The sequence below is a fragment of the Trinickia symbiotica genome (assembly GCF_002934455.1).
In the GTDB taxonomy this organism is placed as follows: domain Bacteria; phylum Pseudomonadota; class Gammaproteobacteria; order Burkholderiales; family Burkholderiaceae; genus Trinickia; species Trinickia symbiotica.
Genome location: NZ_PTIR01000016.1, coordinates 57,175 through 172,517 on the forward strand (window position 1 = coordinate 57,175; position 115,343 = coordinate 172,517).

Genomic DNA, 115,343 nt, shown 5'->3' on the forward strand with positions numbered 1-115,343 from the left:
CTGCTCAGTCCGCAATACATCGCGGACTTGATTGCCTGGGGCGCGATCGGCGCGCGCACGACCGAGAGCCAAAGCCACCGTCAGCTCGCATCGGGCCTCAGCAGCCCGATCGGATTCAAGAACGGCACCGACGGCGGCGTGCAGATCGCCGCCGATGCGATCGTCGCGGCGCGTGCGAGCCATGCCTTCATGGGCATGACGAAGATGGGCATGGCGGCCATCTTCGAAACGCGCGGCAACGACGATGCGCACGTCATTCTTCGCGGCGGAAAGAAGGGGCCGAATTACGACAGCGCCAGCATCGTGGATACTTGCGGCGTATTGAAGGCGGCGGGTCTGCGAGAGCAAGTCATGGTCGATTGCTCGCATGCGAATTCGGGCAAGTCGCATATTCGCCAGATCGAAGTCGCGCAGGATCTGGCGCGACAGCTTTCGCAGGGCGAACAGCGGATCATCGGCGTCATGATCGAGAGCAATCTCGAAGAGGGCCGCCAGGATTTGAAGCCGGGCGTGCCGCTGCGGTACGGGGTTTCGATCACAGACGCCTGTCTGGCATGGTCGCAAACGGAGCCTGTCCTCGATCTGCTGGCGAGCGCGGTTCGCGAGCGGCGCAAGGCAGTCAGCGGCCTTTCTTCGTCGAGCTGGAAGTAAATGCGGCAACCGCTTCGCGGAAAGCGACGCTGCCGTACACCTCTTCGATCAGGTCATCGTCGTCGAGCCGCTGCTCGACGACGATGCGACGCAGACTTTCCTTGACCGCCTTCTGCGTAACCGCCGAAAGTGCCATGAGCCGTTCGGCGAGCGTGCGCGCCGCGGTCTCAAGCGCATCCTGCGCCGAAACCTCATAGACATAGCCGCAATCGAGCGCTTCGCGCGCCGTCAGGTAATCCGCGAGCATCAGCATTTTCTTCACGCGAGGTACGCCGAAGGCTGCCTGCAGCCGTGCGATATTTCGCGACGAAAGCGTATTGGACAGGGTCTTCGCGATGGGTGCGCCGAACCGCGACGTATCGCTACATACGCGGAAATCGCACGCGGTCGCGAGGGCCAGGCCGCCGCCGACGGCCCAGCCGTCGATGACGGCGATCGTGGGTACCGGAATCCGTTCGACCGCGCCGATCACGCTTTCGATAAGAGCCTCGTAGGCCACACCCTGGCGGCCCTCCCGAAAGTCCTTGAAGTAGCCGATGTCCGTCCCCGAAACGAACGACTTTCCCCCGGCGCCTCTGAGCAGGATGCAGCGCACTTCGCGGTCACGTTCGCATTGATCGATGAGCGCGAGCAGCGACTCATACATCGTAATCGTCATGGCATTGTGCCGTTCGGGGCGGTTGATCACGATTTCCGCGGCACCCGACGGGTGCACGACCAGCCCGATCTCCTCGCTCATGACGCTCTCCTCTTGATCTCCGCGAAGATCTCGTCGTTGTGCTCGCCGAGGCGCGGCGGGTGGCGGCGCACTTGTTGCGGCGTGCCGAGCATTTTGACGGGGAAGCCAATGTTCTTGACCTTGCCCTCGACCGGATGATCGATTTCCATGCACATGCGACGGTGCTGAGCGTGCCCGCTCTCGAAGGCCTGGGGATAGGAGAGGAGCGGGCCGGCCGGGATGCCGGCAGCGAGCAGGGCGTCGACCCAATCGGCGCTGTCGCGCCGGGCGAACTCCCGCTCGAGAATCTCGATCATCGCCTCGCGATTCTTCAGGCGCAGCGAGACGGTTTCGAAATCCGGATGCTTCATGAGGTCCGGGCGCTCAAGTAATTCGCAGAGCCTGGTCCATAGTTTTTGGTTCGTCGCGCCCATGACGAAATAGCCGTCGCGCGCCTTGACGGCCTGATAGGGCGCACTCATTTTATTGCCGGTACCGAGCGGAGCCGGCGGCACGCCCGTGCCCCAGTAATCCGACATCTCCCAGATCGCGAAGGCCATCGCCGAATCGAGGAGCGACGCGTCGATATGCTGGCCGACCCCCGTCTTCTGAGCACCGATGTAAGCGGAGAGCAGGCCATAGACGGCAAAGAGCGCGCAACCGAGATCGGCGACGGGCACCCCGCATTTGACCGGCTTTCCACCTTTATAGCCCGTCACGCTCATCACGCCCGACATGGCCTGCGCGATCAGGTCGAAGCCGGGCCGCGAAGACCAAGGCCCGCTTTGCCCGAAACCCGAAATGCTTACGTACACGATTTTCGGATTGATCTTGCGGATCGATTCATAATCGATCCGCAATCGTTGCACGACACCCGGCCGATAATTCTCGACGATGGCGTCGGCGGTCTTCGCCAGCTCGTAGAAGGTCTCGCGCCCTTCGTCGCTCTTGAGGTCGAGCACGATCGAGCGCTTGTTTCGATTCAGGTTCAGGAAGCCCATACTGTCGGGGCCCTTCATCTTGAAGCCCATCGCACTACGCGTCTGGTCGCCTTCGGCCGGTTCGACTTTGATCACGTCCGCGCCGGCATCGGCGAGCATCATGCAGGCGAACGGACCCGCCATGACCTGGGTTACGTCGAGTACGCGAATCCCTTCCAGCGGCAACTTAGCGGCTTTCGTCATTTGGCGTCTCCTCGCAATGCGAATGGGTTGTACGCCCAACTGTCCGCCAGCGCGACGCCTCTCGCAAGCATCGGCGCATCATGCCTGATTTCGCCGATTGCGAAACCTCGAACTTGCCGCGCTATTCGGCCGGCGAATGGGCGAGAAGCTCGGCAACGACGTTGCGCAGCGTTTGCTCTTGCGCGTGCCAATCGACGGCAGAAAGGACGTAGCTGCGGTGATGCCAGTCACCTTCGAGCTGCATAGAGCCGAGCGTTTCCTCGGGATGAAAACTGCGCAAGACTTCGGGCGGCATCAAACCGACGCCGAGACCATGGCGCACCATGGCCAGCATCGTGTCGAACCCGTTCGCGGTGAAATTGTTGGGGAAGTGCCGTCCGCGGCTGCGATAGGCGCGTTGCACCGCGGACAAGATCGCCGATCCCTTTCCAAGACTGACGATCGGAATATCGAGAATATCGTCGATGCCGAGAGGCTTTTCGGCGAATCGAAAATGCGGCCGGCTATAAACGAGCACGAGCTGGTCTTGCCTGTAGAGCGACTGCGGTAGATCGAGGAAGCCGCTCTTCTTCTCGTATATGCCGATATCGATGATTTTATCGCGCAACAATTGCTGCACGATTTTGCTGTTTTCCTCGACGATTTTCAGGCTGATGCCCGGGTACTTGCGCTGAAGGCCGGCAATGTCGCGAGCGAGGAATTCGATGATGACGGCTTTGGGCGCGCCGATAATGATGCGTCCGTCGAGACCGTGCTTGAGCGCTTGCGCATCCCCTTCGAGGCGGTCGACGAGATTGTCGATTTGCCGAATGTATTGGAGCAGCTTGTCGCCGGCTTCCGTAATCTGGACGCCATGAGGTACCCGCCTGAAGAGTGTTGCGCCGAGCTGTTGCTCGAGGTCGGACACGCGGCGCGATGCGGCCGCGACGGCGAGATTCAGTTTGTCCGAAGCGCGCGAAATGCTGCCTTCCTCAACGATGGCGAGGACCAGCCGGACGGTGGTCGTGTCGATTTTCACTATGGCTCCAGGGTGGGCGATCGATTCGCCAGACGGTTGTAGCACGCGGACGCGCGAATGACGAGCGCGCTTCGTTCGCGCGAAGTCGTCGCCGGCGGCGATGACATACACAGCGATCGATCATCGCCTTCGTCGACTCCCTCCTCGCCTCACTGCCATCTTCGATAGCTTTCTGAAAGCTCGCTGTCATTACCGATTCTTACCCGTGGCCCACATTCGACTCTTTACGCGGTCCCGTTCTGTTCCACAACAAGGAGGCAGGAATGACAAATGGCAAGCGGCGGTCTCTCTTCGGCGCGCTATTGGCAAGTGGCGCGATTACAGTGGGTGTTCATCCGGCCGCGCACGCGGAACCGAAGCCCGATGTGAAGCATGTGCTGCTCATCAGCATCGACGGCCTGCATGAGCAGGACGTGGCGCGCTGCATCAGCGCGAACACGTGCCCGAATCTCGCGGTGCTCGCCCAATCCGGCGTGACGTACACGAATGCTTACACGCCTGGCTTGTCGGATTCGTTCCCCGGCCTCGCGGCGCTCGTCACGGGCGGCTCGCCGAAGAGCGCGGGCCTTTTCTATGACGTGTCGTATGACCGCACGCTTTTCGCCCCGTCGGACACGACCTGCTCGGGCAAGCAGGGGTGGAACGTCGTATTCGACGAGACGACGGGCATCGATGGGGAGAATGGCGGCGCGCTGACCCATCTCGACGGCGGCGGCGCCTTCAATCCGCAGGCGATTCCGCACGCGCTCGTGGGCGGCGTCTGCGTGCCGGTCTATCCGCACAACTACGTCAAGACGAACACGATATTCGAAGTCGTGAAAGAGCACGTTGCGGGCGCACGCACGGCATGGGCCGACAAGCACGCCTGGGGCTACGACTGGCTGAACGGGCCGTCGGGCAAGGGCGTCGACGACCTCGCGCGCACCGAGATCAACTCAATCGATCCCTCGACCGGCACGGACTACACCGACGTTTATTCGCACACCGAGAAGTTCGACACCTACCACGTGCAGGCGATCATCAATCAGATCGACGGCAAGAACTCGACGGGTACGGCGAGCGCTTCGGTGCCGACGCTCTTCGGCACGAATTTCCAGACGTTGAGTGTGGCGCAGAAGGCACCGGTCGCCAAGGGCGGCGGCTACCTCGACGCCAGCTTCACCCCCGGCCCGGCCGTGACGAATGCGATCGCCTATGTCGACGATGCGCTTGGCCGCTTTGTTTCCGAGCTGAAGCAACGCAATCTCTATTCGAGCACGGCCATCATCGTCACGGCGAAGCATGGCCAATCGCCGACGGATCACACGAAGCTCGTCAAGAATGGCGATACGTTGACGAAACTGCTCGAAGCCAACAACTACCTGGACCCGAACGGCAATTTCGGTCAGAACAATACGGCGAGCGGCAACCTGAATGACGGTACGGGCCTCGTCGGCACGGGGTTTGTTCAGACGGATGACGTTGGCCTCATCTGGCTGCGCGACCGCAGCCAGTTGAACGCCGTCGTCTCGACGCTCAACGCGAATCTCGGCTGCAACGCGCCCGGCATCTGCGCTGACGGGCCGCAAGCGTACATCCTCTCTGGGTCTCGCCTCGCGGAGCGCTTCGGCGATCCGGCGGCGGGACGCACGCCCGACATCATCGTGCAGCCGAACCCCGGCGTCATCTATACGTCGAGCACGAAGAAGGACGAAGAGCACGGCGGTAACGCGCCGGACGATAGCCATCTGGGACTCGTCGTCTCGTTCCCCGGCATTCGTCACGCTCGCACGATCGATGCGCCCGTTCACACGACTCAGGTGGCGCCGACGATCCTGCGTCTGCTCGATCTGAAGCCCGAGTTTCTGCACTCGGTCGCGCAAGAGGGTACGCGTGCCTTGCCGGGGCTGGGCCTGGGTCATGGGCACGAGCACGAGCACGACGAGTAAGAGAAGCCGAGTAACAGAAACCGAAGAGGAAGCACACGATCGCTGCGCTGCGCCGCGCCGCCGCTCACGAGCGAACGCCGGTCTCCGGCCTGCGTTGGCGATCGATTCGCCTGTGTGTCATGCATGCTTCGCCTATCATGGTTCAGATCGAATCGATGCCGTACTGACCGCATTCGCTGAACGCAGTGATAACTGGCAAAGGTGAAGCAGCATGACCACTCAATTTGACGCGATCATCATCGGCACCGGCCAGGCCGGGCCGGCGCTCGCCGCCCGGCTGTCCTCGGAGGGGATGCAAGTTGCTATCGTCGAGCGCAATCTCTTCGGCGGCACTTGCGTGAACACGGGCTGCATTCCAACGAAGGCGCTCGTCGCGAGTGCCTACGCGGCCCATCTCGCGCGTCGCGCGAGCGAGTACGGTGTGACGATAGGCGGTGCCGTCGAGGTCGACATGAAGCGCGTCAAGGCGCGCAAGGACGAGATCTCGGGGCGCTCGCGCAAAGGCGTCGAGCGCTGGCTCAAAGGTCTTGCGCGCTGCACCGTGATCGAGGGCCACGCGCGTTTCGAATCCGCCGACACTGTACGCGTGAACGACGAATTGCTCGCGGCGAAGCGCATTTTCATCAACGTCGGGACGCGACCGTTCATTCCCCACATGCCGGGGCTCGACCAGGTCGACTATCTGACAAATTCGACGATGATGGATCTCGACTTCCTGCCCGAGCACCTGATCGTAGTCGGCGGCAGTTATACGGGTCTCGAGTTCGCTCAAATGTACCGGCGCTTGGGCAGCGCGGTAACGGTCGTCGAGAAAGGCGCGCGACTGATTTCGCGCGAGGACGAGGACGTCTCCAAGGCGGTGGAAGAGATCCTGCGCAACGACGGTGTAGGAATCGAAACGCACGCGGAGTGCATGGTAGCCGAAAAGCGCGGGAATGGAATCGCCGTCAACCTCGATTGCAAGGACGGCAAACGCGAAGTCATCGGCTCACATCTGCTGCTTGCGGTGGGGCGAACGCCGAACACGGACGACCTCGGGCTCGAACAGGCGGGAATCGAGATCAACGAGCGTGGCTATATCACGGTCGACGATCAATTGAATACGAGCGTGCCGGGCGTGTGGGCGCTCGGCGACTGCAACGGACGGGGCGCCTTCACCCATACCTCGTACAACGACTACGAGATCGTGGCCTCTAACCTGCTGGACGGTGAAAACCGCAGCGTGCGCGACCGTATCGTCGCATATGGTCTCTACGTGGATCCGCCGCTCGGGCGAGCCGGGATGACGGAGAACCAAGTCCGCGATGCGGGCCGCAACGCGCTCGTCGGCATTCGCCCCATGACACGCGTGGGCCGCGCGGTCGAAAAGGGCGAGACGCAGGGCTTCATGAAAGTCACGGTCGATGCCGATACCAAGGAGATTCTTGGCGCTGCGATTCTAGGGGTGGGCGGCGATGAAGCGATCCATTGCCTTCTCGATGCAATGTATGCCAAGGCCCCTTATACGGTCGTTCAGCGTGCCGTCCATATCCATCCCACTGTCTGCGAGTTGCTGCCGACCTTGCTCGGCGACTTGAAGCCAATGACTGAATCGCCGGCCGATCGATCCAAAGATTGATCGCGATCCAGGCGCCTCGTGGATCCGCGGCCCGCGCGGCCCCCTCCAATTACCGATTCCAATGTGCGTGACATCACACAGCGGAGTAAATTTGTCCTGCGGACCTTGCCGCCCCATTATCATTACGCAGCGTTCCCGACGCGGCCGGCAGGCGGCGAAGTTCGCGGGAATGGTCTGATTGATTAGGAGTGCGAATGTACGGAGACGTGTTGGATCTCGTGAGAAAGATCCGCCGCAGCGAGGGATTCAAATATTTCGTCGGCACGCCTGCGCGCCTTGGGGTACATACCAGGCAGCGTCTCAACAAGGATGTCTTCTCGATCGATATCTACGAGGTATCCGGATTCTTTTCGGTGTTGCAGATGGTGCTGTTCGTCCTCATGCATTGCGAGGCAAAGCGACTGACGCCCCGGATCTCCGCGCGCGGAAAGATCTATGGCGACCCCGACGGGAAGGTCGACTGGTTCTCGGAGCTGTTCGAGACCGTCCAGAAGCCGCGCGCCGCGTTGCAGCCCGGAAAATACGGACGTCCAAAGTCAACGATCTGGTTCACCTCGGCTTACGCAAAAAGTATGAAAAAAAGCTGAGGATCGAGAGCGCGAGCAAGTTGTTCCTCTCGCATTACCGCCCTGCCGCGCATATCGCCGAGGAAGTTGCGGCGATCAGCCAGGCGCTCGAGCTCGGCGAATCGACGCTCGCGGTTCACTATAGAGGCACGGACAAGAAGCTGGAAGCCGAGACGATTTCGTGGGAGCGCTTTTGCACGCTCGTCGCGTCCGTCCTTGGTTCACATCCGCATTTGACGAGCATTTTCATTTCGAGCGACGAGCCCGAGTTCATCGATTATTTTCTGGACTGGCCGTTTGGCGTGCGCGTCAAGGTCGCGCCGGCCAAATACCTGGCCAGCGGCAATGTGCCCGTGCATTTCGCAGGCTACCCCGGATTGGAAATCGCTCGCGAAGCACTGCTGACTTGCCTGCTGCTTTCGAATTGCGGATTTCTCGTGAAGACGCCGTCGTATTTGTCGGCCTGGTCGAAGATATTCAATCCCGCGTTGCCGGTTGTACTCGCTTCGCCCCCTCGTCGCGACGCCTTCTGGTTTCCCGACAGCGAGCTATGGACTGAGGCCGCAGTGCATGCGGGAGCGGCCGCGGATTCGATCGGCGAGGAGTTCGTCGCCGCACAGCTCACCACGAATGCCGAGTAGCGTTGCACGATCCGTTGCTTAGCGAAGCGAACGACCTCATCTGTGATGACGGTGCCTGTGGCATTCCAACAACGCAGCAGTACCGCTGCCGCGCCGCGCGGCAATGCGATTCTTCAAGACATCGGATTGTCACGATTTTTTTACTTGCAGGAGCGCAAGCCCCGCGCATAGAATCCGCCCTGTTTTCCAACAGAGGAGTCCTTCGTGGACGCAAGTAGTAGTCGATCTTGTCGGCCGGTGAGAGCCGGCAGCCATTTCGCAATCGTGCGTTAGCGACGTCTGATCTCCTGTGCCGCTGACCGTGATTGCAGGGTCAGCGCGCTTGTTTCGGGACCGATGCCCACGGTCCTTCTCGAGCCGCTTCCTTTTTGTTCGACCGTTCGCCGCGTGCTTCGGGCGCGTGCCAGTGTGCATCGACGCTGCCGGTCGCGCCCGCTCGTTCGCGGGCGCATGAACCGGCGCAGTTTAAATCGCAATCGAGAAGACCAATGATATTCGTTCGCCAAACCCTGCCAATTCTCCGTGACAGCGCATCCATGCCGGTTCGTCGCGTCTCCGCGTTTGCCGGCGCCGCCTTCGCGACGGTGACGCCGTCCTATTACGCAGGGGCATTGCTCGCGTTCGCGCTCAGCGCGGGCGCGGCTATGCCCGCTTATGCGGAATCCACGTCGGAGGCGGCCCGTGCGGAAACGCAAAGCACGGCTGCTTCGGCGCCTGTCGTCGCGGCGGCTTCCGCGCCCGCCGAGGCGGCCGCACCCTCAGCCGAAACAGCCGCGGCCCCCGCATCTGAAACACCTGTAGCACCGCCGGCCGCGACCGGGCTCTGGGAGCGCTCGAACCTGCTGGGCGATATGGGCGGACTGCGGACCTGGCTGGGCAACTACGGTGTGACGTTGAACATTCAGGAAACGAGCGAGCTTTTCGGAAATTTCACGGGCGGGTTCAAGCGAGGTCTTGCCTACGACGGTGCCACGCAGTTCGGCCTCAACGTCGATATGGACAAGGCGTTGGGGATCAAGGGCGGTCAGTTCTTCGTCGACGCGTTGCAGATTCATGGCCGCGGCATCACCGCGTCGCACCTCGGCGCGCTGCAGAGCGTGAGCGGCGTCGAGGCCGAGGCCACGACGCGCTTGTGGGAACTTTGGTATCAGCAGTCGCTTGGCGACAAGCTCGACGTGAAGGTCGGTCAGCAAAGTCTCGACCAGGAATTCATCGTCAGCCAATATTCGGCGACGTTCGTCAACGCGACGTTCGGCTGGCCGGTGCTGCCCGCCGCCGACATGCCCGCTGGCGGCCCCGCTTACCCGTTGTCGTCGCTCGGCGTGAGGCTGCGTTTCAAGCCGACGAATTCGTTGACCGTCCTGGGCGGTGTCTTCGATGGCAATCCTGCGCCCGGCACTGGCGACGTGCAGAAGCTGAACGCCAGTGGCACGACGTTCAATTTGCACAACGGTGCGCTCTTCATCGGCGAACTCCAGTACGCGATCAACCAGCCGCCAGCCGAGGGCTCAGCGTCGCCACAACCAAGCGGATTGCCGGGCACCTACAAGATCGGCTTTTGGTATAACAACGCGCGCTTCTCCGATCAGCACTACGACAGCGCCGGCGTCTCGCTGGCGAGCCCGCTCTCGAGCGGTGTGCCCGCTACGCATCGCGGCAACTGGAGCGTCTATGCCGTGGCGGATCAGATGGTCTGGCGCCCGAGCCCCGACAGCCCCCGGTCGTTGGGCGTGTTTACTCGCGCGATGGGCGCGCCGGGCGACCGCAACGTCGTCAATTTCAACGTCGACGCGGGCGTCGTGTTGAAGGCGCCGTTCAAGGGGCGCGACAACGATTCGGTCGGCCTTGCTGTCGGCTACGCGAACATCGGTGCGAGCGCGAGCGCCCTCGATCGCGACACGGCCGCATTGACCACGCCCGGCTATCCGGTGCGCTCCGCCGAAACCGTCGTCGAGGCCACGTACCAGTATCAGGTGGCGCCATGGTGGCTGTTGCAGGCGGAATTCCAGTACTTCTTCCGGCCGGGCGGCGGTATTCCGAATCCGAGCGAAGGCGGTGCGCGAATCGGCAATGAAGCGGTGGTGGGCTTGCGGACCGTCGTGACGTTCTAAGTTGCCGCGTTGTCGAATTGCCGGTGCCTCGATGCTTCTCTTCGATAGCCGCATCGAAAGGCTGATTGCGATCGGGTATGCTGCGATTCGACCGTGACCCATCAATTTGGCTGCTGCGATGAACCCGAGATTTACTGCGATTCTGACGGCGCTCGTCGCCGCGGCGCTCTTCGGCGCGGCAACGCCGCTCGCCAAGGCGTTGCTCGGATCGACGTCCGCATTCATGGTGGCGGGGCTTTTCTATCTCGGTAGTGGTTTGGGGTTGAGCATCGCCATTGTCGTTCGCCGATTGTCAGTAGACAGGACCGGCAATAAACACATCGATGGCGCGGGCATTCAAAAGAGCGAACTTCCCTGGCTGGCCGGCGCTATCGTGGCCGGTGGTGTGGCGGGCCCCGCGCTGCTGATGCTCGGCCTGTCGACGACGCCCGCTGCCTCGAGCTCACTGCTGCTCAATCTCGAAGGCGTGCTGACGGCGGTGATTGCGTGGGTCGTCTTTCGCGAAAACGTCGATCTGCAGATCTTCCTCGGGATGGTCGCGATCGTCGCGGGAGGGATCCTGCTTTCATGGCAGCCGGGCGGGCATGGGTTGGCTGCCGGCGCGCTGCTGATCGTCGGCGCTTGTCTGTGCTGGGCTATCGATAACAATCTGACGCGCCGAGTGTCGACGAACGACGCAATGGTGATCGCGGGCCTGAAGGGGTTGGTGGCAGGGCCTGTGAACTTGGCGATCGCATTTGTCGCGGGGGCGCATCTTCCGTCCGCGCTTACGATCGCGGCGGCAATGCTGACCGGGTTCGCGGGCTACGGGGTGAGTCTTGTGCTGTTCGTCGTGGCGCTGCGCCACCTGGGAACGGCGAGAACGGGCGCTTACTTTTCGGTCGCGCCGTTGTTCGGCGTAGTGCTTTCGCTTGCGATCTGGCCCGCGTGGCCGCCGGCCCTGTTCTGGATCGCGGCAGGGCTGATGGCTATCGGAGTCTGGCTGCATGTGCGCGAGCGGCACGAGCATGAGCATACTCATGAACCGCTCATGCACGCGCATCGTCACCGCCATGACGAACATCACCAGCACGAACATGACTTTCCGTATAGCGGTGAGGAGCCGCACGTGCATCCGCATTCCCATCTGCCGATCACGCACACGCACGCGCATTTCCCCGACATTCATCATCGGCACCGGCACTGACGAGCGTCCGGTTCCGCTCGGACGGATCACGGCTCCCGCGCGCGTTGTCTTCGTGACGCTTCCGTTATTTTTCCTTTTTGTCCAATCCCGCGACGGCTTCATGGGCGCTCGAAACGAAGCAACTATCGGGGCCGGGCTTGCTTGCGCAGGCTGCCGATCGCTGATCGATGCGCGGATTACCGTTGCTGTCGATGGTCATTGCATCGCCTAAACCCTTCAACTGAACGACGGCGGCCCTCGCTTCGGGTTCGATGTGCTGTTCCGCCATGTTGGCGGCAAGCGTGGTGACTTCCGCGCTTCGCCCATGCGCAATGTCGGCACCGAGTTCGCGTATGCGTCGCTCGTACCAGTCCGCGACACAGGCCTTGTCCGTACAGTTTTGTTGGCGCCATTGCCATTGAGCGACTCGGTCCGCCTCTATCGCGTCGGGCACCGGGGCGGCATTTTTGGCGAGCCGATAGACGACGGCGAGCTTATCGTCCAGCGCCGAGAGTTGTGGATCGCTGCATATCAGCTTTTCGGACACCGAAGCATTGTGCGGACACTTGAAGCTTGCCGCATGTGCGAGTTGAAGCGTCGCCGCTAACGCGACGAGCGGGACGATAACCGACGCAGCCGCGCGCCGGCGTAGATGAAATGCGGACTTGTCGATGTGACGAATCATGGCGACCTCTCATTGTGCAACTCGGGGATGGCATCGCGGGCATGGCCGCGCCTTTCCGCTGAGAGATCGGCGTCCGTGCCCCGACGGCAATGAAGATAAGCGCGGACGCACCGACCGAAAGCTCGCATGTGCGGCGTGAATCGGCAGCTTGTTACCAATCCTTGCGGCTCAGCCGCTGTGGTCGTGTTGGTGAATCGACAAAAGCTCTTGTTCGTGCAGTGCGGCATATTGGAGCAGCATGATCGTCTTGCCGTCGATGATTTCGCCTCGCTCGATCATCCGAAGCGCCTCGCGTAATGGCACTTCGATGACTTCTAGATCTTCGCCTTCGTCCTTCAGTCCGCCGCCGGAGCCGACGCGCATCGATGCATCGTATTCCCCGATGTAGAAGTAAAGCTTCTCCGTGACGGACCCCGGGCTCATGAATGCTTCGAAGACCTTGCGAATGTGCGTGACCCGATAACCGGTCTCTTCTTCCGCTTCCGCACGAATGCGCACGTCGGGCGACGCATCGTCGAGAAGCCCACCCGCGGCCTCGATCAACATTCCGTCGTATCCATTCACGAACGCCGGCATCCGGAACTGGCGCGTCAATACGACGTTGCTCGAACGCGGATCGATGAGCAGGATCGTTGCGCCGTTTCCGCGATCGTAGGTTTCGCGGCTTTGACGCTGCCAGGTTCCGTCGCTGCGAAGGAAATCGAAAGTCACCTTCCTGAGCACGTACCAGTCATCCGCCAGAACTTGAGTATCGATCATGCGCACGCGGTCTTTCATCGACGTCATCGTCATTTTGGTTCCCTCCGTTGTCCGACATCGCTTATACTAGCGTGCATATTCGTGCAATTTCAAGATAATTCGTGCATGACCATGCTGACAAGTCAAAGGAAGAAAGCGATCCTCGATGCGCTCAAGCGCGATGGACAAGTGCTGGCAACCGAGCTCAGCGTCAGATTCGATGTCTCTGAAGATACGGTGCGCCGCGATCTGCGTGAACTGGCGGCCGAGGGCTTGCTTCAGCGCGTGCATGGAGGCGCATTGCCGGCGTCGCCGGCGGTTGCGCCATTTGCGCAACGCGAGGACATGGAGTCGCCCGTGAAGCAACGCATTGCACGCAGGGCCGCCGCAATGATCGCGCCGGGGCAGGTTGTCATCATCGATGGCGGGACCACTTCGGCGCACCTGGTCCGGAGCCTCCCCTTGGACCTCTCGGCGACCGTCGTGACGCACAGCCCAAGCGTGGCGGTCGCGCTCGCGGATCATCCGTCGATCGAAGTGGTGCTTATCGGCGGACGGCTCTACAAGCATTCGATCGTCACGGTCGGCGCCGCGGCCGTGGAGGCCGTGTCGCACATTCATGCGGACATTTACTTCATGGGCGTAACAGGCGTGCATCCGAAGGCCGGCTTGAGCACGGGCGACTTCGAAGAGGCTTACATCAAACGGGCGCTCGCCGGCCGCGCGGCGGAGACTGTCGTGCTGGCGTCTTCCGCGAAGCTCAATGCCGCCTCGCCGTATGTCATCGGCGATATCGGGTTGGCGCAGACGATCATCGTGGAGGAATCGGCTGACTCGAAGCTGACCGATCCCATCGAGAAAGCGGGGGTGACCGTTCTACGTGCGTAGCGCAGATTCGCGCTATTCGTGCAAGATTTGGCGGTGTCTCCCGGGTGACATGTGTGGCGCAAGGCTTTCCTGCGGTTCCAACGAATTCCGACAGTACGCTTGCCCTCCGTTGGCAGAGCTGAAATACGGAGCGGATATACTGCGCCGATATCGAGGATGACAAGCTCGTTCAGCGCTATTGCCGATGCAAACCGAACCGCGTATCAGCGTTCTTCGACAGATTCCACGCAGCGTGTGGGTGCTCGGCTGCGTCAGCCTCTTCATGGACGTTTCGTCCGAGATCATCCATAGTTTGTTGCCCATGTTCCTGATGGCGACGCTCGGTGCCAGCGCGACGGCCATTGGGCTCATCGAAGGTATCGCGGAGGCGACGGCTCCGATCGTCAAAGTGTTTTCGGGCAGTCTCAGCGATTATCTCGGCAATCGGAAATGGCTTGCGGTTGCGGGATATGGGCTGGGTGCGTTGAGCAAGCCGCTGTTCGCCGTTGCCCCAAGCATCGGTGTCGTTGTGGCCGCGCGAGTGATCGACCGCGTTGGCAAGGGCATTCGAGGGGCTCCCCGCGACGCGCTCGTTGCCGACGTTACGCCGCCTAATCTCAGAGGTGCGGCGTATGGGCTGCGTCAATCGCTCGACACAGTCGGTGCGTTTCTCGGGCCGCTACTAGCGGTCGCCATCATGTTTGCGTCCACCGACAACTTCAGGCTCGCGTTCTGGGTTGCCGTCGTGCCCGGTTTGATCGCCGTCGGATTGTTGACTGTTGGGGTGGAAGAGCCGGAGAGGGAGCCCCGGACACGCCGAGTCAACCCGATACGCTGGGATAACCTCGAGCAATTGGGCGCGCGTTACTGGTGGGTCGTTGTCGTTGGCTCTGTGTTCGCCCTGGCACGGTTCAGCGAGGCGTTTCTTGTGTTGCGGGCGATGGCGAGCGGCGTTCCCATTGCGTTGGTGCCGCTTGTGATGGTGGCAATGAATATCGTCTATGCGCTATCGGCCTATCCGTTTGGCAAACTCGCCGATGCAATGAGTCACCGGAAACTATTGGCTGCGGGTCTCATTGTGTTGATGGCCGCTGATATCGTGCTTGCGCACGGCTCGCATTGGACCGTAGTAATCGCCGGCGTCGCGCTCTGGGGATTGCACATGGGTATGACCCAGGGGCTGCTCGCTACGATGGTTTCCCACGCCGCCCCGGCACACCTTCGAGGCACTGCGTTCGGGTTCTTCAATCTGTTGAGCGGGATCGTGACGCTTGTTTCCAGCGTTATCGCAGGCGAGTTGTGGGACCGACTCGGTGCTGCGACTACGTTTTATGCAGGGGCTGGATTTGCAGTTGCGACGATCGCGCTGCTTTTATACCGCCGGACTTGGTCGTAGGCGAGGCTTTCTTCATTGATATGCGTCGTGCGGAACCCTCGCAAATCGTAAACAGCGCAGGTTCCTTCCGTCGGCCGATGCTCGGCACTACTGCTCTGCCGCACGCACGGGCAATTCGTCGTAGCCCTTCGCACGATAGATCGCGAACGACGCGAGCCACGCAAAAATGAACACGCCGATGATGACGAAGCCGAGATTGTTGAAGTTGTCGTTGAGCGTACCGATCAGATCCCAAAGCGCGCCCTTGAGCTCGAACCGGCCCGCCAGTCGATTGCGGCGATATGGTCCGCATCGACTGCGTGGCGCAAGCCGAATCCGTATGCGAGAAGCCCTGTGCTCAGGAGCAGAGGATGACCATGGAAGACGATGAAGGCCCAGACCCAGGCGCCAATGTTGAAGGCGGCGAAGACGCCATAGACCGCGATGACGCGGCGTCTGGTGCGAGCGATTCGCCACACTGGTGCCGAGGTCTCAACGGCAAAAGTCGATTGGTGCCACAATGCCTCGCAGACACGAGCTTTCCGGCCTGATGAGGCAAACTCGAGGAGAGGCGCCATGACGAAGCCAGTGAAGATTCCCGGCCCTAACCATCCGATTTCGATCGAACGCAATCCGTCTCGCGTGATCGTCACGGTGGCAGGCAAGGTGATTGCCGACACGAAAGACGCATTGACGTTGCGCGAGGCAAACTACGCGCCGGTTTTCTACATCCCGCGACAGGACGTGGACATGTCCTCGTTGCAGCGCACCGACCACGCGACATACTGCCCTTACAAGGGCGACTGCTCGTACTTCTCGATTCCGTCCGGCGGCGAGCGAGCGGTGAATGCCGTATGGACCTATGAGCACGCATACGAGGCGGTCAGCGATATCCGTGGCCGCCTCGCCTTTTATCCCGATCGCGTCGATTCGATCGAAGAGCAGCCGGCCGGCGTCGCCGCCAACTGAGCGGCCGGCGCGGCACGCCGCTCACACGTCGCTATGCCACATGCGCGGCGAAGCCCGATTGGCCCGGCGCGATGTCGGGCCGCAACGTCAGCTCGGGGATAGCATAGGCGCCCGCATTTTGCGGGCGAAAGGGTATCGGCGCGGTGTTCCAGAGGTCGTCGAGACGACGTCCGAGCGCGTCACAGATCTTTGCGTACCTCGCCTCATCGGTTTTGCCCGCGCGATAAATCACGAACGGCGGCAGGACCGAGAATCCGGGGTAATACAAAATCCCATGCTGAATCGGGAAGAGAATATCGTCGATCGGGCCGTTGACGCCGCGCGGGCCGTAATGTGACTCCCATCCGCCGGCGGTCACGACGAGCATCGCGCGTTTGCCCGCCATCGTGCCCTCTCCGTAGCGATCGCCCCATCGAACGTCCGAGTGCTCTCCCACGCCGTATCCGAAGCCATACGCGTAGACGCGCTCCACCCAGCCTTTCAGGATCGCGGGGACCGAGAACCACCAAAGCGGAAACTGCAGGATCACCGCGTCCGCCCACAGCAGCTTCTCCTGTTCCGATGCGATATCGCCGGGTTGAGTACCGTTCTCGAATGCGCGCTTGGAATCAAGTGCGGGATCAAAGCGCGCACCGGGATTGCTATCCGGGAAGTCATCAGCGTCGAGCGTCGGTTTCCATTTCATCGCGTACAGATCCGATACCTGGACGACGTGTCCGGCCTTCTCGAGTCGCTTGACCGAAAAGTTCTTCAGCGAGCCGTTCAATGATTCAGGCTCGGGGTGAGCGTAGACGATAAGCACGTTCATTGACTGAACTCCATCTTGTTGACGAGAGCAAGATAAGGTTCCGCCCGCTATAGTTGAAATGAATTCTTGAAATACGAGGCATTGTGGTGGTCAATCTAAGACGGATCGATCTCAATCTGCTGGCGACGCTCGACGTCCTGCTGTCCGAGCACAACGTGACTCGCGCAGCCGAGCGCCTGAACCTCTCTCAGCCGTCGGTGAGCGTTCAACTCGCCAAACTGCGCGACATCTTCGGAGACCCGTTGCTGCTGCCGGGGCCGAGAGGAATGCGGCCTACCGCGCGAGGCGACGAGCTGCGCGAGCCGTTGCGGCAAGCGCTCGAGGCTTTGGAGCAAGCGGTGGCACCGGCAACCGCTTTCGACCCTGCCGCGGCCGATCACACGTGGCGTGTCGCGGCGACCGATTACACGGAGTCGACCATCGTGCTGCCGGCGCTGAATGCGCTGCGCTCGGCTGCCCCTCGTACGCGTCTGGCAGTGCTCGAGATGATCCCGTCACGGATAGCGAAGCAGGCAGAGCAAGGGGATATCGACCTCGCGTTTCATACGACGGAAGGGGCGCCGTCCGCTTTGCGTCGCCGGGCGCTTTTCACGGAGCGTTATGTGCTCGTGGGCCGCGCAGGTCATCCGCGCCTGAAAAGGCGGCCGACGCTTGCGCAATTCCGCGCGCTCGAGCACGTAATCGTCTCGCCCGACGGCGGCGGGTTTTATGGCATCACTGACGAAGCGCTTGCGGAAGTCGGCCTGTCGCGACGTGTCGTGCTGTCCGTTCCGCATTTCCTGTTCGTCATGTCGGTGGTCGCCAGTACCGACCTCGTTGCCATGTTGCCGGAACGCCTCGTCCGGAACGTCAACGCGCTCGAAGTCGTGGAGTCGCCCATCGAGGTGCCCGGCTTCGAGATCTCGATGCTGTGGCACGAGCGCGCTCATCGAGACCGCGCGCATCAATGGTTGCGCGAGTGCATCGTTCAGTCGGTTTGACGGTGCGGTCGCACGGGCATTGTTCTTCATTTGAAAACGGTGAATTCATTCCGCGGCGATTGATGCGCGCCGTGAGATTCATAGACTAGAGGCAAGTGTTCGCTGATCTCAGCGTGCGGTGGAATTGAAGAAGGGAGCACAAGATGGACATTCTGGACTTGGCACGAAAATCGGGAATGACGGTTGTCCTCGAAGCGAAGATCGGCCGGCAGGAATATCAATCTGTGCATGGTTCGCTCGAGGCGCTCGAAGCGTTCGCGGAACTCGTGGCGACGGCTGTGCAAGACGAGCTTGCAGGGCAGGAAGCGTAGAAAGGAGAATGTAAGTGAAACGCGATTCTTTGGAAGTCTTGCGCAGCGCCGATCAAAGCTGCGTGAGCAACGAGGGCCGGCTAGCGGTGTCGTCGAACGCAATCTCGCGAAAAGCCGGTGAGCGGTCGAAGACGAGAAACTGGGCATGGGCCCACACCGCCGAGTCCTACGACTGGATGGATTGGCACAGCCCATCTTCGACCGGCGAGTTCTATCAGTGAGCTTTTCGAGCGCGTGGATGCTCGACGAGGCGCGGCGCCCCAGGCACGCAGTTTCATCGTTGACAGAACCGCAGTTGCCAATCTGGAGCAGCGGAGGCGCGCGCTACTCCGCCGATGCGGCGCGATCCAGCGACATCCCCGTCGGAAGGAACGTCTCCACGAACTGCGCCGGCGGCATCGGCCGCCCGAGCAGATATCCCTGAAGGGCGTCGCAGCCGAGCTGAGTCAAAAACGCCTGCTGCTCGCTTGTCTCCACGCCTTCGGCGACGATGTTGAGCTTCAGCGTTTGCCCGAGCGCGACGATCGCCGAAACGATCGCCGCATCCTCGCTATCGTGCTCCAGATCGCGCACGAATCCGCGATCGATCTTGAGTTCGGCGGCCGGCAGCCGCTTGAGGTAGAGCAGGCTCGAATATCCGGTGCCGAAATCGTCGATCGCAATGCGTACCCCCATCGCATGCAGCTCTTGCAAGATCGCGAGGCTCGCGGCGGCGTCGCGCATCGCGGTCGTTTCCGTGATTTCGAGCGTCAACCGACGAGGCTCTAGCCCGTGGCGCGCGAGCGTGCCGCGCACGCACTCGACGAGTCCCGGATTGCCGAACTGCAAGGTGGATAAGTTGACGGCGATGCTCCAATCGCTCGCCAACGCCGGGTCGGCGCTGCACCATTGGGCCATTTGCCGGCACGCCTCGTCGAGCACCCACTCGCCGATCGGCACGATCGTGCCGGTACGCTCCGCGAGCGGGATGAACTGATCCGGCATGACGAGCCCGCGGGTCGGATGCGCCCAACGAACGAGCGCTTCGGCGCCCAAGAGCGGCCCACCGGGCGCGGCGAGCTTCGGCTGGTAATGGAGAACGAATTCGCCTCGCGAAAGCGCGAGGCGCAGGTCGTGCAGCAGTTGAAGCTGCTCGCGCGCATCGGCGTTCATCGACGTTTCGAAGAAGCAATAGCCGTTGCGCCCGAGGGCTTTCGCGTGATACATCGCGGCGTCCGCGTGCGTGACGAGCGTATGCGGGTCGTCTCCGTCATCGGGAAAACAGGCGATCCCGATGCTCGCCGAGACGCGCAAATCCTGCCCGTCGATCAGATAGGAGTCGCTCAGCAGCGTGACCAGGGTGTCGGCGAGCGTTGCGGCATCCGTCGGCTCCATACCGGGCGCAAGCAGCACGAACTCGTCCCCGCCCATGCGCGCCACCGTATCCTCCGCGCGCGCGGCGCCTCGCAGCCGCTTCGACGCTTCCACGAGCAGCGCATCTCCCACGGGATGCCCGAACACGTCGTTGATGGCCTTGAAACCGTCGAGATCGAGGTACATCAGCGCAAATCGCCGGCGCGATTGCCTTGCGCTGCCGATGGCCTGCTCGAGCCGGTCTTCGAGCAGGATCCGATTGGGCAACTGGGTCAGGCGGTCGTGCAGCGCGAGAAACGTCAGTTCGGCATTGGCTTGCGCGAGCGAGGCGGCCAGCACCGCGGTTCTCGATTCCAGCCGCATGTCGAGGACGGAGACGATCAATGCGACCGCCAGCGCGGCCACGCTCGCCACGATGATCGCGAGTGCGACCCAACCCGTGTCGATGCCGCCGCGCGCCGCGCCGCACACAGATCCGGCAGGAAAATGCGCGGCGGCCATCCCTGTGTAGTGCATACCGGTGATGGCAACGCCCATCACGACGCCGGCGCCCATCTGCGCAAGCGGTCGTCGCGTCGCCTGGCGGCGCAGATGGAACGTGATCCAGAGGGCTGCTCCCGAGGCCCCCACCGCGATCACGACCGACAGCGCGAGCAGCAGCGGGTCATACTGGATGGCGGGCGTCATCTGCATGGCCGCCATTCCGGTGTAATGCATGCCGGCCACGGCGATGCCCATCACGAGCGCGCCGCAAGCGAGCCGCCCGTAGGGCAAGTTCGATTGAGTGACGAGCCATAGCGCGAAGCCGGATGCCGCGACGGCAATCAGCAAGGAAAGCAGCGTAATTTCCGGATCGTAGCCGACGGGAATGGGCACGCTGAAAGCGAGCATGCCGATGAAATGCATCGACCAGATCCCGGCCCCCATCGCGCAGGCGCCGCCCGCGAGCCAGAGGCGCGCGATGCGGCCTCGTGCGGTCGCGATCCGGCCGGCCAGGTTCAAGGCGGTGTAGGACGTGAAGATCGCGACCGCCAGCGAGAAGAAGACGAGCAAATTGTCATACGTTGTTGGGTACATCGATCTCATCCTTTCCGCTGGTACCAGCTGCGCTACGCGAAACGCCAACCCCTGCCGCTCTATCGGCATGCGTCCGCCATTCTGAACTATCTGAACCGCCCATCACCGAAAAAAATGACTTCGCTCGTTCGCGGTGCCCGCCCGAACAACGCGTCGTCGGCAGATGCAGACGTGTGGGCACAGGATTCGTAGGACTACTACGGATTCGATTTTCAGGGCGCGCAAGGATGGCCCTCCGACCCCGACTGTGCTAGCATCCCATGCTCAATCCAACGACAGCTCGCCCAAATAGCGAGCGACCAAGCACGACGCCACGGCAGGAGAGGACCGAAGAGGAAACTCGCGGCAATAAATAAATCATCAATGCCGCTCACAAACAACTCCCGTTTTCAAAAGGAGCGCTAGTGAGCCGTCTAGTCGTAGTGTCGAATCGTGTAGCGGATCCGCGCAAGGCCGCGGCAGGTGGACTGGCCGTAGCGATCAGAGATGGCCTTCAGCAAACGGGCGGTATCTGGTTCGGCTGGAGCGGCAAGACCGTGGATGCCTCCGTTGCGAACAGTCACAACGGCGTCCATACGCAGACGGTCGGCAAAGTTCAGCTGGTCACCGTCGATCTCAGTCAGCAGGACTACGAAACGTATTACCTCGGCTACGCGAACAACGTGCTGTGGCCGGTGTTTCACTATCGTCTCGACGTCGCGCAGTTCGACGTGCGTTTCGGCAGCGGTTACCGCCGTGTCAATCAGCTGTTCGCGCAGCGCCTTTTCCCGTTGCTCGAGCCGGGCGACATCATCTGGGTCCACGACTATCACCTGATCCCGCTCGCCGCCGAGCTGCGGGCGATGGGATGCCGCAACCCGATCGGGTTCTTTCTGCACATTCCCGTGCCGCCCCCGCCGCTCTTGGCTGCGATCCCCGAGCACGAATGGCTGGTCCGCTCGCTTTTCGCGTACGACCTCGTCGGTCTGCAAACCGAGGCCGATATGCGGCACTTGTTCGATTACGCCCACTGGGAAGTGGGGGCGGAGCGGCTGACGGACGGCTATCTGCGGGCGTTCAATCGGACGCTGCGCGTCGCCGCGTTCCCGATCGGTATCGACGTGGGCGAATTCGCGGCGATGGCCGACGCCCGCGAGGGCGTTGACATGTTCTCGCGAATGCGTGCCGAGTACTCTAGGCGGCAGCTGCTGCTCGGCGTGGACCGGCTCGATTATTCGAAGGGATTACCGCAGCGCATACGCGCTATGCGCTATTTGCTGGAGCACTATCCGGAAAACCGCAAGCGTGCAACGCTGATTCAAATCGCGGCGCCAAGTCGAGAGGACCTCGGAGCCTACGACGATTTGCGTCGGCAGATGGACAGCCTCTGCGGTGCGATCAACGGGGACTACGGCGAGCTCGACTGGATGCCGGTGCGCTACATCCATCGCAACGTCGCGCGCAGGCGCTTGCCCGGCCTTTATCGTGCAAGCCGGGTCGCGCTCGTGACGCCATTGCGCGACGGCATGAATCTCGTCGCCAAGGAGTTTCTCGCGGCCCAGGATCCGGAGGATCCCGGTGTCCTCGTGCTCTCGCGCTTCGCCGGCGCGGCCGAGCATCTGAAACAGGCGTTGCTCGTGAACCCGTACGATGCACACGGCGCCGCCGAGGCGATTCAGCGCGCGCTGACCATGCCGCTCGGCGAACGCGTCGAGCGGCATTCGGCACTGATGGCGACGATCCGCAAGTACGACGTCCATTGGTGGCGCAAGGCCTTCATCGAGATGTTGGAAGAGTCCGTGCGCGAGACCGGTTGATGCGCGAAAGCGAGCCATGGCTCGCCGTGGTTTCCTGTTGCATTGCGGCACGGGAGCGCGTCGACACTATCGCCCGCATAGAAAATGCCAATTGGGGAACGTGCCCCCGACCTTCTAGATTAGAAAAGGCAGCGCTTGCTCGACGCTGGCGCCGCTTCTCGCGCGACGTTTTTCCGCAAACCCGAACAGATGGCCGGGCGTGCCGTGCCTTCGCGACGTGTCCCGGCCCACGAAGGAGGATGAGATGGCACAGTTGAAGGGCTCCAAGACGGAAGACAACCTGAAGGCCGCGTTCGCCGGTGAGTCCCAAGCCAATCGGCGGTACCTCTATTTCGCGGCCAAGGCCGACGTCGAGGGGCAAAACGATGTGGCGGCATTGTTCCGCTCTACGGCCGAAGGCGAGACAGGCCATGCCCACGGCCATCTGGAGTACCTCGAGGCGGTGGGAGACCCGGCCACGGGTCTGCCGTTCGGCAGCTCACGGCAGAATCTGCAATCGGCCATCGCCGGTGAAACGCACGAATACACGGACATGTACCCCGGCATGGCGAAGACCGCTCGCGAAGAAGGCTTCGACGAAATCGCGAACTGGTTCGAGACGCTAGCCAAGGCCGAGCGCAGTCACGCAAACCGCTATACGAAGGCGCTCGAGGCGCTGAACGACTGAAAGAAGCCGCCGAGGACGTACTCGCCGGTCTCGGCGAGGCGTTCTCGCCGCCTGTCCGCTGCTCGGCTCGGCGAGATAGGCTGATTGCATTGCATCGATCTGTGCGGCAGCGGTCGAGCGAATTCCTACGAACGGGCCATCACAACGAGTCCTCGCAAGTAGTGCGTCCCCACGGAGGAGCGCCGACTCATGCCCCACAAAGAAGGCAGCCTTGAAGCGCCGACTCGCCATCCGCTCGATTGGCGCTCCGAGACGTTTTATGACCAGAACGCCATCGACCACGAGCTCGCCCGCGTCTTCGACATATGCGCGGGATGTAGGCGCTGCGTATCGTTGTGCGGCGCGTTCCCGACGCTGTTCGACCTCGTCGATGAGACCGACAGCGGCGAGGCGCACGACGTCGATAAGCAGTCCTACGGAAATGTCGTAGACCAGTGCTACCTGTGCGACCTCTGTTACATGACGAAATGTCCGTACGTGCCGCCGCATCCGTGGAACGTCGACTTTCCGCATCTGATGCTGCGCGCGAAGGCGGCCCGCTATAAGCGAGGCGAAGTGGCGTTGCGCGACAAGGTGCTGTCGAACACCGATGCGCTCGGCCATTTCGCGGGAATCCCGATCGTCACGCAGACCGTGAACCGGGTGAACCGCACTAAGGCTGCGCGCAGCGTGATGGAATCGGCACTCGGCGTCGATCGCGAAGCCTGGTTGCCGGCGTTCGCCCCGCGCAAGTTTCGCCGCTCGGCGAAATCATCGCCGCAGCTACCCGTGCGCGACGGTGAGCGCACGCCGGGAAAGGTCGCGATCTACGCGACCTGCTACGTCAATTTCAACGAGCCCGGCATCGGACACGACCTGCTCGCATTGCTGACGCACAACGAGATTCCCTATGTGCTCGTGGCGAGCGAAGCGTGCTGCGGGATGCCGCTGCTCGAACAAGGCAACCTCGAAGGCGTGGCCGCGAAAAAGGAAAAGAACATGCCGGTGCTCATGCGGTATGCGCGCGAAGGATACGCGTTGATGGGGGCGATACCGAGCTGCGTCCTGATGTACAAGCACGAGCTGCCGCTGATGTTCCCCGAAGACGAGGACGTGCGCGCGGTGAGCGAAGCCTTCTGGGACCCGTTCGAATACTTCGTCTCGCGTCACCGCGACGGTCTGCTGAAGACCGATTTCAAGCGGGCGCTCGGCAAGATTTCGTATCACGTGCCGTGTCACGGCCGCGTGCAGAACCTGGGCCGCAAGACGTTCGATGCGCTTTCTCTCGTACCAGGAACGGAAGTGAAAGTCGTCGAGCGTTGCTCGGGGCACGCGGGAACATTCGGAGTAAAGAAGGAGTTTCATCGGACCGCGATGAAGATTGGCACCCCCGTCTTCAAAGCGATGGCCGACGGGGAACCTGCGTTCATCGCGTCCGATTGCCAGCTCGCCGGGCACCACATCGAGCAGGGAATCGAGGAAGCAGGGCTGCGAGAAGCGCCGCTCGCGCATCCGCTGACGCTGCTTCGCAGAGCTTATGACATTTGAGCGAATGTTTTTTACGAAGGCGATTCCATGACGATTTCCCGCAATTCATTGATGACGCTCGAGGCTTATGCCAAAGCACGTAAAGCAATGCGCGAGCAGGTGATCGAGCATAAAAAGGATCGCGTCGTGCAGCTCGGGAATCATTTGACGCTGCTGTTCGAGGACGACATTACGATTCGCTACCAGATTCAAGAAATGTTGCATATTGAAAAGATTTTCGACGAGGAAGGAATACAAGGTGAGCTCGATGCCTACCTGCCGCTGGTTCCCGATGGCAGCAATCTGAAGGCGACGATGCAAATCGAGTACGAGAACGAAATTGAGCGCCGCGCGGCATTGCAGCGGCTGATCGGCATCGAGGATCATGTATTCCTGCAAGTCGAAGGCGAGTCGCCCGTCTATGCCGTCGCCGATGAAGATCTGGGGCGCGAAAACGAAGAAAAGACTTCGGCCGTCCATTTCCTGCGCTTTGAGCTCCCGCCCGAGATGCGGGCGCGCTTGCGCGACGGAGCGCGTCTTTTTGCGGGCTGCGATCACGCCAACTATCCGTCGCCGGTCCAGGAAATCGAGCCGCGCGTTCGCGCCTCTCTGGTCAAAGATCTCCGCTAGACCTAGAGCGATAATCGCCCGAGGCGCCTTTTCTTACATTTATATTACAACGCGAAAATAATTCCGCCTCACCGGGAAATAATACCGGATCCGAGTCGCCGCGAATTGCATTAAGGCGCCGATAGTTGCATTAGATGCATTGTTTGCACTTCTGCTAAGCGATGGTGCATTCGGCATTTGCGCACACGCAAAAATATTCTAAGATAGCGACTCGTTGTTCTTTCCGACAGGGCATAGCATCGATACGCCGTCGGGGCCGGCACCGGCCCGACGAGTATCCCGCGGCCGGAGAGAGTATTAAGCCGTGTGCAGGCTCGATTGGTATGTTTTCTGCACACTTTTTCCATGCACGAGCGAGACCGCCTTTTCTGCTTCAACGGAGGGCAAAACCGCACTGCCGCTGTGCGGATTTGGTCGCTGTCACAAAAACAAAAATATTTTGTGCAACCTGCGGCTTTGGCGTTGGACGGAACGCCCGAGCCAAGCGTCGCAGCCAGGCCAGGCTGCGTGGAGAAAAATATGTTCGAAGATTTGAACGACGATGAGTGGGCGCGGATCGCGCCGCTTGCGGCCGATGAGCCTGTCCATCCGCATCGACGCGGGCGGCCTCGCGCCGAAACGCGAATCGTGGCCAACGCGGTGCTCTGGATTCTGACGACGGGGGAGCGCTGGTCGAAGTTGCCGGCGCGCTATCCGTCGGGGCCCACGTGCCGGCGCCGTTTCGACGAATGGCTTGCCGACGGCACGCTGATCGAAATCGTCAAGATCCTCTCGGAGGGCGGGCGCGTCTTCACGTACGTGCCGCAACCTCAACCCGTTGTGCCGGAGCCGCCGAAGCAGATGCCGGCTCCCGAATCGCCGCGTTTGCGCGGCGTATTCTGGACCAATCCTGAATCGTGGCAGGCGGCCGGGGCGTGCTCGTATCGCGCGGGCGATTTACCGATCGCGTCCTCGCGGACACTTCACAATTCGGGCAGCGCGCATCCGCCGATGCGTGAATTTGCGCCTCATGGCGCGCCCGCGATCAGCGTCGCGGAGATCCACAAGCGGAGCGACGACTATTGCGGCTATACGATTCATGCGATCGCGCAGCCGGCGACGAGGCAAATGACACTCTCATACCGTGCCTCGGCGGAGATCGTGAAAGACGGCAAGCGGGTCGAGCGCTCCGGTCTTATCGGGCCGCCTTTCCCCGATCACGAGGGCGCGCAACGCCACGCGCTCGAATGGGCGCGCGATTGGATCGATCGGCGTACCAGCGCTGTCGCTGTCATGACGAGCGCGGGCGCCGATGCGAATGCCGCGTTCCCGGCGGAGAGAGCCGAGGCGGGCGCTGAACTTCCACCGAGGGCCGCGACGATCGCGGATTTGGCGGCGGCGGGTACCGTGAGCGAGCTCGGGGCGGACTCCGCGGAACGCCAGGCGAATTGGCTGCTGCATCAGGATGGCCGGGGCGACTCAAAGCCGCCGGAGGTCGTTTATCACGCTTAGTCGTCGGAACGAGTCAGACTTCGACGTAGCGGCGCTTGTCCAATCGCGGCCGATCGGCCAAGCGCCGCATGTCTGGCACGCGGCGAAAGCTTCATGATGAGCCGCGGCCGGTGCGAGCGCCGTCGTGCAAGCCGGCGACTCAACTTCGTCCATAGGTATCGTCGAACCGCACGATATCGTCTTCGCCGAGGTACGCGCCGGATTGCACTTCGACGATCTCGAGCGGCAGCTTGCCTGGGTTTTCCAGCCGGTGCGAAACGCCGAGGGGAATGTAGGTCGATTCGTTTTCCGAAAGCAGGAACGTCTCTTCGCCTCGCGTGACGCGAGCCGTGCCGCGCACGACGATCCAATGCTCCGCGCGATGGTGATGCATTTGCAGCGAGAGCTGTGCGCCGGGCTTGACGACGATACGCTTCACCTGGAACCGCTCACCGGTATCGATCGAGTCGTAGTACCCCCACGGGCGATGAACCTTGCGGTGGTTCGCGGCTTCGGCGCCATGCTCCGCCTTGAGTCGCGAGACGACCTTTTTCACGTCCTGCACGCGGGACTTATCCGCGACGAGCACAGCATCGGCCGTTTCCACGACGACGAGATCGCGGGTGCCGACGCAAGCGATCAGCCTCCCTTCGGAATGCGCGAGCGTCGATTGGGCGTCCTCCAACAGGACGCGCCCGCGCACGACGTTGCCGCTGGCGTCCTTCCGCGAGATCTGCCATATCGCGTCCCAGGAGCCTACGTCGGACCAGCCGGCCTCGAGCGGCACGGCCACGCCGCCACGCAACGTGTCGTCGCTGGAGAGCCGCTCCATCACCGCATAATCGATCGAGTTCGAAGGCGATGCGGCGAACGCCTCGCGATCGAGGCGGAAGAACTCGCCGTCGAGCGTGCCGTGCGAATGTGCGTTGACACAGGCTTCGTACATCGCGGGCTCCAGACGGTTGACCGCGTGCAGCCATGTCGAGGCGCGCACGACGAAAATGCCGCTGTTCCACCAATACTCGCCCGAGGCGAGGTATTGCTGCGCGAGCTCCAGATGCGGCTTTTCGACGAAGCGCGCGAGCCGCCGGGCCGCGTGAGCGGAGCGGTCGGAGCCGTCTTTGCCGTCCGTTGCGAGCGGTTCGCCGAGCCGCAGATACCCATAGCCGGTCTCCGCGTGCGTCGGCACAATGCCGAGCGTGGCAATCATCCCGTCCGCCGCATGGCGAATTCCTGCGACGACGGCCGCATGAAAGCGGGCCGCGTCGGCAATGGCATGATCGGCGGGCATCGCGACGAGCACCGCATCGGAGTCGGCCCCGCCTCGAGCCAACGCGTCGAGCGCGGCGATCGTGAGCGCGGGTGCCGTATCTCGTCCAATCGGTTCGAGCACGATGCGCGCGCGCACTCCGCTCGCGCGCAGTTGCTCGGCGGTCGTGAAACGATGCTCGTCGCCGCAGACGACGGTCACTTCATCGGCGAACGGCAGGTCGCTCACGAGGCCCTGGAGGCGGCGCGCCGTCGATTGCAGAAGCGATTCGTCGCCGAGCAAGTCGATCAATTGCTTCGGATAGAGCTCGCGCGACATGGGCCACAGGCGCGTACCCGATCCGCCCGCGAGAATGACCGGATGAACCTTGTATCGCGTCTGCACGCTCGCGGTCGGCTCCGGCGAAGTCGAGGCTTTGCGCTGCCGTTGCTTGGGAGGCAGCGAACGAATCTCGGCGTAGGGGCTATTCATCTTCGCTCCTCGGCGTAGTGATGACGTACCGCTCAGTGTGGCAAGAAGTAAATCGACAATAAAAGCGGCGCGCTCGGCGGCGGCCGTTAGCGCGACTGAGGAAACTCACCGAAGCGCTCGGCGAGGTCCCAGGGCACGCGTCAGCCAGCAACAAAAAATCAAAAAATAATCCGGTAAACCCCGCTGAAATTTTTTCGAATATTCGTCGGCTTGCCGTTCGCTTTTTGATAGCGCTTCATGGATACCCATGAACAGATGCGTCAAATCGAGGTGTTGCGATGCTGGGCCTTCTCTCGCGGTTGATCGACGTCGCGCTGGTGAGCGTTGCGGCGTGTGCGGCGGGCGCGCTGCACGCCGGGCGTCCGGTTTGGCTCAGCGATACGCAGAGCATTGCGGTGGCATTCGACGCCATGCTCGTCGTCGCCTTCTTTCCTGCCTTCGGCATTTATGGCTCATGGCGGGGCAAGCCGCTCGGCGACCTCCTTTGGCGAACGGCGCTTGCTTGGCTCGTCGTGGAAGCCGCGGGCGTGTTGATGAGCTTCAGCGTGCATCGTGTCGACGCGCTGTCGCGCACGTGGCTCGCACTCTGGGCGTGCTCGGCGATCTCGATGCTGCTCGGCGCCAAAGTGCTCGTCTACACGATGCTCAAACGGTTGCGCCGCCACGGCTTCAATCGGAAGTCCGTCGCAATTGTCGGCAGCGGACCTTACGCGACGTCGCTGATCGAGCGAATGAATGCGCATCCCGAGGCGGGCTTCTGGCCTGTTTGCGTCTTCGACGACGAGGACGGCGCGCAGGGTGACGGTGCATCGCAACCGCGGCGCGAGAGTATCGGTGCGATCGAGGGGGTGCCGCTCAGGCGCGACTTCGACGAGCTCCTGGCGCTCGTGAGGCGTCGATCGATTCGCGAGCTGTGGCTGGCGTTGCCAATGTCGCGCGAGCCCATGGTTCATCGGATCGTGACGGCGTTCAGACACGACTTCGTGAACATTCGCTTCATCCCCGACGTGAGCAGCCTGACGCTGTTGAATCAGGAGGTGGTCGATCTGCTCGGCGTCCCGGCGATCAATCTCGTCGCCTCGCCGGTGGGCGAGGTGCGCGCGTTGCCGAAGCTCGTCTTCGACCGGCTTTTCGCATTCGCCGCGCTCGTCGCGCTAGCGCCGCTCATGCTCGTCATCGCCATTGCGGTGAAGCTGTCGTCGCCGGGCCCGGTCTTTTTTCGCCAGAGGCGCCTCGGCGCGGATGGCAAGGCGTTCGAGATCTACAAGTTCCGCACGATGAAGGTGCACGCGGAGAGCTCGGGCCGCGTCACGCAGGCGACGCGCCGCGATCCGCGCGTGACGCGCGTGGGCCGCTTTCTGCGGCGCACGAGCCTCGACGAATTGCCGCAGTTCATCAACGTTCTGAAGGGCGAGATGTCGGTGGTCGGACCACGGCCGCATGCGCTCGAACATGACGATCTCTACAAGGATCTCGTGAACGGCTACATGTTTCGTTATCGGATCAAGCCGGGCATCACGGGCTGGGCGCAGATCCACGGCTTTCGCGGCGAGACCGATCGCATCGAGAAAATGAGCGGGCGGGTCAAGCTCGATCTCTACTACATCCAGAACTGGACGTTCTGGTTCGACATCAAGATCGTCGTCCTCACATTCTGGAAGGGATTTGCCGGCAGCAACGCTTATTGAACGAAACCGCTGCGGGAACGCGAGGCTTTTCCGCTTAACCCACGCTATGGCTCATCTTCTCGAGGGCATCGAAACATGAACGTGACCATCATCGGCTGCGGCTACGTAGGTCTTGTGACGGGCGCATGCCTGGCCGACATCGGCAACGACGTCTGCTGCTACGACGTCGACGCAAACCGGATCGCCACGCTCGAGCAGGGCGGCATGCCCATTCACGAACCGGGCTTGCGCGAGATCGTCGCGCGCAATCGTGGTGCGGGGCGGCTTACGTTCACGACGCAAGTGCGAGCCGCCATCGAGCACGGGGACATCGTCTTCATCGCCGTGGGAACGCCGAGCGGCGAGGATGGCTCCGCCGATTTGCAATACGTGCTCGCGGCCGCGCAAGAGATCGGACGCTATATGGCCCGCTTCACTGTTGTGGTCGACAAATCGACGGTGCCCGTGGGCACGGCCGAACGCGTGCGGGCAACGATTGCCGAGCAATTGGCGCTGCGCGGCTCCGATGCCTTGTTCTCGGTCGTCTCCAATCCTGAGTTCCTGAAGGAAGGCGCGGCCATCGACGACTTCACGCGCCCGGAGCGGATCGTGCTCGGCTGCGACGACGACGCGCTCGGTGAACGCGCGCGCGAGCTGATGAAACGCCTTTACGCCCCATTCAATCGCAATCACGAGCGGACGCTGCATATGGATGTGCGTTCGGCCGAGTTCACGAAGTATGCGGCGAACGCGATGCTCGCCACGCGCATCTCGTTCATGAACGAGCTCGCCAATCTCGCCGAGCGCGTCGGTGCCGATATCGATGCGGTGCGGCGCGGCATCGGCTCCGACTCGCGCATCGGTTATCACTTTCTTTACGCGGGATGTGGATACGGCGGCTCGTGCTTTCCCAAGGACGTTCATGCGCTCATGCGCACGGCGCATGAAAACGAGCAGGAATTGCGCATCCTGCAGGCCGTGTCCGCCGTCAATGCGGCGCAAAAGCAGGTGTTGGCCCGCAAGATCGTCGCGCGCTTCGGCGACGACTTGAACGGGAGATCGTTCGGAGTCTGGGGGCTGGCGTTCAAACCGGAAACCGACGACATGCGCGAGGCGCCGAGCCGTGTGCTGATCGCGACTCTGCTCGAGCACGGCGCGCGCGTGGCAGCCTATGACCCCGTTGCCCTCGAGGAAGCCAAGCGTGCGTTCGCGGCGGATTTGGATTCGAAGCCCGAGGCGCTGTCACGGCTTACCCTCGTCGACGATCAGATGGAAGCGGCCAAGGGCGCCGATGCGCTCGTCGTCCTCACGGAATGGAAGGCCTTCAAAAGCCCCGACTTCGCGGGGCTCGCACGAGTGCTCAAGCATCCGATCGTCTTCGATGGACGCAATCTCTACGAGCCGCTCGCCTTGGCCGAAGCCGGCATCGAGTACCACTCGATCGGGCGGCCCGGCGCGTCACGGACCGCCGCGAGATCGAAGCGCCCCGGTGGCCCTGTGCCGGCCTTTTCCGCCTGACTTCTTGTCTCGATCGTCCATGACTCGACGCTTCCTTCTCCCGGTCCTTACCGCAGGCTTCGTATCCTGGCTTACGGCCTGTTCCGCGCTGCCCGGCTATTCGCTCGACAGGTCGCATATGCACGAGGTGAACCAGCCGGCGAACGAAGAGATGTACGACGTGCACCGGATCACGGCCCAAGTTATTGCCGAACTGGCCGCGAAAGTGGCGCAGACGCAGCAGCCGTTGCCCGAGTCGCGGTTTTCCAGCGCATCGCAGTACGTCTATCACATCGGGCCTCAGGACATTCTGGGCATCACCGTCTGGGACCATCCGGAGCTGACTACGCCGCAAGGCACGACGTTCTCGACGGGGGGGAACACGACACAAACGATCGCGGGCGCGCTGGCGCAGCCCTACACGACGGCGCTGCCCGGCCAGGCGGACCCGTACGGACAGACGGTTGCCGCCGACGGCACCATCTTCTTCCCGTTCGTCGGACGCGTTCACGTTGCGGGAAAGACGCCGCAGCAGGTCCGCGACCAGCTCGCCGCGGCGCTGGAACCGTATCTGCATAAGCCGCAACTCGATGTACGCGTGCTCGCCTATCGCAGTCAGCGCGTGCAGGTGACCGGCGATGTCAAGTCGCCGGGGCCGCTCGCGATCACCGACGTGCCGCTGACGCTCGTCGACGCGATCACGCGCTCCGGCGGCTCGACCGATAACGCGGATCTTCAGCGCGTGCGGCTCATGCGTCATGGACGTTTCTACCAGCTCGACGCGAACGGGTTGCTCGATCGTGGCGACATATCTCAGGACGTGATGCTCGAGGACGGGGACATCATCAACGTTCCCGATCGTTCGGACAGCCGCGTATTCGTGCTCGGCGAAGTGAAGGTGCCCACCGCCGTCCAGCTGATCCGGGGGTCGCTGACGATCGCGGACTCCCTGACCAGCGCTGGCGGCATTCTCGATACGGACGCGAATCCACGGCAGGTGTATGTGATTCGCGGCATGAGCTCGCGTCCGGACGCTCCCGACATCTATCGGCTCGACATGACGCAGCCCGATGCGTTGCTGCTGTCGACGCAGTTCCGATTGCAGCCGTTCGATGTCGTCTACGTTGGCACGGCCAGCGCGGTGCAGTTCAACCGGCTGATCCAGCAGGTGCTGCCGACGCTGGAGACCATTGTTTTGACGAGACAGCTCACGCGGTGATGCTATGAAGACGACTCCTATCCTGCCCCCATCGATCGCGGCGCTGCCGCCGGCTGCGTTTCAGTCCGACGAGGAGGACGTTGTCCTCGGGCAACTGCTGCGCGTCGTGCTCGACGACATCTGGTGGTTGATCGGCATCGCCGCGGCGGTCGTCGCGATGGCGGGGCTCTACTGCTTTCTCGCGAGCCCGACCTATTCGGCCGACGCGCACGTGCGCGTGGAAGCGCCGAGCAATGCCACGCAGGGCCTGCAGACGCAAAACGGCAGTGGGGCGGGCGGCGGCAGTTCGACCACGCTCCCCACCGATGCCGAGATTGAAATCATCAAGAGCCGCGGTGTCGTCGCGCCCGTCGTCGAGCAATACAAGCTCAACTTCTCGGTGACGCCGAAGACGGTACCGCTCATCGGCAGTCTCGCGCAAAAGCTCGCCGCGCCGGGTATCCCGTCGCGGCCATGGCTCGGGTTGTCGTCGTACGCATGGGGCGGCGAGATCGCGGACGTCGACGCTTTGCAGGTGACGCCCGCTCTCGAAGGCAAGAAGCTCACGATGACGGCGTTGGGCGGCGATCGTTATGCGCTGCGCGACCCGAACGGAAATCTGCTCATCGACGGCCGTGTGGGCCAAACGGAATCGGGGGGCGGCGTGACAATTTTCGTGAAGCGGCTGGTGGCACGTGCGGGTACGCGCTTCAACGTAGTGCGCTGGAACGATCTTGACGCGATCACGGGCTTTCAGTTGGCGCTCGATGTCGAAGAGCAGGGCAAGCAGACAGGCGTGATCGAGATCGCGCTGCAGAACAAGGATCCCGCTCGCGCGGCCGAGCTCGCCAATGCGGTGACGCAGTCGTATCTGCGGGAGTACACGAGCGCGCGGCAGGCCGAGGCGACGAAGATGCTCGACTTCCTGCAAAGCGAGGAGCCGCGCATGAAGGCCGATCTCGAGCGCGCAGAGACGAAGCTGTCCTCGTATCAGCAGAAGGCCGGGTCGATCAATCCGAGCGAGGAAGCGAAGGCTTATCTCGAGGGCAGCATTCAGTACGATCAGCAAATCTCTGCGATGCAGCTGCAGATCGCGGCGCTGAAGCAGCGCTACGGCCCGAGCCATCCCGCGATCCTGGCGGCGCAACAGCAACTCGGCAGGCTCGAGTCCGATCGCAATGCTTTCTCCGAACGCTTTCGCAATCTGCCGAGCTCCGAGGTGAAGGGGGTCGCGCTGCAACGCGACGCGAAGGTTGCCGAGGACATCTATGAGTTGTTGCTGAACCGGATCCAGGAGCTCTCGGTGCAAAAAGCCGGCACCGGCGGCAATGTGCATCTCATCGATGCGGCATTGCGCCCGGGCGATCCGGTCAAGCCGAAAAAGGTATTGATTCTGTCGGCCGCGACGATGCTCGGGCTCATCGCGGGCACGGGCTTCGTGTTCGTGCGCCGTAACATGCTGAAGGGCATCGAGGACCCAGAGCGCGTCGAGCGCAGTGCGGGATTGCCGCTCTACGGTCTGGTGCCGGCGAGCCACGAGGCGGAGCGGCTCGATGCAGCCTATACGCGCAGTCGCAAGCTCGGCCCGCGGCCGATACTTGCGCTCGCGCGCCCGAACGACCCCTGCATCGAAAGTCTGCGCAGCTTGCGCACCTCGATCCAGTTCGCGCTCGCGGAGGCCAACAACAACGTGATGGTGTTGACGGGGCCGTCTCCGCGCATCGGCAAGACATTCATGACGGCGAACCTGGCCGTGCTCTTTGCCGATTCGGGCAGGCGTGTGCTCGCGATCGATGGCGACATGCGCCGCGGCACGTTGCACGAGTATTTCGGCGGCCTGTCCGAGGGCGGCCTTTCCGAGCTGTTGGCCGGCGGGATCGCGCTTGATGAGGCGATTCGCTCGACAGCCGTCGGCACGCTCGATTTCATCGCGTCGGGCGCGCATCCGAGCAACCCTTCGGAACTTCTGATGTCGCCGCGGCTGCGTCAGTACCTCGACGCGCTCGCGAAGCGCTATGACGTGATCCTGATCGATACCCCGCCGTTGCTCGCGGTCACGGATGCCTCGGTCGTCGCGGCGCTGGCGGGCAGCTCGTTCGTCGTCCTTCGCTCGGGCATGCATGCCGAGGCGGACATCGCAGCGTCGTTGAAGCGCCTTGCGACAGCGGGCGTGCGTGTGCAAGGCGGCATCTTCAATGCAGTGCCGTATCGCTCTCATGCGCTCGCGCGCGCGGGCTACGCAGCGGTTCGCGACTATCTCAACGCTTGAATGATCGCGGCCAGATCCGGCGATCGCGCGGCAAAAACGGAGCACGCATGAAGTTGACGGTCCTCGTTCCTACCTATCGGCGCCCGGACGATCTCGCCCGCTGCTTGAACGCGCTATCGCGGCAGACGCGTCGACCCGATCAGGTGCTCGTGGTCTTGCGTCCCGACGACTACGCCAGCCAGGCCGTCTTGATGGACCCTGCCGTGCGGGGCGCGCTCGCCCTCGATTGCGTAATGATCGAAGTGGCCGGGCAGGTAGCGGCGCTGAACCGAGGACTCGATGCGGCGGCGGGCGACATCATCGCGATCACCGATGACGATGCGGCCCCGCGGCCCGACTGGCTCGAACGGATCGCTGCGGCGTTCACGGCGGATGCGCGCCTCGGGGCGCTCGGCGGACGGGACTGGGTCCATGAGCGTGGGCTTGTGCTCGACGCCTCGAGGACGTGCGTGGGGAAGCTCCGTGCGTCGGGCAAGGTCATCGGCAATCATCACCTCGGGGTGGGCGAGGCACGTGAAGTCGACGTGCTCAAGGGAGCAAACATGAGCTATCGGCGCGCCGCCATTGCCGGCATTCGCTTCGACGAGCGGCTGCGCGGCGGCGGTGCCCAGGTCCACAACGACATGGCGTTCAGCCTGCGCGTGAAGCGCGCCGGCTGGAAGCTCGTCTACGACCCGCTCGTCGCCGTCGACCATTACCCGGCGCCGCGGATTCGCGACAGCCAGCGCGATGCCCAGTCGACGACCGCGATACGCAACGCGGCGTACAACCTCCATCTGACGTTGCGCGAGTATTTGCCACCGCTGCGCCGGGGCATCGCGTGGTGGTGGTACATGCTCGTCGGCACGCGCGTGTACCCGGGGCTTCTTCATCCGCTGCTTGCGCTCGCGTCGCGGAACCGTGCGGCCGTGCGTGAGCGGTGGCGCGCGGCGCGGCTCGGCGCGAACGATGCGCGCAGGGTGACGCGGTGACGGCGCTTCTCGCTTCCGCGCGCGCGAGCGCCGGGCTTGGTCGGCTGGCTCGATCCGATCCGAAGCACTGGTTGCCGCAGGCGCTGTTGTATCTGGCGACGGCGATGCTTGGCGCCGCGCATCAGGGCACGCTGCTCACGCTCGCATTCCCCGCGCTCGCGACGCTCGTCGGATTGTGGCTGTTTTTCATGAGCCCGGCGCGCTACGTCGGGTTCGTCTGGTGGATGTGGTTTCTGAGCCCCGAAGTACGACGCTTCGCGGACTACGTCAAAGGCGCTTACACGCCGACGAGCCTCATCCAGATCGCGCCGGTGGCGGTGACGATGATCTGCGGGATCGGCCTCGTACGGCGCTATCGCCTGCTCGGCACGTGGCGCGGCTTGCCGATGCTGCTGATCCTCGTCGCGATCGGTTACGCCTACATCGTCGGCATCGGTTCGAGCGGACCGCTCGCGGCCACCTACGACCTCGCGAACTGGCTCTACCCGGTGCTGGTGGCACTGCACATCATCGCGCATTCTCGCGACTATCCGCAGTACCGTGACGCCATCGTCTCGACGTTCGTCTGGGGGATGCTCGTCATGGGCATCTACGGCGCGGTGCAGTTCTTCTTCATGCCGGCCTGGGACGCGATGTGGATGATCGGCTCGCAAATGAATTCCGAAGGCGACCCGGTCCGCATGGGCGTGCGTGTTTTCAGCACGATGAATTCGTCGGGCCCCTTCGCGTTCGCGATGATGGGCGCGCTCGTACTCGTGCCCGCGGCAACGCAGCGTTTCCGCTGGGTGGCGGCCGCGGCGGGATTTGCGGCGTTCGGCCTTTCGCTCGTGCGCTCGACATGGGGAGGCTGGATTATCGCGCTCGTCATCCAGCTCGCGAAATCGAGCAACCGTGTGCGCGTTCGCACGATACTCGGTCTGGCCGTGCTGGCCGGCCTGTCCCTGCCGCTGCTCGCGTTCGGGCCTGTCGCCGAGCGTCTGTCCGCGCGTTTGCAGACAGTCTCGAACCTCGACAACGATCAAAGCTACGCGGCGCGCAATCAGTTCTACGCGACGTTCGCCGAAACCGCGTTCACGAACGTGGCCGGAACGGGGCTCGGGGCGACGGGTACATCGACGAAGCTGAGCCAGCCCGGCAATGGCAGTCAGCTCGGCAAGTACGGCAACTTCGACAGCGGCGTCATGAACATTCCATTCGTGCTCGGCTGGCCCGGCACGCTCCTCTATCTCTGCGGCATCGGCTGGCTGCTTGCGCGCGCGATACGGGCTTCCTTTTCGCTCGGGGACGACAAGTTTTCGTCGGCGTGCCTCGCGCTCGCCTGCTCTGTCTTCGCGATGCTCGTGTTCACGAACTCGTTCGTCAGTACGGGCGGGTTGCTGCTCTACACGAGCATGGCCTCGTTGATTGCCGGTGCTCACTGGCAAAAACTGCAGGCGCGCGAACTCCGCGAGCACGCCGCTGCTTTGCTTGCTCCCCCCTCAGTCGACGAGGCATCCCGTACATGAAGATCGCGATCGTCACGCACGCGGTCCGTCACAACGACGGACAGGGGCGCGTCAATTACGAAGTCGCCGTCGCCGCGCTCGGGCAAGGGTGCGAGGTCACGCTCGTCGCGTCGCAGGTGTCGCCTGCGCTGCTCGCCGATCCACGCGTACGCTGGGTGCCGATTCGTATCCCGCGTGCATGGCCGACGAATCTGTTGCGTCATCAGCTCTTCGCGATCAAGAGCGCCGCCTGGCTTCGGAAGCACCACAGTGAGTACGACGTGCTTCACGTCAACGGGTTCATCTCCTGGGTCCGTGCCGACGTCAATACCGCTCACTTCGTGCACGGCGGATGGATGAGGAGTCCTTACTATCCGTACGGGCTGACGCGGGGCCTGCATTCGGCCTATCAGTATGTCTACACGCGCGTGAATGCTCGGCTCGAGCGCTGGGCGTACCGTCGATCGATCGTCGTGGCGGCGGTGTCGCAGAAAGTGGCTGCCGAGCTGAGGGAGGCGGGCGTGACGGCGCAGAAGATCGAAGTGGTCCACAACGGCGTCGACACGCGGGCGTTTGCCCAGGCGAGCGGCACGAGGTCCTCTTTCGGTTTGGCTGACGACGCGTTCCTGCTGCTCTTTGCCGGAGACCTGCGCACGCCGCGCAAAAACCTGGGCACCGTGTTGCGTGCACTGCCGCGCCTGCCGCCCCATGTCCACGTGGTAGTCGCGGGGAGCGTGAAGGCCAGCCCCTATCCGGACGAAGCGCATGCGCTCGGCGTTGCCGGCCGCGTTCATTTTCTGGACTTCGTCGAGAACGTCCCGGCGCTGATGCACTGCGTCGACGCCTATGTATTCCCGTCGCGCTATGAAGCGATGAGCCTGTCGTTGCTGGAGGCGATGGCGGCCGGGCTGCCTGTCGTGACGGCGCGCACCGCGGGCGGCGCGGAAATCATCGATCCCGAGTGCGGAATCGTGCTCGATGACCCCGACGATGTGGACGCGCTCGCCGGTGCCGTCGGCCGGCTCGCCGGCGACGAACGGCTGCGTTGCGCGATGGGCGCGGCGGCGAGCCGGGTGGCACAACGGTTCGGTTGGGAGCGGATGGGCGCGCAATACATGGAGATCTATCGACGCGTGGTGCGTTTCAAAGCGGACCAAGTAGGAGAGCGGGTGGGTTCGACGGACCGTTGCATGCAGATCGAAGGGGGCGAAACCGAATGAGAATCGAAAGGACCGAGATGGGCCGAGGCGCCCTCAAGTCACTGCAGATCGGCATGCACTGGTTTCCCGAGCGAGCCGGTGGGCTCGATCGGATGTACTACTCGCTCGTGCGTGCGCTGCCCGGCGCCGGGGTGGCGGTGCGCGGCATGGTGGCGGGCTCGCCGCGTGTCGCGCACGACACCGACGGCGCCATTCACGGCTTCGGGCCGGCGGCGCAAGCGCTGCCGCTGCGCCTGATGGCCGCGCGCCGCGCGGTGGCCAAGGCGATTCGCGTCGAGCGTCCCGACGTGATCTCGTCGCACTTCGCGCTCTACACGTGGCCGGGGCTCGATGTCACGCGCGACATCGCGCAAGTCTCGCATTTCCAGGGGCCTTGGGCCGACGAGAGCGGCGTGGAAGGCGCGGCGACGCTGGGGCAACGCGCGAAGCATTGGGTCGAGCGCAGCGTCTATGCGCGCTCGACGCGCTTCATCGTTCTTTCCGCTGCGTTTGGTCGAATCCTGACGTCGCGTTACGGCGTGTCGCCCGAACGCGTGCGCGTCGTGCCGGGCTGCGTCGATGTCGCGCGCTTCGATATCGACACGCCCGGCTGGAGCGCACGGCAGCGTTTGCAATTGCCGCAGAACCGGCCGATCGTGCTCACCGTGCGCCGGCTGGTGCGGCGCATGGGGCTCGAGGACCTCATCGATGCGATGGCGCTGCTCAAGAAGCGCCGCGGCTCCGATGCAATGCTGCTGATCGCGGGCAAAGGCCGGCTCGCCGACGAGTTGCAGCGGCGCATCGTCGAAAAAGGGCTCGAGAACGACGTCAAGCTGCTCGGATTCGTGCCCGACGAGCGATTGCCGGAGCTCTATCGCGCCGCGACGATCAGCGTCGTGCCGACGGTGGCGCTCGAAGGATTCGGGCTGATCACGGCCGAATCGCTCGCGGCCGGCACGCCGGTGCTCGTCACGCCCGTTGGCGGGCTCCCCGAAGCCGTGGAAGGGCTCTCACGCGATCTGGTTTTGCCGACCACGGGAGCCGAGGCGCTGGCCGATGGGATCGCTTCGGCGCTCGCTGGCGGCTTGCGTATGCCCGGCGCGCAAGCGTGCCGCGATTTCGCGCGCGCCAACTTCGACAACGCGGTCATTGCACGGCGCGTGGCGGAGGTCTACCGGGAAGCGGTCGCGGAAGGGTCGGTTTAAGCTGTTCGAACCGGGATCGGCGAACCCATCGCGCACCGCAGCGGTGCGTAACGCGAAATTCAGTACGCCTGAAAATCGGCATTCCTGACGGTATGGTGGCGCGCCGCTTTCGATGGCCTTTTGCCAACGCGTGTATCATCGCACCCGCATCGCTCTATCCTTACGCCGTCCCCATTTTCAATGTCAGTCGCCGAACTCAAGCGCCGCCGCACGTTCGCGGTCATTTCACACCCCGATGCGGGTAAAACCACGCTCACTGAAAAGCTGTTGCTGTTTTCGGGGGCGATTCAGATCGCCGGTACGGTCAAGGGCCGCAAGAGCGGCCGCTACGCGACTTCGGACTGGATGGAGATCGAAAAGCAGCGCGGCATTTCGGTGGCGAGCTCGGTCATGCAGTTCGAGTATGGCGATGCCGTCATCAACCTGCTCGATACGCCGGGCCACGAGGACTTCTCCGAGGATACCTACCGCGTGCTGACCGCTGTCGACGCGGCGGTGATGGTGATCGACGGCGCCAACGGCGTCGAGGCGCAAACACTGAAATTGCTCGAAGTCTGCCGCAGCCGCCGCACGCCGATCGTCACGTTCATCAACAAGCTCGATCGTGAAGTGCGCGAGCCGCTCGATCTGCTCGACGAAATTGAGCGCCATCTCGGTGTGGCGGCGGTGCCGTTCACATGGCCCATCGGCATGGGCAAGGACTTCAAGGGCGTTTATGACATTCAGCACGATCAGGTCCGCGTGTTTCGCGCCGGCGACGATACGGCGAACGGGGTCGTGGAGACGTTGTCGTCGCTCGACGACGACGAAGGCGAGCGACGTTTCGGCTTTCCCTGGAAGCGAGCGAAAGACGAGATCGAATTGATCGGCGCGGCAACGCCCGATTTCGATCGCGAGGCATTTCTTGCCGGCGAACAGTCGCCCGTGTTGTTCGGCTCGGCCATCAACAATTTCGGCGTGAAGGAAATTCTCGACGCGCTCGTCGATCTCGCGCCGCCCCCTTCGATGCGGATGGCGGTCGAGCGGCCGGTGCTGCCCGACGAGCCCAAATTCACGGGTGTCGTCTTCAAAGTTCAGGCGAATATGGACCTGGCGCATCGGGACCGCGTCGCGTTCATTCGTGTCTGCTCGGGTCGCTTCGAACGCGGCATGGCGATCAAGGTGACGCGCTCGGGCAAGACGTTTCGCGCGAACAACGTCGTGACGTTCCTCTCGCAGCGGCGCGAGACCGTGAGCGAAGCGTATGCGGGCGACATCATCGGCATTCCCAATCATGGCACGCTGAGTCTCGGGGACACGCTGACCGAGGGCGAGCAGCTTCAGTTCGTCGGCTTGCCGTTCTTTGCGCCCGAGATTTTCCAGACGATCGAAGTCGTCGATCCAATGCGCGCAAAGCAGCTCGGCGAAGCGCTCAAGCAGCTCGGCGAAGAAGGCGCGATTCAGGTGTTCCGTCCGACGCACGGCGGGATGACGATTCTCGGCGCCGTCGGTCAGCTGCAATTCGAAGTGGTTTCACATCGGCTTTCGGCTGAATACAAGGTCGACGTGCGAATCATGCCCGCACGGTATCGGATGTCGCGTTGGGTGACCTGTGACGACGCGGCCGAGTTGCGGCGGTTCATGGATGCTTATTCGGTGCGCATTGCGCTGGACGCCTCGAATGCGCCGACGTATCTCGCTTCGCACATCTCGGAGATCGAGGTGGCGCAGAAGGCGTGGCCTAAGATCGTGTTCAACGAGTTGCGCGAGCGATCGGGCGCGCCGTTCAAAAAGGCGATGTAGCCGTTCGCCGCATGGCGCGTCAACCATGCGGGCGAATCGGACCAATGACAGTAACGATAAGGAGAGGGATATGTGGAAACGATGGATAGCCGTTAGCGTCTCTGCGATGATCGCTTCCGCCGCGCATGCGGCCGGTGCTGTCGAAACCCTGCCGTCCGGCGTCAAAGTGGAGATCACGCGAGAGGGAACGGGTGCGCAGCCGAGCGCCACCGATGTGGTCAAGGTCCGTTATCGCGGGACGCTTGCCGACGGCACCGAATTCGACAATTCCGAAAAACACGGTGGCGTGGCTACCTTCCCGCTCAATCGCGTCATCCCATGCTGGACGCAAGGCGTGCAAAAGCTGAGAGTCGGCGGCAAGGCAAAGCTCACGTGTCCGCCCGAGACGGCGTACGGCAGCCGAGGTATCGGACCGATTCCGCCGAATAGCACGCTGAACTTCGAGGTCGAGCTCGTCGACATCGTCAAGTAGGGCGCGGTTCGATGCCACCCGTTGTCTACCGCGATACCGTGCGCGCCGAGTGGGTCGATTACAACGGCCACTTGCGCGACGCGTATTACATGCTGATCTTCAGCTTCGCGACGGACGCGGTGCTCGACGCAATCGGTCTCGACGACGCGCAACGCAAGCGGCGCCGCCGTTCGGTCTACACGCTCGAAGCGCATATCAACTATCTGCATGAAATCAAGGAAGGCGCGCAGGTGCGGGTAGACGCGCACGTGCAGGGCCACGATGCGAAGCGTCTGCATCTCTACCTCGAGATGTTCGCTGACGAGGGGATCGCGCCCGTCGCCGCTAGCGAGCAAATGCTCCTGCACGTCGATACGGACGGGCCACGATCGGCCGAATTCGACGCCGACGTTCTCGAACGGGTGCGGGCACTGCAAGCCGCCGATGCACCACCGGCGCGGGCCCGCTACTGCGGGCGCATGATCGGACTGCCCGCGAACCGCGGTTCATAGCCTTCCGCGCCTGCTACCCCTTCTCGGCGGCAGCGTCCATGCCTGCGGAGCAACGCGGCTCGAAGGATCTGTGCCGGCGCGAGCCGGATAGGCGCACATCGCCTATGCTATGGGCTGTTGCCGAGAGGAGCGCCCATGACCGTCCGCAACCTCGATGCGCTTTTCAAGCCCGAATCCGTCGCCGTGATCGGCGCTTCGTCGCGCGCCGGCAGTCTTGGCGCCATCGTCTGGGAGCGCGTGCTGGCCGGCGGCTTCAATGGTCCCGTCTGGCCAGTCAACCCGAAATACGATGAGCTCGACGGCGGTATCGTCTTCGCCGATGCCGGCGATCTGCTGGAAGCGCCGAGCGTAGCGCTCGTCTGCACCCCGAGCGCGACGTGGGTCGACATCGTCGGCAAGCTCGGTCGGCTCGGCACTCGCGCGGTCATCATCGTTGCCGACGCGAGACGAGATCATGCGGCCGACCCTGCCGTCGTTCAAGCCACGCTCGCGGCGGCGCGCCCCCACCTATTGCGTATCGTCGGACCGGCCAGCGTCGGCGTCGTGACCCCGGCGTTGCGCGCGTACCTCGGCGCGCCGCCTTACCTGGTCAAGCACGGCGGCGTCGCATGGGTATCGCAGTCGAACGCGTTGACGAATGCCGTGCTCGGCTGGGCCGACGCGCGCGGACTCGGGTTTTCCCATGCTATCGCGCTGGGCGACGAAATCGACGTCGATGCCGGCGACGTGCTCGACTATCTGGCGAGCGACAGCGCCACGCGTGCGATCCTGCTCGAGCTCAACACGGTGCGATCGGCGCGCAAGTTCATGTCGGCGGCCCGTGCCGCGGCTCGCAACAAGCCCGTCCTCGTGCTGCGCACCGGCAGAGGCGACGCGAACGACGCGCTCTACACGGCCGCGTTCAGGCGTGCCGGCATGGTACGCGTCGATTCGCTCGACGATCTGCTCGACGAGATCGAAACGCTCGGCGTCGGCCGCATTGCCGCGAGTTCGACGGCAACGCTCGTGACGAGCGATCGCGGCGTCGCTTCGCTCGCCACTGACGCATTCGCGGCGGCGGGCGGCATGCTCGCGCAATGGTCGGATGAGACGGTGCGGACGCTGGCGGGCGCGTTGCCGCATGTGAGTCCGGGCAACCCGCTGCTGCTGGGCGACGACGCGCGACCGGAAGACTTTCGCCGTGCGCTCGAAGCGCTCGCGCCGCGCGGCGATACCGGCACAGCGTTCGTCATTCATTCCACCACCCATGGCGCGCCGGTGGAAGAAGTCGCGCGCGTGGTCATCGATTGCCAGTGCATCGCCTATCGCGGCATGTTGGCTTGCTTTTTTGGGGGTCTCGAGACGGCGACGCGAGACGCGTTGCGCGCACGCGGCATTGCGGTTCATCCGACGCCACAGCGGCTTGCTCGCGCGTTCACGCGTCTCGTCGATTACCGGCTGGGCCGCGAGTTGTTGATGCAGACGCCGCAAGGGCTGCCCGCGCGAATACCGGCCGCGATCGAGGCCGCGCAAGCGTATGCCGCCGCCGCGCTGGCTGAGGACGGGCGCGCCTTCCTTGCGGACGAAGCCGCCGTGCGCCTTCTCGAGCCTTTCGCGCTGCCGGTTAGGGCGGACAATGAGCCTTGCCCGAGCGATACGATCGTCGACATCGCCGTCGAACTCCACGACGATGCCGAGTTCGGCCCTGTCTTTCGTTTCGCCGCGCCGCCTGTCGATGGCATTTCAGCGCCGTTCGTGTTCTACGGCTTGCCGCCGCTCAATCCGACGCTGGCTCGGGAGGTCTTGTCGCGTTCGCCGTATGCGCACCGTGTGCCAATCGATCCGGTGCTGAGCGTGCTGACGGCGTTGTCGGACGCTATATGCGTGATCGAACAGATTGCGGGATTCACGGCATCGCTGCGCATCGCGCCTGCGCGCGTCGATTTACGCTCGCCGCAAATCCGTCTCGCCCCGAAGCGAGGACGTCTTGCCATCGTTCCTTACCCGCGCCGGCTCGAGCAGACGATCGAATGGCGCGGCATGCACTTGACGATCCGGCCGATCCGCCCCGAAGACGAGCCAGCGCATAGTGCCTTCGCCGCGGCGATGTCACCGGAAGACCTCCGCATGCGATTCTTCGGCGCCGTGCGCGGCTTCGATCATTCTCAGCTCGCTCGAATGACGCAGATCGACTATGACCGCGAGATGGCATTCATCGCGACGGCCGCCGACGCGAACGGAGCCATGGAGACGCTGGGCGTCGTGCGCGCGGTGGCCGATCCCGACAACGAATCCGCCGAGTTTGCCGTTGCCGTTCGGTCCGATATGAAGGGAAAGGGGCTCGGACGGTTGCTGATGGAGCGGATCATCGATTACGCGCGTGCGCGGGGCACCCGCGTCATCACGGGCGAGATCCTGCGTGAGAACGCGCCGATGCTCGCGCTCGCAAGAGCGAGGGGCTTCGAGATGCACGCGTCGGAAGATCCTGCAGTCATCTCCGTTCGATTTCCACTCCAATAAGCACCGACGTCAATACCTCGGCGATGACCGTTGCAACGGCATTGCGGATGGATTTAACGATCCTTTGCAGTTCATTTCAAATTGTTCCGATATATTCCAGCACTCGTGCAGGGCATGGACTCTTAAGGTTGAGCGTACTAGTCCGTTCAATCCTTCGCTTTCGTGAAGCATCCGCACTTCTGCAGTTCGGACATCGGTATAACAAATTGGAATGGGCATATGCGGAAAGAACGTCTACCTCATGAGGCGTGGGGCCGTCACGCCGGATCACGTGTGAGTCGCCATGGAGTTCTCGATAAAGCTTCGAACCCACGCCCGAAGGCGACGACCCTCGCCGTTCTCGGCTACGTTGCGGTGATTCCCGCGCTGGCTCATGCAAACTGCACGACATCGGGCACGACCACCATTTGCGACTCGTCTTCGCAATGGACCACCATGATCGGCACAGGCCCGACGACACCCTCGGGTTCCCAGGTAATCGTCGGCACGGGTGCGGTGGTCAATCTCGTCAATAGCAGCGCTATCGCGCTGTCGGACAATGCGAACATCGTGGTTCAGTCCGGCGCGCTCGTACAGAACGCTTCGTCCAACTCGACCGGCACGTACGGAACGGGCGGCAATACGATCGATTTTCGGAACAACAGTACCCTGACGGTCGAGGAAGGCGCGACAGTCCAATCCACCGGTAGCCAGACGACTGCCGAGGCCGTGAACCCGGAGGGGGCCGGCAATACGATCGTCAATAACGGCACCATCAAGGGCGTCAAGTCCGCGGCAATCTGGTTTCAAAACACGTTGGGCACGAATACGGTCATCAACAACGCGACCGGCGTCATCCAGGCGCCGAACAGCGTGATGGGCGCGTCGGGCAATGGCGCGGTGGTGTTCAGCAACCTCGGCAAGGTGATCGGAAACCTGGTTTTCGCGGGCGGCAACGACACGCTCAACATGTTCACTGGATCGAGCGTATCCGGGACGATTGATGGCGGCGGCGGCAGCAATCTGCTGACGCTCGATGGCACCGGGAGCGGCACACTGCCGACGACGATCACGAAATTTCAGACGCTGCAGAAAAACGACAGCGGCACCTGGACGATCACGAACTCGATCGGCGGGATGGGCGTGACCTCGGCCGAGGTCCAGCAAGGCACGCTCGTACTGACGGGCAACAACACAGGCTACACGGGCTCGATGCTGGTCGACCAGGCCGGCACATTGCGCGCGAGCGCGCAAAGCCTCCCGTCGGCCGTCACGGACAACGGCCTCGTTCAGTTCCAGCAAGATGCGGCGGGCAGCTACACGGGGCTTCTGAGCGGCTCGGGCGCCGTCGAAAAGGACGGCGCGGGCACGCTGACACTCGCTCCGACGGCGGCCGGCGGCAACACCTATACGGGCGGTACTGTGCTCAAGCAGGGCGTGCTTTCCGTCTCGGCGGACAGCGCACTCGGCGGCGCTTCCGGCGGCGTGACGTTCGACGGCGGCACGCTTCAGCTCGGCAGCGCTTTCGATCTCGCGAGCACGCGGGCGATTTCGGTCACATCGAACGGCGGCACGATCGACACGCAAGGCTTCCAGTCGACGATCGACCAGACTATCAGCGGATCGGGCGCGCTCGACAAAACAGGCTCGGGGACTCTGACGGTCAACGGCGCAGTGGTCGGCACGATAGCCGCCGAGGTGCAGCAGGGCACGCTCGTATTCAACGGCGACGGCTCGCAATTCACGGGAAGCGTGACGGTCGATCAGCCAGCCGTCCTGCAGGCCAGCGCGCGGAGTCTGCCGCCCGCGGTGACGGACAACGGCCTCGTGCAATTCGAGCAAAGCGTCGACGGCACCTACGCGGGAACGATCGGCGGCACCGGGACGGTCGAGAAAGACGGCGCCGGCACGTTGACGCTCGCGCCATCGGCAGCTTCAGGCAATACCTATACCGGCGGCACGGTACTGAAAGCGGGCACGCTGTCGGTCGCGGCCGATAGTGCCCTCGGCGGCACATCGGGCGGCATGACGTTCGACGGCGGTGCGCTTCAACTCGGCAGCAGCTTCGACTTGGCCAGCTCGCGTGCCGTTACGATCACTTCGAACGGCGGCACGATCGACACACAGGGCTTCCAGTCGACCATTGCACAAGCGATCACGGGTGCCGGCGCCCTCACCAAGGCCGGCACAGGCACGCTCGTGCTCGACGGCGTCAACACGTATTCGGGCGGCACGTCGGTGGCGGCCGGCACGCTCGTCGTCGGCGATGCGTCGAACGCGGGGGCGTCGGTGGCGGGGCCGGCGACCGTCGCAACGGGCGCCGTGCTCGGCGGTTATGGCAGCGTCAACGGCGACGTCACGAACAGTGGGACGATTGCGGTGGCTAATGCTTTGTCGACGGCTGCGGCGAGTGCGAATGCAAATGTGAGCGTGGCCAGAGCGAGCACGATCGCGGTGGCCGATGCGCAATCGTCCGTCGCTGCCGGCACGCAGGGCAGCTTCACGATCAACGGGCAATTGACGAACGCGGGCTTGGTGCAACTGGGCGGCGGGGGGCAGGCCGGCAACACCTTGAACGTGAACAGCTATGTCGGGCAGAACGGGACGATCGCGCTCAATACCGTGCTTGCCGGGGACAACGCGGCATCGGACAAGCTCGTCGTCAACGGCGGCACGGCGACGGGCTCGACGACGCTGAAGGTGACGAACGTCGGCGGACACGGAGCGCCGATCCTGTCGAACGGCATCGAGGTCGTCGCGGCGGCCAACGGCGCAACGACCGATACGAGCGCGTTCACCCTCGCCGGCGGCACGGTCAAGGCTGGCGCGTACGCCTACTATCTCGCGAAGGGGGGCGTGACGGCAGCCACGTCGCAGAACTGGTACTTGCGCAATACGGTGCCGGCCGCGAACAGTGCGTCGTCGGCCAACTCGGACGGTAGCGGCGGATCGGTGATCGCGGCGGCCGGCACGCCTGCGTTGCCGGCTGCCGGTGCCGATCCGGTCGCGCTTTACCGCCCCGAAGTCGCGCTCTACGCGCAAATCCCGAGCGTGATGCGTCAGCTCGACTGGATGCAGATCGATGAGTTCCATCAGCGGCAGGGCGACCAGTTGCTGCTCGGCGAGACGGGCCGCTTGCCCGCCTCATTTGGCCGTGTCTGGGGCGCGCATAGCGTGCTGTCCGAAGGCGGCGACGTGAGTCCGCAATTCGAAGGCTCGATGGGCGGTGTGCAGATCGGACAGGACGTCTACGCGGACGGAACGGAAGGCGGCCACCGCAACCACTACGGCTTCTATCTCGGCATGGCCCGCGCGACCGGCGAGGTCAGCGGGTCGGCATTGGGCGTGCAGGGTGTCGACGTCGGGCATCTTTCGGTCAACGCATATAGCCTGGCGGGCTATTGGACGCACATCGGGCCGGGCGGATGGTACACGGATACGGTTGTTTCAGGCAGCTCGCTGATGGCGGACACGAACTCGAGTGACAACGTTCGTTCGAGCACACACGGTACCGCCGTGACGGCCTCGATCGAAGGAGGCTTGCCGCTCCCGATCGGTCACGGGCTCACGATGGAACCGCAGGCCCAGTTGATCTATCAGCATCTTTCGATCGGAGATCTGAACGACGGTGCGTCAAACGTGGCGTTCGGTAGCGGCAATACCGTGCTGGCGCGATTCGGCGTTCGCTTCTCAGGTACTTGGGAGGCGCTCGGCGCCGCGTGGCAGCCGTATATGGGGTTCAACGTGCTGCACGCATTTGCCAACGGTGACCACCAGACCTACGACAGCGTCACCTCGATCGCCACGCCGGTCAATCAGACGACGGCCCGGATCGACGCGGGCGTGGTCACGAAGTTCTCGAAGCACGGCAGCGCCTACGCCGCCGTCAACTGGGGCACGAATCTCGACGGGGAGCACGTGCGCACGGTAGGAGGCAATGTCGGCTTGCGTTGGTCCTGGTGAAGCAGGGCGGCCATGAGCGCCGGCGACCGTGAGCTGGGCGGCGCGGAGGTCGCCGCGGAGGTCGCCGCGCCGCTCACGCCTGGCCCGCTTCGAGCTTCTCGAGCCGATACCCGTAGCCGTAGACGGGATAGATGCAGTACCCGTTCTGGGGACGCAGATCGAGTTTGATGCGAACGGACGAGACATGCGTGTCGAGCGTGCGCGACGGGATATCGGCCGTTTGTTTCCAGATCGTCTCGACGATGTGGCTGCGCGAGAGCGGCCGTCCGAGATTCCGAAACAGCAGCAGCGCAACCTGGAATTCCTTCTGCGACAGCGTGACAGGCACGGCTCGACGGTAGACGATGCTCTCGCGCAGGTCGAAGACATATTCGCCGAATTCCTGCGAGGCAATGCTTTCTTCGCGACGATAGGTTCTGCGCAAAAGAGTCGAGACGCGTGCGAGCAGGATCGACGCCGCGACGGGCTTCACGACGTAATCGTCGGCGCCGGCATTCAACGCGGTGACAATGTCGGCTTCGCGCGATCGGCTGGTCATGAAAAGGACGGGAAGCTCCTCATGGCAGTGCTCGCGCACCCAGGCGAGCACCTCGTCGCCTGGCATGTCGGCCACGTTCCAGTCGAGCACGATCAGGTCGTAGCTCTCCCGCCGTAGCTCACGGATCAATGCGCGACCCTCGGTGAAGGCGTGACAGGTATGCCCCGCGGGGCTCAGCGATTCGGAGACAAACTCCAATTGGCTCGGGTCGTCGTCGAGGATGGCGATCCGCATGGTCTGACTCGGAAAGAAGTGAAGTAATTGTGCCGAAGCAAAAAGGAGGAAGCGACGCCCGGTTTTGGTGCATTCCGCGCGGAGCTGCCGGTTTGACGCCAGCAATGATGGGGCAAATCGTAAGGGTTTGCCAGTATCTGGATGAGAATGATCTGGGCGCTATTCAATGGGGCGTCCTTCCGTTGCCGGCGACTTAACAATTCTTGAGCCAATTAACGATCATTCCTTTCTATACTGCTTGCCGGATACTAATAATGACTTGCGTTACGGGGTGCTATGAGAATCGCCGTTCTGGACGATGATCCGGCGCAGGCTCACTTCGTGTGTGAGACGCTGGCGGCGGCCGATCACGTTTGCTGCTCCTTCTCAGCGGGGGATCTGCTCGTCGAGCGGTTAAAGCACGAGACCTTCGACCTTTTGGTGCTCGACTGGAACGTTCCGGGCATGTCCGGCGAAGCGGTGCTGCGCTGGGTTCGGGAGTCGCTTTCGGAAAGGGTGCCGGTCGTCTTCCTGACGAGCTGCGGCAGCGAAGCCGACGTGACTTCGATCTTCGCGCTCGGCGCCGACGACTACCTCATCAAGCCCGTGGGCGCCGACGTATTACGCGCGCGTGTGACGTCGCTGCTGCGCTGTGCCTACCGATTCAACCCTTGCGAGGGAACGGAGACCTTCGGCGAGTTCGTATTCGACTTGCGGACTTCGCAGACGGCGACGCACGGCATGCCGATCGAACTGACCCGCGAGGAGTTCGAGCTTGCGCTGCTGCTGTTTCGGCATCTTGGCCGGCCCCTTTCGCGTGCTCGCATTCAGGAGGCGGTGTGGCAAGATGTCGCCGGCGTATCAGCCCGAACCATCGATACGCATATGTCGGTGATAAGAACGAAGCTCGATCTGCGGCCCCAACACGGCTACCGCCTGGCGTCGATCGCCGGCTACGGCTATCGTCTCGACCGGATGGAGGATGACCAGCCATGAGGCGAGACAACGACATGCCGCGGGAGCGGCGGCGATTTTCCGGATCAAGGCGATCTTCTGGTCGCGCGCGAGTGGCGGCTTCGATGACATTGCTCGCGCGGCTGATCCGCTCGCGGCTCGGGCCATCGCTGGGGCGCCGCTTCCTGCTCGAGTGGATCGCGACCGGCTGCTTCGGCATTGCATTCGTCGCGTTGAGCTCGAGCTGGCGTCTGACCGCGAGTCTCGATCATCTCGTCTATGACGAATTTCTCGCGTTGTCGACGCGGCCGGTATCGAACGACATCGTCGTCGTCGAGATCGACGACGACAGTATCGAAGCGCTTGGCCGCTGGCCCTGGCCGCGCAACATCCATGCTCGCCTTATCGATACGCTCGCGAAGGACGGTGCGGCGGCCATCGTCTACGACGTGCTATTTACGGAGCCCGGCGCGGACGACGCGGCGCTTGCGCGCGCGATTGCATCGAGCAGGACCTATCTGCCGATTTTGCTCGACTCCCCGGATGCCGCGGGCCATCGTGCCGCGGTGCTGCCGATCGCCGAATTGGCTCACGCGGCGGCGGGGCTCGGCCATATCAATTTCGAAGTCGATAAAGACGGCATCGTGCGCAGCGTGGCGCCATACGAAGGCGATGCGCGTGCATGGTGGCCGCAGTTGACGGTTCCTGTCTGGCATGCCGTGGAAACCGGCGTGATACACCTGGCCGGCATGAAGAAGGCGAGGCGCGCAGCGCCCGATCTCGCCGAGATGGCCAATCCGGGCGGCGATCAGCGTTTGCTGATTCCGTTCAGTCCGCTGCGCCAAACCTACCGAAAGGTATCCGTCGCGCAAGTGCTGGCTGGAACAGTGCCGCCCGACGTCGTGCGAGGCAGGATCGTGCTGGTGGGCTCGACGGCGTCGGGGCTTTACGACCATTTCGCGACGCCGATGTCGGGCCGCTCGGGCATCATGCCCGGCGTGTACGCCCATGCGAGCGTGCTCGACATGTTGCTCAACGGTACGGCCATCAGGCCGGTATCGCCTCTCGGTTTGCTTGCCGCATGGCTGCTGCCGCTTGCCGCGCTGCTCGTCGGCTTTCTCGTGCTCTCGCCCATGTTCTCGCTGGCGCTCGCGATCGTGCTCGCCGGCTCGGCGCTTGCCGTCGATGCCATGCTGCTGCACACGCTGCGGCTCTGGGTTTCGCCTGTGCCCGCGATCCTCGGGCTCGTCGCCGTTTATCCGGTATGGAGCTGGCGCCGGCTCGAAATGACGATGGCGTACCTGCGCAAGGAGTTGCGGCACCTTGCCGACGAACCTTACCTGCTGCCCGAAGCGCCGACACGGCAAAATGAATTCATGGGTGACGCGCTGGAGCAGCAAATGTCGCTGATGGCTCAGGCCGCGCGGCGCGCCAGAGATATGAAGCGGTTCGTCTGGGACAGCCTCGACAATGGACCTGAGCCGATTTTCGTCGCCGACGTGAACAATGTCGTGCTGATCGCGAACCGCGCCGCGCGAGCGTATTGCGCGCGACTCTCGGCGCCCGGCCCGGAGGGCTGGCCATTGCAGGCCGTGCTGACCGACTGCGCATTCTCCAAGACGGTCGGCGCCGAGCCGGAAGACGAGCTGATCGCGCGCCGGGATTGGCCCGCGGTAATGAATCCGACGCGGCCCGAATACAAGCGGATCATGACGAATGGGATCGAGGTGCGCTGCCGCGACGACCGCGACTACTTGCTGCGGTACTCCGAATGCAGCAATGCGTTCGGCGAGGCAACGGGCTGGATCGCTGGCCTTGTCGACACCACGGCGTTGCATGAAGCCGAGCGCCAGCGTGAGGACGCGTTGCAGCTCCTGTCGCACGACATGCGTTCGCCGCATGCGTCGATTCTTGCGCTCGTCGAGATGGAGCGCGCGCGCATCGAGTCGGAGCAGGTGCGCAACGTCATGGATCGCATCGCGCGCTACGCCACGCGCGCACTGACGCTCGCCGACGACTTCGTGCAGCTTGCGCGCGCCGAGTCGCAGGCCTACGAATTCGAGCCCGTGAACCTCGCCGACCTCGTGCTCGATGCGAGCGACCAAGTCTGGCCTCAGGCGCATGCGAAGCGCATCCGCATCGATGCGGAATTGGGCGACAGCGAAGGATGCTGGATTCGCGCGGACCGCTCATTACTGACGCGCGCGCTCGTGAACATCCTGCAGAACGCGATCAAGTACAGTCCGGACGACACGCGCATTGCATGCACGATTCTGCCTGCGAGCGCGTCGTTGGCCGGGGGGCATGTGAGCTGCTCGATTCGCGACCAGGGATACGGCATTCCGCTGGACAAGCAGGGCCGCTTGTTCGAGCGGTTTCGGCGCTTCCACGCGGGCGAGCGTCCCGAAGTGGGCGGTGCGGGGCTCGGCATGGCATTCGTGAAGACCGTCGTCGTGCGACATGGGGGCGAGGTGGCGGTGCACAGCGAGCAGGGCAAGGGCACCGAATTCGTGATCTCGTTGCCGCCCCTGGTGGAGGAGGCGGAACTCGGGCGGGCCGACGAGCCAGCGTGAGACGTGCTCGCACATAGGGAAAGTCCACCGCGCCCCGCCTTCACCTGACACTTGTTTGCAGTCGTTTTTGGGGTGACTTGGCATAATTGCGACGCTGAACTAAATCCTGCTCGCTGCGTTCGACGATGCCCGTAGCCAAGGCAGAGCGATGACGGGCGTGCCGTTGCGTCATGGATTCCAGGTTACCGAAAATGAGTTCCCAATCGATGCGTGAAGTGTTCTGGCACGCAGACCAACAAACGCGTAGAGGTACGGCGTGGTTGCCGTCGCTCGCGGCATGGGCTCGCCGCTTGTGCCGCGGTTTCGAGAACGCGGAGCGTGGCCGCTTGCAAGGCAGGATCCGTCAACTGGAATCCGAAGTGGCGCGCCTGTCGCGGCTCGCCGTGACCGATGAACTGACCGGCGCATTCAATCGCCGGCATATCGAGGAGATATTCGAAACTCGCGTTGCATCGCCGGGTATCAACGAACCCCTTGCGTTCTGCCTGTTCGACATCGACGGCTTCAAAGCATACAACGACACATACGGCCACGGTGCGGGCGACGACGCGCTGAAACAAGTCGCGCAAGCTGTCCACGGTCAGCTGCGCCAATCGGGCGACAGCTTGATTCGCCTCGGCGGCGACGAGTTCTGCATTCTGTTGCGCGCCGAATCGCCGGCTGACGCGCTGGCTGCGATCGATCGCCTGCGATTGGCCGTGCGAGCCCTTGCATTACCGCACCCGACGAAAAGCAATGCGGTGTTGACGGCGAGCTTCGGCTTCGTATGGCGAGGCGCTCGCGGCGCGACGCGCCATCTGCCGCGCGATCTCTATCGCCACGCCGACCGAATGCTGTATGAGGCAAAGCGTGCGGGCCGCGATACGGTGAGGCTCGCGGTCCTGTGACTTGCGCGCGGCTCGCGGGCGACGATCGGCTTCGTGCTTACGCGGCGAGCTTGGCCGCCGCCTCATCGACTTGTGCGCGCGAGATCGACAATTCGTCGAGCCACGCCTCGGCATAAACGCCGCCGGTTTCGCGCTCGAGACGTGCAACCGTTGCGGCGTTGCGCGCCGTGTCCTTCGGCGTGGCCAGAAAACGCTTGATCGATTCGCCAGCCTTGAACGCATCGAAAAGCGGCACGCGAATTTCGTCGGGCAGCGCGCGAGTCCATTGATAGGGCTTGCCGTTGAACGTCAGCGTCGGCGGCAAGACACGCTCCTTTTTCGCCGACGAGGCGATGAGACCGTACGTCCGCGCCGCTTCGCCGATCTGCTCGGGCGAAAAGAGCTCTTCCGGCGTGATTTCGAATTGCGCGAGATAGCCTTCGATGGTCTTCATCGCGGCCGCGCGGTCGTCGCGCTTTTGTTGAGCGCGCTCGACGATGAGCCGCAGTTCGTCCGCTTCTTCGCTCGTGATCGTGAAGCTCGCCTGCTTTTGCTGCAGTTCGGTGAAGCGCTGGAATTCGGAGTCGGTCAGAAGTTTTGCCATGGATGGGGTCACGGGTCGTCATGCGCCGTGCGCGAAGACGCCCGGCGCGAATTGTGAAGGGCCGCCATTCTAGCGTCAGACAGCTCAGCGATCCAGAGGCGTACCCTTCGTCGCCGAGCGGATGAAGTCGACAGTCACCGACAGCACGGCCTCGGGACATTCCTGATGCGGCGTGTGTCCGCAGCCTGGCAGCAGCGCCGCTGTTGCCGACCCGGCGGTTTGCCCGGTGATCGATTGCAATTGCAGCGCCGTGCCGTATTGATCGTGTTCGCCTTGCATGGCAAGAAGCGGCACCTCGATCCGTGGCAACAGCGCTTCGATGTTCCACGTTGCGAATCGAGGATCGAGCCACGTATCGGACCATCCGCGGAAAACCTGCTCCGTCTTCGCTCCGTGATAGCGGGTAAGGTTGGCGAGCTTGCCCGAGTCGTACGCGGCGACGGCATCGCGAATGGCGGCGAGCGTCACTTTTTCGACAAAGACGTGCGCTGCCTCGGTCACGATGCCGAGCAAGCGCTCAGGACGCATAGCGCCATAGATCAAGGCGATGCTGCCGCCGTCCGAATGACCGAACACGATGAGCGATGCTTCGGCGGGCAGCAGTTTATCGATCACCTGCGGCAGATCGCGTGTGGCGGCCGTTTTCAGGTAGTCGGCGGACCAGGGCGGCGGCAGCGCCGATGAACGGCCGTACCCGAGGCGATCATAGACGAGCCCGGGACAGCCGCTCGCTTTGCAGAGGCGTTGCGGGAAATCACCCCACATTGCAGTACAACCGAGTCCTTCATGCAGAAAGACGAGATGCGGCAGAGCCGGGTCGCCGTCGATTCTTAGACAGGCAATCGTTCCGTCGGCTATTTCGAGTTCGTTCATCGATTGAAAGCGAAGGTGTTGCTCGGCCGCAGCGACGCGCGTGATTTGATCCGCAGGCGGGCACTAGGCACCGGGGTCGTCATGGCAAACCGCTTCGACGTTATGGCCGTCGGGGTCGAGCACGAATGCGCCGTAATAGTTCGCATGGTAATGCGGCCGCAAGCCGGGCTTGCCGTTGTCTTTGCCGCCGGCGGCAATGGCGGCCGCGTAGAACGCGTCGACCTGCCCGCGATCCTCGGCGCGAAACGCGATATGAATCGGCGGATCGTTCGGCGTGCCCTTGCTGAGCCAGAAGTCCGCCACGCCACCTGCACCGAAACCCGCCACGTCGGTATGGCCCGTCACCGATGCCGGGAATTCGCGCAACAGTTCATAGCCAATGGGCGCTAGAGCGTCCGTATAAAAACGCCTGCTCGCTTCGATATCGCTTACCGTTACACCTGTATGGTCGATCACGTTCGTCTCCTCAGGGCAGGCATTATTCAACGAGTGGGAAGAAACGGCGAGCGACGAAAGCAAGACCGTCGCGGCACGACGCAGAATACTAGCGGTCCTTGGCGCTACTATCGTCCGGCGCCGTTGCGGGGGGCGCCGCTGACGCCTCGGCGCCGGCGTGGGAGTGATTGCCGTCCGTGCCGTCGCCGACGCGATTGATCGTCCCCTGCGCGAGCGCCACGAGCGTTTCCTTTTCGCCATCGAGCACATAGACATGGCATTGGCAGGTGGCATGGCCGCGCCCCGCGTAGACGAGTTCGGCGCGCGCCAGCAGGGCGCCGCGCACGGCCGGGCGCAGGTAACTGATCTTGTATTCGCCCGTCACGACACGCGGCCCCAGTGCGATCGCGCCCGCGAACGTCAACGCGTTGTCGGCGAGATAGCTGATGACGCCGCCGTGGACGAAGCCGTGCTGCTGCCGCAACTCGTCGCGAATCGGCAATCGCAGCGTGAGCCCGCGTTCGCCTATCTGAACGAGCTCGGTGCCGAGCAGCATGCTGAACGGTTGTGCATGCAGCGCGCCGCGAGCCAAATCGAAGAAATCGGTCATTGGGGACCCCTCGGGGCGGGGGCCCCGTATCGTGTTCGTTCCACGCTAGGAACGCTTCATCATACGCTTGACATCCGCCCCTGCCTAAACGCAGGGCTCATAGCGTGCGGATCGACGCCGGCGATCGACGGCCGGCGACCGGCCTCAGGCCGGCAGCGAGGCATACGCCGTGGCGAGATGATAGGGCGTTGTCGACGGCATGTCGCCACGCGCAATTTCGCCGTCGGCCGTCTTGCATTCGTACCAGCCGAGCGGATGCAGAAAGCGGGTGCGGAAATGCTCGATTTGCGAGGCGAGGGCGCCGCGGTCGGCCGGTGTGCCGCGCGTCGCGAGCGCGCGCAGGTATTCCGTCTGCGCCCAGATGCGCTGCGTCGCGTCTTGTATCGAGCCGTCTTCGTTGAGCGCGGCGCATACGCCGCCCGTTTGCGCGTCGACGCCATGGCGTTGCGCAAAGTCGAAGGCTCGCTCCAGCGATGCGGCTAGCCCCGATGCCGCGATGGCGCTGCCCGCCCGCGCGACGAGATAAAACCATTCGAACTGGTGGCCGGGCTCGATCCGATTGCCCTCGGTGCCGATCGGCAGCTCCGCGATCGCACCCGTCGGCGCGTGGACGAACGTGCGGGCGACGGCCGTGGCCAGCCCGCCGAGGGCTTCTTCGAACGCGGCGTCGCGCGTCGCTTCGTGCGCGGCCAGATAGGCCTCGGTCAAGTGCATCAGCGGGTTTTGCAGCGGCCCGCTGCGCACGGACGAAAAGCGCTCGTCGAGCGCCGAGTGGAGCAGCCCTTCCGTCCCGGCGAAGCGTTCGCCGATGAGCGCGGCCGTCCCGCCTAGCACGTCGCGCGCATCGCTGTCGCCGAAAGCCGCGAGATAGGATGCACATGCGAAAACGACGAAGGCATGCGTGTAGAGATCTTTCGTCGTCTCGAGCGGAGCGCCCGCCGCATCGACGCTGTAGAACCATCCGCCATGGCGTTCGTCGCGGAAGTACCGGCGCAGCGAAGCAAACAGCGTTTGTGCATGCGCCGCATCGCCGGCGAGCGAGAAGACGAAAAGTTGCCGCGCGCACGCCATCGCGCGGTAGCGGGCGACAGGCAGCGGCGTCTGGTCTTCGGCTCGTAGCGCCTCATAAGGCAACTGCATCGACGCGTTGAAGCCTTGAGCGCGCCAGAGCGGCAGGACGATCTGCGTAAAGTGCGTGGAAAGCGCGGCGGATTGAGCAGTGATCGCTGCGTCGGTCGGGTTTGACATTGTGCGGAAACGGAGTTCGAAGATCGATTGCGCCGGCAATTCGTGCCAATTAATGCGAGATGCGCCAAGGATAATGCAAATCGGCTTTCGCTCGATCCGTCCGTCGCGCCCGCGAGCGATCGTGAGACAATGCCGCCGACGCCACGCATGTGGCAATCGAACGAACAAGAGGCTTCGAACCGGGCGGCGCGGGCCGCGACCGGACTTTCACGCTATGGCAGATTCCGCAGCATCTTCTACGTCGGGCCTACGGCGCCCCGCTACGACCAAAAGGCGTGCACGCGCCGCCTCATCCGAGACCGACAATCGGCCGGCCCGCGTCGCGCTCTTTGTCGAGGACGCCGTCCAAACGGTCGCCCGGGCGGCAGAAGGCGCGGGTGCAGCGGTCGAAAAATCCGTCGATCTCGTCCCGCCGGAAGATGCGCTTGCCGTGGCGCATACGATGAACCTCGATCCGCGCCAGGGCACGCTCGACGGCTTCGAGTTGCCCGCCGAGGCGCTCTCGTCGCTTCGGGAGCGCGAGGAAAAAGAGCCGACGCGGCCCGTGAGCGATGCCGGCGATTCCATTGCGATCGAAGAGGCCGCAGCCAAGTCGCCAAGCGGCGCATCGTCGCGCAGGCAAGCGATCGCCCGAAAATCGGTGGAGCCTGCCGCGCGCGGCGCCAACGTGGCCGAGGCGGCGGATGCGTCCTCGCAGCGCGCGTACGATGCGCTGACGCAAAGTGTGGCGGCGCTTCAAGCGGCGCTGGTCGACGAGCGCCGGGCGGCAGACGAGAGCCGGCGCGGGATCAGGCAACTCGTCGTTGCGGCGCTGGCCATATTGCTGGTCGTTGGCGTCCTCAGCGTCGTGCAGACGGTCGTTGCAGTCCGGGCCTCCGAGGCAAGCGCCGCCGCGGAGCAAAAGACAGCGACGCTTTTGCGGGCCCAGCAGACGGAACTCGCGACATTCGTCGATGCGGCTTCGGCGGCCTCGGCCGACATTCGCGACGCGGCCGATTCGCTCGATGGAAAGCAGAGTGTGCAGCCGGCCCGCGCCTCCGCGGCCGCGCCGAGCGCCGGCAAGCATCCACCGCGCCCGACGCACCCGCGCAAGACCGCCGAAAAGGCGCGCGGCTCGAACGCCTATTGAGCCGGCGGCACGCGCGGTCAACGCTTCTTCCAACGCTTGAGCAATAGCGCGTTCGTGACGACGCTCACGCTCGAAAAGGCCATCGCCGCGCCCGCGAGCATCGGATTCAGCATGCCGAGCGCGGCCAGCGGGATGCCGACGAGGTTGTAGACAAAAGCCCAGAAGAGGTTTTGCTGGATCTTGCGGTAGGTGCGTCGCGAGATGTCGATGGCATCGACGACGAGCGTCGGATCGCCGCGCATGAGCGTGATGCCGGCCGCGTGCATGGCGACGTCGCTGCCGCTGGCGAGCGCGATGCCGATATCGGCGGCGGCAAGCGCCGGCGCGTCGTTGATGCCGTCGCCGGCCATGGCGACGATGCCTCCGCTCTCGGCCTTCAGATCGCGGATGACGCGTGCCTTGTCCTCGGGCAGCACCTGCGCATGGAATTCCTCGATTCCCAGTGCGGCCGCCACCGATGCGGCGGCTCCGCGATTGTCGCCGGTCACCAGCACGCTTTTCACGCCGCGCGCCTCGAGCCGTTCGATGGCCGCGCGCGCTTCTGGCTTGAGCTCGTCGCCGAATGCAACGAGCGCGATCGCCGCGGCGCGCGCGCCGGGCGCCGCCGCCCGCATCAGCCACGACACCGTGTTGCCCGCCGCTTCGAGCTCGCGCGCGCGTCTCTCGGCGGCCGGGGGCAACGCGATGCCGAGCTCGGCTACCCATCGTGCGTTGCCGAGCATCACCATTTGCCCGTCGATCTGGGCCTGCATCCCGCGTCCCGCAACCGCCTGCGAGAGCGCGGCGGCGGGCCGGGTGTCCCGGCCCGCTTGCGCCGACGCGGCTTGCGCGTATTCCGCCTCGAAAGCAGCGACGAGCGCCCGTGCGAGCGGATGGTCGCTGCCGCGCTCGAGGGCGGCAGCGAGCGCAAACGCGGTTTCCCGCTCCGAATCGACGTCGGCGGCGGCCAATGCCGCGCCCTTTGTCGATGCGGCATGCGGCTCCTGATCGGAATTTGCCGCCCTGGCGCTGGCTTGCGCCCCCTCCGACACGCATTCGAACGCCACCACGCGCGGCTTGCCGACCGTGAGCGTGCCTGTCTTGTCGAACGCGACGACCGTCACGCGCTGCGCGAGCTCGAGCGCCTCCGCGTCCTTGATGAGCACGCCATGTCGCGCCGCGACGCCGGTGCCGGCCATGATTGCGGCCGGCGTGGCGAGCCCGAGCGCGCACGGGCACGCGATGACGAGCACGGATACGGCGTCTAGGATCGCCGCTTCGACCGATGCGCCAGCCAGCAGCCAGCCGGCCAGCGTGGCGGCCGCGAGCACGAGAATCGCCGGCACGAAGATCGCGCTCACGCGGTCCACGAGCCGTTGAATGGGCGCCTTCTTCGCCTGGGCCGACTCGACCAGGCGAATGATGCGCGCGAGCGTCGTCTCCGCGCCGGTCGCGCGCGTCGTGACTTCGATCAGGCCTTCCCCGTTGATCGAGCCTGCCGTGACGGTCTCGCCCGGCCCTTTCGCGACAGGCAGGCTTTCGCCGGTGATGAGCGCTTCGTCGACGTGCGTGCGGCCCTCGCGGACGATACCGTCGACGGGCACGCGCTCGCCGGGCCGTACGACGACCACCATGCCGACGCGCACCTGCGCGAGCGGCACATCGCGCTCGCCTTCGCCCTCGCCGAGCTTGATACGCGCCCGGTCCGGGCGCAAGGCGTTGAGTGCGCGAATGGCGTCGGTCGTTTCGCGCTTGGCCCGCGCTTCGAGCCATTTGCCGAGCCGCACGAGCGCGATGACCACCGCCGAAGCCTCGAAGTACAGATGCATGGTGTCGCCGGGATGCGCGATCATCTGCCAGACGCTCAGCCCGTAGGCGGCCGAAGTACCCAGCGCAACGAGCAAATCCATGTTGCCGGTTCGCGCGCGCACCGCGCGGTAAGCCCCGCCATAGAACCTTGCGCCGCACGCGAACTGGACGATGCTCGCGAGCGCGAGCTGCAGCCCGGCGGGCAGCATCCAATGCCGGCCTGCCGCTTCGGCGAGCATCGGCAACATCAGCGGTAGCGCGAACGCGGCCGCCACGGCCACGGCGACAAGCTCGCGACGGGCGAGTCGGCGGCGCTCGTCGGCAGCTCGCGCGATGTCGGCGACATCTTGCGGCGCCGCCCGGTCGGTGACGACGGGGCGCGCTTCGTAACCCGCGTCGACGACGGCTTTGACGAGCGCGTCGAGCGCCGGCCGTTGCGCCGCGGCGGAGAGGTCGACGGTCGCGCGCTCGGTTGCCAAATTGACCGACGCGCGCAGTACGCCGGGCACGCGCGCCAGCGACTTCTCGACGCGCATGGCGCACGAGGCGCAGGTCATGCCGCCGATATCGAGTTCGGCCGTCGAGGAGGCGACGTCGGGAGGGGAGGACAAATCGGTCATGGTGGACGACTGCAACTAGGCCGCGATGAGAGACAGTGTCGTCCTTCCAATGATGGGAAGGTCAAGCGCGACTGCCGCGGTCCGCGCGGCCCCCCGTTCAGTCAGCGGACAGCGGCGGATAAATATTCCTCGCAAACGCGCCCAAGAGTCGAGAGGGATTGCGTTGCGCCATTGCGCAATCGTTAGCGCATTCTTCTTGCCTACCGACTGAGGATACGATAAAACGCTTTCGCGAACTGATGATTCGACGACTACGTCGTGCGCGACGTCGTGGCCGGACGGCACCGCGCCGCGGAAGTGCTTCGCGGCTCGAGAGCGGCGCCTCGTAAAACTCTGACATCACAATGACAACAACACTCGCTACTGCGCGAAACAGCGTTTCGCTGGCTCGGGTCGGGGCCTGGCTGGCTTGCTTTGCCGTTTTCGCTCTGGCCGGCTGCGCCGCCCGAGCGCCTGCCCCCGCCGTGTCCGCCAACCACGGTTGGACGAAGGACGAAGTATCGGACTCCTACGTATTCGGCTATCCGCTCGTGCTCATGACGAGCGCCCGTGTCGCGGCCCGCGCGCCGGGCGGTCCCGGCGTCAACAAGCTGCAGTACTCGCGGACGCCGCCGGCCGCGGACGATCCGGGCCTCCCGCCTCGCCCCGATGTTAATACGCTGGCCTCCGCCGGCTGGCTCGATCTGAGCAACGAACCCGTGCTGCTGACGCTGCCCGCCACGCGTGGACAGTACCTCGACGCGCGCGTGCTCGACATGTGGACGAACGTCGTCTGGTCGACGGGTTCGCTCGAGAATGCACGTGGGGCGCTCGCGAAGCCGCGCACGATCGCCTTTGTCGCGCCTGGGTGGCAGGGCGGCCTGCCGGACGGCGTCGAGCGTGTCCAGGCACCGGGCAAGAGCCTCTGGCTGGCCGTGCGCCTCGCCGCGACCGGCCCGCGCGAGCTCGCCGCGGCACGCCGATTGCAAGAGGAAGTCCGCGTAACGCCGCTATCGGCGTTCGATGCCGAGGACGATGGAAGGCACAGGATCAAGCGTGTGAAGGGGACAAAGCGCGGCAGGCCGCTCAACGGTGGGAGCGCGGATCGAGCGGACGACGATCCGCCGTCGTTCGACGATCCGCCGTCGTTCGACGATACGCCGGCGGGGCAGAGCGCCGCCGTGGCGTCGCTCGACGCGAACGCGTTTTTCAGCCGGCTTGCCGATGCACTGCAGGACAACCCACCCTCCCCGAACGATGCGCACGCATTGGAGATTCTGGCGGATCTGGGCGTGAAGCCCGGTGAGCCCTTGCATCTGCCGACGGGCGCGGCACAGGCGATCGCGGGGGGTCTCGCCGAGGCGCGGGCGCGGATCGCGACGGCGCCGAACAACGCGTTGTCCGTGAACGGCTGGATCTGGCTCGGCGATGGTCTCGGACACTACGATGACGACTATGCGCTGCGCGCCTATGCTGCCTATGCACAGCCGGGCAGTGGCACGAAGGACGACGAAGTGGTGGCGACCGCCACGCTCGACGCCGATGGGAAGGGGCTGGACGGCAGCAACCGATATGTGCTGCACTTTCCGGCGAAGGGACTGCCGCCGGTGCGGGCGTTCTGGACGCTCACGGCTTACACGAAAGACGGTGCGCTCGTCGAAGGCGATTTTCGACGCCGTTCGATCGCTTCGCGCGACGCGCTGCGTCGCAATCGTGACGGTTCGCTCGACGTCTATCTACAGGCGGAAACGCCGGGGCGCGCCCGACAGGCGAATTGGCTCCCGACGCCCGACGGCGCGTTCCAAGTCGTGATGCGGCTCTATGCGCCGCAAGGCCCGGCGATCGACGGCACCTGGCAGCCGCCGGCGCTCGAGCGCCAATAAACCGGAGCAGCGATGTCCAGCGAAACGAAGGCCGGCGTAGCAAAGACGTTCGTCAAGGTGCGCAAGGCGACCCATTCGCGCCGCCTACGCCGTATCGCAGTTGTAATCGTCGTACTGATCGTGCTCTATGGGCTGATCGGTTTCTTTGCCGCACCGCCCCTCATTCGGCACATTGCCGAGCAGCAGATGAGTGAAGCGCTCGGGCGGCCCGCCCATATCGAGCGCGTCTCGCTGAATCCGTACACGCTGCGGCTGGAGGCGGATCGCATCCGCGTCGGCGAGCAAGGCGGCGCTGGCGATTTTGCGAGCATCGAGCGGCTCGTGGTCCAGGCATCGTGGTTCTCGCTGCTGCGTTTCGCGCCGATCGTCGACGAAGTCAAGGTCGATTCGCCGCACGCGAACATCGTGCGCTACGACGCCCAGCGCTTCAATTTCAGCGATATCGCCGACAAGTTCGCGAACGAGCCGTCGAAGCCGTCGAAGGGGCCCGCGCTCTTTTCCGTATCGAACATCGATGTCGAGAACGGGCGCATCGATTTCGACGATCGGCTCGCCGGCCGCAAGCACGTCATCGATCGTCTTTCGCTGGGGGTCCCGTTTATTGCGACGCTGCCGTCGAAGACCAATATTTTCGTCGATCCGCGCTTCGTGGCGCGTGTCGACGGAAGCCCGATCCATATCGCAGGCAAGACGAAGCCCTTTGCCGCCTCGCGCGAATCGGAAATCGCGTTGAAGTTCGACGATCTCGACGTGCCGCAAATGTTGTCGTTCTCGCCGACGAAGCTGCCCGTGACCGTCGCAAGCGGCAAGCTCGCCGGCGATCTCACGCTGCGCTTCGTCATGACGGGCAGCGCTCCCGCGCTCACTGTCACGGGGACCACCGATCTCGCCGATGCGCAGGTCGTCGACGAGCGCAAGGCGCCGCTTTTCGCCGCGCGCGCCGTGCATGTGGCGGCGGCATCGCTCGAGCCTTTGCGCAAAGTGTTCCGTTTCGACGAGATCCGGCTCGATCAACCCTCGCTGCACCTCGCACGGGAGCGCTCGGGCGACCTCAGCATCTCGCGCACACTGGCCGGATCGCCTTCCACGGCCGCCTCCTCCGCCGTGCCGGCATCGGCCGCCGGTGGGGCGGCGAGCACGGCCACCGCACCAAAGGCATCCGCGGCCTCCGCCGCTTCCGCGGTCGGAGCGGCAGCGCAGGCCGTTCAGCCGCTCGACCTTTCGATCAAGCATTTCGCGCTCAACGACGGCGACGTTGGGCTCGAGGATCATGCGCCGGCGCAACCGGTCTCCCTCGGACTCACGCACCTCGACGTGTCGCTCGACGGTTTTTCGACGGTGGGAGAGACGCCTGCGCACTACGACGTCCACACCGTGCTGGCGCAGGGCGGCACGCTTGCCGCGACGGGGGCCCTGAGTCTCGCCGCGAAGTCGGCGGACCTCAAGCTGACGACCGATGGGCTTCCGCTCACGCTCGTGCAACCCTATCTGGCCGGTTCGACGTCCGCGCGCATCGATGGCGGGACGCTCGGCACGGCCTTGACGGTCAAGGCCGACTGGTCGAAGACGCCGACGAACGTGCAGGTGGCGCAAAGCGACGTCACAGTGAAGTCGCTGAAGGTGACGGGGCCGGCCGTGGCCACCGGGGCGAATGCACCCACGCCCGCGCTCGCGCTCGACGAAGGACATGTCGCGATCAAGCAGGTGGACCTTGCCGCGCGCAAAGCCGACATTTCGGCCATCGACCTGGCGGGGCTGTCGGTCAACGGAGCGCGAGCGAAGGACGGGCGTATCGATCTCATGGCGCTCGCGGGCTCGCCGCAGGAGGGGCAGACGTCTACGACAAATACGCAGGCGCACGAGCAAAAGCCGCATGGCCGTGAGCGAGGTGCGGCGCGGACAAGCGAAGGCGGCCAGGGCGGAAAGGAACAGACGGCCGCGAACGCGCCGCCCGCGGCCGGCGCTCAGTCCGGCTGGCACTATACGATCGGCGCCGTGCGGCTCAAGGACGGGTCGGCGCAGATTGTCGATGAGGTTCCGGCGCATCCCGCCACGGTCCGCCTGTCGTCGATCCAGTTCGAAGCGCACGACGTCAGCGACGACATGCACCGTGCGTTGCCGATCAAGCTGGCCGCGACGCTGGGCGGCAAAGGCACGCTCGACGTTTCGGGCGACGTGACGCCGAGCCCGCTCGCGGCCTCGGTGACGTTGCACGCGAATCGGCTCGATGTCTCTTCGGCGGAGCCGTATTTCGGCGACGACCTCAACGCAAAGCTTGCGAGCGCATTCCTGAACGCGGGCGGCGACGTCAAGCTCGGTATGGCGAACGATGCCCTGACGGCGACTTTCCGGGGAGGCGTGGCGCTCGTCGATGTGAAACTGCTCGACCGCACCACGTCCGCGCCGCTCGCCGGCTGGCGCGCGCTGTCGCTCGCCCGCATGAACGCCCGCTACGACGCGCACGGTACCGATGTCGACATTGGCCGCATCACGTTCTCGCAATTCTTCGGCAGCGTGCTGCTCGACGAGCAGGGCAAGCTCAACCTGCAGGATGTGCTCGGCAATGAGCATAAGCCTTCGCCGGCAACGGGGACGACGGCTTCGCATCGCGGCAGCACGACTACGGTCGCCGAGGCGCCCAAAGCCGCGCCATCGCAGACGCAGCCGCCGTTCAAGGCTCACGTCGGCGAGATCGTGCTTCAGCAGGGGCACGTGAATTACACCGACCACTTCGTCAAGCCGAACTACACGGCGAACCTCGTCGACATCACCGGCACGATCGGCGCGTTCGGCACCGAAAAGCGCGCGCCCGCGCCCGTCGATGTCAGCGCGAACCTGGCTGGGAACGGGCCGATCACGATACGCGGCACGGCCGATCCGCTGGCGCCCAAGCCGTCGCTGGATCTCGGCGCGAGCGCGCATGAAATCGAGCTCAAGAGCTTGACGCCATACTCGCTGAAGTACGCCGGCTATCCGATCACGAAAGGCCAGCTCAACGTCGATTTGCATTACAAGCTCGAGAACGATGTGCTGACGGCGAACAATCACATCTTCATTTCGCAGCTGACGTTCGGCGATCACGTCGAGAACAGCACCGAGACGCACCTGCCGGTGAAGCTCGCGATTGCGTTGCTGAAGAACCGGCGCGGTGAGATCGACGTGAACATACCTGTTTCGGGCTCGCTCGCGAATCCGCAATTCAGTATCGGCAGCGTGATCTGGGGCGCGATCCGCAATCTGATCTCGAAGGCCGTGACCGCGCCGTTCACGCTGCTCGCCAACGCGTTCGGCGGTGGCGGTGCGGACAGCGCGCATGCGGCCGAGCAACTGCACTACGTTGCGTTCACGCCGGGCTCGGCCGATCTGAGCGATGCGGCGCGCGGCAAGCTCGATACGATCGCGAAGCTGCTCACGGACAAGCCCGAAGTGAAGCTCGAATTGACGGGCCGTGCCGATCCGGCTATCGATACGCCGGGTCTGCGTCTCGCCTATGTCGACGATCTCGTGAAAAAGGAGAAGGCGCAGGACTTGGCGGCGAAAGGGCAGAAGGTCGACCTGTCGACGGTGAAGGTCGATCAAAGCGAATACAGCGATTATTTGAAGAAGGCCTATAAAGATGCCGACTTCAAGAAGCCGCGCAATTTCATCGGCATGACGAAGAGCATGCCCGACGACGACATGAAACGCATGCTTGCCAATCATGCGACTGTCGACGAGGCGAGCTTGCGCGCGCTCGCAGAGCGTCGCGCCGACGCTGTGCGTCAATATTTGATCGCGAAGGTCGACGCGAAGCGCATCACCGTCGGCGCGCCGAAGCTCGACGCCAACGAAGTCAAGGACAGCGGGCCAACGACGCGCGTCGACTTTGGTCTCCAGTAAGCGGGGGCATGGTGCGGCGGTCTCGCGCCGGCGCATCGTGCTTCTTTCACCATATCTCGCAGCCGCACTTGGAAGCACTCAGTCCGTGCGGGGAGAAGTCGAATCCTTCGTAAGTCGCGAATGCCACCTATCGCGCCGCGTTCGAGCAGTTTTCCAGTCCTAATGTCTTCGAGCAGCCAGGCCTGCTCGATGACCCTCTGGACCGACGCGGTTATTCGTCGCACCTGCTGCGCGTGATGCGCGGCGCTGATACACTACTCGCTTCCACTCACTCGACACGAACAGGGAGGCGTTCAAATGGTAACGACAATGCTCGCGGCCACCCTGGGTATGCCTCGGTTCGTGACGCCACCTTTGCGACGCCTGTGGGGAAATCCCCTCGGAGGACGACCGTAGTTTTCACGGTTCGTTCGTCGCTTCACCTCGGCTTTCGCCCGGCGCTTCGCGCAAGTTCTCGCTTGCGCGGCTAGGGTTCCAGCATCGGGCACGACGTCGTGCCGAGGCTTTTCGGCAGGTACGTTGCGCGCGGTTCGATGTTCGCGCGCCGTGCTTTTCGTATTTCGATTCCATGACCGCCAGCGCCCTGCGCTTGGCGGCTGAACATTTATGATCGCCAAGAATACTTTCGGCGCCCAGACGTTCAAGAGCGTCCTTGGGTACACGTTTTCTCATTGGGGGCGGCAGCGCGTGCGCATCGTCGTCATCGCGCTTTTCGCGCTGACAGGCGCGGTGGCCGACGTGCTGACCCCGCTTTTCGCGGGCCGTCTCGTCAATGCGCTTGCGCATGGCTTGACCGACAGGCACGCGGCCCTTCACCCGGCGCTCGCGGCGTTTGCGGCGATGCTCGTGCTCGGGCTCGGCGCCGCGCTTGCGCGCTACCTCATGTTCGTGCAGATCATCGCATTGACGTTGCGGATGATGAGTGAAATCGCGGGCAACGCCTTCCACCGAGTCCAGCGCTTTTCGACCGATTGGCATGCGAACAGCTTTGCGGGCTCGACCGTCCGCAAGATCACGCGCGGGATGTGGGCGCTCGATTTGCTGAACGACACCGTCTTGATCGGCTTGCTGCCTTCGTTCGCGATGCTCATCGGCGCGACGGTGCTGCTCGGCATGCATTGGCCCGCCATGGGTGCCGTCGTCGGCGCGGGCGCGTTGATCTATGTCGGCGTCACGGCCGGCCTGTCGCTCGGCGTCGTCGCGCCGGCGGCGCGGCTTGGCAATGCGTGGGACACGCGACTCGGCGGTGCGCTTGCCGATGCCGTCACCTGCAATTCCGTCGTCAAGGCGTTCGGCGCGGAGTTGCGTGAAGAGGCGAGGCTTTCGCGCGTCGTCGGAAAATGGCGCGAGCGCACGCGGCGCGCGTGGCTGCGCGGGACAGCCAACGGCGGCGTGCAGAACATGATGCTCGCGGGTATGCAGGCTGCGATCCTCGGCGCAGCGTTGATCCTTTGGTTGAAGGACAAGGCGAGCGTCGGCGACATCGCATTCGCGCTGACGATGTTTCTCGTGCTTCAGGGCTACCTGCGCGACGTCGGGATGCTCGTGCGCAACTTGCAGCGCTCGGTCAACGATATGGAAGAGCTCGTTGCGCTCGAGCGTCAGCCGCTCGGTATCGAAGACAAGCCGGGTGCGCCGCCGATCGTCATCGACAAGGGCGATATCCGATTCGAGCACGTCACGTTTCACTACGACGCGCACGCGGCGCCGCTCTATTCGAATTTCTCGGTCCGGATCGCTCCGGGCGAGCGCGTGGGTCTGATCGGCCATTCCGGTTCCGGCAAGACGACGTTCATCAAGCTCATTCAGCGGCTCTACGACGTGTCGGGTGGCGCGATCACGATCGATGGTCAGAACATTGCCGAAGTCGGGCAAGCTTCGTTGCGCGCTCAGGTTGCGATCGTCCAGCAGGAGCCGTTGCTGTTTCATCGCACGCTGGCGGAAAACATTGCGTACGCGAAACCGGGTGCGACAGAGGCGGAGATCGAGCGCGCGGCACGGCTCGCGAACGCGCATGATTTCATTTCGGGCTTGCCGAAGGGGTATGAGACGCTCGTCGGCGAGCGCGGCGTGAAGCTCTCCGGCGGAGAGCGTCAACGTGTTGCCATCGCACGGGCGTTTCTCGCCGATGCGCCTGTGCTGATCTTCGACGAGGCGACCTCGAGCCTCGATAGCGAAAGCGAGGCGTTGATCCAGCAGGCGATGGAGCGGCTCATGGTCGGACGGACGACGATCGTCGTGGCGCACCGGCTATCGACCGTGCGCGCTTTGGATCGGCTGCTCGTGCTCGATAAGGGGAGAATCGTCGAGGAGGGCAGTCACAATGCGTTGATTCGCATCGAGGGCGGGCTCTACCGGCGGCTCTTTGAGCGGCAGGCGCTCGAGTTGACGAAGGGAATGGATGTCGCGCGCGATGGGGCGATCGGTGAGTCGATGACGGAGGCGTGAGCTGGCGGGCTATTTGATGATCGTTTCGGATGATCGCGGTCGCCAAATATTGCGGGCCGCGAGGGATTGCAGTGGCCGCTTTTCGGAATCGCTATGGTCCCGCCAGTAGCACGGTTACTTGGGCGCCTTGCTCGATACCTCTATTGAACTGGCGCTAGTTCGACGATGTCGTCAACCGCTTCATCGGCAGGGGGAGGCGTGTGCGTCAACCGGATCTGCTCGATCATCCTGGTCAAGACGTCGAAGGTCGTCTCCGGCGTGGCCTGCGTAGGGGTCGGCTTGTTCGGGTTCTGATGAGCGATCCAATCACGGTATTGCTTGATTTGCTTCACCTGCCCGATCAGATTGGAGTCGACTTCGCTCTTGAAGAGGTCGAGAACCTCGCCGAATCTCCAGTACTCGACCTCGCTTTCGAATTTTTCTGAAAGCCTGGTCGAGTATTGCTGCGGATATCCGGCCGCGAACAGACGATTCGCCGTCTGCAGGTGCTCGATGACGCATCTCTCGAATGTGGCAAACAGCGCCAAAATGGCGAGGTCGGCCGCTTGCTTTACGGCGCCATCGAGGGCGGCGTTTGCTTGCTCCGGAGTTGCGCCAATGAACTCTGTGCGTCGGATCAGTTCCTCGTGCTGAATTTGAATCGTGCGTTCGGCAACCTTGAAGCAATCACTCGCCACGGAGAAAGCCCGGAAGACGGGTTCGAGCGGATTATTCGAATTCATAGTCGGAAACATCGGTCAGCAGGTCAATGAACAGGCCTTCGTCAATGCGTTTCGGTCGACGGACTGTGGCCTCGATCCAGTACCAACCGTCCCCATTGACTCCGGCGAGCATGGGTGTTGGCGATGAGCCTATGGACTTCCTGCCAGATACGGTTTCTGTCGAAATTCCTGGGCCTTTTCCAACGTGGAATAGAAACGCATGTCTCGCCACTCGGCCGATCAGGTCTACTCTCCCACGTGCGCCTATGATCTTGGATCCGACGGGGACGATTTTGGCCACAGATACACCGTCCTTTGCTATGCAAAGACTCGGTGCTTCATATTCGGCCATCCTTTCCTCTCTGAGCGTTACTACACCCGTCTCCACTGACAGGCCATGTTTTTTGCACCAGCCACTGGCTTCTGCCAGAAAGGCTGTGACGCGTTCCAGATATTCGTCCGGGTAAAAAAGCGCGTGCTCAGTCACTGTTAGTCCTTGCATTTCACAATCCTTGCACTGCGTAACCCTGCATCTGCGCGCCCGATTCGCATAGCGATCTCGCCAGTCCGAAGCGAGCGCTCATTCCTTATGCGCGCATCCGATGTCCGAGCTTAGCACTGACCCCATCTCAAAACATGCGACTTCCGGCGGCCTAGGACCGCCAGCGCCAGAGCGATCGCCGGTTCACGCCGCCTTTGCCATCGCGGCAAAGGCAGCCTCCTGCGATGAAGGCTGTTGGGCCCGCAGCACCAGCCACATCGCCGAGCGCGCGCCTTTCTCCTTCAACGGCCTGTACACCACGCCATTGGCGTTCATGCTGCGCAGCGATTCCGGCACCAGCGCGACGCCGAGCCCTGCCGCGACGAGCCCGACGATCGTCGGCGCGGCGCGCGCTTCCTGCCCTATGCGCGGGGCAAACCCGGCCTGCCGGCAGAGCGCGATGATCTGATCGTACACGCCGGTCCCGCTTTCGCGCGGGTACATGACGAACGTCTCGTCCGCCAATGCGCCGATCGTGAGTGGCTTCGCGGCCGCTGTGAGCCGGTGATGAGGCGGCAGCGCGACGATGAGCGAGTCTTCGAACAAACGCGTCGCGCGCAGTGTCGGTGGCAGATCGGGGGCCGATATGCCGCGCACGATCGCAACATCGAGCCGCTGCTCGAGCAGTGCCGCCAGTTGCTCCTGCGTCGTCAGCTCCTCGATTCGCAAATGCACGCCCGGAAAACGCTGGCGATAGTTGAGAATCAGACGCGGAATCAACGCAGTGAAGGCGGCCGACCCCGTCAATCCGACACGCAGCTCCCCGATTTCGCCGCGTTGTGCACGTGCCGCCACCGTCGACACCCGCTCGGCCTGAGCGAGCAGCGCGCGCGCCTCGGGCAACAACGCCTTGCCGGCCGGCGTCAAGTCCACGCGCCGGTTGCCGCGATCGAACAATTGCGCGCCGAGCTCCTCTTCGAGCACGCGAATCTGCTGACTGAGCGGCGGCTGCGCGATGTTCAGGCGCAGTGCGGCCCGGCCGAAATGCAGCGTCTCAGCCAGTACGACGAAGTAGCGGATGCGGCGCAAATCCATGATATCTCCCATGTATCAATCGGCGCGGAATCAATATTGGACGCGTATGCGGCGACGCGCGAGTATTCCACATTATCGAAGCACTCCTCGAGCAGGGCTCGAACATGACCGAACAAGACGTCGACCTTCTGGATCCACGAAGCGAGACCGCGCGGATGACAGCACCGTTTGTCTCCGCCGCGGCGGTGAACGCTAAAATCGAGTTTGGCACGCCTGCATTCATCCGTACGAACTGCGCACTGTTCGCGGCCGGCTTTGCGACTTTCGCGCTGCTCTACTGCGTGCAGCCGCTGATGCCGCTGTTTTCCGAGAGTTTTCACGTGAGCGCCGCAAGCGCCAGTCTCGCGCTGTCGCTGACCACCGGCCTGCTGGCTGTCTCAATGCTCATTGCAGGCGTGCTCTCCGAAACGTGGGGCCGCAAACCGATGATGGTCGGCTCGTTGTTCATGTCAGCCGCGCTGGCTGCGCTCAGCGCGATACTGCCGCACTGGCATGCGCTGCTAGCCACTCGCGCGCTGATGGGCGTGGCGCTGAGCGGCTTGCCAGCCGTTGCGATGGCCTATGTCGGCGAAGAGATGCATCCGCGCTCGCTCGGTGTCGCGATGGGGCTGTACGTTGGAGGCACCGGTCTGGGCGGCATGGCCGGGCGTCTGCTGACGGGCGTGGTGACGGACTTTTGGGGATGGCGCGCGGCCGTGATGACGATGGCTGTGCTCGCAGTGTTCTGCGCGATCATCCTCTCGCGTTACCTGCCTGCGTCGCGGCATTTCACGCGGCGCCCACTGCGCCTCATGCCGGTGGCCAGGACGTATGCGCTGCAGTTGCACGATGGTGCGTTACCGTGGCTGTTCGCGGAAGGCTTTCTGCTGATGGGCGCGTTTGTGACCGTCTATAACTACGTTGGCTATAGACTTATCGCGCCGCCGTTCTCGATGAGTCAGACAGGGATCGGTCTGATCTTCGCCGTCTACTTATGCGGAATCGTTAGCTCGGCGTGGGTCGGCAGCCTGTCAGAACGGCTCGGCCGGCAAACGTTGCTGCCGGCGACGCTCGGTCTGATGCTGCTCGGCACCGCGCTTACGCGGGCCAATTCGCTGCCGGTGATCATCGCCGGCATCGCGGTGTTGACGATCGGGTTTTTCGGCTCGCATTCCGTCGCGAGCGCGTGGATCGGGGCTCGCGCTCGGAGCAGCAAAGCACAGGCTTCATCGATGTACCTCTTTGCCTACTACGTCGGATCGAGCGTGGTGGGGTCCGTCGGTGGCGTGTTCTGGAGTGTCGGCGGATGGCCTGGCGTGACAGGCATGACAGGATCGTTGCTCGTTATCGCGATTGCCATTGCGTTCAAGCTGCGCGCCATCACCATGCAAGCCGCGGATTCGCACTGAAGCCGAGCGGGTGAAAATGACCAAGTCTACGAAAACAATGCCGACGCATCGAGATCGGACATTTTGTCCAACTCGTCGCGGCGTGTATCGCAGATTCGCCTGATCGTCGCGCCTTGCGTAACCCATACCGCGAGAGAGATGGCCGCGAGGCTACCGAGCGCAATGAAGGCGGCTGGATAGCCGAAGCGGCTGGCGAGCCAGCCGCCAAGCAATGGACTGAGGCAACCGCCCGCGGCCTCCACGCTTATCACCGCTCCCTGACCCAGGTTCACCCGTCCGGTGCCGTGCAACAGGTGCACGACCAATGCGGGTATCGCAACGCTCTGCAGGCCGGAACCGAGTCCGTCGAAAATCTGCACGGGCAGTATTGCCCACACCGCCGTCAGCGACGCCGCGGTGAAACCTCGCAGCGGAAGCGTAACCAGCGTCACTAGGATGACCCACCAGAAACCCCAGCGGCGGATGACGCGGCTGGCATAGACGGCAGCAGTCAGCATCACGACCTGGGAAATGATGATATTGGCCGCGGTAATCCCGCTTGCGCTGTGGTGGTGAGCCGCTGATTGTGCAAGGCTGTAAAGCGGCAGCATGGCGGAGTTGCCCAGGCTGAACGCTGCGAGCGCGATCGCAAGCAACACGAGCGGGCGGCAGCGAAACACGGCGCGCATGCTCTCCGCGCGCACCGGTGATTGGTCCGTATCGTCTTCGTGTACGAGTCCACGCGCATAGTGCCGATGCACCGCACGCGCGGGAATCAGCAGGACGGATGCGATGCACGCGAGGCCGAATGCCGCGGCAAGCGCGAACACCCAGATGATGCCGAGCCACCAGCCGATCGCGCCGGACAATGCAGCCGCCGCGATGTTTCCCGCGTGGTTCGCCACCTGATTCCGGCCGTACTGGCGGTCGAAATTTTTCCGGCCGGTCATTCCGAGTGTCAGTCCCGTCAGTGCCGTTCCCATGACCGAGCCGCCAACGGCCGTCGCGATCTGCGAAAACGCAATCGGCCAGTAACCGCGGGAAAACCAGATAACGCACGCGGCAACGATCGTCAGGGAGCTGGCGCCAACCACCACTGCGCGTCGATGACAGGTGGCATCGACGAGCGCGCCGGCCGGCACGGTCGCGATCACTCCGACGATCGCCCCCAAGGTCAGCACGGTGCCGATCATATCGGGGGTCCATCCGTGTTCTTGCAGGTAGATGCCGAGAAACGGACCCGCGCCTGCCTGCACATCCGCGGCGAAGAAACTGACTGCCAGTAAGGGGATGCTCGGCTTCGTTTTGCGTCCTTCCATTATTGACGGGCGCGATCGATGAACTGCTGTCGTTCGGGCGCCCGTCCGCGCATTGCGCGAAGACCAGTGCGTAACGTCCATGAAGCATCATCCGTGCCCGGGCGCACCCAGCGTCCGTTGTTAGACTAGACGACACGTGCGAGATCGCAACGACACCTCGGAGATTGGCACAATGGCGCTCAAGCGGATGGACAACGTAGGAATCGTCGTCGAAGACCTCGCAGGGACGATTGATTTCTTTCGCGAACTCGGCCTCGAACTCGAGGGGCGGGCCACGATCGACGGAGAATGGGCGGGACGTGTTACTGGGCTCGGCGATCAGCGTGTCGAGATTGCGATGATGCGCACGCCGGACGGCCACAGCCGGCTCGAGCTCTCCCGGTTCATCACGCCGGCAGTCGTCACCGATCACCGGAACCACCCGGTCAACGCCCTAGGCTATCTTCGCGTCATGTTCGCCGTCGATGACATCGACGAGACGCTCGAACGGCTGCGCATGCGCGGTGCGCAGCTCGTGGGCGAGGTGGTCCGGTATAAAGACGCGTATCGGCTTTGCTACATCCGCGGGCCCGAAGGGCTTCTCATTGGGCTCGCCCAAGAGCTCAGCTGAGCGCAGCACGAGGACAGATCGGCTGCCGCGAATGTCAGGTCACTCCGACAACGACAAGTACGGCGACGTGAGGGGTCTCGGCGGGAACGGCTGCAGGCCCATTTCCTTCGTGAAGCTGTAGCGCATGTACACCGCGGCGAACCATTCGCGATACTGATACGCGTTACCAAGCGATGCCGTCGCGCCGACCGCAAGCTGCGGCGCTAGCTGATATTCCCCCGCAGCACTGAGTGAGTACGCGATGCCGGTTTTGCTCTGGCCGGGGTAGACAGCGTTCGCGTCCGCCTGAACTCCGGCGGATCGAAGCGTATTGGCAACGGAAGCCGCGATCGACTGTCGGTTGGGATCCGTCGGGAAGTAGTTTGACGCGTCTTCTCGGTAATGTTGTATGCCGATGGAGCCCTTCACGTCGAATGTGAACGGTCCATTGCGGCCCGCCCATTCCACTGGAAGATTCAGGATGACGTATTGCTGCGGACTGAAGTAGCCGCCTTGGCCATAAGTGAAGTACGACAGGTTCTTATCGTAGTGCATCAGTGTCGTATTCAAGCCTACCGTCAACGTCTGGTCTGTAGACTTGAAAAGCCGACTATATATGCCACCGCCACCTTTGACTGCGTAATTGCTGGCGACGTTATGTCCGTCGTAGTACTGGTAAGCGGTATTAACGTAGAGGCCGCTTCTACCATCGTCCCATGCAAGGCTGCCGAGCGCACCGTTCGATGTGACTCCCCCCCACTTCAGGCCAACGGCCTGATCGTTCGCGCCAGCATAAGACAGCAAACTGTCAGTGACGGCGCGGCGAGCGACGGCCAGTGAGTACGTTGTCCTATCGGTAACGGCTCCGTTGTAACTCGCGCCTCCGACGATATTCGATTCGGTGAATCCCAGTGGCGTAACCCCGACATCCCCCTCCAAACTGCGGCCTTCATAGCCCAAAGAAAGCCCCACTCCAGACGAATTCTGTGCTCCGAACGGATTTTGTCCTCTAGCCGCGTCGGTCACCGCAGACCGCGAGGTCAGACCCGTGCCGAAACGGTTCATTGCATTAAGATCGGTGCTCCCGGTCCCCGCATCGAGCGTAACTGGCGTCGCGGTAACGACAATATGACCGTTGCCTGCCTTGATGCGTCCTTGAATGGGCGCTTCGATGTCCGTCAAACTGGACATGCCGTCCTCCCCGGCCCGGTTGCGGAAGACGATGCCGCCGGAAACCGTGCTCGATTGCTCGCGATTGATATCCGCAAGTTCGTCTGCGACACTCGTCGTTTGCGAACTAGCGCCGGTCGCACTATCCACGTTAGCGTCCGCACCCATCTCGTCGGCATAGCCTCGCGGCACAGCTTGCTGAGCATAGTAGGGCTGCCCATATCCGGCCGGCGGTTGAGGAACATATGCCTGTTGCGACTGTACAGGATACGGTGGCTGCGGTACATACGGCTGTTGCGCGGCATACACCGGTTGCGGCGCGGGTGCGTAGGGTGTGTACGGCTGCGGTTGCTGCCGATACGCCGCCTGGCGCGGGTACGGTTGCCCATAGACGGGCTGCTGCGCATACGCCTGTTGCTGTGCGTACTGAGGCTGGCGCGCATAGGCGGGCTGCGGTGGGTAGGGATACGGCTGTTGCGCGTATGCAGGCTGTTGCTGCGGATAGCCCGGTTGCCCGTAATACGGCTGCGGCGCATATCCGGCCGGCATGCCATTCGCTCGCGCGTAAGCGCCGCGCTGCATCGCGTTAGCCGCCGAGCCCGCGCTTTTGCGCGCCGCTGTCTTCTTGTTGCCGCGTTGAACTTCCTGCGTTCGCGCAGGCATGCCCTGACCATACGGTGCCCCCGCGGGATACGCCTGTGCGATCTGCGCATCCTGCGCGGCCGGCGACATCGGCCAAGGCGTCGGCGCGTAGCCGTCAGGCACCCCTACATACGGTGCGGCGCCCACCGCTCCCGATTCGGCGGCACCGTACATCTCAGGACCATACCCCCCGGCGGGCGCCGCTGTCGGCGCGTTGTACGGAGCGACGTAGGGAGCGGGCTCGAGCCCCGGCTCAGAGGCAGGCTGGGAAACCGGCGGATAGTAAGGCACGTTTTGCCTCGGAGAAGAAGGCGATAAGAAGGTAGGCAGTGTCGGCAAAGCACTGCGCGCGCCGCCGTTCGCATCTGCCGATGCATCGGCGTCGAGACTCGTCGATTGCGCCGCGCCGGCAACGGGCGTCTTTCCCACGAATGGGTTCGTGCCCGGCAGGGGCGCGGTGCCGATCCGTTGCATCGCGATTTGCCAATTGCGGGGCACGTTGCTGAAGCGGTCGGCGCGTCCGGCCTGATTGCCGGCCGAACTGTTCGCGGCGATCAGCGAGCGCCGCAGGTAGAGCGCCGCGTGCGAGAGATCGCCCTCGGCCCGATACATGCGGCCGACCGCCGCGAGTGTCGGTGGATCGTTCGGCGCCGCGTTGAGCGCCTTCCGAGCGAGCGACTTCGCATAGTCGAATTGCTTCACGCCGCTCGCGGCCCCGATCGCGGCCAACAGCAATCCCTGATCGTCGGGGCGGCGCGCGAGCGCCGCACGGTAATTCGCGAGCGCGTTGGCATCATCGCCGGCGCTCGAGTAGAGCCGGCCCAGGGCGGCTTGCAGGTCCGGCTCGTCGGGCATGGCCGCAAGCCACGGCGACATGACGTCGTAAGCACCGGCGAGGTCGCCGCGTTCGCGGACAGCGTCCGTTCTCTGCACGACGATCGCGATGTTGAGCTTGTCGAGGTCGGCATGCTGGGCCGCCGTCAGCGGCATCGCTGCCAGTCTGCGCATGACGTCGTCGCGCTCGGCGTCTTGCCGCGCCGCGAGCGCGATGCCCGCGTATTGCAAGAGGACGTCGGCGCTGCCGGGCGCCGCTTGGGCGGCGTCGCGAACGAGCGCAAGCGCCTGGCCCGCGTCGCCGATCTGCAGATAGCCCGTTGCGATCGCGCCGATCAATTCGGCATTGCCGCCCGCGACAGGCAGCGCCGATCGCAGCGTCGCCGCGGCATCCTGCGGCCGGCCTTCGCGAGCGAGCTGCGCCGCGAGTTCGGCTTGCTGGTGTACCCAGAGACGGTGCTGCAGGGTCGCCATCGCATCCGTCCGCTGTTTTGCCGGCACTTTCTCGAGCAGCGCGAGTCCCTTCGACCAATCGTGCGTTTCCGCGGCAAGCAACGCACTTGCATAGATCGCATCGGGCATATCGGGGTTCGTCGCAAGCAACCCGTCCATCATGCTGCGCGCGTTGCCGAGGGCGCCTTCGCGTACGTAAATGCGCGCAAGGTCGAGTCGCAGCCACGGATCCGTCGGATTGCTCGCGAGCGCATCTTCGAAGAGGCTGCGCGCCGTGCCGAGGTCGCCACGCGCTTCGGCTGCGCGTGCCTGTCCGGCCTCGACGGTACCGCGCAATCGATCGATGCCCCCGGCCTTTGCCTGCTGCTCGGTCGTGAGCTTGCTCGCGAGCGCGAGCGCTTCGCTGGCGCGCCCTTGCGCGGCCAGCGCGCCGATGAGTCCGCGGATCGCATCGGGATTGTCCGCCTGCCGGCGCAGCGCCATCCGGTACGCCTGCTCGGCGCCGGCAGCGTCGCGATTGGCAAGCAGCATGTCCGCGAGCAGCACTTGAGCCGTGACGTCCGACGGATCGAGCGCGATGGCGCGCTCGAAGAGCGTCTTTGCTTTCGCGTACTCGCCGTTGCTGCGCGCGCCGATCGCCTCGCTCGTGTAGCTCCAATAGGTTGCGCTTTGCAAAGAGCTCTTCCAGCGTGCGGGGTTGGCGCTTCGCGCGCTCGCACGCTCCAGATCGTTGCGTGCCTCCGCAAAACGCTCTTGCTTGAGCGCGACGATGCCCATGCCGCCAAGCGCGTCGGCATCCTCGGGCGACTTCGAGAGGATCGCCGTGAATTGCCGCTTCGCGGATTCGAGATCCCCGCGGTTGAGCGCATCGAACGCATCGGCAATCGCCCGTCCGTGCGCGCTTGCCGCCGCGGCTTGCTGCGCGCGCGTCCGCGCTTCTTTGTCCTGCTCGACCATCGATTCGTAGCGCGCTTTGACCGCCACGTCGTCGCCTGCAACACGCAAATAGTCCTGGTACAACGCAGCATCGGACGCGCGTGCGCCGAGCCAGAGCAACGCCTGGCGCCAGCTTCGGCGCGCGGCCTCGCCGGTCGTTGCATCGTTCGCGAGCTTTTCCAGCCGCGCGATGCCTTCCCGGCGCGTCGCGTCGCGATACGTGAGATGCTGCGCGTAAGCGAGCGCATAGCGCGGATCGTCGGTATGCTCGCGCGCGAGCTGCTCGAGACCGCGGCGCGCCTCCTCCCACCCCTGCGGCGTCGCCGCGAGCGCCTGGTAGTACTCGAGTTGCAGCTCGGCCGACGCGGGCTTGCCCGTCAGCGCTCGCTGATACTCCTGCGCCGCCGCCGTGTTCTGGCCGCTTTGCGCAAGACGTCGCGCTTCATTGACGGCCTGATCCCGCGGACTGAAGATGCCCAGGCGCCGCGCGAGCTCGTCGAGCTCCGGATAGTTCGGCGCCACTTGCCGCAGGTGTTCGAGGTACTGCTGTGCCTCGCCGACGTTCTTGCGGTCGGCAAGGACGATACCCATCCCGTAGATCGCATCGGGTTGGTTGGGATCGATGCCGAGCACCTTGCGCCATGCTTGCTCGGCGAGATCGCCGCGCCGATGCGCTTGCCAATACTTGCCCTGCGAGATGAGGACATTCATCGGATCGATTTTGGCCGGCGCCGTCTGCGCGCGCGGGGTGTTCGTGGCCCCGCAGGCCGCGGCAACGCTCAGTGCGAGTGCAAGGGACTTCAGCCGCATGCAGGTCTCCAATTCGGCACGAGACGGCCGTCTACGTCGAAGTGGAAGCGGCCGTCGATGAATCCGGTGCCGAACAAGCCCAGCACACGATCGTAATAAAGGGGTTGCTTGTCGGGCGCATCGCCGTCGAGCACTGAGAGGTGCAGGCGCGCAAGCGAGGCATTGCGCTTATCGCCGAGCGCGGAAAAGTACGGCGCCAGCGCGCCCCAGTACGAGAGCGGACCCTCGCCGCCCGCGGTTCCGGTTGCGGTCGCGACTTTCTCGGGCGGAAAGCCCGTGCTGTCCACGCGCGCGCGCATGCCGCCGAGCGCGGCCAGCCAGGGCTTGGCAAGCGGGTCGCCGGAGGCGGTCAGGCCGGCCCACAGGTAGACGCGAATCGCGTCGTAGCTGCCCGTATCGCCTTTTTGCGGGTCGACGCCGAAGCGGCCCTGCTGCCAGGCGGCCCAGTCGGGCGCAAATCCCTGCGGCGCGGTCGCCTTGATGAGGGTCAACGAGTTGTTCGCGAGGGTATTCCACGGTCCCTTGGGCGCCGCATGCGCGAGGCGGCGCAAGACCGGCAGCGGCATATAGCTGGGGTTGACGCGTGTGACGCCATCTTTGACGAAGCCGTGCGGGCCCGGCAGCAGCATCGTGCCGAGACCCGGCAGGTCCGTGATTTCCTCGCTCGCGATGCGTTGCGCGAGTGCCTCGCCCAATTGCCGATACTCGGGCTCGCGCCAAAGGCGGCCGGCCTCGATGAGATCGTAGGCGAGCCAGAGATCCGCATCGGCGGCCGAATTCGGATCGAGCACGCCCCATGAGCCGTCGGGCCTGCGGCCCCACAGCCACGCCGGCAATGCTACGGCGGTTGCATCCAAGCGGTTCGACGCGAGGTTCGCCCGCGTCCAGCCGAGCAGTCGGTCGAACGTGGCGCGGTCGTTCGCGACGAGCGCGAAGAACATGGCGTAGGCCTGTCCTTCGGTCGTCGTTTGTTGGGCGGGCGTCGACGCATCGATGACGCGACCGTCGCCGGAGACATCACGCTCGATAAAGAGGCGATAGGCGCGCCAGTCGTCGCACTGGGCGGCGACATGCGAGGCCGGCTCGGGCGGATTGGCCGCGTGCGCCGCATGGCCTTGGCCGAGCGATAGCGCGAGGGCGATGGTTTGCACCATGGCTGATCTTGTTGCCATTTCAGCCGCTCATTCGCTCAGACGCCGCGTCGCGACTGCGCGCAACGCTCGATAGAACAGCGCGCCGAAAACGAGCGCCGCGAACACGCCCGACAATGCGAGCAGGATCGGATGCGACGAAAGCGCCCAGCGCAGGTAGTCCAACGGCGACAGATGGCCGACGTAGTAGGTGTTGCCGTTCGACGTCACCGTGACGGACCGGCCGTGAATGACGTCGGTGGCGCCCTGGATCATCGGCACGACGTCGGAATCGAGCAACGCGGAGGCGAGGTTGGCGTCCGACTGCCCAGCGGCGCCGATCAGCGCGACGACGCTGCGGCCGCGGCGCAGCGGCGATTGAAACGCGGTGACGACGGCGTTGCTTTCCGAGCTGACGAGCGACAGATCCGCTCGCGCGGGCGGGCGCGAGACGCCGCGCTCGCCGCCTTGCCACCAGTCTTCGACCTTGTAGACGATGTCCGAGACGGTGAAACGCGTGGCGTTGCCGTCGCCCGAAAACGACATCGAGTTCGCCCATTTCTGCAAGAGCGGCTGATGTCCGGGCGCGCCGAGAACCAACAGGTCCTTGTCGGCGAACTTCTCGACATCGCCCGCGCTCGCCACAGTCACGCCGAGCACCGGATAGCCCGTCGACGCTCCCATGCGCCCCATTTCGAGCAAATAAAGGCTGTAGTCGCTCGCGCTCGCGTCGTCGGGCAGGATCACGGCCGTCTCCGACAGATCCGCCATCCGCGTGAACGGGAAGCCGCTGTTGGCGAATGCCGCGAGATCAGGCAGCGCGATGTAGTGAGGAAACGACGAGACGTCGATGACGGAATTCGGATCGATCGTGCCCACCACGTTTTCGAGCATGCGTCCGTGACATTCGCCGGTGTTGGGAATGTCATAAAAGAAGTGCAGGCGCAACTGCGCGCGCGGCGTGAGCAGCAGCGGCGGAATGTAGACGCGCTTGTGCGCCTGCGCTGTGCCGTCGGGCAATATGCTGCTCAGGTAACGAGCCGGGTCGAACATCGACGTCGGGCGCGCCGGAATCGGCAGCGATTCCACGAAACCGTCGTTGACGCTGATGTTGAGCGACGAGCGGTCCGCCGTCGGCCGCACGCTGTAGCGATAGTCGAGATCGATCGGCGCGCCTTTCGAATGCCACATGAAGAGGTCGGGCGGAACGCGCAGATTCACGCGCACTGCCCCGGCGCTATAGCCCGATACGGTCAGATCGCGCTCGGCCGCCAGTTCGCCGAAGTGAACGGGGCGATCGGTGGGCAGCCAGTTCGGCGCGTCGTAGGGCGCGCGCGGTGCCAGGGACTTGACATTCGTGATCGTGACGCTCGAGCCGGCCAGCTCGTTGCCGCCCAGACTCAACGCCTCGGCCGCCGTCTTCAGCTCGGCTTCGTTGCGGCCGAGTACGAGAAGGAGCTTGCCTTGAGCGGGCGCCTGCCGGTCCACGATGGCGAGTGTCGGCCCCGCGATCTCCGGCAGCGCGATCCCGGTCGGGCGATTGTCCGCGGTCGCGAAGACGACGGCATTGCCCGTGAGCGGCGCGTTATCGAACTGCGTCGGGAAGAGCGCGCCCCGGTAGCCGGCATTCGCGCCGAACCACGACGCGACCGCGCCCGCTGCTTCTAGCGTGCCGATGTCGGGCTTGCCCGGCAGCACGAAGGGCAGCTCGAGCCGGCGTACGTCGCGCCGATCGAAGAACGGCCGCGGCAGATCGGCGAGATCGGGTTTGCTTTGCAGCGTCGCGTAGGTGAGCTCGAGCGAACTGTGATTGCTGACCGAGGCCCAGAGCGACGAGTGCGCCGGGTCTTCGCACTTGCGCGTGTAATGGCCGACGAGCTCGACGTTGACGTGATTGAACTCGGTGATGAAGCGCGGATCGATCGAGACGTCGCGCGCCACTTGCATGCCGGCCTGCTCGCGCGGAAGCGGCAGCGTGGCGGCCAGTTCTCCGTTAATGAGCACGTTGAGCTGCGAGAGATCGGGCAGCAGGGCCGGCGAATAGCTGTAGACGAGATGCAGTATCGCGCTCGTCACGACTTCGTCGCGACGCACGGAGAACTCGACGCCGTTCTGCCCCTCGACGCCGCGCAACTGCAGCGGATCGAGCGCGCCGAGTTCGGCAAACGTCAGACCCTGGCGCCGCCCGCCCGGCACGACGATGCCCGGGTTCGCCGTCGTCGGCATGGTTGCCGCGGTCGCTTTGGCGGCGAGCGCATCCTGCGGTGCCGGCGTGGCAAGCGCGGCTTGAACGATCGCATTCGGCGTGAACGGCGCGGCGGGCGGCAGGGCGCTCGGCGTGGCACTCGCCGCCATCGACGAGGTCATCACACTCGCGAGCAGCGCTACGCCCGCGAGGGGCAGCAGATACAGTGAGCGTCGGGAGGGTTTCATCTCAGGCTGTGCCTTTTTCTTGCTGTTGTGGCTCGCGTTTGCGCGAGAACCGGGCCTTGAGGTCGCTGCCGAGGTGTTCGAACAATCCGGCGATGCCGCTCGATCCGACTCGCAGCACGTGTGACAGGGCGCGCAGCGGCGTGTCGTGCGCGCGGCCCTCCGACCAGCTGGTCCAGGCATCGGCGCGCGCGAACGTTGCACTGACGAGCTCGAACTCCTGCTCGCGCGTGAGCGCGTCGAACCGCAAGCCCACTCTGCCGGGCTCGCTGTAGCCGACGGTTGCCGGAAACGCGTACTCCTCGGCGCCGCGAAAGAGCGAGACGATCACGCGTTCCTCGGAGGGCACGCTCATCTGCTGCGGCAGCGCGACGGCGACGCCGCCCTCCGAGTAATCGATCGTTTCGCAGGCAAGCGTGCGGCCTGTCGAGAATTTGAGCGTGACGGGAATGCGCATCGCCACGCGATGCACGGCTCGGATCTGTTTGCGTTCGCGCGCCGCGGCCACGCACGCGCCGAGAATCAGCACGTTGTAGCCGGTCCAGGCCAGGTTCAGCAGCGTCGTCTGTACTTCGCCTTTCACATGCCAGTTGAAGCCGATGTGCGCGACGCCCGCGACGATGCCGAGCACGTTCAGCAGCAGCAACAGCAGATAAGGCCGGGAAATCGCCCAGTCGAAATAGTTCTTTTCGATCTGACCGCCTTTGGCCGTGACGTTGAACTTGCCGAGCTTCGGGTTGATGAGCGCAAGCAGCGTGGGCAACGTGATGTAAGAGGCGAGCACCGATTCGTAGACTTCCGCCCAGAATGAATGCCGGAACGCGCGTTGCATCCGCGAGTTCGTCACGTTCGCGTGCGCCATGTGCGGCAACGCGTAGATGGCGATCGTGCTGGCCGCGGCATCGATGATGTGCGCGCCGAAGAAAAGGAACGAGAGCGGCGCCGTCAGGAAGATGAGTCGCGGGATGCCGTAGAAGAAGTGCATCATCGCGTTCAGGTAGCAAAGCCGCTGACTGATCTTGAGCCCGCCACCCCCCAGCAGCGGATTGTCGACGCGGAAGATCTGCGTCATGCCGCGCGCCCAGCGGATTCGCTGTCCAATATGACCCGAGAGGCTTTCGGTAGCGAGGCCGGCCGCCTGCGGAATCGCGAGGTAGGCCGTCGTATAGCCGCGGCGATGAAGCTTGAGGGCGGTATGCGCGTCCTCGGTGACAGTTTCGACGGCGATGCCGCCGATCTCCTCGACCATCGAGCGCCGCAACAACGCGCACGAGCCGCAGAAGAAGGTCGCGTTCCAGAGATCGTTGCCGTCCTGCACGAGACCATAGAAGAGCTCGCCCTCGTTCGGCACTTTGCGGAACGTGCCGAGGTTGCGCTCGAATGGGTCCGCTGAGAAAAAGTGGTGCGGCGTCTGCAGCATCGCGAGGCGCTTGTCGCGCAGGAACCAACCGAGGCAAACCTGCAGAAACGAGCGCGTGGGAATGTGATCGCAGTCGAAGATCGCGAAGTATTCGCCGCTCGTATGCTTGAGCGCCTCGTTGATGTTGCCCGCCTTCGCATGGCGGTTGTGCGTGCGAATCGTCCAGTGCACGCCGACCTCCTCGCAAAAGGCCTTGAATTCGGGCCGGCGGCCGTCGTCGAGGACGTGAATCGACAGCTTCGCAGCGGGGTAGTCGAGCGCCATCGCCGCATAGATCGTCGGCTTGACGACGGAAAGCGGCTCGTTATAGGTGGGAATGAAGACATCGACGGTCGGCCATTCGTCGCGCGAGGCCGGCAACGGCACGGGGGCGCGCTTGAGCGGCCACGACGTCTGGAAATAGCCGAGCAGCAGCACGACGCACGAGTAGAGCTCCGCGGCAACGACGAACGTTCCCCAGATGGCGTCGAGCGCGTGCTCCCACTGCGTGGTGGCCGTCAGCCGCCAGTAGATGTAGCGGCCAGAGGCGACGACCGAGAGCATCACCATCACAAGCGTTGCATAGCGGCCCTCGAGCCGCCGAAAGAAAAGCGCGGCGGCGAAGCAGAGAACGGCGAACAGCAACTGCTCCGAGAAGGCGAACGGCACCGTGACGACGAAGTAGAGCGCGACGAGCGCCAAGGCGGTCACAATGAGGCGCATCACACGGGTGTCCCAGAGCGATGCGTCGACGAACCGTTCGAGGCGAGAGGGGGCGGCGGCGCTATCGAGCGCCGGAAGCGGCTTGCTGCTCATGCGATGCTCCGCGTGCGGGCCGGCGCGCAAGCGAGGGCGTCGAGGAGCCACTGCGCGCAGCTTTTAAGATCGGCGGCGGCACGGCTGACCGCATCGTAGGCGACGAGCGTCGTCTGATAGGCGAGCGCTTCGCTGACCCCTTCGTCGTGATGAATGACGCCCGGGAACATCATCGCGCCGCGTGAATCGCGCAGCACCTTCAGCACGTCTTTCGTCAGCTGGCGCGTTTGATCGACTTGATTGACGACGTACCCGTGGCCGATGAACTCGCGCCGCGGCGCGGCGTAACAGTCGATGAGGCGCTCCATCTGCGGAATCGCCGCGTACGAGGCCGCATCGGCGAGCACCACGTTGACCGCGAACGTGGCTGCGCGCAGCGCCGCGCGCGCGTAGACGGAGGCGCCCGGCGGCGTATCGATGATGACGATGTCCGACGCGTCGAGCGGCAATTCGTCGAGCGCATGACGTACGGCGTCGGGGTTGGCGTCGAGATGGGCTTCGAAGCGGCGCCGGTCGTCCTCGTTGAGCTCGCCGTACGGCGATACGATCACACCATCGGTTCCGCCGACGAGCGCCGTGACCCAGCTTTCGCCGCGCAGCGTGGCGCGAGAGAGGCCATCGACGCTCTCGAGCGGCACGCCGAAGTGCAAGCGCAGCGCATTTTGCGGATCGAGGTCGACCGCGACGACACGCTGGCCGCCCGCGGCGAGCACGGAGGCAAGGTTGGCGGCGAGCGTCGTCTTGCCGACGCCGCCTTTTGCCGAGACGACAGCGACGACGTTCATGGCAGGTTCCGTTTCGCGCTCGCGAGCTGGCGCAGCGGCGATGAGTCGGTATCGGAGCCGCTGGGGACGGCGGCGAGCCTCCGGAACAGATCCGTCAATTTGCGCGACGAGCCGGCCGCGGGTATTGGCCGCTCGCCGCTCGCGCTCGGGGTACCGAAAAGGCCTGCGAGCGGTGAGCGCTCGGCCGGTTCCGCCGTGTCGGGCCTGTCGGCCGACATTGGTGCTGAGCTTACGCCATCCGCCGAAGTAGTCGCTGTCGCGGCGATTGGCGCCTTAGGCGGCATCGGCGACGGCTGCATCGGTTGCTCCGCAAGCGGGGGAACCGTGCCTCGAGTCGTCTGCGTCAGGGAGCCGAGCAGCGGCCAACGCCGACGCGCCACCTCGGCACCGTCTTCGCGGCCGACTTCCTGGTAATCCGCGGCGTTTCCGCCAAAACGCCGAAAAAGATTCTCGACATCGCTAGATTGGCTCATGACTGACACTCCTGCGAGAGGCGCACGTTCAGAGGCGACCACCGCCGCCCGGTGCAACGGGGGAAGGACGATTTACCGCGCGAGCCGGAACTCGAGCTCGGTGTGTCCGGCGGCGCGTACCTGCTTCAACGTCAGTGCGTCGGCACCGAGCGTTTCGAGCCAACGGCGATAGGCGCCTTCGAGAAACGCCGTTGCCCACGTATCGGCTCCGGGGCCGAACGCCGCAAGCGGTGCACAGAGATGAGTCAGGCTGAGATGATCGGATTCGTCGGCGAGGCGGACAAATCCCCAATCGAGTCGCGCCCAGTTCGCGTTGAGGGCGGTGGCAAGGTCGTCGATCGTCTCGCATTGACCGAGCGGATGCGCATCGGCAAAGCGCTGGCCGATGCGCGCCATCAACTGCCTGAGCTGCGCATGATCGAGCTCGCTCTCGAATTCTTCGGCGAGCGCGGTGAGAAATCCCTGCCATTGCGGCGAGGGATGTGTGCTCGCATAAAAGGCGAGCATTGTCGTAGCGAGCGGCGTTTGCATGGTCTTTGCAAGGCGTTCTTCGAAGTTGTCCAGGGCGTCGATCCGCACCTCCGATCTTTGCCGGCGTTTGGGCGCTCGGTTCGGCCTTCCAACCGACGATGCGACGCGGGACGCATTATGCCCTGCCAGCGTTAACGTACTGTTGACAATCGTCAAAAATAACTGGCGACAGTTAACGTAGCGCAACACTGTTCCGCATTTGTCAGTTCTTTACTTTTTTTACTCGGCGCGCATTGCGTGACCGGCGGCCCCAGCAATTTACCGAATTGGCGAACCGCGCAAAGGTTTGCGCTTGTACTTCGCATGGCTCGATAGGTTGCACTTGTCTAATTGAGATCCTTCGCATACCGCCTTCAATTTTTTGCTGATTCACTCCTTTCCTGACCGTTCGCGGGCGCTGCGCCCAGGGGCCGAGCGCTCTCGCGTCCGACGGGCTTACGACACCTACGCCCGAGAAAGGAGTTGACAGAATGGACCGCTTGACCAAAAAGGAAGGCCTGCTGGGGCAATCGTCGGCGATGCTTGCCGGCGCGATATCCTTGTTCGCGACGGTGCTCGCGCTTGCCGCCTCATCGATATGCGTCGCCGCTCCCGCCAAGGCATCCGCCGACACGGCGAGCGCGGCCGGGCATTACGCGGCGACCCGCTACAACTGGAATCAGGATGCGGTGGCCGCGCTGCAGTCGTTGACGACGGCGGCCGCCGCGTCGTTCAACGAAGCCGTGCCGAGCGCGGGGCTCGGCGCGCCGGGCTCTTGCAGCACGGGGGCGGCGACGGAAACCATCGACGGCAACGTCCATTTCCTTTATTCGTGGACGGGCGACGCGATTCAGCCGTCATGGACGACGCTCGGCATACGCGGCGCGACCGATACGAGTGTGTCCGGCGCGTTCGATGTCGCCAACCTCGCCGATCCCAGCACGCTGACATTGCGGGGAACGGGGGCGGTGATGATCAATCGCGGCGCCGGGCGGAACGACGGTCTCGTCTCCGTCTGCAGCGCGCTCTTCGGCGATGTGCTGAGCACGAGCTACCGGTGGAATCACGCAGATGAAATCAACCAATTGCTCGGCGTGGTCGGGCAGTATGCCGAGGATCCGGTGGCGGTGATCCGGACGCATGCGAATAGGCTGAAGCTGCAGGGGCTCTAACTCATGAACGCCTGTGTAAACCCACGGAAGGCGGCACTGATCGCTGTAATCGTCGCGCTGGCGATGACGGGCGGCGCAAGCGCGGCATGGCTGATCGGCGGGCTGGGCGAGCGGCTGCGCGCCGCGTTGCTTGATCGTGGCTCGGCTTCACTGCCGCGCGCAGATGCCGAGCCCTATCGTTGAGGAAGACAAATAGTGAATACCGACGACGTGAGCAGAAACAGGCGCCGATCGTTATGTTGCCGCCGCGCTATGAGCGAGCGCACGCGCCGCGCGGGGCTGCGCTCGCACGAGTAAATAGAGGGCGGCGACGTGCGTGATCATCAGTAGCGGCACGTAGACGATCGGAATCACATAGGCGCTACCTAACTCGCCGGCAATCTTCGGAAGGTCCAGTTGGACCGCAAGCGAATAGTCGACGATGAGGTCGGTCACTCCCACGAGGTTAAAGGCGATAACAAACAGCCAGAAGAGCCTGCGCAACCTCACGGTGAGGAGTGCCATCATAGCCAGCACTCCGGTGGCGAGATCGCCGTAGGCCGACCACGTGGCGAAGGCGGGGGGCAGATGCGGGCCGACGACCCCAGGAAGGATGAAGACAAGACCAAAAAACCGAAAGCTATGCAACGTGGCGATAGCGCGTTGCGCGCCGATGCGATCCATCGATTTCAGCTTAGGCCAGATGTAGGCGCTGAAACAAAGCAGCCACGCGATATAGCCCGACGCGAGATGGATCCGAAATAGGATTTCCGTCGACATGCTGTCCTCCATGATCAAAAGCGCTTTCGAGCCGGACCATTGGCTCGTTCCTGTTCGGCAACATAGATGTACCATTGCTTCCACTGATTGACTATTCGCGACAATGTCGACGAGGTATGAAGCAAAACTTCACAGTCCGGCAGGGCGCACTCGACGGCGTGGAGGCGTTTCTCAGCGTCGCTCAGCACCGCAGCTTTCGCAAAGCGGCCGCCGAACTCGGCGTGACACCGTCCGCGATGAGCCAGGCGGTGCGGTCGCTGGAGGCGCGTGTCGGCGCAACGCTTTTCATACGTACCACACGCAGCGTTGGCCTCACGGAAGCCGGCGAGCGTTTCCTTGCGCGCGCCAAGCCCGCTTTTGAGGAACTCGTTGCCGCCGGTGAGCTCGCGCGCGAACTCGGACAGAGGCCGACCGGCCGGCTGCGTCTTTCAGTGCCGCCCGCTGTCGTGCCGATCCTGCTGCAGCCGCTGATCGCATCGTTTTGTCGGGCCTATCCCGAAGTCGAAGTGGAAGTCTCGGCTAGGGAAGAACTCGTCGATCTCGCCACCGAAGGGTTCGATGCCGGGATTCGGCTAGGCCAGTTCATCGCCGCCGACATGGTGACTGTGCGGCTGACGCCTCCGTTCAGCCTGATCGTCGTTGGCAGCCCTGCCTACCTCACCGATCGTGGCCGGCCCGAACGGCCCGATGATTTGCGCGGGCACGCATGCCTGAGACTGCGTCGATCGAACGGGGCGCTCGCGCCATGGCCCCTCAGCAGCAATGGGCGAGCGGTCGAGATTGCCGTTTCGGGCCCGCTTATCGCGAGCGACTTTCTCACCGTGCTGGGCGCGGCTGTCGATGGTGTCGGGCTCGCGCAAGTGCCCGAGCCGATCGCTGCCGATTTGCTGGCGCAGGGCAAACTGGAACGCGTATTGGAGCCGTTCGCGCCGAAGGTGCCCGGTGTGTTTCTCTATTATCCCGATCGCAAGCAGACGATGCCGAAGCTGCGAGCGTTCATCGATCACGTGAAGAGCGAGCGTGCACGCCGTTGACGAGGGCAGGCTCATTCAAGGTCGAGCCGCTATTGCGAAAACTCCTCGAAGACTAGCTGCCTGAGCCACTGATTGCTGGGCTCCCGATGATTGCGTGCGTGCCATAAGACGTTGATCGTGATGTCGGGAATCTTCACGGGGCACGGTGCGCTATCGAGGCCGAACGGCGCAAGCGTGCGAGTGGCATACGCCTGCGGGACCACGGCGATCAAGTCCGTTGTCTGAAGAATGTGCCCCACCGCCACGAAGTGCGGCACGCGCAGACAAACGCGCCGCGGCACGCTTGCGCGCTGGATCGCCGCGTCGACCATCCCGTGGCCCGTGCCCTCCGCGACGATGGCAACGTGCTCGGCCTCGAGAAATGCCTTCATCGTCATGCCGCTCTTCGCCAGAGGATGTCCTTTCCGGAAGAGACACACGTATCGTTGCTTGAACAAACGACGTTGAAAGAAGCCCGTTTTCAAATCGGGCATAAAGCCGATGGCCAGGTCGACTTGACCGGTCTCCATGGCATCCCGGAGCGCATCGGGATAGTTGCGCACGGTGCTGATCGTGACGCCCGGCGCTTCCTTCGCCAATCGCTTCATGAGCGCGGGCAGGAAATAAATCTCGCCGATGTCCGTCATGGCGACGGTGAAGGACCGGTTGCTCGACGCGGGCTCGAACGTCGACGTCGCGTTGAGCGTGTTGTATATCGCTCCCAAAGCGTAGCCGATCGGTTCGGCGAGCGATTCGGCGAACGGCGTGGGCATCATGCCTTTCGACGTCCTGAGAAACAGCTCGTCGCCGAGCAGCTTGCGCAGGCGGTTCAACGCATTGCTGATTGCCGGCTGCGAGATGCCTAGCGTCTGCGCCACGGTGGAAACGCGCCGTTGCCTGAGCAGCTCGTTGAATACGACGAGCAGGTTCAGATCGATGTCCTGAAGCTCCATATCCGTGTCTCCTGGTCCCATGCGGCGGTCCGGTTGGGACTCGCGCTCGAGTGCTCGCCGGGCGCCCGCGCTCCTTGGCGGCATTATCACTTTGGGTGATGTGGATTATCAAGGAGTTTCTATTTATCAATACCATGTGCAGCGGCATCATGGCACGACGAATTGACCAGCCCCGGAGACACTGGCGCCATGGAAGTATCGATTTTGCCGCTCAAGCGCGTACTGGACGCACCGGCCGGCGAAAACCTGCTCGACGTGCTGCGTGCGCACGACGTTCCGGTTTCCTATAGCTGCATGGCCGGCCGTTGCGGCACCTGTCGTTGCCGCGTGGTTTCAGGCACCGTGCTCGTGACGGGCACCGCCGAGACGAATGCGCCGGCGGCCACGGGGCAGACCGTGCTGGCCTGCCAGACGACCATCGTCGAAGACTGCGCGATCGAATTGCCCGAAGTCGACGAAATCGTCGTCCATCCGGCGAAGATCATCAAGGCGACGGTCGTCGGCATCGAAGACATGACGCACGACATCAAGCGGCTACGGCTCGCCCTCTCGAAACCGTTCGAATTTTCGCCCGGGCAATACGCGACGCTGCAGTTCACGCCGCAACATAGCCGGCCGTACTCGATGGCGGTCGCACCGAACGCGGGGGAGGTCGAGTTCCATATTCGGCTCGTCCCGGGCGGCCGAGCTACCACCTACGTAGCAACCCAGCTGAAAGTAGGCGACGCCGTTCGCCTGAGCGGCCCGCTCGGCACGGCCTACCTGCGCCGCAAGACGACCGACCCCATCGTATGCATTGCCGGCGGCACCGGCCTCGCACCGATTCTTTCGATTCTGAGGGGCATCGCCGACGAAGGCATGACGAACCCCGTGCAACTGTATTTCGGCGTGCGCTCGCCGGACGACATCTACGGCACGCATTGGATCGACGAGCTTCGCGAACGGCTCCCGAATTTGACGGCGCATGTCGTCGTGGCTGCGGCTGGCAAATCGGACCGATACCGCGGCGGCGTCGTAACCGATGCCGTCGGCAAGGATTGGTCGAGCCTCAAGGGCTGGCGTGCTTATGTCGCCGGTGCGCCCGTGATGGTCGATGCCGCGTCGATCTTGCTGCGTCAACGCGGCGTCGCTGCCGAGCACGTCTACGCCGATGCGTTCTACGCGAGCGGCATATGACCTCGAAACTCGGCCGATGGCACAGAGAAACCCAGAGATCCCACGAATCCCCAGGAGACAAAGCATGAACGAGGCTCCTATTGCCTTCAAAGAACCCGTATGGAACGGCGCGGGATCGAGCCGCATTCCATTCAGGGCCTATACGGATGCCGACATCTACCGCCGAGAGCTCGAGCGACTCTTTTATACGGGGCACTGGTGCTATGTGGGCCTCGAGGCTGAGATCCCGAACCCGGGCGATTTCAAGCGCACGGTCGTGGGCGAGCGTTCGGTCATCGTCGCCCGGACGCAGGACGGAGACGTCAGCGTGGTCGAAAACGTCTGCGCGCATCGCGGCGTGCGCTTTTGCCGCGAGAAGTTCGGCAACCGCAAGGACTTCACTTGCCCCTACCACCAATGGAACTACGATCTGAAGGGGAATCTGGTCGGCGTGCCGTTCCGGCGTGGCGTCAAGCAGGACGGCAAGATCAACGGCGGCATGCCGTCTGACTTCGACCCGAAGGAGCACGGCCTCACGAAACTCAACGTGGCCACGCGAAACGGCGTCATCTTCGCGTCGTTCGATCCCGATCTGCCTTCGCTCGAAGCGTTCCTCGGCCCGACGATTCTGCGCTATTTCGATCGCGTCTTCGACGGGCGCAAGCTGACGATCCTCGGCTACAGCCGGCAACGTATTCCCGGCAACTGGAAGCTGATGCAGGAGAACATCAAGGACCCGTACCATCCGGGCCTGCTTCATACTTGGTTCGTCACCTTCGGCCTTTGGCGCGCCGACAATAAGTCCGAGCTGAAAATGGACGAGCAGTTTCGCCATGCGGCCATGATCTCGACCCGCGGCGCGGGCGGCAAAGGCGACGTGACGAGCGGCGTATCGAGCTTCAAGGATCAAATGACGCTCAACGACGACCGCTTCCTCGACGTCGTCCAAGAGCCCTGGTGGGGTGGCCCGACGGCGGTCATGACCACGGTGTTTCCAAGCGTCATCATTCAGCAGCAGGTCAATTCCTTGTCGACACGCCATATCCAGCCGAACGGGCAAGGCTCGTTCGATTTCGTCTGGACGCATTTCGGTTTCGAAGACGATAGCGGCGAGATGACGCGCCGCCGCTTGCGCCAGGCGAATTTGTTCGGGCCGGCGGGTTTCGTCTCGGCTGACGACGGAGAGGTGATCGAGTTCTCGCAGGAAGGTTTCGAGCAAAAGCCGTTTCATCGAACCATCGCGGAACTCGGCGGTCGCGAAATCGGCGATACCGATCACATGGTGACGGAGACGCTGATTCGCGGCATGTACGACTACTGGCGTCGCGTGATGGAGATCTGACGATGCTCGATTTCGAAACTTATCAGCAACTCGTCGCGCTCTATACCGACTACGCCGCGACTGTCGACAACAACGAGTGGGACAAGTGGCCCGAGTTCTTTACGCAGCATTGCGTCTACAAAGTTCAGGCGCGCGAGAACTACGACCGCGGATTTCCGCTCGCGACGCTGTCGTTCGAGAGCAAGGGCATGTTGAAGGATCGTGTCTACGGCATGACCGAGACGATTTTTCACGATCCGTACTACCAACGCCATGTCGTGGGTGCGCCACGTATCGTCAGCGTGGACGACGCACGAATCCAAGCCGAGGCCAACTATGCGGTGTTCCGCACCAAGCCCGACGAGATGACGACCGTGTTCAACGTCGGCCGGTATATCGACACGATCGTGCGCACGGACAGTGGCTTGAAGTTCGAATCGCGGCTCTGCGTATTCGATAGCGAGATGATCGCCAACTCCCTCATTTACCCGATTTGAGCCTTCTATGACCAAGCAATGGATCAAAGTCATCGATCTGGCCGCTGTGCCGGGCGACGACGTGGTGGCGGTCGAGGCCGCCGGACAAGAGCTCGCCCTCTACGGCGTGGATGGCGCTGTGTATGCCACGGACAACATCTGCACGCACGGCCATGCCCGTCTTTGCGACGGATTTCTGGAGGGACACGAAATCGAATGTCCTCTGCACCAGGGCCGCTTCGACGTGAGAACAGGGAAAGCCCTTTGCGAGCCGCTTGCGGCCGATATCCGCACGTATCCGATCAGGATCGTGGACGGCAGCGTTTTCGTCGAAATCTGAACGGACATCAACGAAAGGAGACGCCGGATGGAGACAAATTCGACACGTGAAGCGCGGTCCGCCTACTACGAGCAACTCGCAGCGCGCGGCCTTTCCCCGCTTTGGGAGTCACTGCATAGCCTCGTGCCGAAGGAGCCGCGGCCGCAGGCCGTCGCGGCAATATGGAAATACGCGCGGATTCGCGACCTGATCATGCAGGCCGGCACGTTGATCAGCGCCGAGGAGGCGATTCGCCGCGTACTCGTGCTGGAGAACCCGGGCCTTGGCGGGAAAGCGAGCATTACGTCGACGCTCTATGCGGGCCTGCAACTGATTCTGCCCGGCGAAATCGCACCCAGTCATCGGCATACGCAGTCCGCGTTGCGCTTCATCGTGGAAGGCCGCGGCGCGTGGACGGCCGTGAACGGCGAACGCACTACGATGCATCCGGGCGATTTCATCATTACACCTTCTTGGACTTGGCACGATCATGGCAATCCGTCCGTCGAAGAAGGCGGCGAGCCGGTCGTATGGCTCGATGGGCTCGACATACCGTTGATCGCGAGCCTCAATGCGGGCTTCGCGGAAAACTATCCGCGAGCGACTCAGCCTATCGCTCGCCCCGAAGGCGACAGTTTTGCGCGCTTCGGCCACAATATGGTCCCGGTTCGCCATCGCGTCGACGATCCGAGTTCGCCTGTGTTCAGCTATCCCTACGATCGTAGCCGCGAAGCGCTCGACATCCTTCACCGCAATGGCGAGCTCGACGAATGGGATGGCGTGAAGCTTCGCTACGTGAATCCGGCCACGGGTGGATGGCCGATGCCGACGATCGCCACGTTCATGCAGCTTCTTCCCGCGGGCTTCTCCGGCAGGCCCTATCGCAGCACGGATGCAACGGTCTACTGTGTCGTGGAAGGGCAGGGATCCGTGCGGATCGGTGATACGTCCTTTGCCTTCGAGCCGCACGACGTCTTCGTCGTGCCGGCATGGCAGCAGGCCAGCTTGACCGCATCGACGGAAAGCGTGCTCTTCAGCTATTCGGATCGACCGGTCATGTCGGCGCTCAATCTGCTGCGCGAAGAACGCCAATAACTTCAGTAGTGCTGAATCGATCCGGCAGGCGCTTAAGTCCCGCTGCCTGCCGTCGATCGCAATTGCAATTGAACTTCCGATGTTCCATTTAATTTGAGGCCTATCGCCATGGCATTCGTTTTTCCTCCCGAGCCGCCCATCGCTGTGCCTGTCGCGGGCAGCGACGACAAATTCGCCGTGCGCCGCGTCTACTGCGTCGGGCGCAACTACGCGGCTCACGCGCGCGAGATGGGATTCGATCCCGACCGCGAGCCGCCGTTCTTTTTTTGCAAGCCGGCGGGCGCGGTGATTCCCGTGACCTACGGCGAGACGCTCGAGATCCCTTATCCGTCACAGACCACGAACTACCATTACGAAGCCGAGCTCGTCGCGGCCATCGGCAAGGGAGGCACGGACATCGCAGTGGCTGACGCGCTCGATCATGTCTGGGGCTACGCGGTCGGTCTGGACATGACGCGTCGCGATCTGCAGATGAAGATGCGCGAGATGGGGCGGCCGTGGGAGATCGGCAAGGCATTCGACGATTCGGCTCCGATCGGTCCGATCCATAAGGCAAGCGATGTCGGCCACTTCGAGAGCGGTGGAATATGGCTGACGGTGAACGGCGCGACCAAACAACAAAGCGATGTTTCGCACTTGATCTGGTCGGTGGCGGAAACCGTCTCGGACCTCTCGAAGTTTTTCCGGCTGGAGCCCGGCGATCTCATCTACACGGGGACGCCTGAAGGCGTTGGCCGGGTGGTCAAGGGCGATTCGATGATGGTTGGAATCGAGCGGCTGGGCGAGCTGAGCGTGCGCGTGGATTGATTGCGAGGGCGCCTTGCATGCAACTTCATAGTTTCTTCAACAGCTCCGCCTCCTATCGCGTGAGAATCGCGCTTGCGCTCAAAGGGCTTGCCAGCGATTACGTCCCCGTGAACATTCGCGCGGGCGCGCATCGCGACGCGGAATATATCGATCGCGTCAATCCCTCGGCGGTCGTGCCCGCGCTCGTCGACGGCGAGTTCGCGCTCGGCCAGTCGCTCGCGATCATCGACTATCTGGACGCGCGCCATCCCGAGCCGCGCCTGATTCCGTCCGAGCCGACACTGCGTGCGCGCGTCCTCGAGTTCGCCTATTTGATCTCGTGCGATATCCACCCTGTCAACAACCTGCGGATCCTTAAATACCTCGACGCGGTGCTTCATGTCACGCCCGAGCAAAAGGACGCCTGGTACAAGCATTGGATCGCGGAAGGAATGGCCGGGGTCGAGCGGATGCTCGTGCGACACGGGCAAGGGCCATGGTGCTTTGGGGGCGCGCCGACGTTGGCTGATTGCTGCCTCGTGCCTCAAATCGCGAACGCGCAGCGGATGGGGTGTGATCTCACTCTCTATCCGTTGAGTCTTGCCGCCTACCGCCACGCCATGGAGCATCCGGCGTTCGACGCTGCTCAGCCGAACAAGCAGCCGGACTATCTGGGCTCGTAAAACGAAGTCGCTCGCGGCACGCGCCGCGAGCGAACCCGCACATCCCCGATCAGAATTTGTGGCGTATGCCTAGGCGTACGCCAAGCTGCTTGTCGGTGGCGGACGGCGTGAAGCCACTGATATTGGCGACCGCGGGCTGACCGAGCGAATCGCGACCGGTTGCGCGCTGCAATACCGCCAATGCATAGACGTCCGTTCGTTTCGACAGGCTATAGATGGCGCCGAGGTCGAGCTGAAAATACTTGGCGCCGCCGTCGCCTTTCACCGAATTGCGCCGCGTGTAATCGAACGCCACGCCGGTCAGCAAAGACGGCGTCCAGCGATAACGAACGCCGAGCTCCGCGCTCGTGAAGATGGCGTTGCCCGTGTAGCCGAGCGGGTTCGGACCCGACGAAGAGCCTAGCGAGTCGAAGCGCGTGTTCGTCACGACCGTCGAGATCGTTGCTTGGCCAAGCGTATAGGACGCGCCGGCGCCGAGTATCTCCGTCGTATGCGCGGAGGCGTATCCGGCATAGCCGGGCGAGGACTCGGGCGCCGTGGCGGAACCGAACGACCCGAGGTTGTTCGCCGTCGCGAGGCCCTTGTTGGGCGTGTTTCCGTAGAACGACACATTGGGGTTTCGCGCATTGAGGTACCCCGCCCCGAACGCGAATGCGTTGCCGCTGTAGCTGACGCCGAGCGACCAGATTTGATTTTGGCTCGTGTTGCCCGCAACGCCGCCGAAGCTATAGAGCGCGCCGGCACGAAAGCCGCGATAGGTCGGCGTCGTGAACTTGATCGAGTTGTTGATGCGATTCGTGTTGCTGAGGTTGTCGACATCGTTGAGATGCGACGACATGTAGCCGCCCCATGCGCCCGATGCCCCGAAGGACTGAACGGATTCCACTAGAGGGTCGTACTGGCGTCCGAGCGTGACTGTGCCGAGCCGCGACGAAGACAAGCCGACGTACGCTTGCCGTCCGAACTCGGCCCCGCCTTGAGCAAGGACCCCGCTGTTCGCCATGAAGCCGTTTTCGATGACGAAGACCGCGCTCAGTCCGTTTCCGAGCTCTTCCGTGCCGCGCAATCCCCATCGGCTGCCGGACAGGCCCGTCGTATGAGCGTCGGTCAGCGCGAATTGACTTCCCCCGTGTGGATGGCCGCTTGCGACGCCTGTTTGTGCGCTGTTCGTATAGGTAATGCCGAGATCGACGATGCCGTAGAGCGTGACGCTCGTCTGCGCGTGCGAGGCAGTGGCCGCGACGGCAAAGCCGCAAGCGGCGAGTTGCTTCTTCATCAAGTGTCTCCGTACTTTGTTAGTGGTGCTTACGATTACTGCAGGACCTGAGGTGGGTCTGAGGAATGCGGATGGAGGGCGGGGGTCATTGCCGCCTTCGTCCCTTCACCCGCCGGTTCAAGCCGTGTCGATGCCGGCAGATGCGGCGAGCGCGGGGAGGGCTGCGCGGCGTCGAGCCTGCACTCCGCATAGGTAGATGGCGGCGGCCGCGATGCCGGCCGGTACCGCAACGATGAGGAAGAGCACCGGAAACCGGATATGGGCCGCGAGCAAGGCGCCGCCGACGAGCGCGCCGCAGACGGAGCCGAGCCGGCCCACCCCCAACGCCCAACTGAGGCCGGTCACGCGGTTCGCAGTGGGGTAGTAGCGCGCCGCGAACGCATTGGCGCCGATCTGCGAACCGCTGATGCAAAAGCCGACGCCGGCGACCGTGACGGCGAGCAAGTCGCCCGGCACGCAGCCGGTCAGAGCGAGAAAGACTGCGCCGAATGCGTAGGAGAGGCCGAGAACGCCGGTGGCGGAAAACCTGTCCATGAGTCTTCCGAGAACAAGCGCGCCGAGCGTGCCGCCCACTTGATAGAACACGCCGATTCGCGAGGCCGCGGCGAGCGAGAGGCCGGAGGCATGAACGAGCGTCGGCAGCCAATTCGTCATGAGATAGACAATCAGGAGGCTCATGAAGAAGACGCACCACAGAAGCAGCGTTCCGGTGCGAAAAGCCGGCTCGAACAATTGTTTCACGGGCGAACCCACCGTCCGGGTTTCGTGCAAGGTGAAGCGTGTATCGACGTCAGCCCGAAGCGGGGCGATGCGATGGAGCAACGCGGCGATCTTGCTTGCGTCCGCGCCCTTGACGACGAGGTAGCGTACCGATTCGGGCAGCCATACCGCGAGCGCGGCGGCGAGCGCGAGCGGCGCAATGCCGCCGAAGAGGAATACGCCGCGCCAACCGTAATCGGGAATCAGCTCCGCCGCCACGACGCCGCCCAGGCCCGACCCCATCGTGAATCCACAGAACATGACCGTCGTGAGAAACGCCCGGCGGCGCTCGGGGCAATACTCGGACGTAAGCGCGATCGCATTCGGCATGGCCGCGCCGAGTCCGAGCCCGGTGGCGAAGCGCAACGCGATCAAGATCGCCACGCTTGGCGAATGCGCGGTCGCGAGGCTCGCGAGACCGAAGAAGGCGACGGTGGCGATCAAGGTCTTCTTTCGCCCGATTCGATCGGCGACGGGCCCGAGCAGTAGAGCGCCCACCATCAAGCCGCCGAGGCCGGCGCCGAACAGCATGCCGAGGACATTAGGACCGATATGCCAGTCCCGCATCAGGAGCGGTGCGATGAACCCGACGCAGGCCGTATCGAAGCCGTCGACCGCGACGATGCAAAAGCATAAAAGCAGGACCCGCCATTGAAAAAGCGAGAAGGGGCGCTCGTCGAGCCAGGCTCGAACGTCGATAGGGGGCGGTGCCGAGGACATCAGGGGTGTCTCCTTTCATCATGGCCGAGGGGTTTTCGGCCTTTCGTTATGAAAGGGAACTTAAACTGCGTGGCACCACCCGTCGACATAGGAACGTGAATTCGGCGCATTCACCGAATCAATATTGCGGGCCGTGCGTGCCGAAACGTCAATCCGCGAGTACGATGGAAAACTGGCTCATCGATGAATTTCGGGAGGTGCCATGAACGCGGTGTGCCCGCTGCATGGGCCAACGACTATCATCGGCACGAACGCATACGGGTTCCCGGTTTATGCGTGCTGCCGCAACGACCTGCCTTATCTCACGCCACCGGACGCATGTACGAGGGCCCCGACCGAGCACGGACCGGAGCCGCACGAGCGTGCGCAGGAACCAAAGACGAAAAAGGAATGATGCGGAGATCGGCCTGCTGTGCGTGTGCTGACGAGCTTGGAGGCTCGCGCGTTTCGATATCCCGCAGACCGATCATGACGACTTCACTGCTTGCCGCTGACACGATCGATCGTCGCAACGAGTTCGGTTAGCGCCTGTTTGCAGGATGACTGCTCGGGCTTGGCGGCGCGCAATGCCGCGAGCGCGCGGTCGATCGCCTTGTCGACGGCATGCCAATCCGCCGCCGCGCGTGGTTTCAGCGAAGGCTCGGCGTCGTCCCAAGAAGTTTCGAGGTCTTTGATGCGTGTCTTCGCGCCGGCAAGGTCGCCTTTGTCGACGAGCGTCGCGGAGTCGCTCGCGATCTTGCGGAAGGGCGCGAGATCGCCAAGCTTCGAGGACGTCGCGGCGCGAGCCGACGCGACGATGATGCCGCCGCCCGTAAGCTGCGCCAAGCCCGCGAAGGCGAGTACGGCAGCCGATGCGAAAGTGATCGTGGTTTTTTTGATGCTCATTGATTCGTTCTCCTTAGCATTGAATCCGCTTGGCGCGGGGGAGAGGGCGGTATCGCCCCCGTTCATTGAAACCAGTCGAAGGTCCGGCTCAGCGTGAGGTTTGTCCGCGAGGCGCGCGCTCGATGGCGCTCTGCCAAGCCACGAGGGCGACGATGACGGTGAGGAATGCGATGCTCGTGCGAACCGTCCCCAGGCCCACTCCGCCGTATTCGCTGGCTTGCGAAAGCAGATCGCCGAGGGAAGCGCCCAACGGGCGCGTCAATATGTAGGCGACCCAAAACGTCAGCACGGCGTTGCCGCCCAGGTAATAGGCGAGTGCCGTGATGCCGATAAGCGCACTAAAGACCACTACGCCGAGCCTGAATCCGAGGCCGAGCGCTTCGGTCGCGAGATCGCCGGCAGCCGTGCCGAGCGCGAACGTCAGCAGGATTGCGGCCCAATAGAACAGTTCGCGGCGACGCGTGACGATCGTGTGAATCGAGAGCGTCCGTTCGCAGCGATACCAAAGAAGAAAGGTGGCCGCGAGCGCGACGGCGAAAACGGCGGTGCTGGCGTAGAGGCTCACGCCGAGCGTATCGGTGAGCGCATCGGTGATCTGAGTCCCGACGATGCTGACGAGCACGACCGTGAGCCAGTAGGTCGATGGTACGTATCGGGTGGCATTGAGCTGCCGGAAGAGCGCGAGCACCAATAGTGCGAGCATGAGTGCGCCCGTCACCGCGGTGCCGAGACCGACATGGACAGCGAGGTAGTCGGCGCCGGTCTCGCCGACGGTCGTGGACAGGATCTTGATCAACCAGAAAACGGCGGTGACTTCGGGCACCTTGTTCAGCATCTCGGCGGCGCGGCCAGTTCCAAGCTTGTTCACATTCTTCTCCTAGGTCTACGCATCGTTCGGTGGCCGATCGGGCGGGGCGCGACGATGCGCATCTCGCAAGGCCGGGAACCGTGTGCGAGAGTCTGCTTGGACTTTGCTTACGGGAAGCTTATGGAGGGGAATGTGCGCAAAGCGAGTGTTGGAACTTCACCGGCGATGGCGCCGATTGTCTAGACCATGATGAATCCGTGCCGCATCCCGAGCATCACCGCTTCGGTGCGGTTGGTCGCACCGAGTTTGCCGAAGATGGAGGAGAGATGGAATTTCACCGTGTTGTCCGAGATGTCGAGTCGCCGCGCGATGTCCTTGTTGCCGAGTCCGTCGGCGAGCATCGCGAGCACTTCGATCTCGCGTAAAGTCAAGGCTTCGAACGGTTCGCCGGATGCCGTCTGGCGCGACGGTCTTCGTCCGGCCAGTAGCCTTGCGAGGGTGTCGGGCGACAGCACGCAAAGGCCCGCGGCGACTGCTTCGATGGACATAACGATTTCGGCCGGCATCGCGTTGCGCGGAAGGATCGCCGCCGCATCGGCGGGCAGCACATCAAGGAGCCAGTCGCTGTCCGTATCGTCGCTCAACAGAACGAGCGACGGTGGCGCGTGCCCGAGTTCGAATAGCGTTTTGATCGCATCGCTCGCTTCCGGCTCGATGTCGGTCACGATCACATCCGGCACCGACCCGGCGAGGCAATCGACGAGCGTTTCAGCGTCGGCTGCGCTACCTAAGAACGCAAGTGCCGGGTGCTCCTCGACAAGCGATTGCAGGCTAGCGCGCACCTGCGAGGATGCCGCAAACACCAGGACCCGAACCGGCGCCGTGTGTACCGTTTGTCCATCCGACATTTCGTCGCTTCCCGGAAATCACCTGCACGAATTCCGTTGGGGGCGTTCGCCCACTGTTACCGCACACGCGTGGCGTTCGCCACCTCGGATCAACGCGATTTGCAACTGTTGCCCAATGCTTGCGGAGCCGAGCGCGGCATGCAAGTCATTCATGTCGCTGCAAGGCTTGCCGTCCAGTTCGATCATCACATCGCCTATCAGCACGCCACCCTGCTCCGCAGGACCGCCCGGTGCAAGCGAATTGATCAGCAATCCGCTACTGAACGGCAGGTTCATTTTTTTGACCCATGCGTCCAGCAGGCTGACCTGCTGTGTGCCGACGCCAAGGTAGCCCCGTGAAACGTGCCCTTTAGCCAACAATTCATCGGCGACGCGCTCCACGGTCACCGCGGGAATCACGACGCCGGCGCCGCGCATCAGCGCCGACGTGCAGATGCCCATGACCTGCCCGCGCATATCCGCGAGGGCCGCCCCGGAGAAACCCGGACGTAGACCGCCGTCCAGGCGCACGAACGCATCGAGCTGTCCGTTTCTCCAGGTGCGCCACGGACCACCCGTGCTGCCGATCACGCCAAAATCCGCGCTGGTGCCGAACTCGTCCGCCCGCGCGACGGCGAGCGCAAGATGACCCGGCTTCAGTGAGCTGGCATCGCCCGAATCGATTGGGTCCAGGTCCACGCCGTCCAGTTTCAGCACGCCGACGTCGGAGCCCAAATCCAGGCCCGCGAGGACTGCGGCGACTGTGCGGCCGTCGGTCAATGTGACCTCGATCCCGTCCTCACGCCTGATCGTGTGTGCAGCCGTCACGACTACGCCATTTCGCCAGATTACCCCACTCGACGGCATGCGATGTCGGCCGTGTACTGCCACGACACTTCGCCCGACTCGCGCGACAATGTTTGCCAGGTTGTCCGACAGATCCATTAAAGGATTTCCGCTCGAGGATGTGGTTTCCATTTCAAGTCTCCTGCCAATTGCATGCGAGCTGCCTGTGCTTCTCGTCATCGTCGATTGCTCACTTACCTTATGTGGGAAGCGCGTTGTGACGACGGGTTCACAATGACAGAAGGGCAGGGGGCGCACACCACCCAAATGGGTAGCCGGGTAGATGGGGTGCGGATTTCACGAAGCAGCTCGAGGCAGAGATCGGCCATGAACGGCCGATCGATATACCCCCTTGAATGGTTGGCAATCGCTATCTCGAGCGGAGAGCAGCCTCCGGCTAAACTACCGTTCCCGAGCCTGTTCTCCGGCCTTCAGGCCAGGGCGGATGTCAAAGGCGTTGAATGAGCGAAGCCCGCCGCACAAATGCGGCCGACCGTTAGATCCTCGGACCGTGAAAGGAAAGGAGAGACGTCATGCCGAGCGTTGGGCGAGCGCGATCGACTGTGGTTATCGACTGTGCCTGGCGCATGGTGCTTCGTCTTGGATTTCGGCTGGCTCGCGTCTGGTGGCGCCTTCGACGCCCTCGCCATGAGGGAGCGCTAGTAGCAATCTACGTCGGGCGGGCGCTGTTGCTTGTGAAGTCATCGTACCGGGCCGAGTGGAGTTTTCCTGGCGGTAGTATCCGGCCCGGAGAGACGCCTGATGCAGCCGCACAGCGCGAAATGGAGGAGGAGATTGGTCTCTCCTCGTACCCACTACGCCCCGCGGGCACCGTCTGCGGCATTTGGGACGGGCGAAGGGACCGGGTGCATTTATTTGAATTGCATCTCGATTGCATACCCGCGCTGCGGCTTGATAATCGGGAGATCATTGCCGCGCGGCTGGCATCGCCGGAAGAATTGCACAGCGTCGCGCTGACAGGGGCGGTCGCTGCGTACCTCGGCAGAGATCTCCGCTGTTAGTTGGCCCATTTCTTTTCGGACATCTCGACGGGTCCTGGCTCGTTATGGCCGACTTGACGCCGCCAAAGGCGGTTGCACGCGCAAGGTGGAGAGCGCTGACAAAAGTGTGCGACAAGCTTCGCGAAACAGCGCGCATAACCACAGGCGGCGGAATGCAAAAAATAAAAGGCCTCGACACCTCTCGAAAGGCGGCGCCAGTTACTCGGTCCTAAAAGAGAGCCCTTCAGCAGAGTCGCTAGTCGTCCAGCCTACTATCGCTGGCATCGCGCGTAGCCGGCCATTCTGCCGTGCGGCTTCCCGTGCAAGCTCGGACTGCGGTTTCGCCGCGCTCCGATCAGTTTGTGCATGATGCGATCGCATCGGGGCCACGCTCTCGAGATGCGTCTCGACAGTTGCGTGCGAAAGCGCCTCGATGATCGGCGCTCCCTTCGAAGCAAAAGCGGTCAGGTCCACGACTTTCGTCCTGCAATCTTGCGAGCAGAGATGGGAAGGACGACAGGCCGTCCTATCGGCGGCCTAGCTGACAGCCGTAGCCAAGGGCACGTGTGGTCATCGGTTTCGATCAAAAGCTATTCCCTTGACGGAATACACCCTGCCGGCTATATTCTCATGACGTGGGACGTTGAATATACCGATCACTTTGGTGCTTGGTGGGACGAGCTAGTCGAGGCAGAACAGGAGTCCATTGCGGCGTCCGTTCGGTTGCTCGAAAACTACGGCCCCAACTTGCGTCATCCATACTCAAGCGGGATCACCAGTTCTCGCCATGGCCACCTGCGCGAGCTACGAGTGCAACACGAAGGCCGCCCCTACCGAGTGTTGTACGCGTTCGATCCGCGCCGTACTGCGATTCTTTTGCTTGGCGGCGATAAAACGGGCAATGACCGCTGGTACGACGAAAGCATCCCGCGTGCCGATGCGCTGTATGAGGAACATCTGGCGCAACTCAAACAGGAGTGTTTCGACGATGGCTAGGAAGTTTTCCGAGTTAAGAGCGAGAATGTCGCCCGAGGCGCGGGCTCGGTCGGACGCAAAGGCGCGCCAAATGATCGCGGAGATGGCCTTGAGCGAGTTGCGGCGCGCGCGTGGTCTGTCGCAGCAGGCTCTGGCGGCGGTGCTGAATGTGAAACAACCGAGCATTGCGAAGCTGGAACAACGCACCGACATGTACATCTCGACGCTCCGCTCGCACATAAAGGCGATGGGAGGCGAGCTTGAAATCATTGCTCACTTCCCGGACGGTGATGTGAGGATCGCCAATTTCTCCGAGCTTTGAGAGCCCGAAGCCGAGGAGGTCTTTCATTGAGAGAGGCTGAGGCAATTCATTCCCGGCCCAGATCAGCGCTGACCGATCTTTTGCGCTTCCGCAATTTAGGATGAGGCCGGGTCCTAAAATAACGCCTTGTCTTCTTTTAGGATCGAGGCTTCCGATACAGCGAAGCCTTTCTTCGAGCGGCCCGGTCCTGCGTCGAACGGCTACGCGCGGCTTGTCACGCCGACATCGGCGAGCCATCGCGCGACACGCAAGAGCAAGGCCGACTGATCTTCACATTGTTCGATTCCCTGCACCTGCGGCGCGCCGCAGATTCCGAACACCGGCTTGCCCCATTGCAGACCGAGTGCGATCTCGGAAAGCGTGCCGAGTCCTCCCCCCACGGCAACCAGGCAGAGCGATGCTCGCGCGATCAATGCATTACGCGTGATGCCGAGTCCCGTCGGCAATGCTACGCTGAGATAGGGATTCGCTTGACCATCATCGTCTTCGGGAAGCAAGCCGACGACGAGCCCATTTGCTTCGCGTGCGCCGCGGGCAGCCGCTTCCATGACGCCGCCTTTACCTCCGCAGAGAAGCGCGACGCCTGCGCCTGCAAACGCACGCGCAACCGCTTCGGCAGTGCTCAGCTGCTCCTCAGTAGCAACGCGCGGCCCAATCATCGCCATCGGCATCGCGAGCCGATCCGGTCCGCGTTGACGCAACGCCACGCGTTCAAGTGCCGCCGCGACCGTAGTCCCCTCATCCCTACCGACGTCTGACAATGCCTTCTCCGATTGCAAGCACACAGGTGCATAACGCGGTCAGTATGATCGACAGCACGGCCACCTGTGAAAAATCCGTCTGCCCGTCAGACATTTTCAAATACATCAAGAGCGGCAACATATCGATCTGCGTGCCGGCCAATGCGAGGGCAGTCCCGTACGTCCCGAGCGCGATCGCGGTGACGAGACACCAGGCCGACAGCACCGACGGCCAAAGCTCGCGCCATGCGACGTCGATCCATGCTCGCCAGGGGTGCGCGCCCAGCGTCATCGCCGCCTCGAGCGGCCGCCGGTCTAGATTCGCGAACGCTGGAAAGAGCATGAGCGCAACGCGCGGGATGAGGTAATAGGCGTATGCGATGACGAGGCCTGTAATCGTGTAGATCAAACCGCCCAATTTCGCCGCATCGGCGCCGAAACGAGCGAGCAGCATCGTCACGAACCCGGCGCGGCCGAACGTCAGAATGAAGCCGTAGGCGATCACGAGCCCCGAAAACGCGAGCGGCACGCCAAGGATGGCCAGCAACCAGCGCCGCTCGCCAGGAGATCGTCCCGCAAGCTCGAAGGCGAGCACGAGACCGACGCCGGTCGACAACGTACCGGCGCCGAGCGCCAGCGCGAATGAATGCGCGATCGCACTCACGACGAGCGGGTCGCGCGCAATGACGGCGAACGCAGTACCACCGTTGCCGCAGGCTGCGACGACGAGCGCGGCGAGCGGCAGTGCGAAGCACACCGCCAACAGAACGCCTGCCGGCGCCGAGCCGAAGCGCCGAATGAGGCCCTCTCGCTCTAGTAACGAGCCGCGCATCGCTTCATCCTCACTTGCCGAGCGTGGCCTGCGACCAGAGCTGATCGATTTCGCCCTTGTGCGCCGCTGCCTTCGCGACATCGAGCGGGTGAACTTGCGGCGCGTTCGGCATTTTCGCGGCGATCTCGGGGGCGAGCGTGACGCCGGGCACCGCCGGCCGCACGTAGCCCTGCGCGAACAATGCCTGACCAACGTCGCTCATCACCAGGTTCAGCCACAACTGCGCAGCGGCCGGGTTCGGACCTTTCTTGACGAGACTCATCGCATAGGGCGCCGAGACGCTGCCGTCCTGCGGAATCACGACATCGACTGCGTCGCCCATGCCGTCCGTGTACTTCGCCTTGAGGCCGTCGTTTTCATAGCCGATCAAGATCGGAATTTCGCCTTTGACGAACTTCGCGTAGGGCGTCGTGCCTTCGACGCGCAACACGTTGCCCGCCGACGTCAGCTTCCCGAAGAAGTCCGCTCCGGGTTTCGGATTGTCGATATTGCCGCCGAACGCGTAGGCGGCCGCGAAAACGTCGACTTGTCCCTGGCCTGTCGAGCGCGGATCGAGGTAGACGACCGCATTGCGATATTCAGGCTTCAGCAGATCGGCCCATCGCTGCGGCACGTCCTTCACGAGTTTCTTATTGACGAGGAAGGCAATGTTGAGCGAATGCACGGTGAACCAGCGGCCGTCGGTCTCGCGAAACACCGTGGGCAGCTTGTCGAAGTTGACGGGCTTGAAGGGTTCCACAACATCTTTGTTCACCGCATCGAGCGCGGATGCCGCGAAGTAATAGGCCGTATCGGCCTGCGGGCGATGGCGCGACTTGTCGAGGGCGACGACCGTCGCGGCCGAACCTATGTCGTTGTAGGTAATCTCGACCTTCGGATAGCGCTTGCGAAATTCGGCAAAGAGTGACTTCCAGTTCGCCCATTCGGGACCGGTATCGAACGAGACGACAATTCCCTCATCGGCGGCTTTGGCGTAAAGCGCATCCTCGCCGGGATAAAGCGATGCGCCATGCGCCGTGGTCGCTGCAAGCGCTGCGCAGGCGCCGAGCAAGACGCCGATACGGCGCAAGGCGGTCGAGAGGGTCAGGACTGCAGACATTCGGGTTCTCCGTTGGGCAAAGGGATGGATTGGGTGTCGGGCGTCGCATTCAACGTAACGAGATGGCGCGGATCGATGGCGATGCTGCTTGTCGGAAGCAATCGGCCTTCGCATAACAGGGGCTGCGATGAGCCGTTCGGCAAAAAGTCGTAGCGTTGAGTAGCCCCGAAGTACCGAATTTCGCCGAGTGCGCCATCAATGCGATTGGCGGTACCCACAGGCGGATCAGGTTGGATATGCTCGGGTCGCAATAGCAATTCGACGTCATCGCCGATGCGGCGAATGCCCGTATCGACATTCAGCAACGCGAATCCCACGTCGACCATATCTTTGGCGCGGATGCGGCCAGGGAGGATCGTCGAATGGCCGACAAAACGCGCGACCTGCGCCGAAACAGGACGCTCGTAAAGGTTGCAGGGCGTGTCGACCTGCAGCACGCGGCCGCCGTCTACGACCGCAACGCGATCGGCCATGCTGAGCGCTTCTTCCTGATCGTGTGTCACGAGCAGCGTCGTTGCGCCGCTTGCCCGTTGCAACGCACGAATCAAATCACGGAGTTGATGGCGAATGCCGGCGTCCAGGGCGGCGAGCGGCTCATCGAGCAGCAAGACGCGCGGCGCGATCACGAGCGCGCGAGCGAGCGCGACCCGTTGCTGCTGCCCACCCGATAGCATCGTCGTGCCGCGGTCCGCATGCGACGAGAGTCCGACGCGCTCGAGCATCTCTAGTGCGTGAACGCGCCGCTGCGCGGCCGGCACGCCACGCATGCGCAGGCCGTAGGCGACGTTTTCGACGACGGACAGGTGTGGAAACAGCGCGTACTGCTGAAACACCATGCCAACCTCTCGACGCCAGACCGGCACGCCGGCCATGTCGTCGCCTCCAATCGCGATGCGCCCGTCGTAGCCGTCGAGCAGGCCGGCGGCAAGGCGCAGCAGCGTCGATTTGCCCGATCCGCTGCGGCCCATGACGGCGAGCAGTTCGCCGGGCTGCGCTGCGAGGGTGACGGCATCGACGCCGTGCCCGCCGCGCGGATATTTGAAGCTGACGTTGTCGAAATCGAGGCTCATGCTGATTACAGCCTGTTGATGGTGTTGATCGACGCGAGCGTGGCCGCCACGGCCAGGACGAGCAGGACGACGGTTGCGGCGCAAGCCAAGCCGGAAGCGCCGTAAAACGCTTGGAGCAACACGACCGGAAAGTTTCGGTAGCGAAAGCCCGCGATCAAATTGGATATCTGAAACTCACCGATCGAGAGTGCCGAGACCATCACTAGGCCGGAAAACAGGCTCTGCCGCAGGTTAGGCACGACGAGCGAGAAGAACTGACGTGAAGGCGTGGCCCCTAACGTCGCGGCACAGTCTTCGAGTTTTGCCAGATCGAGGTGACGCAAGTCGCTGAGCAGCGTCTGCACGAGGTAGGGGAGGGTCAGCACGGCGTGCGCGGCGATCATCAACGGCAGCGTCCCGAGCCACGGCAGCGTATCGCCGCCGAATACGGCGATATAGCCGAAACCGAGCGTGAGTGCCGGCACGGCGACAGGCATCAGCATGACGACGCGCGAAGCGGCTCCTCGCCCTCTCCGCGCGCGGTGATTCAACGCATAGGCGAGCGGCAAGCCGATGCAGGCATCGAGTGCACAACAAGCCAGGGCAACGACGAAGCTCACGCCGAATGCTCGCCGGAAACTGGCATCCGTTGCCAACTCGGCAAACCAGCGCCAGGTGAAGCCGCTCGGGAGCAACGTATTCGTCCAGGTCTTGCCGACCGAGCCGATCAGCAGCAATACCATCGGCGTCAGCAGATAGAGCGCGAACAGCGCGACGACGGCGCGAACCGCGATTCGTCCGATGGACGGCTGGGCGCTCCTTTGAGGAAACGGCACAGTGGGGGCTGGCGCGGTGTTCGATGGCAAGTCTTTCTCGCGTGTGTTCGACAAATGGCTCGCGGCGGCCCGCTGAGCAATGCTGCCGGAGGCGACGACGCAAAGCGCAGTCTGCGGGGCGGACATTGCATCGTCATGAAACGAGGGTAAAAAGCGCGCAATGTACTGTGCGGATTTGGAAAAGCTCGAATGAAGTCTTCTTGCCCGAGTACCGTGGAGTTGCTCACGTTCCTGGCGTCCGCGAAGCATCTCAACTTCTCGCGCGCGGCACGCGAGCTGGGACTGACGCCGAGCGCGGTCAGCCGACAGGTATCGAATCTCGAAGCCCAGGTCGGCGTCCGGCTTTTCGTACGCGACGGCCGCCAGCTCGCGCTCACGCCGGCCGGGGCCACGTATCACGCACGAATCAAGGAGCCGCTGCGTGAAATCTGCCACGCTTCGCTGGAACTCCTCGCCTCACGCGAGGAAGCCGATTTGCTCACGATCGCGAGCGTGCCTACCTTCACGACAAGATGGCTCGTGCCGCGTCTGCCGCGCTTCCTCGCGTCCGCGCCGAACGTCACACTGAGCTTTCGGCGACATCTGGCGCACGGCGATGCGTTTCCGCCGGAGCTCGATGCGGCCGTTCGCTACGGAGACGGCCGTTGGGAAGGAGTGCTAAGCGACTACTTGGACGGACATACGTTCGCGCTTGTCTGTTCGCCCGAGTTCGCGCAGCGGCATGCGGTCCGCGAGCCGGCCGACGTTGCCGACGCGCCTCGGCTCGTGCATGAGCAAGCCGCAACAGCATGGATCAAGTGGGCGGAGCGGCATGGCGTGACGCGGATGCGAGCCCTCGCGGGACCACGCTTCGAGCAATACGCCGTACTGATACAGGCGGCGTGCGCGGGGCTCGGTCTCGCGCTCGTCCCGGCGTTCCTGATTCGCGATCTGCTCAGCTCGGGGGCGCTCGTCGAGCTGATCGATGCGCCAGTCGACGTCGATGACCAGGGCCACTATCTCTGCTACTCGGGGGAGCGTCTCGCTACCAGACCCGGGTTGCAACGCTTCAGAACGTGGATGCTCGAGGAATGTCGGGGCTGAGGTGTGTCGGCTGTCGCGCCGCCGCTGCTGTTAGCCTGCAGCGCGCCGGTCGCCGATATCTTTTCAAGTGATCGCGGCTAGCCTGGCCGCCCGGCTTCGATCCATGCCTTCGTTTCCGCCATCGTCAACCGATACCGCGCACAATTGAAAACTTCCAGCTTCGCCAACTCATCGGCGAGTATGGCGCTGAACCCCGGCGCGGATTCCTCGGTGAGTCCAAGCTCGGACGCCGCCTCGACCGCGGCTTTCCGACCGCGCACGACGAGTCCGATTGCCTCGCTCAGTGCTTGCCGATAACGCAGGCGCATCGTATCGGGGACTCCCATCGATTCGAGTACGACCTTGTATTTATCGATCGAACGCCGATAGGTCCATTCGAACAGATCGACAGCGAGCGAGACGTCGCGCAGTTCGTAGACGCCTATCATCGCAAGCGCGTAATCGTGTATGTCGACGTCCAGAAACGATAGCGGCGCGCAGTTGTATAGCATCAGCGGAATGTTCGCCGCCAGGCGGCTCGTACGCTTGTTGCCATCCTCGAACGGCTGCAGATAAGCAAGGTTTGTCCATAGGAAAAACGCCGCTTCGACAGGGTTCCTGATCAATCGAGCTTTGGTGACGATGAGGTCGAGCATTTCCTCCAGGACGGACGGCACCTGCATCGGCAGGTAGGTGGTATCGCTGATGTTGACGACCTTTTTGCGGATCGTTCCAAGACCTTCTTCATCCACGAGCAGATTCTGCATCAGCACCGCGTGTAGATTGCGGATAACGGGTGTGGACAGGCCTTCCGTCGGCACGGCGTCGACAAGGAACTCGATAGCGCTCTTGTGGTTGAGCAGCATGACGGCATCGAAATCGCCGTCGGCTATGCCGCTTTCGAACAGTTTGCGTGTGTCGAGCAGCGTGAACCGATTGCCTTCAAGGCGCGACGACGACCATGACAAGTCGATCAGCAGCTGCTCCAGCACCTTGCGAGCGTAGGTGCCCGCCGGCTGTTGCCCCTGCATGCGCCCGGCGTTTGCCAGCTGGATGGCGAGCGGCTCGGGGATCAGCCATGACTTGTTCGGTTCGTAGTGGTCGACAAAATCGCGTTTGTAAGAAACGGGGGCGCGGGTCGCCAATGGAGCGGCCAATCGCCGACGCACGGCAACGCTCGCAGGAGACCATTGCATCTCTGTCGGACTGAGCGTGCCGAGCGCCAGTTCCGCCGAAGGTATGTCCGAAGCAAGCGTGTAGCGCGTTGCACGACCCGTCCCGTGGCGGTTCACTCGGCCTGCCGCGCGCAGGTCGTCAAGAAGCCGCTTTATCGTCGCGAGACTTTTCCCCGTGGCGTTGGCAAGTTCGGAAGACGTGACATGGCTATGGCCCTGTGCCGTAAAACGGCGCAAGGCTTCAATGACGTCTTCGGCGGGCAGTAGTCCAGTGCTCATGGAAATCGGCTCATATCGGCTCACGTTTGAGCTGATTTTGAGCCGATCTGAGCCGATTCGCAAGGCTTTGAGCCGATTCAGCCCGCAATGAGCCGGTTCGTGAGCCGATGAGCCGATATTCCGGTCGGCAACACGCACGCGACCGTCAAGTTTGCCGCCAACCTCAATGAAAAGGCCCGGCAGGGCAGCCGGGCCTTCGAACGGCCGCGCTTCGACGATCGAAGCGCGGCAATGACTACCTCAGACGGCAGAGCGCGCCGGCGCCCGCGCCACGCGCCAAACGGCTTACGCCGCCAACAACGACCGCAGCACGAACGGCAGAATCCCGCCATGCTTGTAGTAGTCGACTTCGATCGGCGTATCGATGCGCAACAACACCGGTACGCGTTGCTCCTTGCCGTCCTTGCGATGGATCACGAGCGTGACTTCTTGCTGCGGCTTGAAGTCGTCGCCGAGGCCTTCGATGTCGAACGTCTCTTCACCGGTGATGCCAAGCGACTGGATGCTGTCCGAGCCCTTGAACTGCAGCGGCAAGACCCCCATGCCGACCAGATTGGAGCGGTGAATCCGCTCGAAGCTGCGGGCGATGACAGCCTTCACGCCGAGCAACTGCGTGCCCTTCGCGGCCCAGTCGCGCGATGATCCGGTGCCGTACTCCTCGCCGGCGAAAATCACGGTCGGCGTGCCGGCATCGATGTACTTCATCGCGGCATCGTAAATCGACAGTTGCTCGCCGCTAGGCTGATGAATCGTCAGCCCGCCCTCCACGCGCGTGCCGTCGGCCTTCGGCGGGATCATCAGGTTCTTGATCCGAACGTTCGCGAACGTGCCGCGCATCATCACGTCATGATTGCCGCGGCGTGAGCCGTAACTGTTGAAGTCGGCCTTCTGCACGCCGTTGGCCTTGAGCCACTTGCCGGCCGGCGAATCTTCCTTGATCGAACCCGCGGGGCTGATGTGGTCCGTCGTGACGGAATCGCCGAAGACGCCGAGCGCACGCGCACCCTTGATCGTCGGAATCGCGTCGGTCGGCTGCATCGAAAACTGCTCGCCGAAGAACGGCGGTTCGGCGATGTAGGTCGACTTCGGCCAGTCGTAGACTTGACCTTCCTCGCCCTGGATCTTGCTCCAGAGGTCGCCTTCTTGCGTGAGCTGCGAGTAGTTCTTGCGGAACGCTTCGGGGTCGAGCGCGTATCTGAGCAACGCATGAACCTCTTCGCTCGACGGCCAGATGTCGCCGAGATAGATGTCCCTGCCGCCCTTGCCCTTGCCGACGGGCTCCGTCATCAGATCACGCGTGATCGTACCGGCGATCGCATAAGCGACGACGAGCGGCGGCGAGGCGAGGAAGTTCGCGCGGATGTTCGGGTGAATGCGCGCCTCGAAGTTGCGGTTGCCCGACAACACGGCGGCCGCGACGATATCGTTCTTCGTGATCGCCTCGTTGATCTCGGGCGTGAGATCGCCCGCGTTGCCGATACAGGTCGTGCAGCCGTAGGCCGCGAGCTCGAAGCCAAGTTGCGAAAGGTAGGGCAGGAGGCCCGTCTTGGTCAGGTACTCGGTCACGATCCGCGATCCCGGCGCGAGCGAGGTCTTGATATGCGGCGCCACGGTCAGGCCGGCCTCGACGGCCTTCTTCGCCAACAGGCCGGCGGCCAGCAGCACGCTCGGATTCGACGTGTTCGTGCACGACGTGATGGCGGCGATCACCACGTCGCCGTTCTTCAGCTTGATGCCGTTCGATGTCTCGTACACGGCGTCCAGTTCGGCCGGCTTCTTCGCAAAGCCGTTTTCGCCGACGGGCTTCGAGAACAGATCGGCGAACGTCGACTTCACATAGCCGATTTCGATGCGATCCTGCGGACGCTTCGGACCGGCGAGTGACGGGGCGACGGTTGCGAGGTCGAGCGTGACGACCTTCGTGAAGTCGATCTGGCCTGCCTTCGGAATCCCGAAGAGCTGCTGCGCCTTGAAGTAGTTCTCTAAAGCGGCGATTTCGGCATCGGTGCGGCCGGTGCCCCTGAAGAAATCGATCGTCTTTTCGTCGACGGGGAAAAAGCCCATCGTCGCGCCGTACTCAGGCGCCATGTTGCCGATCGTCGCGCGATCCGGAACCGCGATCGATTCCGTGCCCTCTCCGAAAAACTCGACGAATTTGCCAACTACCTTCTCCTTGCGCAGCAGCTCGGTGATCGTCAGCACGAGGTCCGTCGCCGTAACGCCTTCGCGCA

Annotated in this window: 94 protein-coding genes and 3 pseudogenes (2 of these 97 only partly in view); 54 read left to right on the plus strand and 43 right to left on the minus strand. The window is 63.5% G+C overall.

Features of this window, described 5'->3' with window-relative positions:
• Positions 1–651, plus strand: partial view of a 3-deoxy-7-phosphoheptulonate synthase gene (locus tag B0G57_RS21285; RefSeq protein ID WP_018440113.1) — the 3' portion only. It extends 498 nt beyond the left edge of the window; 651 of the gene's 1,149 nt are visible here — the last part of the coding sequence; its start codon lies off the left edge, out of view; its stop codon occupies positions 649–651.
• On the opposite strand, the gene B0G57_RS21290 is transcribed toward B0G57_RS21285, so the two are convergent.
• The 3 genes from B0G57_RS21290 to B0G57_RS21300 all read right to left on the minus strand — a co-directional run bounded on the left by B0G57_RS21290 (position 620) and on the right by B0G57_RS21300 (position 3,571).
• Positions 620–1,390: an enoyl-CoA hydratase gene (locus B0G57_RS21290; protein WP_018440112.1), complete on the minus strand. Its 771-nt coding sequence runs from the start codon at positions 1,388–1,390 to the stop codon at positions 620–622. The two genes, B0G57_RS21285 and B0G57_RS21290, sit on opposite strands and share 32 nt — an antisense overlap.
• A complete protein-coding gene (locus tag B0G57_RS21295; protein WP_018440111.1) occupies positions 1,387–2,553 on the minus strand; it encodes a CaiB/BaiF CoA transferase family protein in 1,167 nt (388 codons plus the stop codon). Before B0G57_RS21295 ends, B0G57_RS21290 begins: the two co-directional genes overlap by 4 nt.
• A 121-nt stretch (positions 2,554–2,674) precedes the next feature.
• Complete coding sequence (locus B0G57_RS21300; RefSeq protein ID WP_026229565.1) at positions 2,675–3,571, minus strand: LysR family transcriptional regulator; 897 nt, start codon at positions 3,569–3,571, stop codon at positions 2,675–2,677.
• A 263-nt stretch (positions 3,572–3,834) separates the two neighbouring features.
• Here B0G57_RS21300 and B0G57_RS21305 point away from each other — a divergent pair, with 263 nt between their 5' ends.
• From B0G57_RS21305 to B0G57_RS21325, 6 genes are all read left to right on the plus strand, one after another.
• A complete protein-coding gene (locus B0G57_RS21305; protein WP_018440109.1) occupies positions 3,835–5,499 on the plus strand; it encodes an alkaline phosphatase family protein in 1,665 nt (554 codons plus the stop codon).
• A 211-nt stretch (positions 5,500–5,710) separates the two neighbouring features.
• Positions 5,711–7,117: an FAD-containing oxidoreductase gene (locus B0G57_RS21310; RefSeq protein WP_018440108.1), complete on the plus strand. Its 1,407-nt coding sequence runs from the start codon at positions 5,711–5,713 to the stop codon at positions 7,115–7,117.
• Positions 7,118–7,323: 206 nt separating this feature from the next.
• A complete protein-coding gene (locus tag B0G57_RS31850; RefSeq protein ID WP_223258600.1) occupies positions 7,324–7,704 on the plus strand; it encodes a hypothetical protein in 381 nt (126 codons plus the stop codon).
• A 20-nt stretch (positions 7,705–7,724) separates the two neighbouring features.
• A complete protein-coding gene (locus B0G57_RS31855) occupies positions 7,725–8,324 on the plus strand; it encodes an O-fucosyltransferase family protein (protein WP_223258599.1) in 600 nt (199 codons plus the stop codon).
• Positions 8,325–8,968: 644 nt separating this feature from the next.
• On the plus strand, positions 8,969–10,435 hold the full coding sequence (locus tag B0G57_RS21320) for a carbohydrate porin (protein ID WP_102606795.1): 1,467 nt from the start codon (positions 8,969–8,971) through the stop codon (positions 10,433–10,435).
• 118 nt (positions 10,436–10,553) lie between these two features.
• Positions 10,554–11,621, plus strand: coding sequence for a DMT family transporter (locus tag B0G57_RS21325; protein ID WP_018440106.1), 1,068 nt, complete (start codon positions 10,554–10,556; stop codon positions 11,619–11,621).
• A 64-nt stretch (positions 11,622–11,685) separates the two neighbouring features.
• Here B0G57_RS21325 and B0G57_RS21330 read toward each other — a convergent pair whose 3' ends face one another.
• Complete coding sequence (locus tag B0G57_RS21330) at positions 11,686–12,285, minus strand: lysozyme inhibitor LprI family protein (protein WP_018440105.1); 600 nt, start codon at positions 12,283–12,285, stop codon at positions 11,686–11,688.
• A 168-nt stretch (positions 12,286–12,453) separates the two neighbouring features.
• The gene (locus B0G57_RS21335; RefSeq protein WP_026229563.1) at positions 12,454–13,071 is read right to left on the minus strand and encodes an NUDIX hydrolase; all 618 of its coding nucleotides are present in this window, start codon (positions 13,069–13,071) and stop codon (positions 12,454–12,456) included.
• 36 nt (positions 13,072–13,107) lie between these two features.
• Here B0G57_RS21335 and B0G57_RS21340 point away from each other — a divergent pair, with 36 nt between their 5' ends.
• A complete protein-coding gene (locus B0G57_RS21340; RefSeq protein WP_035468494.1) occupies positions 13,108–13,911 on the plus strand; it encodes a DeoR/GlpR family DNA-binding transcription regulator in 804 nt (267 codons plus the stop codon).
• Positions 13,912–14,095: 184 nt separating this feature from the next.
• Positions 14,096–15,286 (plus strand): MFS transporter, encoded by a 1,191-nt coding sequence (locus tag B0G57_RS21345; protein WP_018440102.1) that lies wholly within the window; start codon positions 14,096–14,098, stop codon positions 15,284–15,286.
• 266 nt (positions 15,287–15,552) lie between these two features.
• Here B0G57_RS21345 and B0G57_RS21350 read toward each other — a convergent pair.
• A pseudogene (locus B0G57_RS21350) lies at positions 15,553–15,744 on the minus strand (HoxN/HupN/NixA family nickel/cobalt transporter); the annotation flags it as partial.
• Positions 15,745–15,841: 97 nt separating this feature from the next.
• Here B0G57_RS21350 and B0G57_RS21355 point away from each other — a divergent pair.
• Positions 15,842–16,234 (plus strand): DUF427 domain-containing protein, encoded by a 393-nt coding sequence (locus B0G57_RS21355; protein WP_018440101.1) that lies wholly within the window; start codon positions 15,842–15,844, stop codon positions 16,232–16,234.
• Between the two features lie 31 nt (positions 16,235–16,265).
• Here the strand turns inward: B0G57_RS21355 and B0G57_RS21360 are convergent, their stop codons facing one another.
• Positions 16,266–17,042 (minus strand): NAD(P)H-dependent oxidoreductase, encoded by a 777-nt coding sequence (locus B0G57_RS21360; RefSeq protein WP_018440100.1) that lies wholly within the window; start codon positions 17,040–17,042, stop codon positions 16,266–16,268.
• 86 nt (positions 17,043–17,128) lie between these two features.
• Between B0G57_RS21360 and B0G57_RS21365 the strand changes: the two genes are divergently transcribed.
• From B0G57_RS21365 to B0G57_RS21370, 3 genes are all read left to right on the plus strand, one after another.
• Positions 17,129–18,022 carry a LysR family transcriptional regulator gene (locus tag B0G57_RS21365; protein WP_018440099.1) on the plus strand — a complete coding sequence of 298 codons (894 nt, stop codon included), beginning with the start codon at positions 17,129–17,131 and terminating at the stop codon, positions 18,020–18,022.
• 143 nt (positions 18,023–18,165) lie between these two features.
• Positions 18,166–18,333, plus strand: a complete 168-nt coding sequence (locus tag B0G57_RS31435; RefSeq protein WP_018440098.1) for a hypothetical protein — start codon at positions 18,166–18,168, stop codon at positions 18,331–18,333.
• Between the two features lie 14 nt (positions 18,334–18,347).
• Entirely contained in the window at positions 18,348–18,554 is a 207-nt protein-coding gene (locus B0G57_RS21370; protein WP_020566123.1) for a hypothetical protein, read from the plus strand.
• Between the two features lie 103 nt (positions 18,555–18,657).
• Here B0G57_RS21370 and B0G57_RS21375 read toward each other — a convergent pair whose 3' ends face one another.
• A complete protein-coding gene (locus B0G57_RS21375) occupies positions 18,658–20,763 on the minus strand; it encodes a putative bifunctional diguanylate cyclase/phosphodiesterase (protein WP_020566122.1) in 2,106 nt (701 codons plus the stop codon).
• 404 nt (positions 20,764–21,167) lie between these two features.
• Here B0G57_RS21375 and B0G57_RS21380 point away from each other — a divergent pair, with 404 nt between their 5' ends.
• The 5 genes from B0G57_RS21380 to B0G57_RS21400 all read left to right on the plus strand — a co-directional run bounded on the left by B0G57_RS21380 (position 21,168) and on the right by B0G57_RS21400 (position 26,853).
• A complete protein-coding gene (locus tag B0G57_RS21380; protein WP_026229561.1) occupies positions 21,168–22,559 on the plus strand; it encodes an alpha,alpha-trehalose-phosphate synthase (UDP-forming) in 1,392 nt (463 codons plus the stop codon).
• Between the two features lie 244 nt (positions 22,560–22,803).
• On the plus strand, positions 22,804–23,226 hold the full coding sequence (locus B0G57_RS21385; protein ID WP_018440094.1) for a rubrerythrin family protein: 423 nt from the start codon (positions 22,804–22,806) through the stop codon (positions 23,224–23,226).
• A gap of 189 nt (positions 23,227–23,415) precedes the next feature.
• A complete protein-coding gene (locus B0G57_RS21390) occupies positions 23,416–24,753 on the plus strand; it encodes a heterodisulfide reductase-related iron-sulfur binding cluster (protein WP_018440093.1) in 1,338 nt (445 codons plus the stop codon).
• Positions 24,754–24,780: 27 nt separating this feature from the next.
• A complete protein-coding gene (locus B0G57_RS21395) occupies positions 24,781–25,362 on the plus strand; it encodes a DUF3501 family protein (protein WP_018440092.1) in 582 nt (193 codons plus the stop codon).
• A gap of 519 nt (positions 25,363–25,881) precedes the next feature.
• Positions 25,882–26,853 (plus strand): transposase, encoded by a 972-nt coding sequence (locus B0G57_RS21400; RefSeq protein WP_018440091.1) that lies wholly within the window; start codon positions 25,882–25,884, stop codon positions 26,851–26,853.
• Positions 26,854–26,992: 139 nt separating this feature from the next.
• On the opposite strand, the gene B0G57_RS21405 is transcribed toward B0G57_RS21400, so the two are convergent.
• Entirely contained in the window at positions 26,993–28,573 is a 1,581-nt protein-coding gene (locus B0G57_RS21405) for a mannose-1-phosphate guanylyltransferase/mannose-6-phosphate isomerase (RefSeq protein WP_018440090.1), read from the minus strand.
• Positions 28,574–28,851: 278 nt separating this feature from the next.
• Between B0G57_RS21405 and B0G57_RS21410 the strand changes: the two genes are divergently transcribed.
• From B0G57_RS21410 to B0G57_RS21470, 13 genes are all read left to right on the plus strand, one after another.
• Positions 28,852–30,261 (plus strand): undecaprenyl-phosphate glucose phosphotransferase, encoded by a 1,410-nt coding sequence (locus B0G57_RS21410; RefSeq protein WP_018440089.1) that lies wholly within the window; start codon positions 28,852–28,854, stop codon positions 30,259–30,261.
• Between the two features lie 75 nt (positions 30,262–30,336).
• A complete protein-coding gene (locus tag B0G57_RS21415) occupies positions 30,337–31,758 on the plus strand; it encodes a UDP-glucose dehydrogenase family protein (RefSeq protein ID WP_018440088.1) in 1,422 nt (473 codons plus the stop codon).
• A gap of 19 nt (positions 31,759–31,777) precedes the next feature.
• Positions 31,778–32,956, plus strand: a complete 1,179-nt coding sequence (locus B0G57_RS21420) for a polysaccharide biosynthesis/export family protein (protein ID WP_020566121.1) — start codon at positions 31,778–31,780, stop codon at positions 32,954–32,956.
• 4 nt (positions 32,957–32,960) lie between these two features.
• Complete coding sequence (locus B0G57_RS21425) at positions 32,961–35,204, plus strand: polysaccharide biosynthesis tyrosine autokinase (RefSeq protein WP_018440086.1); 2,244 nt, start codon at positions 32,961–32,963, stop codon at positions 35,202–35,204.
• A 47-nt stretch (positions 35,205–35,251) separates the two neighbouring features.
• Positions 35,252–36,175 carry a glycosyltransferase family 2 protein gene (locus tag B0G57_RS21430; RefSeq protein ID WP_026229559.1) on the plus strand — a complete coding sequence of 308 codons (924 nt, stop codon included), beginning with the start codon at positions 35,252–35,254 and terminating at the stop codon, positions 36,173–36,175.
• The gene (locus tag B0G57_RS21435; RefSeq protein ID WP_051089996.1) at positions 36,172–37,680 is read left to right on the plus strand and encodes a glucose-6-phosphate isomerase; all 1,509 of its coding nucleotides are present in this window, start codon (positions 36,172–36,174) and stop codon (positions 37,678–37,680) included. Before B0G57_RS21430 ends, B0G57_RS21435 begins: the two co-directional genes overlap by 4 nt.
• On the plus strand, positions 37,677–38,879 hold the full coding sequence (locus tag B0G57_RS21440; protein ID WP_018440083.1) for a glycosyltransferase family 4 protein: 1,203 nt from the start codon (positions 37,677–37,679) through the stop codon (positions 38,877–38,879). The genes B0G57_RS21435 and B0G57_RS21440 overlap by 4 nt, the downstream gene beginning before the upstream one ends.
• A 17-nt stretch (positions 38,880–38,896) precedes the next feature.
• A complete protein-coding gene (locus B0G57_RS21445) occupies positions 38,897–40,063 on the plus strand; it encodes a glycosyltransferase family 4 protein (protein WP_026229558.1) in 1,167 nt (388 codons plus the stop codon).
• A 180-nt stretch (positions 40,064–40,243) separates the two neighbouring features.
• Positions 40,244–41,845 (plus strand): peptide chain release factor 3, encoded by a 1,602-nt coding sequence (locus B0G57_RS21450; protein ID WP_018440081.1) that lies wholly within the window; start codon positions 40,244–40,246, stop codon positions 41,843–41,845.
• 70 nt (positions 41,846–41,915) lie between these two features.
• Entirely contained in the window at positions 41,916–42,317 is a 402-nt protein-coding gene (locus B0G57_RS21455; protein WP_051089995.1) for an FKBP-type peptidyl-prolyl cis-trans isomerase, read from the plus strand.
• An 11-nt stretch (positions 42,318–42,328) separates the two neighbouring features.
• The gene (locus B0G57_RS21460; RefSeq protein WP_018440079.1) at positions 42,329–42,808 is read left to right on the plus strand and encodes a thioesterase family protein; all 480 of its coding nucleotides are present in this window, start codon (positions 42,329–42,331) and stop codon (positions 42,806–42,808) included.
• A gap of 135 nt (positions 42,809–42,943) precedes the next feature.
• Positions 42,944–45,307: a bifunctional acetate--CoA ligase family protein/GNAT family N-acetyltransferase gene (locus B0G57_RS21465; protein WP_018440078.1), complete on the plus strand. Its 2,364-nt coding sequence runs from the start codon at positions 42,944–42,946 to the stop codon at positions 45,305–45,307.
• 435 nt (positions 45,308–45,742) lie between these two features.
• On the plus strand, positions 45,743–49,249 hold the full coding sequence (locus tag B0G57_RS21470) for an autotransporter outer membrane beta-barrel domain-containing protein (RefSeq protein ID WP_018440077.1): 3,507 nt from the start codon (positions 45,743–45,745) through the stop codon (positions 49,247–49,249).
• 73 nt (positions 49,250–49,322) lie between these two features.
• Here B0G57_RS21470 and B0G57_RS21475 read toward each other — a convergent pair whose 3' ends face one another.
• Complete coding sequence (locus B0G57_RS21475; RefSeq protein ID WP_018440076.1) at positions 49,323–50,021, minus strand: response regulator transcription factor; 699 nt, start codon at positions 50,019–50,021, stop codon at positions 49,323–49,325.
• A gap of 276 nt (positions 50,022–50,297) precedes the next feature.
• On the opposite strand from B0G57_RS21475, the gene B0G57_RS21480 reads away from it, so the two are divergent.
• The 3 genes from B0G57_RS21480 (at position 50,298) to B0G57_RS21490 (ending at position 54,414) form a co-directional block, all read left to right on the plus strand.
• Positions 50,298–50,996 (plus strand): response regulator transcription factor, encoded by a 699-nt coding sequence (locus tag B0G57_RS21480; RefSeq protein ID WP_018440075.1) that lies wholly within the window; start codon positions 50,298–50,300, stop codon positions 50,994–50,996.
• Positions 50,997–51,079: 83 nt separating this feature from the next.
• Complete coding sequence (locus tag B0G57_RS21485; RefSeq protein WP_085952713.1) at positions 51,080–53,527, plus strand: CHASE2 domain-containing protein; 2,448 nt, start codon at positions 51,080–51,082, stop codon at positions 53,525–53,527.
• Between the two features lie 191 nt (positions 53,528–53,718).
• A complete protein-coding gene (locus B0G57_RS21490) occupies positions 53,719–54,414 on the plus strand; it encodes a GGDEF domain-containing protein (RefSeq protein WP_158256627.1) in 696 nt (231 codons plus the stop codon).
• A 37-nt stretch (positions 54,415–54,451) separates the two neighbouring features.
• Here the strand turns inward: B0G57_RS21490 and B0G57_RS21495 are convergent, their stop codons facing one another.
• From B0G57_RS21495 to B0G57_RS31135, 6 genes are all read right to left on the minus strand, one after another.
• Positions 54,452–54,997 carry a hypothetical protein gene (locus B0G57_RS21495; RefSeq protein WP_018440072.1) on the minus strand — a complete coding sequence of 182 codons (546 nt, stop codon included), beginning with the start codon at positions 54,995–54,997 and terminating at the stop codon, positions 54,452–54,454.
• 84 nt (positions 54,998–55,081) lie between these two features.
• A complete protein-coding gene (locus tag B0G57_RS21500) occupies positions 55,082–55,870 on the minus strand; it encodes an alpha/beta fold hydrolase (RefSeq protein ID WP_018440071.1) in 789 nt (262 codons plus the stop codon).
• A 63-nt stretch (positions 55,871–55,933) separates the two neighbouring features.
• Positions 55,934–56,326 (minus strand): VOC family protein, encoded by a 393-nt coding sequence (locus tag B0G57_RS21505; RefSeq protein ID WP_026229557.1) that lies wholly within the window; start codon positions 56,324–56,326, stop codon positions 55,934–55,936.
• An 88-nt stretch (positions 56,327–56,414) separates the two neighbouring features.
• Positions 56,415–56,915 carry a PaaI family thioesterase gene (locus tag B0G57_RS21510; RefSeq protein WP_018440069.1) on the minus strand — a complete coding sequence of 167 codons (501 nt, stop codon included), beginning with the start codon at positions 56,913–56,915 and terminating at the stop codon, positions 56,415–56,417.
• Between the two features lie 144 nt (positions 56,916–57,059).
• Positions 57,060–58,163, minus strand: coding sequence for an AGE family epimerase/isomerase (locus B0G57_RS21515; RefSeq protein ID WP_026229556.1), 1,104 nt, complete (start codon positions 58,161–58,163; stop codon positions 57,060–57,062).
• 289 nt (positions 58,164–58,452) lie between these two features.
• On the minus strand, positions 58,453–58,602 hold the full coding sequence (locus B0G57_RS31135; protein WP_018440067.1) for a hypothetical protein: 150 nt from the start codon (positions 58,600–58,602) through the stop codon (positions 58,453–58,455).
• A gap of 3 nt (positions 58,603–58,605) precedes the next feature.
• Between B0G57_RS31135 and B0G57_RS21520 the strand changes: the two genes are divergently transcribed.
• Positions 58,606–59,292 (plus strand): hypothetical protein, encoded by a 687-nt coding sequence (locus B0G57_RS21520; protein ID WP_104489598.1) that lies wholly within the window; start codon positions 58,606–58,608, stop codon positions 59,290–59,292.
• 17 nt (positions 59,293–59,309) lie between these two features.
• Here B0G57_RS21520 and B0G57_RS21525 read toward each other — a convergent pair whose 3' ends face one another.
• Positions 59,310–61,700, minus strand: a complete 2,391-nt coding sequence (locus B0G57_RS21525; protein ID WP_026229555.1) for a heavy metal translocating P-type ATPase — start codon at positions 61,698–61,700, stop codon at positions 59,310–59,312.
• Positions 61,701–62,164: 464 nt separating this feature from the next.
• Between B0G57_RS21525 and B0G57_RS21530 the strand changes: the two genes are divergently transcribed.
• The 3 genes from B0G57_RS21530 to B0G57_RS21540 all read left to right on the plus strand — a co-directional run bounded on the left by B0G57_RS21530 (position 62,165) and on the right by B0G57_RS21540 (position 69,889).
• Entirely contained in the window at positions 62,165–63,562 is a 1,398-nt protein-coding gene (locus B0G57_RS21530) for a DUF1254 domain-containing protein (RefSeq protein WP_018440063.1), read from the plus strand.
• 12 nt (positions 63,563–63,574) lie between these two features.
• The gene (locus tag B0G57_RS21535) at positions 63,575–67,441 is read left to right on the plus strand and encodes a DUF748 domain-containing protein (RefSeq protein WP_018440062.1); all 3,867 of its coding nucleotides are present in this window, start codon (positions 63,575–63,577) and stop codon (positions 67,439–67,441) included.
• Between the two features lie 606 nt (positions 67,442–68,047).
• Complete coding sequence (locus B0G57_RS21540) at positions 68,048–69,889, plus strand: ABC transporter ATP-binding protein (RefSeq protein ID WP_018440060.1); 1,842 nt, start codon at positions 68,048–68,050, stop codon at positions 69,887–69,889.
• 140 nt (positions 69,890–70,029) lie between these two features.
• Here B0G57_RS21540 and B0G57_RS21545 read toward each other — a convergent pair whose 3' ends face one another.
• The 3 genes from B0G57_RS21545 to B0G57_RS21550 all read right to left on the minus strand — a co-directional run bounded on the left by B0G57_RS21545 (position 70,030) and on the right by B0G57_RS21550 (position 72,166).
• Positions 70,030–70,611: a hypothetical protein gene (locus B0G57_RS21545; RefSeq protein ID WP_018440059.1), complete on the minus strand. Its 582-nt coding sequence runs from the start codon at positions 70,609–70,611 to the stop codon at positions 70,030–70,032.
• On the minus strand, positions 70,598–71,092 hold the full coding sequence (locus B0G57_RS30955) for a hypothetical protein (RefSeq protein WP_146013339.1): 495 nt from the start codon (positions 71,090–71,092) through the stop codon (positions 70,598–70,600). The genes B0G57_RS21545 and B0G57_RS30955 overlap by 14 nt, the downstream gene beginning before the upstream one ends.
• Before the next feature lie 183 nt (positions 71,093–71,275).
• Entirely contained in the window at positions 71,276–72,166 is an 891-nt protein-coding gene (locus B0G57_RS21550; protein WP_018440057.1) for a LysR substrate-binding domain-containing protein, read from the minus strand.
• A gap of 155 nt (positions 72,167–72,321) precedes the next feature.
• Between B0G57_RS21550 and B0G57_RS21555 the strand changes: the two genes are divergently transcribed.
• Positions 72,322–73,554 carry an MFS transporter gene (locus B0G57_RS21555; protein WP_035468486.1) on the plus strand — a complete coding sequence of 411 codons (1,233 nt, stop codon included), beginning with the start codon at positions 72,322–72,324 and terminating at the stop codon, positions 73,552–73,554.
• A gap of 26 nt (positions 73,555–73,580) precedes the next feature.
• Here the strand turns inward: B0G57_RS21555 and B0G57_RS21560 are convergent, their stop codons facing one another.
• Positions 73,581–74,852 (minus strand): MFS transporter, encoded by a 1,272-nt coding sequence (locus B0G57_RS21560; protein WP_018440055.1) that lies wholly within the window; start codon positions 74,850–74,852, stop codon positions 73,581–73,583.
• Between the two features lie 172 nt (positions 74,853–75,024).
• Between B0G57_RS21560 and B0G57_RS21565 the strand changes: the two genes are divergently transcribed.
• Positions 75,025–75,462, plus strand: a complete 438-nt coding sequence (locus B0G57_RS21565; protein ID WP_018440054.1) for a VOC family protein — start codon at positions 75,025–75,027, stop codon at positions 75,460–75,462.
• A gap of 39 nt (positions 75,463–75,501) precedes the next feature.
• Here B0G57_RS21565 and B0G57_RS21570 read toward each other — a convergent pair whose 3' ends face one another.
• The 7 genes and pseudogenes from B0G57_RS21570 to bcsD form a co-directional block, all read right to left on the minus strand.
• Positions 75,502–80,286: a cellulose synthase subunit BcsC-related outer membrane protein gene (locus B0G57_RS21570; protein ID WP_020566118.1), complete on the minus strand. Its 4,785-nt coding sequence runs from the start codon at positions 80,284–80,286 to the stop codon at positions 75,502–75,504.
• Complete coding sequence (gene bcsZ / locus B0G57_RS21575) at positions 80,277–81,458, minus strand: cellulose synthase complex periplasmic endoglucanase BcsZ (protein ID WP_026229551.1); 1,182 nt, start codon at positions 81,456–81,458, stop codon at positions 80,277–80,279. Before bcsZ ends, B0G57_RS21570 begins: the two co-directional genes overlap by 10 nt.
• Positions 81,459–81,488: 30 nt before the next feature.
• Positions 81,489–83,969: pseudogene (gene bcsB, locus B0G57_RS21580) on the minus strand (cellulose biosynthesis cyclic di-GMP-binding regulatory protein BcsB); the annotation flags it as partial.
• Positions 83,851–86,061: a UDP-forming cellulose synthase catalytic subunit gene (bcsA, locus tag B0G57_RS21585; protein WP_026229550.1), complete on the minus strand. Its 2,211-nt coding sequence runs from the start codon at positions 86,059–86,061 to the stop codon at positions 83,851–83,853. The gene bcsA and the pseudogene bcsB, both read right to left, overlap by 119 nt.
• On the minus strand, positions 86,058–86,846 hold the full coding sequence (bcsQ, locus tag B0G57_RS21590; RefSeq protein WP_018440049.1) for a cellulose biosynthesis protein BcsQ: 789 nt from the start codon (positions 86,844–86,846) through the stop codon (positions 86,058–86,060). The genes bcsA and bcsQ overlap by 4 nt, the downstream gene beginning before the upstream one ends.
• Positions 86,843–87,319, minus strand: coding sequence for a cellulose biosynthesis protein BcsP (bcsP, locus tag B0G57_RS21595; protein WP_018440048.1), 477 nt, complete (start codon positions 87,317–87,319; stop codon positions 86,843–86,845). The genes bcsQ and bcsP overlap by 4 nt, the downstream gene beginning before the upstream one ends.
• Positions 87,320–87,391: 72 nt before the next feature.
• Entirely contained in the window at positions 87,392–87,898 is a 507-nt protein-coding gene (gene bcsD / locus B0G57_RS21600; RefSeq protein WP_018440047.1) for a cellulose biosynthesis protein BcsD, read from the minus strand.
• Positions 87,899–88,500: 602 nt separating this feature from the next.
• Here bcsD and B0G57_RS21605 point away from each other — a divergent pair.
• Both B0G57_RS21605 and B0G57_RS21610 read left to right on the plus strand, forming a co-directional pair.
• Positions 88,501–89,001: pseudogene (locus B0G57_RS21605) on the plus strand (triacylglycerol lipase); the annotation flags it as partial.
• A gap of 3 nt (positions 89,002–89,004) precedes the next feature.
• Complete coding sequence (locus B0G57_RS21610) at positions 89,005–89,184, plus strand: hypothetical protein (RefSeq protein WP_018440045.1); 180 nt, start codon at positions 89,005–89,007, stop codon at positions 89,182–89,184.
• Positions 89,185–89,235: 51 nt separating this feature from the next.
• On the opposite strand, the gene B0G57_RS21615 is transcribed toward B0G57_RS21610, so the two are convergent.
• Positions 89,236–89,760, minus strand: a complete 525-nt coding sequence (locus B0G57_RS21615) for a hypothetical protein (protein WP_026229548.1) — start codon at positions 89,758–89,760, stop codon at positions 89,236–89,238.
• Between the two features lie 116 nt (positions 89,761–89,876).
• On the opposite strand from B0G57_RS21615, the gene B0G57_RS21620 reads away from it, so the two are divergent.
• Positions 89,877–90,794: a LysR family transcriptional regulator gene (locus B0G57_RS21620; protein ID WP_018440043.1), complete on the plus strand. Its 918-nt coding sequence runs from the start codon at positions 89,877–89,879 to the stop codon at positions 90,792–90,794.
• Positions 90,795–90,823: 29 nt separating this feature from the next.
• Here B0G57_RS21620 and B0G57_RS21625 read toward each other — a convergent pair whose 3' ends face one another.
• Complete coding sequence (locus B0G57_RS21625) at positions 90,824–91,726, minus strand: LysR family transcriptional regulator (protein ID WP_018440042.1); 903 nt, start codon at positions 91,724–91,726, stop codon at positions 90,824–90,826.
• A gap of 189 nt (positions 91,727–91,915) precedes the next feature.
• On the opposite strand from B0G57_RS21625, the gene B0G57_RS21630 reads away from it, so the two are divergent.
• From B0G57_RS21630 to maiA, 7 genes are all read left to right on the plus strand, one after another.
• Complete coding sequence (locus B0G57_RS21630) at positions 91,916–92,902, plus strand: 2Fe-2S iron-sulfur cluster-binding protein (RefSeq protein WP_018440041.1); 987 nt, start codon at positions 91,916–91,918, stop codon at positions 92,900–92,902.
• A 64-nt stretch (positions 92,903–92,966) separates the two neighbouring features.
• A complete protein-coding gene (locus B0G57_RS21635) occupies positions 92,967–94,223 on the plus strand; it encodes an aromatic ring-hydroxylating dioxygenase subunit alpha (protein ID WP_018440040.1) in 1,257 nt (418 codons plus the stop codon).
• A 2-nt stretch (positions 94,224–94,225) separates the two neighbouring features.
• A complete protein-coding gene (locus tag B0G57_RS21640; RefSeq protein WP_018440039.1) occupies positions 94,226–94,699 on the plus strand; it encodes an aromatic-ring-hydroxylating dioxygenase subunit beta in 474 nt (157 codons plus the stop codon).
• Positions 94,700–94,706: 7 nt separating this feature from the next.
• Positions 94,707–95,018 (plus strand): non-heme iron oxygenase ferredoxin subunit, encoded by a 312-nt coding sequence (locus tag B0G57_RS21645; RefSeq protein WP_018440038.1) that lies wholly within the window; start codon positions 94,707–94,709, stop codon positions 95,016–95,018.
• Positions 95,019–95,045: 27 nt separating this feature from the next.
• Complete coding sequence (gene gtdA, locus B0G57_RS21650; protein WP_018440037.1) at positions 95,046–96,092, plus strand: gentisate 1,2-dioxygenase; 1,047 nt, start codon at positions 95,046–95,048, stop codon at positions 96,090–96,092.
• Positions 96,093–96,200: 108 nt separating this feature from the next.
• Positions 96,201–96,899, plus strand: coding sequence for a fumarylacetoacetate hydrolase family protein (locus tag B0G57_RS21655; protein ID WP_018440036.1), 699 nt, complete (start codon positions 96,201–96,203; stop codon positions 96,897–96,899).
• A gap of 17 nt (positions 96,900–96,916) precedes the next feature.
• The gene (gene maiA, locus B0G57_RS21660; RefSeq protein ID WP_018440035.1) at positions 96,917–97,561 is read left to right on the plus strand and encodes a maleylacetoacetate isomerase; all 645 of its coding nucleotides are present in this window, start codon (positions 96,917–96,919) and stop codon (positions 97,559–97,561) included.
• Between the two features lie 49 nt (positions 97,562–97,610).
• Here maiA and B0G57_RS21665 read toward each other — a convergent pair whose 3' ends face one another.
• The 6 genes from B0G57_RS21665 to B0G57_RS21695 all read right to left on the minus strand — a co-directional run bounded on the left by B0G57_RS21665 (position 97,611) and on the right by B0G57_RS21695 (position 103,841).
• Entirely contained in the window at positions 97,611–98,837 is a 1,227-nt protein-coding gene (locus tag B0G57_RS21665; protein ID WP_018440034.1) for a porin, read from the minus strand.
• Between the two features lie 117 nt (positions 98,838–98,954).
• Positions 98,955–100,316 carry an MFS transporter gene (locus B0G57_RS21670; RefSeq protein WP_018440033.1) on the minus strand — a complete coding sequence of 454 codons (1,362 nt, stop codon included), beginning with the start codon at positions 100,314–100,316 and terminating at the stop codon, positions 98,955–98,957.
• Positions 100,317–100,793: 477 nt separating this feature from the next.
• On the minus strand, positions 100,794–101,201 hold the full coding sequence (locus tag B0G57_RS21680; protein WP_018440032.1) for a hypothetical protein: 408 nt from the start codon (positions 101,199–101,201) through the stop codon (positions 100,794–100,796).
• Positions 101,202–101,289: 88 nt separating this feature from the next.
• Positions 101,290–102,036, minus strand: a complete 747-nt coding sequence (locus B0G57_RS21685; protein ID WP_026229547.1) for a COG4705 family protein — start codon at positions 102,034–102,036, stop codon at positions 101,290–101,292.
• Positions 102,037–102,248: 212 nt separating this feature from the next.
• Positions 102,249–102,917 carry a response regulator transcription factor gene (locus tag B0G57_RS21690; RefSeq protein WP_018440030.1) on the minus strand — a complete coding sequence of 223 codons (669 nt, stop codon included), beginning with the start codon at positions 102,915–102,917 and terminating at the stop codon, positions 102,249–102,251.
• An 18-nt stretch (positions 102,918–102,935) separates the two neighbouring features.
• On the minus strand, positions 102,936–103,841 hold the full coding sequence (locus tag B0G57_RS21695) for a S1C family serine protease (protein ID WP_018440029.1): 906 nt from the start codon (positions 103,839–103,841) through the stop codon (positions 102,936–102,938).
• A gap of 434 nt (positions 103,842–104,275) precedes the next feature.
• Here B0G57_RS21695 and B0G57_RS21705 point away from each other — a divergent pair, with 434 nt between their 5' ends.
• The 3 genes from B0G57_RS21705 (at position 104,276) to B0G57_RS21715 (ending at position 106,040) form a co-directional block, all read left to right on the plus strand.
• Complete coding sequence (locus B0G57_RS21705; protein WP_035468465.1) at positions 104,276–104,764, plus strand: NUDIX domain-containing protein; 489 nt, start codon at positions 104,276–104,278, stop codon at positions 104,762–104,764.
• A gap of 609 nt (positions 104,765–105,373) precedes the next feature.
• Complete coding sequence (locus B0G57_RS21710; RefSeq protein ID WP_026229546.1) at positions 105,374–105,739, plus strand: type II toxin-antitoxin system RelE/ParE family toxin; 366 nt, start codon at positions 105,374–105,376, stop codon at positions 105,737–105,739.
• Positions 105,732–106,040, plus strand: coding sequence for an XRE family transcriptional regulator (locus B0G57_RS21715; RefSeq protein WP_018440025.1), 309 nt, complete (start codon positions 105,732–105,734; stop codon positions 106,038–106,040). The genes B0G57_RS21710 and B0G57_RS21715 overlap by 8 nt, the downstream gene beginning before the upstream one ends.
• 200 nt (positions 106,041–106,240) lie before the next feature.
• Here the strand turns inward: B0G57_RS21715 and B0G57_RS21720 are convergent, their stop codons facing one another.
• From B0G57_RS21720 to B0G57_RS21740, 5 genes are all read right to left on the minus strand, one after another.
• Positions 106,241–106,711, minus strand: a complete 471-nt coding sequence (locus B0G57_RS21720) for a TIGR00725 family protein (protein WP_083925575.1) — start codon at positions 106,709–106,711, stop codon at positions 106,241–106,243.
• 73 nt (positions 106,712–106,784) lie between these two features.
• A complete protein-coding gene (locus B0G57_RS21725; RefSeq protein WP_018440023.1) occupies positions 106,785–107,612 on the minus strand; it encodes an ABC transporter permease in 828 nt (275 codons plus the stop codon).
• Between the two features lie 10 nt (positions 107,613–107,622).
• A complete protein-coding gene (locus tag B0G57_RS21730; RefSeq protein WP_018440022.1) occupies positions 107,623–108,711 on the minus strand; it encodes an extracellular solute-binding protein in 1,089 nt (362 codons plus the stop codon).
• A complete protein-coding gene (locus B0G57_RS21735; RefSeq protein WP_018440021.1) occupies positions 108,696–109,781 on the minus strand; it encodes an ABC transporter ATP-binding protein in 1,086 nt (361 codons plus the stop codon). The genes B0G57_RS21730 and B0G57_RS21735 overlap by 16 nt, the downstream gene beginning before the upstream one ends.
• Before the next feature lie 5 nt (positions 109,782–109,786).
• The gene (locus tag B0G57_RS21740; protein WP_026229545.1) at positions 109,787–110,626 is read right to left on the minus strand and encodes an ABC transporter permease; all 840 of its coding nucleotides are present in this window, start codon (positions 110,624–110,626) and stop codon (positions 109,787–109,789) included.
• Between the two features lie 159 nt (positions 110,627–110,785).
• Here B0G57_RS21740 and B0G57_RS21745 point away from each other — a divergent pair, with 159 nt between their 5' ends.
• A complete protein-coding gene (locus tag B0G57_RS21745) occupies positions 110,786–111,679 on the plus strand; it encodes a LysR substrate-binding domain-containing protein (protein WP_026229544.1) in 894 nt (297 codons plus the stop codon).
• Between the two features lie 77 nt (positions 111,680–111,756).
• Here the strand turns inward: B0G57_RS21745 and B0G57_RS21750 are convergent, their stop codons facing one another.
• Entirely contained in the window at positions 111,757–113,112 is a 1,356-nt protein-coding gene (locus tag B0G57_RS21750) for a Fic family protein (RefSeq protein WP_026229543.1), read from the minus strand.
• A gap of 285 nt (positions 113,113–113,397) precedes the next feature.
• Positions 113,398–115,343, minus strand: partial view of an aconitate hydratase AcnA gene (gene acnA, locus B0G57_RS21755; protein ID WP_018440017.1) — the 3' portion only. It continues 772 nt past the right edge of the window; the window shows 1,946 of its 2,718 coding nt (coding positions 773–2,718); the start codon falls outside the window, past its right edge; it ends in the stop codon at positions 113,398–113,400.

Coding starts and splice junctions, on each gene's coding strand:
- B0G57_RS21535 (WP_018440062.1), top strand. CDS start 63,575: ATGTCCAGCGAAACGAAGGCCGGCGTAGCAAAGACGTTCGTCAAGGTG.
- B0G57_RS31135 (WP_018440067.1), bottom strand. CDS start 58,602: ATGCGCCACGGCAAGCGCATCTTCCGGCGGGACGAGATCGACGGATTT.
- B0G57_RS21635 (WP_018440040.1), top strand. CDS start 92,967: ATGAACGAGGCTCCTATTGCCTTCAAAGAACCCGTATGGAACGGCGCG.
- B0G57_RS21620 (WP_018440043.1), top strand. CDS start 89,877: ATGAAGCAAAACTTCACAGTCCGGCAGGGCGCACTCGACGGCGTGGAG.
- B0G57_RS21470 (WP_018440077.1), top strand. CDS start 45,743: ATGATCGGCACAGGCCCGACGACACCCTCGGGTTCCCAGGTAATCGTC.
- B0G57_RS21345 (WP_018440102.1), top strand. CDS start 14,096: ATGCAAACCGAACCGCGTATCAGCGTTCTTCGACAGATTCCACGCAGC.
- B0G57_RS21705 (WP_035468465.1), top strand. CDS start 104,276: ATGCCGAGCGTTGGGCGAGCGCGATCGACTGTGGTTATCGACTGTGCC.
- B0G57_RS21475 (WP_018440076.1), bottom strand. CDS start 50,021: ATGCGGATCGCCATCCTCGACGACGACCCGAGCCAATTGGAGTTTGTC.
- B0G57_RS21750 (WP_026229543.1), bottom strand. CDS start 113,112: ATGAGCACTGGACTACTGCCCGCCGAAGACGTCATTGAAGCCTTGCGC.
- B0G57_RS21400 (WP_018440091.1), top strand. CDS start 25,882: ATGTTCGAAGATTTGAACGACGATGAGTGGGCGCGGATCGCGCCGCTT.
- B0G57_RS21325 (WP_018440106.1), top strand. CDS start 10,554: ATGAACCCGAGATTTACTGCGATTCTGACGGCGCTCGTCGCCGCGGCG.
- bcsP (WP_018440048.1), bottom strand. CDS start 87,319: ATGAGCCAATCTAGCGATGTCGAGAATCTTTTTCGGCGTTTTGGCGGA.
- B0G57_RS21480 (WP_018440075.1), top strand. CDS start 50,298: ATGAGAATCGCCGTTCTGGACGATGATCCGGCGCAGGCTCACTTCGTG.
- B0G57_RS21415 (WP_018440088.1), top strand. CDS start 30,337: ATGAACGTGACCATCATCGGCTGCGGCTACGTAGGTCTTGTGACGGGC.
- B0G57_RS21525 (WP_026229555.1), bottom strand. CDS start 61,700: ATGACCGATTTGTCCTCCCCTCCCGACGTCGCCTCCTCGACGGCCGAA.
- B0G57_RS21665 (WP_018440034.1), bottom strand. CDS start 98,837: ATGAAGAAGCAACTCGCCGCTTGCGGCTTTGCCGTCGCGGCCACTGCC.
- maiA (WP_018440035.1), top strand. CDS start 96,917: ATGCAACTTCATAGTTTCTTCAACAGCTCCGCCTCCTATCGCGTGAGA.
- B0G57_RS21520 (WP_104489598.1), top strand. CDS start 58,606: ATGAACCTCGATCCGCGCCAGGGCACGCTCGACGGCTTCGAGTTGCCC.
- B0G57_RS21570 (WP_020566118.1), bottom strand. CDS start 80,286: ATGCGGCTGAAGTCCCTTGCACTCGCACTGAGCGTTGCCGCGGCCTGC.
- B0G57_RS21385 (WP_018440094.1), top strand. CDS start 22,804: ATGGCACAGTTGAAGGGCTCCAAGACGGAAGACAACCTGAAGGCCGCG.
- B0G57_RS21680 (WP_018440032.1), bottom strand. CDS start 101,201: ATGAGCATCAAAAAAACCACGATCACTTTCGCATCGGCTGCCGTACTC.
- B0G57_RS21655 (WP_018440036.1), top strand. CDS start 96,201: ATGGCATTCGTTTTTCCTCCCGAGCCGCCCATCGCTGTGCCTGTCGCG.
- B0G57_RS21465 (WP_018440078.1), top strand. CDS start 42,944: ATGACCGTCCGCAACCTCGATGCGCTTTTCAAGCCCGAATCCGTCGCC.
- B0G57_RS21500 (WP_018440071.1), bottom strand. CDS start 55,870: ATGAACGAACTCGAAATAGCCGACGGAACGATTGCCTGTCTAAGAATC.
- B0G57_RS30955 (WP_146013339.1), bottom strand. CDS start 71,092: ATGCAAGGACTAACAGTGACTGAGCACGCGCTTTTTTACCCGGACGAA.
- B0G57_RS21420 (WP_020566121.1), top strand. CDS start 31,778: ATGACTCGACGCTTCCTTCTCCCGGTCCTTACCGCAGGCTTCGTATCC.
- B0G57_RS21460 (WP_018440079.1), top strand. CDS start 42,329: ATGCCACCCGTTGTCTACCGCGATACCGTGCGCGCCGAGTGGGTCGAT.
- bcsQ (WP_018440049.1), bottom strand. CDS start 86,846: ATGAACGTCGTCGCTGTCGTCTCGGCAAAAGGCGGCGTCGGCAAGACG.
- B0G57_RS21330 (WP_018440105.1), bottom strand. CDS start 12,285: ATGATTCGTCACATCGACAAGTCCGCATTTCATCTACGCCGGCGCGCG.
- B0G57_RS21405 (WP_018440090.1), bottom strand. CDS start 28,573: ATGAATAGCCCCTACGCCGAGATTCGTTCGCTGCCTCCCAAGCAACGG.
- B0G57_RS21445 (WP_026229558.1), top strand. CDS start 38,897: ATGGGCCGAGGCGCCCTCAAGTCACTGCAGATCGGCATGCACTGGTTT.
- B0G57_RS21430 (WP_026229559.1), top strand. CDS start 35,252: ATGAAGTTGACGGTCCTCGTTCCTACCTATCGGCGCCCGGACGATCTC.
- B0G57_RS21425 (WP_018440086.1), top strand. CDS start 32,961: ATGAAGACGACTCCTATCCTGCCCCCATCGATCGCGGCGCTGCCGCCG.
- B0G57_RS21730 (WP_018440022.1), bottom strand. CDS start 108,711: ATGTCTGCAGTCCTGACCCTCTCGACCGCCTTGCGCCGTATCGGCGTC.
- B0G57_RS21305 (WP_018440109.1), top strand. CDS start 3,835: ATGACAAATGGCAAGCGGCGGTCTCTCTTCGGCGCGCTATTGGCAAGT.
- B0G57_RS21560 (WP_018440055.1), bottom strand. CDS start 74,852: ATGGAAGGACGCAAAACGAAGCCGAGCATCCCCTTACTGGCAGTCAGT.
- B0G57_RS21710 (WP_026229546.1), top strand. CDS start 105,374: ATGACGTGGGACGTTGAATATACCGATCACTTTGGTGCTTGGTGGGAC.
- B0G57_RS21440 (WP_018440083.1), top strand. CDS start 37,677: ATGAAGATCGCGATCGTCACGCACGCGGTCCGTCACAACGACGGACAG.
- B0G57_RS21355 (WP_018440101.1), top strand. CDS start 15,842: ATGACGAAGCCAGTGAAGATTCCCGGCCCTAACCATCCGATTTCGATC.
- B0G57_RS21310 (WP_018440108.1), top strand. CDS start 5,711: ATGACCACTCAATTTGACGCGATCATCATCGGCACCGGCCAGGCCGGG.
- B0G57_RS21515 (WP_026229556.1), bottom strand. CDS start 58,163: ATGTCAAACCCGACCGACGCAGCGATCACTGCTCAATCCGCCGCGCTT.
- B0G57_RS21540 (WP_018440060.1), top strand. CDS start 68,048: ATGATCGCCAAGAATACTTTCGGCGCCCAGACGTTCAAGAGCGTCCTT.
- B0G57_RS21725 (WP_018440023.1), bottom strand. CDS start 107,612: ATGCGCGGCTCGTTACTAGAGCGAGAGGGCCTCATTCGGCGCTTCGGC.
- B0G57_RS21490 (WP_158256627.1), top strand. CDS start 53,719: ATGAGTTCCCAATCGATGCGTGAAGTGTTCTGGCACGCAGACCAACAA.
- B0G57_RS21295 (WP_018440111.1), bottom strand. CDS start 2,553: ATGACGAAAGCCGCTAAGTTGCCGCTGGAAGGGATTCGCGTACTCGAC.
- B0G57_RS21630 (WP_018440041.1), top strand. CDS start 91,916: ATGGAAGTATCGATTTTGCCGCTCAAGCGCGTACTGGACGCACCGGCC.
- B0G57_RS21320 (WP_102606795.1), top strand. CDS start 8,969: ATGCCCGCTTATGCGGAATCCACGTCGGAGGCGGCCCGTGCGGAAACG.
- B0G57_RS21545 (WP_018440059.1), bottom strand. CDS start 70,611: ATGAATTCGAATAATCCGCTCGAACCCGTCTTCCGGGCTTTCTCCGTG.
- B0G57_RS21395 (WP_018440092.1), top strand. CDS start 24,781: ATGACGATTTCCCGCAATTCATTGATGACGCTCGAGGCTTATGCCAAA.
- B0G57_RS21375 (WP_020566122.1), bottom strand. CDS start 20,763: ATGTACCCAACAACGTATGACAATTTGCTCGTCTTCTTCTCGCTGGCG.
- B0G57_RS21565 (WP_018440054.1), top strand. CDS start 75,025: ATGGCGCTCAAGCGGATGGACAACGTAGGAATCGTCGTCGAAGACCTC.
- B0G57_RS21615 (WP_026229548.1), bottom strand. CDS start 89,760: ATGTCGACGGAAATCCTATTTCGGATCCATCTCGCGTCGGGCTATATC.
- B0G57_RS21495 (WP_018440072.1), bottom strand. CDS start 54,997: ATGGCAAAACTTCTGACCGACTCCGAATTCCAGCGCTTCACCGAACTG.
- bcsA (WP_026229550.1), bottom strand. CDS start 86,061: ATGAGCAGCAAGCCGCTTCCGGCGCTCGATAGCGCCGCCGCCCCCTCT.
- B0G57_RS21450 (WP_018440081.1), top strand. CDS start 40,244: ATGTCAGTCGCCGAACTCAAGCGCCGCCGCACGTTCGCGGTCATTTCA.
- B0G57_RS21715 (WP_018440025.1), top strand. CDS start 105,732: ATGGCTAGGAAGTTTTCCGAGTTAAGAGCGAGAATGTCGCCCGAGGCG.
- B0G57_RS21290 (WP_018440112.1), bottom strand. CDS start 1,390: ATGAGCGAGGAGATCGGGCTGGTCGTGCACCCGTCGGGTGCCGCGGAA.
- B0G57_RS21455 (WP_051089995.1), top strand. CDS start 41,916: ATGTGGAAACGATGGATAGCCGTTAGCGTCTCTGCGATGATCGCTTCC.
- B0G57_RS21745 (WP_026229544.1), top strand. CDS start 110,786: ATGAAGTCTTCTTGCCCGAGTACCGTGGAGTTGCTCACGTTCCTGGCG.
- B0G57_RS21735 (WP_018440021.1), bottom strand. CDS start 109,781: ATGAGCCTCGATTTCGACAACGTCAGCTTCAAATATCCGCGCGGCGGG.
- B0G57_RS21485 (WP_085952713.1), top strand. CDS start 51,080: ATGACATTGCTCGCGCGGCTGATCCGCTCGCGGCTCGGGCCATCGCTG.
- B0G57_RS21510 (WP_018440069.1), bottom strand. CDS start 56,915: ATGACCGATTTCTTCGATTTGGCTCGCGGCGCGCTGCATGCACAACCG.
- B0G57_RS21720 (WP_083925575.1), bottom strand. CDS start 106,711: ATGCCGATGGCGATGATTGGGCCGCGCGTTGCTACTGAGGAGCAGCTG.
- B0G57_RS21610 (WP_018440045.1), top strand. CDS start 89,005: ATGAACGCCTGTGTAAACCCACGGAAGGCGGCACTGATCGCTGTAATC.
- B0G57_RS21695 (WP_018440029.1), bottom strand. CDS start 103,841: ATGGATCTGTCGGACAACCTGGCAAACATTGTCGCGCGAGTCGGGCGA.
- B0G57_RS21555 (WP_035468486.1), top strand. CDS start 72,322: ATGACAGCACCGTTTGTCTCCGCCGCGGCGGTGAACGCTAAAATCGAG.
- B0G57_RS21690 (WP_018440030.1), bottom strand. CDS start 102,917: ATGTCGGATGGACAAACGGTACACACGGCGCCGGTTCGGGTCCTGGTG.
- bcsZ (WP_026229551.1), bottom strand. CDS start 81,458: ATGGCAACAAGATCAGCCATGGTGCAAACCATCGCCCTCGCGCTATCG.
- B0G57_RS21645 (WP_018440038.1), top strand. CDS start 94,707: ATGACCAAGCAATGGATCAAAGTCATCGATCTGGCCGCTGTGCCGGGC.
- B0G57_RS31435 (WP_018440098.1), top strand. CDS start 18,166: ATGGACATTCTGGACTTGGCACGAAAATCGGGAATGACGGTTGTCCTC.
- B0G57_RS21410 (WP_018440089.1), top strand. CDS start 28,852: ATGCTGGGCCTTCTCTCGCGGTTGATCGACGTCGCGCTGGTGAGCGTT.
- B0G57_RS21550 (WP_018440057.1), bottom strand. CDS start 72,166: ATGGATTTGCGCCGCATCCGCTACTTCGTCGTACTGGCTGAGACGCTG.
- B0G57_RS21685 (WP_026229547.1), bottom strand. CDS start 102,036: ATGCTGAACAAGGTGCCCGAAGTCACCGCCGTTTTCTGGTTGATCAAG.
- B0G57_RS21640 (WP_018440039.1), top strand. CDS start 94,226: ATGCTCGATTTCGAAACTTATCAGCAACTCGTCGCGCTCTATACCGAC.
- B0G57_RS21670 (WP_018440033.1), bottom strand. CDS start 100,316: ATGTCCTCGGCACCGCCCCCTATCGACGTTCGAGCCTGGCTCGACGAG.
- B0G57_RS21390 (WP_018440093.1), top strand. CDS start 23,416: ATGCCCCACAAAGAAGGCAGCCTTGAAGCGCCGACTCGCCATCCGCTC.
- B0G57_RS21360 (WP_018440100.1), bottom strand. CDS start 17,042: ATGAACGTGCTTATCGTCTACGCTCACCCCGAGCCTGAATCATTGAAC.
- gtdA (WP_018440037.1), top strand. CDS start 95,046: ATGGAGACAAATTCGACACGTGAAGCGCGGTCCGCCTACTACGAGCAA.
- B0G57_RS21335 (WP_026229563.1), bottom strand. CDS start 13,071: ATGACGTCGATGAAAGACCGCGTGCGCATGATCGATACTCAAGTTCTG.
- B0G57_RS21625 (WP_018440042.1), bottom strand. CDS start 91,726: ATGGAGCTTCAGGACATCGATCTGAACCTGCTCGTCGTATTCAACGAG.